The following is a 114,469-nucleotide window of genomic DNA, read 5'->3' as shown; positions in this document are numbered from 1 at the left end:
CCAAGCTCAACCGCTCGCACTGCGTCACCGGCACCAGGGCCCTGATCCTGCCCACGCTCGGCCGCACCGAGCGCGATGTGCGGGCGGCGGGCGAGCAGTTCGTCACGGTGGAGGACTCGATGGGGGTCGTGCACGCCTCGCGGGGGCGGCTGCGGCCGGCGAGCGAGCACCTGCTGTCCGAGCCCGCCATCGTCTGCCGCCTCGCGCGCCGGGTGCTGGGGGACGACGACGCCGTGCCGTGGGCCGCGTTCGAGAAGGACTACCGCGCGATCCGGGCGAGCATCGCCCGGGTGATCCCCGGCTTCACGGGCTTCGAGGCGCGGGTGGCGCGCCCCGGCGGCTTCACGCTCCCGCACGCGCCGCGCGACGTCCGGCGCTTCCCCACCGCGACCGGCAAGGCCAACTTCAGCGCCGACCCGGTCACGCACCCCACCGCGCCCGAGGGGCGGCTGCTGTTGCAGACGCTGCGCTCGCACGACCAGTACAACACCACGATCTACGGCCTGGACGACCGCTACCGGGGGATCACCGGCGGGCGCCGCGTCGTCCTGGTGCACCCCCGGGACGCGGGCGCCCTCGGGCTGGCCGACGGCGCGTACGCCGACATCACCAGCGAGTGGACCGACGGCACCGAGCGCACCGCGCCGGGCTTCCGCGTGGTGCACTATCCGACGGCGCGCGGCTGCGCCGCCGCGTACTACCCGGAGACGAACGTGCTGGTGCCGCTCGACGCGACCGCCGACATCAGCAACACCCCGGCGGGCAAGTCCCTGGTGATCCGGCTCACCCCCACCGCCGGCACCGGCGTCTGATCAAACCTGATAGAACGCTGCCCATGGGAGAGCCAACGACGACGCGGTTTCCGGCGGCCATCATCGACCAGTGGGCCGGACTCGGCATCGACCTGCCCGCGCTGTTCTCCGCCGGGGCGCTGGGGGAACGCATGGGGCTGCGGATTCTGGAGGCCGCCGCCGAGAAGGTGGTCGGGACGCTGCCGGTGGAGGGGAACACCCAGCCGTACGGCCTGCTGCACGGCGGCGCGTCCGCCGTGCTGGCCGAGACGCTGGCGTCGGTGGGCGCGATGCTGCACGCCGGGCCGAACAAGATGGTCGTCGGCGTGGACCTGAGCTGTACCCATCACCGGGGGGTGCGCACGGGCACGGTGACCGGCGTGGCGACCCCGGCGTACGCCGGACGGACCGCCGCGACGTACGAGATCGTGATCACCGACGAGCGCGGCAAGCGGGTGTGCACGGCACGGCTGACATGCGCGCTGCGGCCCGCCGCCCAGCAGGGGCAGGCCCCTGACCAGGCGACGGGATCCGCGTTCCCGAACGGCTCGGTCGCGTGAGCTACTCGGCGACCTCGCCCAGGTAGGCGGCCCGCACCCGGGGGTCGGACAGCAGGGCGGACGCCTCGTCGGACATCACGACGGCACCGGTCTCCAGCACGTAGCCCCGGTCGGCCAGTTGCAGGGCCTGGGAGGCGTTCTGCTCCACCAGGAGGAGCGTGGTGCCCTGGGCGTTGATCTCCTTGAGGATCTCGAAGATCTGCTGCACGATCAGCGGCGCGAGCCCCATGGACGGCTCGTCCAGCAGCAGCAGCTCCGGTTTCCCCATCAGCGCCCGGCCGATCGCCAGCATCTGCTGCTCGCCGCCCGAGAGGGTGCCGCTGATCTGCTTGCGGCGCTGCGCGAGCACCGGGAAGAGCGTGAACACCCGCTCCATGTCGGCCGGATCGGGGCGCCGCAGCCGGTACGCGCCCATCTTCAGGTTCTCCAGAACGGACATTCGCGCGAAGACCCGGCGGCCCTCGGGGACGTGCCCGATTCCGAAGCGGACCAGCTCGTGCGACTTGATCCCGTCCACCCGCTCGCCGCGCAGCAGCACTTCGCCGGAACGCGGGGCGAGCATGCCCGAAGCGGCTTTCAGGGTGGTCGACTTGCCGGCGCCGTTGGCGCCGAGGAGGGCGACGACCTCGCCCTCGGCGACCGTCAGGCTGATGCCCTTCAGCGCCTCGATGGCGCCGTAATAGACGCGCAGGTCGCGCAGTTCGAGCAGCGCGGGCACCGCGGACGCTGCCTCCGGCGCCGGTCCGGGCTCCTTCTCCAGTCCCACGCCGCTCACGACCGCTCCTCCTTGTTCCCGACGTCCCCCGCGGGCTCGACGTCCCCAGCGGGCCCGGTGTCCCCAGCGGGCCCGGTGTCCCCAGCGGGCCCGGTGTCCCCAGTGGGCCCGGTGTCCCCGGCGGGCTCGGCGTCCCCGGCAGCGGGCTCGGCGTCTCCTGCCACGTCCGCCACGTCAGCCGCGTCAGCCGCGTGTTCCGCCTGCTCGGCCACCATCTCCGCGACCGCCGCCCGCTCTTCCTCGGCGGACGCGCCGAGGTACGCCTCGATCACCGCCGCGTCCTGCTGGACCTCCAGCGGGGTGCCCTCGGCGATCTTCTTGCCGAAGTTCAGCACCACCACCCGGTCCGCGACCGACATCACCAGCTTCATGTCGTGCTCGATCAGCAGCACGCTCACGCCCAGCTCGGTGTTGATGTTCCGGATCAGGCCCTCAAGGTCCCGCTTCTCCGTCGGGTTGGTGCCCGCCGCCGGCTCGTCCAGCAGCAGCAGCTCCGGGTCGGTCGCCAGCGCCCGCGCGATCTCCAGACGCCGCTGCTCGCCGTAACTCAACGACGAGGCCAGCTCGTTGAGCCGCCCTTCGAGGCCGACGAACGACAGCACCCGGTGCGCCTTCTCGTCACTGGCCCGCTCGTCACGGCGGGCGTTCGGCAGGCCCAGCATGATGGAGATCGCATCGGTCTTCTGCCGCGTCTCGGCGGCGATCTTCACGTTCTCCAGCACGGTCAGCGCGCCGAACAACCGGATGTTCTGGAACGTTCTGGCCACCCCGAGGCGGCTCACCTTGTGCGGCTTGCGCCCGCGCAGCTCGTGCGAGCCGCCCGCGCGCGAGTGGAAGGTGATGGTGCCCTGCTGCGGCACGTACGCGCCGGTCAGCGAGTTGAACAGGGAGGTCTTGCCCGCGCCGTTCGGCCCGATGACCGCCAGGATCTCGCCGCGGCCCATGCGCAGGTCCACGTTGTCCAGGCTGGTCAGGCCGCCGAAGCGCAGCGTGACGCCCGTCGCGTCCAGCACGTCGCCCACCGCCTTCGCGGGCCCGGCCTCCGTCTTCGTCAGCTCCTCGGTCATCCCTGCGCACCTCCCGGCTGCGCGCCCAGCGCGTCGGCGCCTCCGACACCTTCCTCGGCCATCTTCAGCTCCCGCTGCCGCCGCCGCGAGGGCCACAGGCCCTGCGGGCGGTAGATCATCATGATCACCAGCAGCGCGCCCAGGTACATGTACCGGTCCTGCGGGTCCACCCGGTCCCTCAGGAATTGCGGCAGCCACACCAGGACCGCCGTGCCGGCCAGCACACCGGGAACCGAGCCCATGCCGCCGAACACCACGTACGACAGCGCGAGCACCGAGAAGAGCACCACGAACTGCTCGGGGTTGACGAACGCCTGCTTGCTCGCGTAGATCACCCCGGCGATGCCGGAGGTGGACGCGCCGATGGCGAACGCCAGCAGCTTGAACCGCACGGTGTCCACACCCGTCGCGGCGGCGGCGACCTCGTCCTCGCGGATCGCGGTCCAGGCCCGGCCGATGCGCGAATGCTCCAGCCGCAGGAACAGGCCGATGATCACGACCACGAAGCCGAGCTGGAGCCAGTAGTACGGCACCGGGTCCAGCTTCCACTGGTACGACCAGAATCCGAGGTCGATCGAGAATCGGTCCAGGCCGTTCGCGCCGCGCGTGCCGCCGGTGAACTCCGAGTAGTTCTTCGCCACCAGATAGACGATCTCGTGGAAGCCGAGCGTCACGATGGCCAGATAGTCGCCGCGCAGCCGCAGCGTCGGGGCGCCCAGCAGGACGCCGGCGATCAGACACGTGATCACGGCCAGCGGGATCACCAGGAAGTTGTTCAGCTCGACGGGCGGCTCGACGGGCAGGCCGCCGGTCCAGTACGCGGAGCTGTAGGCGCCGATCGCGAAGAACGCGATGAAGCCCAGGTCCAGCATGCCCGCCCAGCCGATGACGACGTTCAGGCCGATCGCCAGCATCACGTAGACGCCGATCTGGTCGACCAGCACCTGCTGCCAGAACGTGGTCACGGTCAGCGGCAGGACGATCAGCACCACGAGCAGCGCGGCGAGCGCGCCCCAGCGGTACGAGCGCCGGCCGGCCAGCCGGCCGGACACCTCACGGACCTTCTGCCCCGGCCCGGCGACCCTGTCGCGGACGCGGGCGGTGGAGCGGACGACCGCGTCGTTGAAGAACTCGCGGATCAGCCAGATCGCCACGGCGATGCCGACCCAGACCCCGACGGCGCCGCCCTTGAAGTTCTGCTCCAGGGCGTAGAAGAGGTCGTTGCGCACGCCCTGTTCGCCGGTGACCTGGGCCATCACGACGGCGAGCACGAGCAGCGCGCCGAGCCGGCGCCACCGGGGCTGTTCGTACCATGTGCCCTTGCGGAGCCTGGCCGCCGCGGACAGCGGCGTCTTGGCCACCGTCGTCGTGCCCGCGCTCATGCCGTCCTCCCCACACGCTCACCCAGCAGACCCGTCGGGCGGAACATCAGCACGAGCACCAGCACGGCGAACGCGCCCACGTACCGCCAGGCGTCGCCCCAGATCTCGACGGTGAACGACTCGACCACGCCGAGCGTGAGACCGCCGAGCATGGCACCGCGCACATTGCCGATTCCGCCGAGGACCGCCGCGGCGAACGCGGTGATGCCGGGCAGGAAGCCCATCGTGTACTCGACCTGGAGGTTGGTGCCGAAGAGGAAGCCGGCCACGCCGCCCATCAGGCCGCCGAGCACGAAGGTCCGGGACACCACCTTGTCGATGTCCACGCCCATCAGCGACGCCACTTCCGGATCCTGCGCCACCGCCCTGATGCCCGAGCCCATCTTGGTCCGGTTCACCACGATGTCGACGGTGACCAGCATCAGCACGCCGGCCAGCACGATGATGAACTGGGTGACGCTGACGGGGGCGCCGAGAACCTCGAACAGCTTCTTGTTCTCGTACATCGTGGGCATCTTGATCGGGTAGCGCCCGAACAGCTTGCCCGCGAGGTTGTAGAGGAAGAACGAGGCGCCGATCGCCGTTATGAGGAAGACGAGGCGCGGGGCGTTGCGTCTGCGGAGCGGTTGGTAGGCGGCCTTTTCGAGACCGAAGGCGACCGCGCCGCCGAGGACCGCTCCGGCGCATATGCCGAGCAGGACGTACCCGACCGACTGGAGGCCGGAGGGATCGGCGACCGGCTCCACGATGGTCAGGGCGATGACGCCGCCGAATCCACCGGACATGAAGACCTCGCTGTGCGCGAAGTTCAGGAGCTGGAGCACGCCGTAGACGAGCGTGTAGCCAATGGCGATGACGGCGTAGAGCGAGCCGAGCACCACACCCAGGACGAGAACGTCCCAGATATCGGAAAGGGACATGGACTGACTTCCTTGTGGGAACGAGCGGCGAGCCGGACGCCCCGGCCGGCGGGACGGAGCGGATCACGCCCCGCCTCCGCCGGAACCGGGCTGTCCGTCAGCCGATCAGCTCTTCGGTGGCACCCAGATAACCGATGACGCCGTCCTCGACCTGGTACATGAAGATCGCGTCATTGGTGAACTCACCGTTCTCGTCGAAGGAGAACGTCTTGGTGAGGCCCTGGTACTCGACGCCGGCGAGGGCGTTGTACAGGTCCTCGCGGCTCGGGTCACCGCCCAACTCGGCGATCTGCTCGATGATCATGTTGGCGATGTCGTAGGACTCCGCGGAGTACGTGCCCGGCGCCTGGTCGAACTCTTCCTGGTAGCGCTCGGCGAACTCCTGAGTCCCCTCCTCCTCGGCCGCGTTGGTGCACGGGCAGGTGAGGTACCAGCCCTCGGCGGCGTCGCCGGCGAGGTTGATCAGCTCGTCGTCGTTGGAGCCGTCGCCGGAGATCCCGATGCCGTCGAAGCCGGCCTCGTTGAGGCGGGTGGTGAACGGCGCCAGCGCCTCGTAGTAACCCGCGTAGACCAAGGCGTCCACCCCGGATTCCACGACGGTGCGGGCGGCGTTGCTGTAGTCGACGGTGTCCTGGGGGACGCTCTCGCGCCGGATGTCGACCCCGGCCTCGGTGAGGTCGGCCTCCGCGACATCGGCGAGGCCCTCGCCGTACGGGGTCACGTCGTCGATCACCATGACGCTGTCCACGCCGTCCTGGCCGGAGAGGAAGTCCGCCATCGCGGCGCCCTGGGCGTTGTCGTTGGGAACGGCACGCAGGAAGGTGCCGAAGTCCTGCTCGGTCAGGGTCGGGTTGGTCGCGGAGGGCGTGACCGCCGCGAGACCGGCCTGACCGTAGAGCGGGCCGGAGACGTTGGTCGGGCCGGAGAACGCGGGACCGATGACCGCGACGACGTCCGAGTCGTCGATCGCGCTCTGCGCGGCGGTGGTGGCCTCCGTCTCGGAGCCCTGGTCGTCGGCGGCGAAGTACTCCAGCTCGAAGTCGTAGTCGCCGGAGGCGTTGGCCTCGTTGATCGCGAGCTGGATGCCGCGTTCCATGTTCTCCCCGAGGCCGACGTTCTGGCCGGAGAGCGGACCCTGATAAGCGATCTTGATGGTCGAACCACCGTCGTCACTACTGCAACCGGTGAGCAACAGCGCGCCGGCCGCGACGGGTATCGCGAGCCTCACGATGGATTTGTTGAGCACTTCGAAAACCCCCTGGAGCGAGCCAGACGTGTTGTCACCGCACACTCCCCATGCGCAACGGCACACCGGTGCGGTGTGCAGCGGAATCTATTGCCCTACGAGCTGCACGAACACACTGTCGCGACAGATGTGATCGCCTCGTGACCTCTGGCACACGTCGGTAACAGAACACGGCCGACCGGTGAGCGGACGATCCGGACAAGAACCGCTCATCCCGGACCCCAGGTCTCCGCACAAGCAAAGCGCGCCCGGACACGTGTCCGGGCGCGCTCCGACGGGCGCGCGACTCCCGCACGCGCTTCCGCCGTTACTTCTGCTGCTGCTTCTGCCGCTTCTCCTCGGCGTCCTGGATCACGGCCTCCGCGACCTGGTGCATGGACAGGCGGCGGTCCATGGACGTCTTCTGGATCCAGCGGAAGGCGGCCGGCTCGGTGAGGCCGTACTGCGTTTGCAGGACGCTCTTGGCCCGGTCCACCAGCTTGCGGGTCTCCAGCCGCTGGGCGAGGTCCGCGACCTCCTGGGTGAGGGTCTTCAGCTCGTTGAAGCGGGAGACGGCGATCTCGATCGCGGGCACCACGTCGCTCTTGCTGAAGGGCTTCACCAGGTACGCCATGGCGCCCGCGTCCCTGGCGCGCTCGACCAGGTCGCGCTGCGAGAAGGCGGTCAGCATCAGGACGGGCGCGATGGACTCGCCGGCGATCTTCTCGGCGGCCGAAATGCCGTCCATGACGGGCATCTTCACATCGAGGATCACCAGGTCGGGGATCAGCTCGCGCGCGAGCTCGACGGCCCGCTGGCCGTCCCCGGCCTCCCCGACGACGGTGTACCCCTCCTCTTCGAGCATCTCCTTGAGGTCGAGCCGGATGAGGGCCTCGTCCTCGGCGATGACGACACGGGTGACGTTGGGCGGGACATGAGCGCTCTCCACCGCGCCGGAGGGTTCCGCCGGTGCGGTGGGCTCGTCGGGGACGTCGGGGGTGCTCACGATGCTCCTCTGTTTCTGCCAGGTAGGGGCATCCATGAGAGTACTAGTCACCGCCGCCGGGGAAGCCGCTAGACTGACCGGGCGCCGCCGGAGCCGGGTTGGTGGAACGGCATACACGGAGGTCTCAAACACCTCTGCCCGTGAGGGCTTGCGGGTTCGAATCCCGCACCCGGCACCCCTTTTCGCCCATCCGGGCGTTTTGCGCGGGCGGCGCCGCCCGCGGCACCGGATACGTGTGCATGACATGTGATGATGCCCACACGGACCTCAGCGGGGCGCGTCGTCCTCACCGACGTGGTGGACCCGGACCAGATTCGTCGTGCCGGGCGTGGAGGGCGGCGAGCCGGCCGTCATCACCACGATCTCGCCCCGCAGACAGCGGCCGAGGCCGAGCAGCTGCTCGTCCATCCGCGCCACCATCTCGTCCGTGGTCCGGACGGTCGGCGTCAGATGGCTCTCCACGCCCCAGGTCAGCGTGAGCTGGGCCTGCGTGGCCGGGTCGGGCGTGAAGGCCACCACCGGGATCGGCGACCGGTACCGCGAGAGGCGGCGGGCGGTGTCCCCGCTCTGTGTGAAGGCGACGAGCAGCCGGGCGCCGAGGAAGTCCCCGATCTCGGCGGCGGCGCGGGCGACCGCGCCGCCCTGGGTGCGGGGCTTGCCGCCCTCGGCCAGGGGCGAGAGGCCGCGCGCGAGGACCTCCTCCTCGGCCGCGACGACGATGCGGCTCATGGTCTGGACGGTCTGGATCGGATAGCGGCCGACGCTGGTCTCGCCCGAGAGCATCACGGCGTCCGTGCCGTCCAGGATGGCGTTGGCGACGTCGGACGCCTCGGCGCGGGTGGGCCGCGAGGAGTCGATCATCGAGTCCAGCATCTGGGTGGCGACGATGACCGGCTTCGCGTTGCGCTTGGCGAGCTGCACGGCGCGCTTCTGCACCATCGGCACGTCCTCCAGCGGGACTTCGACGCCGAGGTCGCCGCGGGCGACCATGATGCCGTCGAAGGCGTCCACGATGCTCTGGAGATTCGCCACGGCCTGGGGCTTCTCGACCTTGGCGATGACCGGCAGGAAGCGGCCCTCCTCGGCCATCACCCGGTGGACGTCCTTGATGTCGTCGCCGCTGCGCACGAAGGACAGCGCGATCACGTCCACCCCGGTGCGCAGCGCCCAGCGCAGGTCCTCGATGTCCTTGGTGGACAGGGCCGGGACGGAGACGGCGACGCCGGGGAGGTTGAGCCCCTTGTGGTCGGAGATCAGGCCGCCCTCGACCACGCGGGTGCGGATGTCGGAGCCCTCGACGGCCGTGACCTCCAGGGTCACCCGGCCGTCGTCGATGAGAACGCGCTCCCCCGGGGAGACGTCACCGGGCAGACCCGTGTAAGTGGTGCCGCAGCGGTTCTGGTCGCCGTCGATGTCGTCGGTGGTGATGACGAATTCGTCGCCGTTTTCGAGCAGGACCGGTCCTTCGCGGAACGTGCCGAGCCGGATCTTGGGCCCCTGCAGGTCCGCCAGAATTCCGATGCTCCGCCCCTTTTCCAGGGCGGCGCGGCGCACACGCCGGTACCGCGACTCGTGATCGGCGTGGCCGCCATGGCTCAGATTGAGCCGCGCCACATCCATACCCGCGTCCACCAGCGCGGCGATGCGCTCATATGAGTCGGTGGCGGGACCAAGTGTGCAAACGATTTTCGCTCGGCGCATACCGACAACTCTATGAGTTACCAGTCAGTAGAGAGATATCGGAAAGCAACCACCGGGAGGCCATCTTTTAACGAGACATCCACAACTCGAAAATGAGCGCGGCGCCGCTCTTTTGAGCTTTTTTGGTGGGTCCCTATAGGGGAGATAGGTGCCCCGCTCCCGACGTGGGAAACGCCACCGCCGCCGGCGGTTCGAACATGCCGCGGCCCAGCGCGGGCGGCCGGACCGGCCGGGACCGGACCGCCGAGCGGGGCGACGCCGCCGCCCGCGTCTCCTCCGCGGACTTCGCCATCGCCCCGCTCGACGAGGCCGACACGCCCCGCCGACCCGGGACGCATCTGGCCATCACCGGCTGAGCACGCTCAACGCCCGCCGCAAGTCGTCCAGTTGGTCTGCCAGGGCGCGGCGCAGGGCCGGGGTCGGGCCGTCCGGGCCCTCGGCGGCCAGGCACTCCTCACCGAGCCGGAGCGTCTCCGGCTCGGTGAAGCCCCTTGGGAACGCCCACCGGCCGCCGGCCACGGCCAGGGAGTGTCCCCGGCGGGCGGCCATGGCGGTGACGGCCGGGAAGTACCGCTCGACGTAGGGCGCGAGCACCTCGCGCTGCTCGGGGTGCCAGAAGCCTTCGGCGGTGGCGATGAACAGGTAGTTGGAGAGGCGGTCGGCCGGGTCGAACATGGCCTCCCAGGCCGCCTCCTTCGCCCCGGCGTCGGGGAGGGCGGCCCGGCACCGGGCGGCGCTCTCCTCGCCCGTGGCGGTGGGATCGCGCTCGGCCTCGGCCTGGATTTCCTCGGCGGTGGTGGCGCCGAGGACGGCGAGGCGGTGCAGGACGTGCCAGCGCAGCTCGGGGTCGAGGGCCGGACCGCCGGGCACCGTTCCGGCCTCCCACCAGGAGCGCGGCTCGTCGGGCGAGGTGGCGGAGCTGACGGCGGCGCGGGCGGCGATCAGGCGGCGGGCCGGGTCGGTGACGTCGGGGTCCAGCAGCCGGTGCGCGAGGCCGGCCAGGGTGGCGAGGGCGGCGGGGCGGCGTTCGGGGGCGAGGAAGAGGTCCGCGATCCGGCTCCGGGCGAAGGTCAGGACGCCCTGCGCGATGGCGGTGGACGGCTCGGCCGGGAGGTGGCGGGCGGCCGTGTCCAGAAAGGCGGCGGGGTCCAGCTCGCCGTCGCGCACCATGTCGCGGGCCGCGTTCCACACGACGGTGCGGGTGAGGGCGTCGGGGAGCGTGGACAGCGTGCGCTGGGCGGCGTCCCAGGAGGCGGGATCCAGGCGGACCTTGGCGTACGTGAGGTCCCCGTCGTTGAGGACGAGGAGGGCCGGGCGCGGTCCGGGGAAGTCGTGCTCGGTGACGGTCTCGGTGCCGGACAGCTCGATGTCGTGCCGTTCGCGGGGTATGGCCCGGTCGCCGCCGCCGTCGCCGCCGTCGCCGCCGCCGGCCGTCGTCTCGTAGGCGCCGCCGGCCGTCGTCTCGTAGGCGCCGAGCAGCAGCCGGTGCGGGCGGCCCCCGGTGTGGGCCAGGCGCAGCCGCCAGCCGTCGTCGGTGACGGAGACCTCGGGGATGAGGGTGTCCGGCCCGCTGGTGCGCAGCCAGGCGTCGGCCCACGCGGGGACCGGGCGGCCGGAGGCGCGGGCCATGGAGTCGATGAAGTCGGCCAGGGTGGCGTTGCCGAACCTGTGGCGCGAGAAGTGGTCGTTGATCCCGGCCAGGAAGTCGTCCTCGCCGAGCCAGGTGACGAGTTGGCGGAGCGCGGAGGCGCCCTTGGCGTAGGAGATGCCGTCGAAGTTGAGCCAGGCGGACGCGGTGTCGGGCACGGCGTCGGCGGCGGGCGCGACGGGGTGGGTGGAGGGGCGCTGGTCGGCCTCGTAGCCCCACGCCTTGCGGCTGAGGGCGAACTCGGTCCACGGCCGGTGACCGGTCGCCTCGGTGAGGACCTGGTAGCCCATGTACTCGGCGAAGGACTCGTTGAGCCAGATGTCGTCCCACCAGCGGAGGGTGACCAGGTCCCCGAACCACATGTGGGCCATCTCGTGCGCGATGACGACGCCGCGTGTCTCGCGCTCGGTGTCGGTGACGGCGGAGCGGTAGACGAAGTCGTCGCGGAAGGTGACCAGCCCGGGATTCTCCATGGCGCCCGCGTTGAACTCGGGGACGAACGCCTGGTCGTAGGAGTCGAACGGATAGGGCTCGTCGAAGATCTCGTGGTAACGGTCGAAGCAGCGGCGGGTGATGTCGAAGATCTCCTCGGCGTCCTTGTCGAGGTACTCGGCCAGCGAGCGCCGGACATGGATGCCGAACGGGAGGCCCGCGTGCTCGGTGGTCACCGAATGGTAGGGGCCGGCGGCGACGGCCATCAGGTACGTGCTGATCGGTGGGGTCGTCGCGCAGCGCCAGCGGCCCGGCTCGCCGGGGACGGGTGTCGCGACGCCGTTGGCGAGCACGGTCCACTCGGCGGGCGCGGTCACCGTGACGTCGAAGACCGCCTTGAGGTCGGGCTGATCGAAGGCGGCGAAGACCTGCGGCGCCTCGGACAGGCAGCACATGGAGTACAGATAGGTGAGCCCGTCGGCCGGGTCGGTGAAGCGGTGCACGCCCTCGCCGGTGCGGGAGTACGGCATGTCGGCGCTGACGCGCAGCTCGTGCTCGCCCGGGGCCAGCCCGGTCAGCGGGAGCCGACCGTCGGCGAGCGCCGACGGGTCGAGGTCGCGGCCGTCGAGCGTGACGCCGCGCAGCGTGACGGGCCGCGTCTCGACGAAGGTGTCGCCGCCCTGACGCGCGGTGAAGCGGATGACGGTGGTCGATGCGAACGTCTCGTCGCCGCGCGTGAAGTCGAGGTCGATCGCATAGCCCTGGACGTCGAGGAGACGGGCGCGGGCTTCCGCTTCGTGGCGTGTCAGAGGGGGCATGGGGGCCATGGTGCCGCAGTGCCCGGCGGTGCGCACGCGAGTTGTGCGCCGCGCCGCCGTCAGCCCTTCGCGCCCGTGCGGCCCGCCAGCGTCTCGTGGTGGCGGATCACCTCGGCGATGATGAAATTGAGCAGCTTCTCCGCGAAGGCGGGGTCGAGCCTCGCGCTCTCCGCGAGCTGCCGCAGCCGTGTGATCTGCCGGGCCTCGCGGGCGGGGTCGGCGGCCGGGAGGTCGTGCTCCGCCTTCAGACGGCCCACGCGCTGGGTGCACTTGAAGCGTTCGGCGAGCATGTGGACAACGGCGGCGTCGATGTTGTCGATGCTCTCCCTGAGCTGCGCCAGCTCCGCGCGCACGCCGTCGTCAAGGTCGTCGATGCGGGTCATAAGGGTCACCTTATGCTGCGGGAATGATCGCTACGCTCCAGTGCACGGTGGTGGACTGTCCGGATCCGGCCACACTCGGCCACTTCTACCGGGAGATCCTGGGAGGGGAGTTGGACGAGGGCGACCCGACGTGGGTGACCCTCACCTCGCCCCAGGGCTTCCGGCTCGCCTTCCAACGGGCCCCGGACCACAAGCCCCCGCGCTGGCCGGACCCGGAGCACCCGCAGCAGTTCCACCTCGACTTCGACGTGCCGGAGCGGGCCGACGTGGAACGGGCGCGGGAGCGGGTGATCGCGCTGGGCGCGACGTTCCTGCACGACAGCGGGGGCGAGGCCAGCGGCTTCCTGGTCTTCTCGGATCCGGCGGGGCATCCGTTCTGCCTGTGCTACGGGCAGATGTGAGGGGCCACACCCCGTCGTAGCCGTGGCGAGCCGCCGTCACCTGGTGGAGGGGGGCCGGGACCGCGCCACGAGCGAGGCGAAGACCGGGGACAGGCCGGGGCCCAGGTCGCTGATCCCGTACTCCGCGCGCGGCGGGACGCCGGAGTAGACGGTGCGCGCGACGAGTCCCGTCGCGCCGCCTCTTCCCATGCCGCCGAACGGCACCCACCGATGATCGTGGAACGACCGTCGCAGACGGGTGTGAACGTCGCACTTTCGGATCGCAAAGCATCTGTGCGGATCCGGGGCCGACGTGTCAGCGGATCGCGCCCGCCGCCAGGCCGCCCGCCAGGCGGCGCTGGACCAGGATGAAGAAGACCAGGACCGGCAGCGTGATCAGCGTCGAGCCGGCCATCACCGCGCCCCAGTCCGTGCTGTACTCGCCGAAGAAGCGGTGCAGGCCCACCGCCGCCGTGTACGTGCTGTCGTCCTGCATGAAGACGAAGGCGAAGACGAACTCGTTCCAGGCCACGATGAACGCGAAGATGCTGGTGGCGACCAGGCCGGGAGCCACCAGCGGCAGCAGGATCACGCGGAACATCCGCCACCAGCCGCAGCCGTCGAGATAGGCGGCCTCCTCGATCTCCCTGGGCACGGCCGCGACGAAGCCACGCAGCGTCCAGATCGCGAAGGGGAGCGAGAAGGCCAGGTAGACGATGGTCAGGCCGAGCAGGCTGTTGAGCAGCTCCAGGTTCCGCATCTGGAGGAAGAGCGGGATGACCAGCGCCTCCAGCGGCACCATCTGCACGACCAGGATCATCACCAGCATCTGCGTGCGCAGCCGGAACCGGAAACGGGCCACGGCCGTCGCCGCGAACAGCGCCAGCAGCCCCGACAGCAGGACCGTACCGACGCCGACCAGCGCCGAGTTGGCGAGATAGCGGCTGAACTCCCCGGTGTCCAGGACGTACCGGAAGTGGTCGAGCGTGAACCCGGAGGGCAGCACCTCCGAACCCCGGTGATCGGCCTCCGGATCGAAGGCGGAGGTCACCATCCAGTAGATGGGGAAGAGCGTGAACGCCAGCAGGGCCGCCACGGCGATCCCCAGCCCGATCCGCCCCGCCGTGGAAGTGCGGTTCACAGCTCCTCCCCCTCCCTCGACAGCACCTTGACGTAGACGACCGTGATGGCGAGCAGCAGGAGGGTGAGCAGGACGGCGATGGCCGAGCCCATGCCGTACTCGTTCCGGCTGAAGGACTGGACGTACGACCAGACGCCGAGGTTGAGGACGTCCGGGTTGGAGCCGGCGCCGCCGGGCATCAGGTAGACCTGCGCGAAGACCTTGAAGTCCCAGATGGTCGAGAGGATCGTGACCACCAGGAAGACCGGCCTGATCATCGGCGCCGTGATCCGCCAGAACCGCTGCCAGGCGTCGGCGCCGTCCATCAGGGCGGCCTCCGGCAGCTCCCTGGGGATGGTGAGCAGCGCCGCGTAGACGGTGATGGCGACGAACGGGAAGCCGTGGTGGACCACGTTCAGCGTCGCGATGGCGTAGAACGACCAGCGGTCGGTGAACCAGTTGGTCTCGCGCGGCTCGATCAGGCCCGCGCCGTCGAGGCCGCCGGAGACCACGCCGTCGAGCGGGTCGAAGATCCAGATCCACACGTAGGTGCCGGTCACGGCGGGCATGGCCCAGGCCATCATGATCACGCTGGAGCAGATGATCCGCCAGGTGCGGCCCAGGCGTTGCAGCAGCAGGGCGACCAACGTGCCCACGACGAGGGTGAGAACGACGCAGGCGCCGGCGAACAGGACGGTGTTGGGCAGGACCTTCGTCCACAGGAAGGAGTCGCCCAGAATCTCCCGGTAGTTGTCGAGACCTGTGTAATGGGTCTCGCCGGTGTTCATCTCCCGCAGCCCGTAGTCCTGGAAGGACAGCATCACCACCCGCGCCAGCGGCCAGAGCAGCAGCACCGCCAGCACGGCCAGGGCGGGGGCCAGCAGGAGCCAGGGGCGCAGGGCCCCGGCCCATGCCGCGCGGCGGGCGGCACGGGCCTTCGTCACCGCGGTGTCAGCCGCCAAAGGTCTCGTCCATGGCCGCCGCGGCCTCGTCGGCCGCCTCCCGCACGGACTGGTCGCCGGAGAGGATGGACTGGAGCATCCGCTGCACGATCTGCTCCCCCTGCACCTCGCCGTACAGCTCGGTCACCGGAAGGCTGGCGCCGGCCTCCAGCATCTGCTCCGCGAAGGGCGCGACCAGCGGGTCGTCCTCCGCCAGGACCTGTTCCAGCAGCGACTGCTGCCCGGGGAAGTACCCGGACTGGTCGGCCCACGCGGCGCCGAACTCGCCGGTGCTCATCATCGTGATGAGCTCCCAGGCGAGTTCGGGCTCGTCACTGTTGAACTCGCCGAGCAGGGAGCCGCCGACGAACGAGGGGCTGTAGCCGCTCTCCCGGCCGGGGATCGGCACGATGCCCACCCGGTCGGCCCAGGCCGGGTCGTCGGCGAGCAGGGTGTTCACCGTCCAGTTGCCGTTGATGACCATCGCGGCGTCACCGTTCTGAAAGCTTTCCAACTGGTCAGTTTCCAGCCATGTTTCGGCCGCGGCGACCGACAGGTCGTCCTCGGTGGCGAGCGAGGTGTAGAACTCGATGCCCTCGACGGCCTCCGGCGAATTGATCGTCGAGCGCCACTCGCCGTCCCCGGTCCGCTCGGCCAGCTCGCCGCCGGCGCCCCAGACGAACGGGTCCACGCCGTACTCACTGCCGCCGATGACCGGGAACGGGATCATGTCCGGCTCCAGCTCCCTCAGCCGCAGCCCCACCTCGCGTAACTCGTCCCAAATGGTGGGCGGTTGGAGGTTGTGCTCGGCGAAGACATCCGCGCGGTACATCAGGGAACGAACCCCGGCGTACCACGGCATGCCGTAGACCGCCCCGTCGACCGTGCCCGCCTCGTACAGGCCCGGCACCAGGTCGTCGCCGAGGCCGTCGGCCTCGATGTTCGCCGCGAGGTCGGTCAGCGCGCCCGCCGCGCCGAACTCCGGTGCCCAGGTGGTGCCGATCTCCGCGACGTCCGGCAGCTCGCCGCCGGCGATGGCGGTGGTGAACCGGTCGTGGGCGTCGGCCCACTGGATGAACTGCACGTCGAGACGGGCACCCGTCCGCTCGGTGAACGCCGCCTCCAACTCCTCGATGTACGGCCCGGCGTCGGGGTTGGTGCCCTCCATGATCCAGACTTCGAGGCTGGCGCTGTCGCCGCTGTCCCCGTCGTCGCCACAAGCCGTCAGCGCGCCGAGGGAGAGCACGGCCGCGCCAGCGATCAGCCGCCGCGTCCGCGCGTGGGGGAACCGTCTCCTGGAGGTGGGGGATTGCCGCATGACCAGTCCCGTCTGTGAGGTCCGCAGATGATCGAGCCGGCTGAGCGTCGATTGTGACAGCGCGGACTTCGCACGGACCAGATCGTCACATCACGGAACGGCACCGTTTGTGGGCTGGACCATTGGCGGCACAGAGCGGGTGCGAACGCGAACGCGACGCCTGCCCCCGGTCGGAGATGGGGACGGGCGCCGCGTTCACGGGTGTCCGCACGACGCTGTGCGGACGGTCTGGTGGAACCGGGCGGCGAGGGCCCGGATCAGACCGCGAGCGCGCGGTCGGTCGGCCGGACCGGGTACGGCAGGGTGCTCTGACCGGTCAGGTAACGGTCCACGCCGCGCGCCGCCGCGCGGCCCTCCGCGATGGCCCAGACGATGAGCGACTGGCCACGCCCCGCGTCGCCGGCCACGAAGACGCCGTCCACGTTGGTGGCGTACTCGGCGTCGCGCGCGATGTTGCCGCGCTCGTCCAGCGCCAGGCCGAACTGCTCGACCAGGCCGTTCTCGCGGTCGGTGCCGGTGAAGCCCATGGCCAGCGTGACCAGCTGGGCCGGGACGCGCCGCTCGGTGCCCGGCTTCTGGGTCAGCTTGCCGTCCACGAACTCGACCTCGACCAGGTGCAGCCACTGCACGTTGCCGTCCTCGTCGCCCTCGAAGTGGGTGGTGGAGACGGAGTAGACCCGCTCGCCGCCCTCCTCGTGGGCCGAGGTGACCTTGTACGTCATGGGGAACATCGGCCAGGGCTGGTGGCCCGGCCGGTCCTCGCCGGGCCGGGGCATGATCTCCAGCTGCGTGACCGAGGCCGCGCCCTGCCGGTGCGCGGTGCCCACGCAGTCGGCGCCGGTGTCGCCGCCGCCGATGACGACCACGTGCTTGCCCTCGGCGGAGACGGGCGAGGTGATGAAGTCGCCCTCCTGCACCTTGTTGGCCAGCGGCAGGAACTCCATCGCCTGGTAGACGCCGGTCAGTTCACGGCCGGGCACGGGCAGGTCGCGCGCGGTGGTGGCACCGGCGGCGATCACCACCGCGTCGTACCGCTTGCGCAGCTTCGCCGCGTCGGTGTCCCGGCCGACCTCCACGCCGGTGCGGAACTTGGTGCCCTCCGCGCGCATCTGCTCGATGCGGCGGTTGACGTGCCGCTTCTCCATCTTGAACTCAGGGATGCCGTACCGCAGCAGCCCGCCGATCCGGTCGGCCCGCTCGTACACCGCGACCGTGTGACCGGCCCGGGTGAGCTGCTGGGCGGCGGCCAGCCCGGCCGGACCCGAGCCGATGACGGCCACCGTCTTGCCGGACAGGCGCTCCGGCGGCTGCGGGGTGACCGAACCGGCCTCCCACGCCTTGTCGATGATCGTGACCTCGACGTTCTTGATGGTCACCGCGGGCTGGTTGATGCCCAGCACACAGGCCGACTCGCACGGCGCCGGGCACAACCGCCCGGTGAACTCCGGGAAGTTGTTCGTGGCGTGCAGCCGCTCGCTGGCCGCCTGCCAGTCGCCCCGGTAGGCGAAGTCGTTCCACTCGGGGATCAGGTTCCCCAGCGGACAGCCGTTGTGACAGAACGGGATGCCGCAGTCCATACAGCGCCCGGCCTGCTTGCTGATGATCGGCAGCAGCGAGCCGGGAACGTACACCTCGTTCCAGTCCCTGACCCGCTCGCCGACGGGGCGGCTCCTGGCGCCCTCGCGCTGAGTGGTGAGAAAGCCCTTCGGATCAGCCATGGGTCGCCGCCTCCATCATCTTCTCGTGGGTCTCGGACTCGGAGAGTCCCGCCCGCTCGGCGGCATCCTTGGCGGCGAGCACGGCCTTGTACGTGGCGGGCATGATCTTGCTGAAGCGGCCGAGGGCCGTGTCCCACTCCTTCAGCAGCTTCGCGGCGACGGTGGAGCCCGTCTCCTCGGCGTGCCGGCGGACCACCTCGTGCAGCCACTCGCGGTCGGCCGCGTCCAGCTCCTCTATCCGGACGAACTCGGTGTTGACGTTCGCCGGGTCGAGGTCGACGACGAACGCGACGCCGCCGGACATGCCGGCCGCGAAGTTGCGCCCGGTCGTGCCCAGGACGACGGCCCGGCCGCCGGTCATGTACTCACAGCCGTGGTCGCCGACGCCCTCGGAGATCACGGTCGCGCCGGAGTTCCGCACGCAGAACCGCTCGCCGACCCGGCCGCGCAGGAAGATCTCGCCACTGGTCGCGCCATAGGCGATGGTGTTGCCCGCGATGGTCGAGAACTCCGGCAGGTGGTCGGCGTCCCGGTCCGGCCGGACGATCAGCCGGCCGCCCGACAGGCCCTTGCCGACGTAGTCGTTGGCGTCGCCCTCCAGCCGCAGCGTGACGCCGCGCGGCACGAACGCGCCGAACGACTGCCCCGCCGAGCCGGTGAAGGTGATGTCGATCGTGTCGTCCGGCAGTCCGGCGCCGCCGAACTTCTTGGTCACCTCGTGGCCGAGCATGGTGCCGACCGTGCGGTTGATGTTGCGGACGGCGATCTGGGCGCGGACCGGCTGAGCGTCCTCCGCGCGGGCGGCGGACAGCGCGTCGGCCGACAGCCGGATCAGCTCGTTGTCCAGCGCCTTGGCCAGACCGTGGTCCTGCTCGGTGGTCCGGTGCCGGGGGGCGTCCTCGGACAGCTCAGGCACGTAGAACAGCGGCGCCAGGTCCAGGCCCCGCGCCTTCCAGTGGTCCACGGCCCGCGTGACATCCAGCAGCTCGGCGCGGCCGACGGCCTCCTCCAGCGTGCGGAAGCCCAGCTCGGCCAGCAGCTCGCGGACCTCCTCCGCGATGAACTGGAAGAAGTTCACCACGAACTCGGGCTTGCCGGTGAAACGTTCACGCAGCACCGGGTTCTGGGTGGCGATGCCGACCGGACAGGTGTCCAGGTGACACACCCGCATCAGGACGCAGCCCGACACGACCAGCGGCGCGGTCGCGAAGCCGAACTCCTCGGCGCCGAGCAGTGCCGCGATGACCACGTCGCGCCCGGTCTTGAGCTGGCCGTCGGTCTGCACGACGATCCGGTCGCGCAGCCCGTTGAGCAGCAGCGTCTGCTGCGTCTCGGCGAGGCCCAGCTCCCAGGGACCGCCCGCGTGCTTCAGCGAGGTCAGCGGCGAGGCGCCCGTTCCGCCGTCGTGCCCGGAGATCAGCACCACGTCGGCGTGCGCCTTGGAGACGCCGGCGGCGACGGTGCCCACGCCGACCTCGGAGACCAGCTTCACGTGGACGCGGGCCGACGGGTTGGCGTTCTTCAGATCGTGGATGAGCTGGGCCAGGTCCTCGATCGAGTAGATGTCGTGGTGCGGGGGCGGGGAGATGAGGCCGACGCCGGGCGTCGAGTGCCGGGTCTTCGCCACCCACGGGTACACCTTGTGCCCCGGGAGCTGGCCGCCCTCGCCGGGCTTGGCGCCCTGGGCCATCTTGATCTGGATGTCGTCGGCGTTCACCAGATACTCGCTGGTCACGCCGAAGCGGCCGGAGGCGACCTGCTTGATCGCGCTGCGCCGGCGCGGGTCGTTGAGGCGGTCGGAGTCCTCGCCGCCCTCACCCGTGTTCGACTTGGCCCCGATCCGGTTCATGGCGATGGCCAGCGTCTCGTGCGCCTCCTGCGAGATGGAGCCATAGCTCATCGCGCCGGTCGAGAACCGCTTGACGATCTCGCTGACCGGCTCGACCTCGTCCAGCGGCACGGGCGGGCGCTCGCCGTCCTTCAGCTGGAACAGGCCGCGCAGCGTCATCAGCCGCTCCGACTGCTCGTTCACCCGCCGCGTGTACTGGCGGAAGATGTCGTACCGGCGCTCGCGCGTCGAGTGCTGGAGCCGGAAGACGGTGTCCGGGTCGAACAGGTGCGGCTCGCCCTCGCGCCGCCACTGGTACTCGCCGCCGATCTCCAGGTCCCGATGGGCCGGGGTGACGCCGGTGACCGGGTACGCCTTGGCGTGCCGGGCCGCGACCTCCGTGGCGACGACGTCCAGGCCGACGCCACCGATCTTGGTCGTGGTGCCGTGGAAGTAGGTGTCGACGAACGACTCGTCCAGGCCGACGGCCTCGAAGACCTGCGCGCCCCGGTAGGAGGCGACGGTCGAGATGCCCATCTTGGACATCACCTTCAGCACGCCCTTGCCCAGCGCCTTGATCAGGTTGCGCATGGCCGTCTCGGCGTCGATGCCGGGCAGGAAGGTGCCGCGCGTGACCAGGTCCTCCACGGACTCTATGGCCAGGTACGGGTTGACGGCGGCGGCGCCGTAGCCGATCAGCAGCGCGACGTGGTGCACCTCGCGCACGTCACCGGCCTCGATCAGCAGCCCGACCTGGGTCCGCTGCTTGGTGCGGATCAGGTGGTGGTGGACCGCCGAGGTCAGCAGCAGGGACGGGATGGGCGCGTGCTCGGCGTCCGAGTGCCGGTCGGAGAGCACGATCAGGCGGGCGCCGTCCGCGATGGCGGCGTCGGCCTCCGCGCAGATCGCGGTGAGCCGGTCGGCCAGGGCCAGCGCGCCGCCCGTGACCCGGTAGAGACCGGAGAGGGTGACGGCGGCGAAGCCGGGCAGGTCGCCGTCGGCGTTGATGTGGATGAGCTTGGCCAGCTCGTCGTTGTCCAGGACCGGGAACGGCAGGGACACGCTGCGACAGGAGGCCGCGGTGGGCTCCAGCAGGTTCCCCTGGGGGCCGAGCGAGGACAGCAGGGAGGTGACCAGCTCTTCCCTGATGGCGTCCAGCGGCGGGTTCGTGACCTGCGCGAAGAGCTGCGTGAAGTAGTCGAAGATCAGCCGTGGCCGGTCGGAGAGCGCGGCGATGGGCGTGTCGGTGCCCATCGAGCCGATCGGCTCGGCGCCGTTCTGCGCCATCGGGGCGAGGAGGATGCGCAGCTCCTCCTCGGTGTAGCCGAAGGTCTGCTGGCGGCGGGTGACCGAGGCGTGGGTGTGCGTGACGTGCTCGCGCTCGGGCAGGTCGGCCAGCTCGATCAGGCCGGCTTCCAGCCACTCCGCGTACGGGTGCTCGGCGGCCAGCCGGTCCTTGATCTCGGCGTCCTCGATGATGCGGTGCTCGGCCGTGTCCACCAGGAACATCCGGCCCGGCTGGAGACGGCCCTTGCGCACGACGCGCGACGGCTCGATGTCCAGGACGCCGACCTCGGAGGAGAGCACGACGAGACCGTCGTCGGTGACCCAGTACCGGCCGGGGCGCAGACCGTTGCGGTCGAGCACCGCGCCGACCTGGACACCGTCGGTGAAGGTGACGCAGGCGGGACCGTCCCAGGGCTCCATGATCGTGGAGTGGAACTGGTAGAACGCGCGCCGGGCCGGGTCCATCGACTCGTGGTTCTCCCACGCCTCGGGGACCATCATCAGCACGGCGTGCGGCAGCGGACGGCCGCCGAGGTGCAGCAGCTCCAGCACCTCGTCGAAGGTGGCGGAGTCGGACGCCTCGGGCGTACAGATCGGGAACAGCCGCTCCATGGCCGCGGCGTCGCCGTCCTGCTGACCGACTGGGGCGAACAGGTCGCTGGCGAGCTGCGACTCGCGGGCGCGCATCCAGTTGCGGTTGCCCTGGACGGTGTTGATCTCGCCGTTGTGGGCGACGAAACGGTACGGGTGGGCCAGCGGCCAGCTCGGGAAGGTGTTCGTGGAGAACCGCGAGTGGACGAGGGCGATCGCCGTGGCCATGCGCCGGTCGGACAGATCCGGGAAGAACGGCTCCAGCTGCCCGGTGGTGAGCATGCCCTTGTAGACGACGGTGCGGGAAGAGAGGGACGGAAAGTAGATCCCGGCCTCGCGCTCGGCGCGCTTGCGCAGCACGAAGACGACGCGGTCCAGCTCGAGACCGGTCTTCTCGCCACGGGCGTCGGCGACGAAGAGCTGACGGAAGCACGGCATCGTCTCGCGGGCGGCGGCACCGAGCAGCTCGGGCGTGACCGGCACATCGCGCCAGCCCAGGACGGTCAGCCCCTCCGCCGCGGCGATGGCGTCGACCGCGGCGACGGCCGCGGCGGCCTCGTCGGCGGCGGTGGGCAGGAAGGCGAGGCCGACGGCGTAGGCGCCGGCGGCGGGGAGGTCGAAGGCGACGCTCGCGCGGAGGAAGGCGTCGGGCACCTGCATGAGGATGCCCGCGCCGTCCCCGGTGTCCGGGTCCGCGCCGGTGGCGCCCCGGTGTTCGAGGTTCCGGAGCACGGTGAGCGCCTGGTCGACCAGCTCGCGGCTGGCTTCTCCGGTGAGAGTCGCGACAAAACCGACACCACAAGCGTCGTGCTCATGGCGCGGGTCGTACATCCCCTGCTTTACCGGGTGGGACGCAGAACGCATCGGCTCTCCCGTCGTCGTCTTGGTGGTGTGCTGTCCGAGGGACGACGCTGGCCCTGGTGCGTTAAATTTTCGTGCAGGTTACACGATGACCCGGATCCCGGGAAGCGGATACCACTGTCCGCGATGCGGACTTTGGGGTGCCCTGGGCCCGCGAGACCGTGCCGGAGATGGCGGATATGCCCGCCCATACCTCTGGACCCGGCGCGGGCGCCGATGCTCGCGGGCCAGAGGGCACATCCCCCGGGTTCAATCAAATGAAACCCACAGGAAACAAAGCTCGTGTGGAAGTGATAGCGCCCGGGTTGCCCCTCGTATTCCCAGGCCGGGACAGCGCTATGCGGTGTCTCAGCCGAGCGCGGTACCGAAGACGGAACCGATGACGTAGGTCACACCCGCCGCCGCGGCCCCGAGCACGAGCTGCCGGAGGCCGCTGAACCACCACGGCCTGGCCGTGACGCGCGCCACCACCGCGCCGCAGCCGAAGAGCCCGAGCAGCGCCAGCACGGCGGCGGGCCACAGGTCGGAGGCCCCGAGGAGATAGGGCAGGAGGGGCAGGACGGCCCCGATGGCGAACGAACCGAAGGAGGAGACGGCGGCCACGGTGGGCGACGGCAGATCGCCGGGGTCGACACCCAGCTCCTCGCGGGTGTGAATCTCCAGTGCCTGCTCCGGGTCGGCGGAGAGCTGCCGCGCGACCTCGCGAGCGAGGGCCGGCTCGACGCCGCGCCCGACGTAGACGTCGGTGAGCTCGGCCAACTCGTCGTCGGGATGCCGCCGCAGCTCACGGCGCTCGATGTCGATCTCGGCGAGGACCAGCTCGCGCTGGGAGGCGACGGAGGTGTACTCACCGGCCGCCATGGAGAACGCCCCGGCGGCGAGCCCGGCCATCCCGGCGACCGCGATGGTATGCGAGGACGCGGAGCTGCCGGCGACACCGCTGATCAGGCCGAGGTTGGAGACGAGCCCATCCATCGCACCGAACACGGCGGGCCGCAGCCAGCCTCCGTTGACGTCCCGATGACTGTGATGCGCCTCTGCGGTCATGGCGGTGCGGGCCCTTCTCTCCGAGCGTCTATCGATCGTTGAACGCTCGCCAGAGTGGCACCCATTCCGCCCGGCTGCTAGCAAGGCAGGCCGTACTAACCCCGCTGACCTGCGGCTTTCGCCTTGCGCCGACCCCAGAAGCCCTTGGGCGCGGGGGCGGCGACCACGGCTCCCGCCGGATCCGCCTCGGCGGCCTGGGCCGTGTCGGCGTCAGCCGCCTCGGGATCGACGGCAACGCCCTCCGCCGTGTTCCCGGGCGCCACGTCGGTCTCCGCGGCGTCAGCGCCGGCCGAGGCGGCCTCCGCCGCACCCGCGTCAGCCACCACCGGGACAGCGGCATCACCACCGGTCACCACGGGATCGACCGCAACGCCCTCCGCCACATCCACGACCGCGTCCGCGTCCACCGTCCCAAGATCAGCGCCCACAGCCTCCGCCGTCTCCGCGACCCCGGAAACGTTCGCGGGCGCCACCTCACCCTCCGCGGCGTCAGCGCCGACCGAGGCGGCCTCCGCCGCACCCGCGTCAGCCACCACCGGGACAGCGGCATCACCACCGGCCACCACGGAATCGACCGCAACGCCCTCCGCCACATCCACGACCGCGTCCGCGTCCACCGTCCCAAGATCAGCGCCCACAGCCTCCGCCGTCTCCGCGACCCCGGAAACGTTCGCGGGCGCCACCTCACCCTCCGCGGCGTCAGCGCCGACCGAGGCGGCCTCCGCCGCACCCGCGTCAGCCACCACCGTCTCAAGATCGGCGCCCACAGCCTCCGCCGCATCCGGGTCAGCATGCGTGGCAGCCGCCTCGGCGTCGGCGGCATCGGCGGAGGCCGCACCCGCCTCCGTGTCGGTGTTCGCGTCAGTGGGGGTGGGCACGCCGTCGCCGTCGCCCGCCGCGGCTACGGCCGCCGCCGGGCCGGCGTCGGCCACCGCCGTTTCGGTGCTCGCCAGGGCCGCGTGGGAGCTCTTGGACTCCGCGTCGGTGGCGTTGTCGCCGTCACTCTTCTCCGCCGCCGCCGGGGCGGAGGAGCCATCGCCCTCGTCGGCCGGGGCCGGTTCCACCGACTCCTCGCGGCCGGGGCGGCGCTTCGCGGAGATCACCAGGTAGAGCACGGCGCCGACGAAGACGACCAGCGCCGTCCAGTCATTCAGCCGGAGCCCGAAGAACTCGTGCGCCTCGTCGATCCGCAGGTACTCGATCCACGCGCGGCCGACCGTGTAGGCCGCGACATACAGCGCGAACGCCCGGCCGTGTCCCAGCCGGAACCTCCGGTCGGCCCACAGCACCAGCAGACCGACGCCCAGGCACCACAGCGACTCGTACAGAAAGGTCGGGTGGAAGGTGCCGTTGTGGAGGCCGTTGTCGATCTCCACGGCCCAGGGCAGATCGGTGGACTTGCCGTAGAGCTCCTGGTTGAACCAGTTCCCCCAGCGCCCGATCGCCTGCGCGAACGCGATGCCCGGCGCGACCGCGTCCGCCATCGGCGGAAGCGCGATGCCCCGCCGTCGGCACGCGATCCACGCGCCCAGCGCGCCGCCCGCGACCGCGCCCCAGATGCCGATACCGCCGTCCCAGATCTTGAACGAGTCGACCCAGTCGCGGCCCTCGCCGAAATAGAGCTGGTAGTCGGTGACCACGTGGTAGACGCGCGCGCCGACCAGCCCGAACGGCACGGCCCACACGGCGATGTCGGCGACGGTCCCCGGCTGCCCGCCGCGCCGCACCCAGCGACGGCCGCCGAGCCAGATGGCGAGGAAGACACCGATGATGATGCACAGCGCGTAGCCGCGCAGCGGGAGCGGTCCGAGCTGGATCTCGCTCTCGCTGGGACTGGGGATTGAGGCAAGGATCTCCATGGTGTGCCCGACGCTACCGTGCCCGGCTCGTACGATCGAATCCAAGGCCCGGGTTCCTTCGCTGTGTCACGGCCACTGTCACGGCCACGGCCACGGCCACGGCGTCAGACGCGGGAGACGCAGCCGCACTCGCCGCTACCGAGGTCCTCGCCGCGGTCGTGACGAGAAGGACCGGACGGGGTGGTGGCGCGATCGAACTGTGCCTTGCCCCGCCTGTCCGGCCCTCGTGGGGCGCCTTCGGGGGACGGTGTCAGCCCTCCTCGCTCACGATCTCGTTGACCCGTTCCCGCAGGCGGTCGGGGGTGAGGGGGTCGGCGGTGTCGCCGTAGACATCGTCGCCGTTCAGGAGGACGGTCGGGGTCGCGTTGAAGTCCGAGTCCAGGAAGCCCGCGTTGGAGTTGTCCACCCACTCGTCGTGGTCGCCCTCCTGCACGCAGGCGCGGAACGACTCGGTGTCGAGACCCTCCACCTCGCCGGCCAGGTCGATCAGGCGGGACTTGTCGGCGAAGGCGTCGTCCCTCTCGGCGGGCTGGTTCTCGTAGAGGACGTCGTGGTAGTCGGGGAACTCGCCCTCGTCGTCGGCGCAGACGGCGGCGTTGGCGGCGTTCTGGGAGCCGTTACCGCCCATGTTGCCGTCGATGATCGTCACCAGGTGGTAGTCCACGCGGAGCTTTCCGGCGTCCGTCAGCTCGTGGATCGTGTCCCGGAACGTCGTCTCGAACTGACCGCAGGCCGGACAGCGGAAGTCCTCGTAGACGGCGAGCGTGGCCGGCGCATCCTTGTCCCCGACCGAGATGGGGTCGACCGCCGGTCCCTCCGTCGTCTCGCCGCCGTTCGCCGCGAAGACGCCCACCACGCCCGCGACCGCCAGGGCCGCGACGGCGGCGGCCGCGACCTTGGCGACGCGCTTCCTCCGCTCGGCCGCCTTCTCCCGATCCCGCTCCTCGCGCAGCCGTTCGCGGGCGCTGCGCTTCCCTTCACGATTCCGTTCGCTCACGTCCTGAGCCAACGAACCGGACCCGGTCAGGACACGCCCGGCCGGTGGATCTGACGAAGCGGTGACATCCGCCCGGCGACGGCCGGTTACCGCCGTCCCGGCGCCTAGCGTGGGCGGGGTGAACGTACGGAAGTCCGCGTTTGGTCCGGTGGCGTTTGATCTGGTGGCGGCGGCGGTGGCGGCGCTGCTCTTCGCCGCGGCGGCGGTCGTCGGGGTCGCCGTCTACGACGAGGAGACGCTGTTCCTCGCCTGGCCGCCGATGTTCGCCCGCTGGGAGCCGCACACCGGGCCGGGCACCCCGTGCGCGCTGATCGTCGCCGGGCTGACCGTGCTCTACGGGCCGCCGCTGGCACGGCGGTTGCCGTGGCGGTGGGTGCCGCTCGCGGCGGCCGGGGCCTCGTTGGCGTGGATCTGGTCGCTGGCGCTGATCGACGGCTGGCGGCCCGGCATCTACGGCACGCTCGCCTACGGGCACGAGTATCTGACCGTGATGGACCGGATCGGCGGGGTCCACGACTTCCTGCGCACCTTCACCGACCACATCCCGACGGACGCGCCGGAGCGCTGGCCCGCGCACGTGGCCGGGCATCCGCCGGGCGCGACGCTGACGTTCGTCGCCCTGGACCGGATCGGGCTGTCCGGCGGCGGCTGGGCGACGACGTTCTGCATCACGGTCGCGGCGAGCGCGGCGGCGGCCGTGCTGGTCACCGTGCGGGCGGTGGCCGGGGAGGAAATGGCCCGCCGGGCCGCGCCGTTCATGGTGCCGGCGCCGGCCGCCGTGTGGCTGGGGGTGTCGGCGGACGCCTGGTTCACGGCGGTGGCGGCGTGGGCGCTGGCGTTGCTGGCGCTGGCCGCCACGCGGTCGGTGCGGGCGCCGCGCGGGGCGGCGTTCGGCTCGGGGCTGCTCTTCGGTCTGCTCCTGTATCTGTCGTACGGACTGGTGCTGATGGGGATCGTCGGCCTCGCGGTGCTGTTCCTCGCCCGGTCGTGGCGGCCGTTGCCGTGGCTGTTGCTGGGGATCGCGCCGTGGGTGGTGGCGTTCACGGCGGGCGGGTTCTGGTGGTTCGACGGCTACTTCACACTGGTCGACCGCTACCACGCGGGGGCGGGCGGCTACCGTCCCTACGAGTACTTCGTGTGGGCGAACCTGGCCGTCCAGGTCGCGTCGGTCGGCCTGGCGACGGCGGCCGGACTGCGCCGCGCCGCGCTGCGACCGTGGAACGCGCCGCTGACGGTGCTGGTCGGCTCCGCGCTGTGCGCGATGCTGGTCGCGGACGTGTCCGGGATGAGCAAGGCCGAAACGGAGCGGATCTGGCTGCCGTTCGCGCTCTGGCTGCTGCCCGCCGCCGCGCTGCTGCCGGAGCGGCACGCCCGGTGGTGGCTGACCGCGCAGGCGGTGCTGGCGTTCTCGGTCAACTCGCTGTGGATGACGCGGTGGTGAGGCGGACGGTGATCCGTTTCCGGGGACGCCTCACGACCCGCGCACGGCGGACGCTCGGGTCGGAGGGCCGGGGCGAACCGCCTCTTCGACGCCGCGGTCCAGGGCCGGGCCGGCTACCGGCTCGCGCTCGATGCCGGCGTCACCGGCCCGTGCGGTCACCCGCGCGAGTACGTCGCGTCGCGCGATGGCCGAGCGCCGGGCGGAAGCGATGAACGGCGCGGGCCGGCCCGCGCCACCGTGCCCCACGGTGGCGCCGGGCCCCGGCGGGGCACCGCGTTCCGGCCCCGGTCCCGGCACCGGTCCCGCGGACCCTCAGGCCCGCAACGCCACGAACGCCCGGCCGTCGACCGCCCACTGGCCGGCCGTCGTCCATCCTTCGGACGCGGCCCGCGTCCGCAGCGCCGTCGGACCGAGACGGGCCCAGGGGAACGCGGGGCCCAGCGGGCCGTCGCCCGCGTCGAGGCTGACGTCGAACCGTTCGTCCACCTCCGCCGTCGCGGCCTCGGCGATCAACAGACCGCTGGGCGCCAGCAGTTGACGGACGCGACGGAACAACGCGGCCGGGTCGCCACCGATCCCTATGTTGCCGTCCATCAACAGCACACTCCCCCACCAGCCTTCGGCGGGCAGGTTCTGGAACACCGAACGCAGCAGCGCCGATCCGCCCTCGCTGCGCGTGCGGGCCACGGCGGCCGGGGCCGTGTCGATGCCGAGGGCGGGACGCGCCGCGCGGGCCAGCGCGGTGACCATCCGGCCGGGACCGCAACCGATGTCGAGCACGCTGCCCGCGCACCGCGCCAGCACCGTGCGGTCGGCGGGATCCGGCCCGGCGCACCAGCGTTCCACGTCGAGCGGCAGCCGGCCGCCGTCGGCGCGGCGCAGGAACAGCGGTCCCCGGCCGGCGCGCAGGGCCGCCGCGTACGCGTCTCCGGACCAGGTCACCGGGTGACGCCTTCCCGCGACCCGAGCCGCGCGTACGCCGCGGCGAACCGGCCGCCGGGGGCCGCCTCCTTGACGATCGCGGCGGCGTCGGCGGCCGTGTCCATGTCCCGCAGCGGTGCCAAGTCCCGTACGTTCAGGCCCGCTTCGACGAGCCGTCGGCGCTGGGCCGCACCGGTGCCGGGCGTTGACATCGGCACGCCGAGGATCAGCTCCGGGCGCGGCTCGGCCAGGCCGAGCGCCCAGAAGCCGCCGTCGGCGGCCGGGCCGAACCAGGCGCGGCGCGCGGGCCACGCCCCGGGGCCGGTGGCGGGGGCCAGCAGCGCCGGGGTGAGCTGCGGGGTGTCCATGCCGACCAGCAGCGCGGGGCCGGCGCAGTGGGCGAAGGCGGCGGCGATGCGTTCGTCCAGTCCGCCCCCGGCCTGCGGCACCACGTCGTAGCCCACGGGCAGCCACGACCCCGGGCGCCCCGCCAGCACCAGCAGGCGGCGCGTGGCGGGGACGGCCAGCAGCGTCCGCAGGGTGTCGGCCAGCGCGGCTTCGGCGAGCAGCGCGGCCTCCCCGGGGGTGAACGGCGGCGTCAGCCGCGTCTTCACCCGGCCGGGCACCGGCTCCTTGGCGATGACGACGAGGGTGGTCATCTCAGCACCGCCCGCATGTCGTTGACCGCGTGCCACGTGCCGCGCCAGGTGCCGGTCACCTTGGAACGGCCGGTGCGCGGCCGGTAGGCGACCTCGGTCTCCTCGATGCGCCAGCCCCCGTCGGCGGCCCTGACCACCATCTCCAGCGGATATCCGCTGCGCCGGTCGGTGAGGCCGAGGCCGAGCAGGGCGGGGCGCCGGGCCACCCGCATCGGTCCGAGGTCGGAAAGCCGTACGCCGGTGCGGCGGCGCAGCATCCGCGACAGGGCGCGGTTGCCGAGCCGGGCGTGCAACGGCCAGGCGCCGCGCGCGGTGGGGCGCCGGCCGGCCAGCACCAGGTCGGCGGTGCCACCGAGCACCGGCTCGGCCACGCGCGGGAGTTCGGCCGGGTCGAGGGTGGCGTCGCAGTCGCAGAAGGCGACGAGGTCGGCCGTGGCGGCCAGCAGCCCGGCGTGGCAGGCGGCGCCGAAGCCGCGGCGGGGCTCGTGGACGACGCGGGCGCCGAGCCGTTCGGCGAGGGCGGCCGAACCGTCCGTGGACCCGTTGTCCACGACCACGGCCCGCCAGCCGTCCGGGACGCGGTCCAGCACCCAGGGCAGGGCCTCGGCCTCATTCAGGCAGGGCAACACCAGGTCACCCGTTGCATGCGGGGAGTTGGTCACGCCCCTTACTCTACGGAGACAAGCCGGGCATTCCAGGACACTGCTCCTTACGAAACCCTGACGTCGTCACCGGCCTGCCCGGCGCGCGACCCGCCGCCGCGCGCCGGGTGTGACACTCGGTCCCATGCCACCGCAGCCGCCGCCCCCCTCCCCGCGCGTCCTGGTCGTGGACGACGACCCGACCGTCACCGAGGTCGTCGCCGGCTATCTCGACCGGGCCGGCTTCACCGTCGACCGCGCCGCCGACGGCCCCGGCGCGCTGGCGCGGGCCGCCGCGAACCCGCCCGACCTCGTCGTGCTGGACCTGATGCTGCCCGGCCTGGACGGGCTGACGGTCTGCCGCAGGCTGCGCGAGGCGGGGCCGGTGCCCGTCCCGGTGGTGATGCTGACCGCGCGCGGAGACGAGGAGGACCGCGTCCTCGGTCTGGAGGTCGGCGCCGACGACTATGTGACCAAGCCGTTCAGCCCGCGCGAGCTCGTGCTGCGCGTCGCCTCGGTGCTGCGCAGGACGAACGGTCCACCGCCGGGACCGGCCGCTCCGGAGGCGGCCGAGCTGCGCGGCGGCGGCATCACGCTCGACCCGGTCGCGCGCGTCGCGTCCGACGGGCGGGGGCCGTTGCGGCTGACGCTGCGCGAATTCGACCTGTTGGCACACTTCTTGCGTCACCCGGGGCGGGCGTTCAGCCGGGAGGAGCTGATGTCCTCCGTCTGGGGCTGGGACTTCGGGGACCTGTCCACCGTTACGGTTCATGTGCGGCGGCTGCGCCACAAGGTGGAGACGGATCCGGCGAGCCCCCGGCTGATCACCACGGTGTGGGGCGTCGGCTACCGCTTCGACGGGGAGTGACGAGGGCGATGGGCCTGAATCAACTGCTGCGCGATTTCCCGCTGATCGCACTCTACGCGGCGGCCGGCGCGGCCGTCGCCGGAGTGGTGGGCGCGCTGGTGCTGGTGGCCGTGCGGCGCCGTTCGGTGGCCGTCTCGCTGGCGGTGCTGATCGCGGCGACCGTAGGCTCGCTGCTCGCCGGGACGCTGTCGGTCGCCTGGGCGATGTTCCTGTCCGCGCACGACCTGGCCGTCGTGGTCACCGTCTGCGCCGTGGGCGCCCTGGGGGCCGCCGTGACCGCGCTGCTGCTGGGCCGTTGGGTGATCGGGGCGCACCGGGCGCTGGAGCGGTCGGCGCGGGTGCTGGGCGAGGGCGGCCCGTTCACCGCGCCCGCCATTCCGATGCCCGCCGAACTCGCGTCGCTGGCCCAGCGGTTGGCCGACACCAGCGACCGGCTCGCGGCATCCCGGGAGCGGGAGCGGGCGCTTGAGTCCTCGCGGCGCGAGCTGGTCGCGTGGATCTCGCACGACCTGCGCTCCCCGCTGGCGGGCCTGCGCGCGATGGCCGAGGCGCTGGAGGACGGCATCGCGGAGGACCCCGACCGGTATCACCGGCAGATCCGGGGCGAGGTGGAGCGGCTGAGCGACATGGTCGGCGACCTGTTCGAGCTCTCCCGGGTCCAGGCGGGCTCGCTCACACTGACCCCGGCGCGGCTGTCCGTGTACGACCTGATCAGCGACGCCATCGCCGGCGCGGATCCACTGGCGCGGGAGCGCGGTGTGCTGCTGGCCGACGACGGGGTGGAGCCGCTGCCGGTGGAGGTGGACGGCAAGGAGATGAGCCGGGTGCTGGCCAATCTGCTGGTCAACGCGATCCGGCACACCCCGGCGGACGGGACGGTCGCGGTGGCGGCCAGCCGCCGGGCCGGCTCGGTCGTGCTCTCCGTGACCGACGGCTGCGGCGGCATCCCGGCCGAGGACCTGCCGCGCGTGTTCGACACCGGCTGGCGCGGGACGGACGCCCGGACGCCGCCCGCCGGGGCGGGGCTCGGCCTGGCGATCGTGCGCGGGATCGTGGAGGCGCACGCCGGGCGCACGGGGGTACGGAACGTGCCGGGTGGCTGCCGGTTCGAGGTCATCCTCCCGGCGGCGGGGTGACACCCCGGCGCGCCGCCGCCACGGTCCCCCCGTGCCACTGGACCTATCGCTCGCCGCCATCGAGGAGGCCGCGCGCGTCATCGACCCGGTCTTCCGGAACAGCCCGAAGGTCACGCTGCCGCCCCGGGGCGGTGCTGAAGCTGGAGACGCTCACCCCGGTGCGCTCCTTACACAGGGCGCGGCGGGGACTGGTTGGGCCGGTGCTCGGCGCCGGGCGAGGTGCCGGTCGGCGCCTCGGCGGGGAACCTCGGCCAGGGCGTGGCATACGAGGGGCGTGGCGTACGGGGCACGGCCTACGGGGCACGGCGGCCTCGCCTGAGGCGACGGCGGGCATCTCGCCCCCTCCTCACCGCGCCGGCCCCGCTCCCCCGTTGAGCCCCGGCCCAGGACCCGGCCGCGCGGGTGAACCGCCTTATCGTAGGGGCGACTTGGCGAAGCGGGTCATGCCCTTCTCGAAGTCCACCCGGGGACGCCAGTCCAGCTCGGCGCGGAGGCGGGCCGAGGAGGCCGTGATGTGGCGGACGTCGCCCAGCCGGTACGCGCCGGTGACCTTCGGCTCCGGACCGCCGAACGCCAGGGCCAGGGCGCGCGCCATCTCGCCGACCGTGTGCGGCTCGCCGCTGCCCGTGTTGTAGGTCCGCAGCGCGCCGACCGGTGCGTCGGCGAGCGCGACCAGGGCCGCCGCGTTGGCCGCCGCCACGTCCTCCACGTGGACGAAGTCCCGCCGCTGCGCGCCGTCCTCGAACACCCGGGGCGGCAGGCCGCGTTCCAGGGCCGAGCGGAAGAACGAGGCCACCCCGGCGTACGGGGTGTCACGCGGCATCCGGTCGCCGTACACGTTGTGGTACCGCAGGCTGATCGCCCGGCCGCCCGTCGAACGGGCCCAGGCGGCGGCCAGGTGCTCCTGCGCCAGCTTCGTCGTGGCGTAGACGTTGCGCGGGTCGGCCGGGGCGTCCTCCCCCACCAGCCCGGGGATCAACGCCGCGCCGCACTCGGGACACAGCGGCTCGAACCGGCCCGCCGCCAGGTCCTCGGGAGCGCGCGGGCCCGGCCGGACCCGGCCGTGGCGCGGGCAGTCGTACCGGCCCTCGCCGTAGACCACCATCGACCCGGCCAGCACCAGAGCGCCCACCCCCGCGTCCGCCATCGCGGCCAGCAGCAGTGCCGTTCCGTGGTCGTTGACGCTCACATAGTCAGGCGCGTCCGCGAAGTCCTTGCCCAGACCGACCTTCGCGGCCTGGTGGCACACCGCGTCCACGCCCCGCAACGCCCGCGCGAGCGCCCCGGCGTCGCGGATGTCGGCGCGCGTCCACGCGATGTCCGGCCCCGGCGGCTCCGGTGGGCTGATGTCGAACACGGACGGCTGATGGCCCCGGACCAGCAGCTCCGCCACGACATGCGATCCGATGAACCCGGCTCCGCCGGTGACCAGTACGCGCATGACGCCACGCTAGCCAGCCCGCGCGCCGCAGCGGGGCAGGCGCGGCGCGGCCGTCAGTGTTCCGTAAGATCCGCCGGGGACTGCTCCCACGGCACGCTCAGCCACGGACTGTCCGGCTCGGTGCTCAGGATCTGATACACGGTCACCATGTCCGTGTACCAGTCGCCGAACTCCTCGCTGTCGAAGTGCAGACAGCGGCCCAGCACGAAGCCGACCGCGAACTCCGCCCACGACCGGTACACCTGGCGGCCGGCGTCGCCCACCCGCAGCAACGCCCGCTCGGTCTCGTCCCGTTCGCCGTACCGGGCGCCCAGCCCCCAGCGGGCCAGGCAGGAGGCACGACCGAAGTCCCAGGCCATGACGGAACGGACGCAGGTGTCGGCGTCGAGCAGGCCGTCGGCGCGGAAGCGAGCCTCGTACCGCAGCACGCGGCCGATCAGCTCCCGCACCAGCTCGATGTCCGCGTCCAGGTCGAACTCCGGCGGCTTGCCGGTCTGGTCCACGACCTCGGCGGTCCGGGACACCAACACCCGCTCCGCCGTGTCGCGCCAGTGCGCCGCCTCCGGCATCGCGCCATACTCCAGGATCAGCGCCTGCCGCACCCGCAGCACGAACTCCCAAGCCGGGGAGACGACTTCACCGTTGAGCAGCCGCTCGACGGTCTCCACCCACTCGGCCCGCCCAGTGACGCTCCACCACTTCCGCAGCAGCTCCTTCTCCTCGGTGTAGCCGCCCCACTGCCAGCCGAGGTGATTCCAGATCGAGCCGTTGTTCACCAGCAGCATCGCGCCGCACGCCATGCCGTGCGCGAGCGGGCCGTGCCGGTCGCCCGTCCACAGTGTCTTCAACTGCCGCTCGGCGGGCGGATTCTTGGCGTGCCGCTTCCAGCGCTTGGGATCGGCCGGGAGGAACGTCTCGACCGGAGTGCCCGGGTTGACCGCGAGCCAGCGCACGGACTTGGGCCAGACCTTGGCCAGCGACCGCAGATCGCTGCGCTCGAAGATGTGGTCCCCGACCGGCGGCGCCAGCATGCCGCGCGTGAAGACGGCCAGCGCCAACCCGTCGAACTTCGGGTCGCGGAACGGCCGGAACGGGATGCTGCCGGGCACGGCGTCCATCAGCTCACGGGACATCGGGAAGTAGAGGTCCGTGCCGGCCAGGATGTCGAAGAACGTGGGCCAGTTCTCGCTGTTCCCCGCGTCGTACAGGCCCTGTTCCACGCTTGTCGGCGCCTGCCACGGGGCGCTCCCCGTGGCCCCCTGAATCCCCATGGCCACGACTGTAGCGGGCGCGGCACCCCGGCCGGTACGCAGCGCGTACCGGCCGGAACGCCTCCCCACGCCGCGAGCGTCAGCGCCGGGTGCCGGCCGCCAGCTCGGCGGCCAGCGACCGCAGCGCCGCCAGCCCGGCCCCCTCGTCGTCCGGGTGGTCCAGCAGCCGCTGGACGAACGCCGATCCGACGATCACGCCGTCCGCGAACGCGGCGACCTCCGCCGCCTGCCGGGCGTTGGACACGCCGAGCCCCACGCACACCGGCAGCTCGGTGATCCCCCGCACGCGCCCGACCAGGTCCGCCGCCTCCCGGCCGACGGACTCCCTGGTGCCGGTGACACCCATCAGCGACGCGGCGTACACGAAGCCGCTGCCCGCCGCCGTGATGTCCGCGATCCGCGCGTCCTTGCTGCTCGGCGCGACGACGAACACCGTCGCCAGGCCGTGCCGTTCGGCCGCCTTCCGCCACGCCTCGGACTCCTCGACCGGCAGGTCCGGCAGGATGCAGCCCGCGCCGCCCGCCTCGGCCAGTTCGGCGGCGAACCGCTCGGGCCCGTACCGGTCCACCGGGTTCCAGTACGTCATGCACAGCACCGGGACGCCGGTCGCCGCGCGCACCTCGCGCACGGTGCGCAGCACGCCGGAGATCCTGATCCCGCCGCGCAGCGCGATGTCGTCGGCCGTCTGGATCACCGGGCCGTCCAGCACCGGGTCGCTGTGCGGCAGGCCGATCTCGATGATGTCGCAGCCGCCCTCCACCATCGCCGTCACGGCCCGGATGCCGCCCTCCAGAGTGGGGAACCCGGCCGGGAAGTACCCGATGAGGGCGGCCCGGTTCTCGTCCCGGGCCGCCGCCAGCACGGCGCCGAGCGCCCGCGCGTTGCCGCTCACTGGTTTCCTCCGTCGTCGTAGAGCCCGAAGTAGCGGGCGGCGGTGTCCATGTCCTTGTCACCCCGGCCGGAGAGGTTGACCACGATCAGGCCGTCCGGGCCCAGCTCGCGGCCCACGTCCAGGGCGCCGGCCAGCGCGTGGGCGCTCTCGATGGCCGGGATGATGCCCTCGGCGCGCGACAGCAGCCGCAGCGCCCGCATCGCCTCGTCGTCCGTGACCGGGCGGTACTCGCCGCGGCCGAGGTCCTTCAAATAGGCGTGCTCGGGGCCGATGCCGGGGTAGTCGAGACCGGCGGAGATGGAATACGGCTCGGTGATCTGGCCCTCGTCGTCCTGGAGGACGTAGGACCGCGAGCCGTGCAGGATGCCGGGCTCGCCCGCGGTGAGGGTCGCGGCGTGCTCGCCGGAGTCGACGCCGTGTCCGGCGGCCTCGCAACCGACGAGGCGGACGTGCTCGTCCGGGATGAACGCGTGGAACAGGCCGATCGCGTTCGACCCGCCGCCCACGCACGCCACGACCGCGTCGGGCAGCCGCCCGGCCCGCTCCAGGATCTGGCGGCGGGCCTCGACGCCGATGACGCGGTGGAAGTCGCGCACCAGGGTGGGGAACGGGTGCGGCCCGGCGACCGTGCCGAACAGGTAGTGCGTGCGGTCGACGTTGGCGACCCAGTCGCGGAACGCCTCGTTGATCGCGTCCTTCAGGGTGCGGCTGCCGGAGGTGACCGGGATGACCTCGGCGCCGAGCATGCGCATCCGGGCCACGTTCAGCGCCTGACGCTGGGTGTCGATCTCGCCCATGTAGATGGTGCAGTCGAGGCCGAACAGGGCGCAGGCGGTGGCGGTGGCGACGCCGTGCTGGCCGGCGCCGGTCTCCGCGATGACCCGGGTCTTGCCCATCCGGCGGGTGAGGAGGGCTTGCCCCAGCACGTTGTTGATCTTGTGGGAGCCGGTGTGGTTGAGGTCTTCCCGCTTGAGGAAGACGCGCGCGCCGCCCGCCTGCTCGGCGAAGCGCGGGACCTCGGTGAGCGGGCTGGGCCGACCGGTGTAGTGGACGAGCAGCTCGTCCAGCTCGGTGGCGAAGGCCGGGTCGGTCTTGGCCTTCTCGTACTCGGCGGCGACCTCCTCGACGGCGGCCCGCAGGGCCTCGGGGATGAACGTGCCGCCGAAATCGCCGAAGTATCCCCCGGCGTTGGGGACTTTGCCCTCAGGGTCGGGAAAGAAGTGCTGTGCGGACATCGGGTGCCTTTCGGGCGTGATGACAGGAGAGGAGCTGGGGGCGCGGGCGGACGCGGCTGCCCGTCCGGGGGCCGGCGCGGTCCGGCACCCGGGCCGGACCGTACGGCCGCCACCGGCCACGGTCACGCACCGGCACGGCGACACGGCGACTCGGCGACACGGTGAACGCGGACAGACGGCGGACACGCCCGACGGACCACCGGCCAGGGCGAACCGGGGACACCGTCCGGACCGACCCGGCATGACTCACCGGGACGTGAACGCGCCACCCGTGCGCCGACACGGCGGACAGACAGGGCTCGGCGCCACCGGCCGGGCCGGTGCACCGCCGACGGCCGACGCCCGCGCCGCGCGCCTACCGGCCGGGGCGGACCAGGGCGTGGGGCGTGGCGGCGTGGGCCGCGGGCCGGGCGCGCCATCGGCGACCGTTGATCTGGCCGGGCTCACAGCCGATGTGATAGCGCACGCGGCGGCCCAGCACACGCCGGGCGGGGGCACGGCAGCCGCGTGGCCGCGTGCCTCGGAACGGATTCCGCACCGCGCGCACGGGCTCAGCGCCCCTGGCGCAGGGCCGGGTGGGCGCCCGCGGCGACCAGGTCGGCCACGGCGGCGCGCGGGTCGCGGCCGGTCACCAGGGACTCACCGACCAGGACGGCGTCGGCGCCGTCGTTGGCGTAGGCGATCAGGTCGTGCGGCCCGCGCACGCCCGACTCCGCGATCTTGACGATGTGGTCGGGGATCTCCGGGGCGACCCGGGCGAAGGTGGAACGGTCCACCTGGAGCGTCCTCAGATCCCGCGCGTTGACCCCGATGACCTTGGCGCCGGCGTCGACCGCGCGCCGCGCCTCTTCCTCGTCGTGCGCCTCGACCAGCGGCGTGAGCCCGATGGACTCGGCCCGCTCCACGAGCGAGACGAGGGCCTCCTGCTCCAGCGCCGCGACGATCAGGAGCACCAGGTCCGCGCCGTACGCGCGGGCCTCCCAGAGCTGGTAGGAGGTGACGATGAAGTCCTTCCGCAGCAGCGGGACGTCCACCCGGGCCCGGACGGCGGCCAGGTCCTCCAGGGAGCCGCCGAAGCGCCGGCCTTCCGTCAGCACGGAGATCGCCGCCGCGCCGCCCGCCTCGTAGTCGGAGGCGAGCCCGGCGGGATCGGCGATGGCGGCCAGGGCGCCCTTGGACGGGCTGGACCGCTTGACCTCGCAGATCACGGTGACGCTGTCGCCCTTGAGCGCGGCCACCCCGTCCTTGCTCCGCGGGGCCTTCGCGGCGGACTCCTTGAGCTCGTCGAGGCTCACCCGCGCCTGCCGCTCGGCGAGGTCCGCGCGGACTCCCTCGATGATCTCGTCGAGCACACTCACGCGACCGGCCCCTTCCTGTCTGGTCCGGCGACCAGACCCCATGATGGTATCCGCCAAACGGCGGAGCGTTCGCATCCACCTGTCAAGCCGCTGGTCAGGGGACTAGGAAGGCGCCGAACGGGAGGTTTCTCACCACCGTGAACACCACGAGCGCCCCGCCGAGCGCCCATCCGTGCGCCGGCCGCGCGGCCGGGATGATCGCCGCGCCGCGCCACGCCGACACCAGCCACACCACCAGCCCCACGGCCAGGGCCGCGAGCCCGGCGACGGCGGGCGCGTTGGCGCTCAGCGCGCCCGCCAAGTCGCCGTGGGCCAGGGCGTGGGCGCTGCGCAGCCCGCCGCAGCCGGGGCAGTACAGACCGGTGAGCGCCAGGACCGGACAGGCCGGGTAGTGCCCCGGCTCGTGGGGGTCGACGGCCGCCACCCAGCCGAACGCCGCGCCCGCGGCGGCCAGAGCCGCCAGCGGCGCGACAGCCGGGGAGAGCGGACGCCCGGACAAGGGCCGCGTGTCAGCCGCTGACGGCCGACTGCTCCGACTCGGGCGAGGTGGCCGGCGCGGGCACGCCGTCCTTGCCAACGGTGGCGCCCGCGGCCTCGGCCTGCGCCGCGGCCTTCCGCGCCGGGGTGGCGTGCGGCTGAGCCGGCGGCTGGCCATACCCCATGGCCCGCAGCACCAGGCCGACGACTCCACCGAGGCCGACGACGACCCCACCGGCCGCGACGCCCAGCGGCTCGGCCAGCACCGTGTAGGCGCCGCCGATACCGAACCCGATGAAGGCGATGACGACACCGGTCCAGGCGGCCGGAGAGTTTCCGTGGTGGTAAGGGCCCGGCATGTGTGTGCTCCTCGTCGGTCAGGATTCGCGGACGCGCTGCCTCAGCGCACCCTCCGCCATTGTGGCAGGCCGCTCCGACAGTCCCGGCCGGGGTCCCACGTCTGCTTCACCACAGAACCCGTCCGGCCGGGCGCGGGGCTCAGGCGTGTTGTCCCGCGCGTTCCCGCCCGGGCGGGAACGGGCCCGCGTCGCCGAATCGCGGGAGCACGACCCCGAGCACGACCCCGAGCACGAATCGCGGGCACGACCCCGAGCACGACCCCGAGCACGAGCGCGCTCCGGCGCCTCGCCCCCCCGGGGGGCGAGGGGAGCCGCGCGCTGATCCGACGGGACTGGTCAGCCCCGGCCTAGGTCGGGTCCTCGCCCCGGTCCAGGGCGCGCCAGATGTCCTCCGGCCGGTCGTCCGGATCGCCGGCGGCGACGCCCCCGGCGCCCCCCTCACGCGCGCCCGCCGGGCGCCGGGCCGATCGCTCGTACCGGCCGGACATCGCCGGCCACTGCTGCCCGTAGCTCAGCGCCAGCAGCCCGGCGCACAGCAGCAGCAACCCGCCCAGCGCCGAGAACCACGGCCAGCCGGTGTGGCTGACGCCCGTGACGGCGGCCCGCGTGAGGCCCATCGCCTCGGCCGCGTTCGACTCCAGCGCCTCGGTGTCCCCGGAACCGAGCAACGCCGCGCCGATCGCCCCGGCACCACTGAGGGCCAGCACCGACGAGACGACCGCCCGGCCGGTGCGGCGCACCGCGAAGACCGCGACCAGGGACGCGAGGCCGACCAGGGCCAGCGCGCTGGGCAGGCCGGAGACGGCGCTGCCGCTCGCGGTCACCGGCAGCTCCGCGCCGGAGACGGCCGTCTCGCCCTCGCCCCAGGTCTGTCCCGCCGAGATCAGGACGACGGTGGCCCCCGCCGCGCCGCTGAGCAGCGCCACGGCGAGCGTGCGGCGGGTCGTTCCGGGGCTGATCCCCGTGCTGTCGGCGCGGTCAGGGCCGTCGGCGGGGTCGGCGGGGTCGGGAGTCACCCGTCCACGCTACCGCGCAGTTTGCCCGCCGTGGCCACCGCCCTCAGAACGGCCGCGGCCTTGTTCCGGCACTCGGTGTCCTCCGCGACCGGGTCGGAGTCGGCCACCACCCCGGCCCCGGCCTGCACATACGCCACGCCGTCGCGCAGCACGGCGGTGCGGATGGCGATGGCCGTGTCCGCGTCGCCCGCGAAGTCGAGATAGCCGACGCAGCCGCCGTAGACGCCGCGCCGGGTCGGCTCCAGCTCCTCGATGATCTGCAGGGCCCGGGGCTTGGGGGCGCCGGAGAGGGTGCCGGCCGGGAAGCAGGCGGTGAGCGTGTCGAAGGCGGTGCGGCCGGCGGCCAGCCGTCCGGTGACGGTGGACACGATGTGCATCACGTGGCTGTAGCGCTCGATCGACATGAAGTCGACCACCTCGACGCTGCCGGGGGCGCAGACGCGGCCGAGGTCGTTGCGCCCGAGGTCGACCAGCATCAGGTGCTCGGCGCGCTCCTTGGGGTCGGCCAGCAGCTCCTCGCCGAGCGCCGCGTCCTCCTGCGGGGTCGTGCCGCGCGGCCGGGTGCCGGCGATGGGGTGGAGCATGGCGTGGCCGTCCTCCACCTTGACCAGCGCCTCCGGACTGGAGCCGACGATGTCGCAGTGCTCGAAGCGCAGCAGGTACATGTACGGGCTGGGGTTGGTGGCGCGCAGCACGCGGTAGACGTCCAGGGCGCTCGCCGGGCAGGGCGTCTGGAAGCGCTGGGAGGGCACGACCTGGAAGGCGTCGCCGGCCCGGATGTACTCCTTCACCGTCTCGACGGCCCGCTGGTAGTCGGGGCCGCCCCAGCGCCCCTCGTAGGGCGGCAGCTCGGCGGGCGGCAGGGCGGTGACCGGGACGGCGGGGGCGGGCCGGGCGAGATCGGCGGTCATGGCGTCGAGCCGGGCGACGGCGTCGGCCCACGCCTCGTCCACGCCGGTCTCCAGATCGTTGTGGTTTATGGCGTTGGCGATCAGCAGCACCGTGCCGTCGCGGTGGTCGAGGACCGCGAGGTCGGAGGCGAGCATCAGGGTGAGCTCGGGCAGGCCGAGATCGTCCTCGGTGCTGTCGCCGATCGACTCCAGGCGGCGGACGATGTCGTACCCGAGATACCCGACCATGCCGCCGGTGAAGGGCGGGAGGCCGGGCGAGCGCGGGGTGTGCAGGGCCTGGAGCGTCTGGCGCAGCACGTCCAGCGGGTCGCCGGCGGTGGGCACGGAGACGGGCGGGCTGCCCAGCCAGTGCGCGAGGCCGTCCCGGACGGTGAGCGTGGCGACACTGCGCACGCCGACGAAGGAGTAACGGGACCAGGTGCGGCCGTTCTCGGCGGACTCCAGCAGGAACGTGCCGGTGCGCTCGCCCGCCAGCTTCCGGTACAGCCCGATCGGGGTGTCGCCGTCGGCGAGGAGGCGGCGGGTGACCGGGATGACCCGGCGGTCCTTGGCGAGGACCCGGAAGCGCTCAAGGTCTGGCGTCGTCATGGCGGCCGAGCCTACTTCTCGGGGGTGTCGAGCGGGAGACGCCCGGCGTCGAAGCAGGTGCGGTCGCCGGTGTGGCAGGCGGCGCCGACCTGGTCGACCCGCACCAGGACCGTGTCACCGTCGCAGTCCAGGGCCACGGATTTCACGTGCTGCACGTGTCCGGAGGTGTCGCCCTTCACCCAGTACTCGCGGCGGCTGCGGCTCCAGTAGGTGCAGCGGCCGGAGGTGAGGGTGCGGCGCAGGGCCTCGTCGTCCATCCAGCCGAGCATGAGCACCTCACCGGTGTCGTACTGCTGGGCGATGGCGGGCACCAGGCCGTCAGCCGTGCGCTTGAGGCGGGCGGCGATGGCCGGGTCGAGCACGGGCGTGCCGGATGTGCTGCTGGACATGGCTTCATTCTGCCGCCATTCCGGGGCGTTCACGCCGGGCGAGGGGTGCCGCCAAACCGTAGGGTGAACGCATGTCGACCCATGCGAAGCGTGAACGTCTGCTGTTGGCGGACCAGTTGGAGACCGTTGGGCCCGAGGCGCCCACCCTGTGCGAGGGGTGGACGGCCCGCGACCTGGCGGCGCACGTGGTGACGCGGGAGCGGAACGTGGAGCCGATGGCGTCGGCGGTGGTCAAGCCGCTGGCGGCGCGTGCCGAGCGGGTGCGGGCGGAGAGCGCCGCCCGGCCCTACGACGAGCTGATCCAGCTGATCAGGACCGGGCCGCCGCGCAGGTCACCGTTCGCGCTGAAGCAGCTCGACGAGGCGGCGAACACCGTGGAGTTCTTCATTCACACCGAGGACGTGCGGCGGGCGCAGCCGGAGTGGACGCCGCGCGAACTGGACCCGGTGTTCGCGGACGCGCTGTGGAAGCGGCTGGAGACGGCGGCACGGCTGATGGGCCGGCGCAGCCCAGTCGGTCTGGTCCTGCGGCGGCCCAACGGTCAGACGGCCGTCGCCCACAAGGGCCTGCCGGTGGTGACGGTCACCGGTGACCCGGGTGAGCTCCAGTTGTTCGCCTGGGGGCGGCAGGACGCGGCCCGGGTGGAGCTGACGGGCGAGGAGGACGCGATCGCGGAGGCCCGGTCGGCGCGGCTCGGGCTCACCTGACGGCCGCGCCGGTCCGCCCGGCGGGCGCTCCACCCCGGCCGTGCCCAGCAGGGCGGTGGCGTGGACGTCGCTGGTCGGGGTGGACCAGAACATGTGCAGCATCGCCTGGTAGGAGAGCATCGCCAGTCCCGGGTCCGCGCCGACGCAGTCGGCGCGGCTGACCACGGCCAGCGTGGAGCGGTGGGCCTCCAGGGCCGCCCGGGGGCCGCTGTAGAAGGTGTACGCGCCGGGCTGGGCGATGCCGGGCGGCGGCACCGTGATCCCGCCGGCGATCAGCTCGGCACCGCGTTCGGCCGCCCGGGGGCCGCTGTAGAAGGTGTACGCGCCGGGCTGGGCGATGCCGGGCGGCGGCACCATGGTCCCGCCAGTGATCAGCTCGGCACCGCGTTCGGCCGCCCAGCGGGCCGCCTCGCGGCGCCGTCGCCCGCCGGCCGGTCGGCACGGTGTTCCTGGCACCGTTCTTCCCCGTTATCAAGTGCCCCTGAAATCATGGCACTTCGTCACTTACAGCGGCGAACCTCGGTCCGGGGACACACGCTACGACACCGGCCCGCGGTTCCCCGCCACAGGCGGCGGTCAGCGCTTGCCGCGCCCCGAGAGCAGGTCGCGGGCGCGGTCCACGAGTCCGGTGCCCCTCGCGAGCAGCCTGTTGAACGGCGGCTTGTCGGGGGCGGCGGGATGCGGGCGGGTCGGCGCGGTCCTCTTGGCGTGCCGGACCTGGTCGCCGAGCCGCTCCAGCTCCTCCTCCGAACAGCAGATCCGCAACGCCGGGAAGAGGTTGTCCTCCTCGTCCTGCATGTGGCTGCGGATCTCACTCATCAACTTGTCCATCAGCCGGTCGAATTCGGGATCGCCCGCGTCGTGCCGCTCCAGCTCCTTCATGATCCGCTCGGCGGCCGTGTGGTCCTCGATCTCCCTGTCCGCGACGCGATCCCCGTCCGTGAGGTGCTCGCGCACGGCGGGATACAGGTGCGTCTCCTCCGCGATCGAGTGCCGGACCAGCTCGATGGTCACCTGGTCAGCCAGGAGCTTGCGGCGCTTCTCGCCGGTCGGAAGCCGCTCGATCTCCTGGAAGATGTCCTCCACCTCCTGGTGATCCGCGACCAGTTCCCGCACGATGTCTCCGGCGTGCCCCATGAGTCTCCGCCTTTCCGCGGCCCCTGAACGGTTGGTCGCCACCGCGCCGCCACGCCACCGGGTTACCGGCGCCGCGGCGGCGGAAACGTGGCCGGGCGATGCGCGCCCCCATCGCGACCCTGTGTGACCACCGGGCGCGCCGCACGCCGGACTCGTCCGAAAGGCTGACGGGAACGGGCCGGGAACAAGGCGACGGAACGTGACCCCCGTCATCCCGGATCCCCGAATGGAGGAGTACGCTTGCGACGCTTCGCACGCAGGATCGGGAGGGTGCTTCGTCCGTGTGCGCCGATCTTTCCCCCGTCATAGCCGCCACCACGCAGTGGCTTCTGCGCGCCTACCCGGCCGCCGACGGCGCCCTGAGCGAGGTGCTCGCCGAAGTGCAGGCCCGACAGGCCGTGACCGTCGCGGCCTGGCTGCGTTACCCCACCTCCGTGGACGCCGCGCTCGTCGCCATGGCGGGCCCCGGGGGCTCGGCCCGGCTGGACTGGGTCGTCGGCGCGGACACCGTGCTGCCCGAGGGCGACGAGTTCGCGTGGCGGTCGTGGGTGGACGAGGCCGTGGCGAGCTGGGCCGCGTGCCTGCTCGGCTCCCCGGCGCTGGCGGCGCGGGCGGTGGCCGCGGTGGCCGGCGGCGAGCACGCCGCCGAGACCCCGATCGAGTTCCGCCGCCTGACGTTCCCGGCCGAACGCGACCGCCGGGCCGCGACCCTGATGCGCCACCCCGACCTGCTCGCCCCGGTCGCCGACCTCCACCGCGCCCAGCTCCTGGCCCGCCTCGACCCCGACCCGGTGGGCAGCACCTGACACGGAACGCGCGCCCCCCGTACGCGCGGCGACCCACCCCAGGTACCCCCGCGAGCCCGCCGCCGAGGTGCGGGCCCGCTGACCGGCCACCCCGTCGATGTCAGGAGCTGACCGGCCCGCCGCGCCAGGCCGGGAACGGTCGCTCGCCGACCGCGACGTCGAAGGCCGCGCGGGCCAGCAGGCGGGTGGAGTCCAGGGTCGGCAGCGGCGAGACGTCGGGCGTCACCAGCAGCGGGATCTCGGTGCAGACAAGGGCGACCGCGTCACAGCCACGCGCCGCCAGGTCCTCGATGATCCTCACGTACTCCCGGCGCGAGTCCTCGCTGAGCACCCCGTTCAGCAGCTCACCGAAGATGATCTCGTTGACGAGCAGCCGGTCGTCCGGGGTCGGCAGCTCGGCGGCGATGCCCCGGGCCGCCAGCGCTCGCGGGTAGACCGGGCCGTCCATCGTGTAGCGGGTGCCGAGCACGCCGACGCGCGTGCGTCCCTCGCGCGCCGCCTGGCCGGCCACCACCTCCGCGATGTGCAGGCCCGGCAGCGGCAGCTCGGTGCCGGGCAGCTCCAGGGCCATGTGCGCGGTGTTGTCCGGGCAGACGAAGAAGTCCGCCCCGGCCCGCGCGAGCCGCTCCACGCTCACGGCCAGGATGTCCCGGACCGACCCGTGGTCGCCCGAGTCCCAGCCGGGCATGCTGCGTGCCAGCGCGATGACGTCCAGCGTCACGTCCGGGTGCTCGTCGGGGCCGAGGCGGCGGAAACCCTCCTGGCAGAACGCCCGGAAGCAGAGCGCCGCGCCTTCCGTGCTGTGGCCGAGAATGCCGAGATGCCGGTGGTGCATGCCGTTCTCCAGGAAAGAGTGAGCCGCCAGGGAAGGAGGGATAGGAGCGAAGCTCAGCGCGCGACACCCGGCCGCCGCCGGTGGGACAGCAGAATCCGTTGCAGCTCGCGCGCCGCGCGCGGTGGCGAGACGTCGCCCCGGTGCGCCACCGAGATCGTCCGGTGCAGGCCGGGCGGGGCGAACGGGGTCGCCCGCAGGCCGGAGCGGTCGGCGACCATGCTGGGCACCACGGCCACTCCCAGCCCCGCCCGCACGAAGCCGAGCACGGCGTCCATCTCGCCGCCCTCCACGCTGAACGACGGCTCGAAGCCCGCCCCGTGGCACGCCACGACGGTCAGCTCCCGCAGGTCGTAGCCGTGCCGGAACATCACCAGCGGCCGGTCCCGCAGATCCGCGACCCGGATGTGCCGGCCCGCCACGGGCGCGGGCGCGGCGGGCGACGAGATCACCACCAGGTCCTCGCGCAGCAGCTCCTCGGTGGACAGCGCCGGGGCCTGGCCGGGCAGCGGGGTGATGATCAGCGCGAGATCCAGCTCCCCGGCGGCCAGAATCCGCACCAGGTCCTGGGAGCCGTCCTCGTGCACGAACAGCTCGACGCCCGGATAGCTGTCGCGGAACGCGCGCAGCACGCCGGGGATCAGGCTGGCGCACAGGCTCGGCGTCGCCCCGAGCCGCACCCGCCCGCGCCGGAGCTGGGCGACCTCCTGCACCTCGCGGCGGGCGGTCTCGGTGTCGGCGAGGATGCGGCGGGCCAGCGGCAGCAGGGCCGCGCCCGCGTCGGTGAGCGAGATGTGACCGCGCGCCCGGTGGAACAGCTCGGCGCCCAGCTCGCGCTCCAGGGAGCGGATCTGCTGCGAGAGCGACGGCTGGGCGACGTGTTCGCGGCGCGCGGCCCGCGTGAAATGCAGGGTTTCCGCGACGGCGGTGAAGTAACGGAGCTGCTGAAGCTGCATGGGACCATCCCGAGGCCGATAGGCAGAGCCTATCGAAAGCAGGTCTCCTATGTCTTGGACTGATGTCCCGCGACGGTCCTACCGTCATGTCATGGCACTGGCGACGCGGCCCCGCACGACGCGCACCACGCGCACGGACCGCCGACCGACGACGGTCGGCCGGTTGTGGCAGTCGACGATCGGCAAGAAGACGGTGATGGCCGTCAGCGGCGCGATCATGCTCCTCTACCTGATCGCGCACATGATCGGGAATCTCAAGGTCTTCTTCGGCCCCGACGACATGAACGAGTACGCGCACTGGCTGCGCACCCTCGGCGATCCGGTGCTGCACCACGAGTGGTTCCTGTGGATCCTGCGCGCCGTCCTGCTCACGGCCGTGGTCGCCCACGGCTGGGCCGCCTGGCGGCTCAGCCGCCTGGACAACGCCGCCCGCCCGGTGAAGTACGTGCACCGGCGCGCCCGGAGCGGCTACGCCACCCGCACCATGCGCTGGGGCGGCGTGGTCCTGGCCCTGTTCATCGTCTGGCACATCCTCGACCTCACCACCGGCACCGTGAACCCGAACGGCGAGAGCGGGCGCCCGTACCAGAACATCGTCGCCACGTTCGACACCTGGTACGGCAACGCGATCTACGCCGTCGCGATGATCGCCGTCGGCCTGCACATCCAGCACGGCTTCTACAGCGCCGCCCAGACGCTCGGCGCGGGCAGCCGCACCCGCGACCGCGCGCTCAAGGCCACCGGCAACGGTCTCGCCCTGGTGCTGACCGTCGGCTTCCTCTCCGTCCCCTTCGGCGTGATGACCGGAATCGTCAAGTGAGCGATGTGATCAGCGTGAGCAGCTACCTCGACTACACCACGGGCGACGCGCTCGTGGACACCAAGGCCCCCGGCGGCCCGATCGCCGAGCGGTGGGACCGCCGCCGCTTCGAGGCCAAGCTGGTCAACCCGGCCAACCGGCGCAAGCACACCGTCATCGTGGTCGGAACCGGTCTGGCCGGCGGCGCCGCCGGTGCCACCCTCGCCGAACAGGGCTACCGCGTCATCCAGTTCTGCTACCAGGACTCCCCGCGCCGCGCCCACTCCATCGCGGCCCAGGGCGGCGTCAACGCCGCGAAGAACTACCGCAACGACGGCGACTCCGTCCAGCGCCTCTTCTACGACACCGTCAAGGGCGGCGACTTCCGCGCCCGCGAGTCCAACGTCTACCGCCTCGCCCAGGTGTCGGTCGAGATCATCGACCAATGCGTCGCCCAGGGCGTGCCGTTCGCCCGCGAGTACGGCGGCTTGCTGGACACCCGCTCGTTCGGCGGCGTCCAGGTCTCCCGTACCTTCTACGCCCGCGGCCAGACCGGCCAGCAGCTCCTGCTCGGCGCGTACCAGGCGCTCTCCCGCCAGATCGCCGCCGGGAACGTGGAGACGCACCCGCGCACCGAGATGCTCGACCTGATCGTGATCGACGGCCGGGCCCGGGGCATCGTGGCCCGCGACCTCGTCACCGGCCGCGTCGACACCTACATCGCGGACGCCGTCGTGCTGGCCACCGGCGGCTACGGCAACGTCTTCTACCTCTCCACCAACGCCAAGAACTCCAACGCCACCGCCATCTGGCGCGCCCACCGGCGCGGCGCGTTCTTCGCCAACCCCTGCTTCACCCAGATCCACCCCACCTGCATCCCGCGCTCCGGCGAGCACCAGTCCAAGCTGACGCTGATGAGCGAGTCGCTGCGCAACGACGGCCGCATCTGGGTCCCGGAGCGGGCCGGCGACACCCGCTCCCCCGCCGAGATCCCCGAGGACGAGCGCGACTACTACCTGGAGCGGATCTATCCCTCCTTCGGCAACCTCGTGCCCCGCGACATCGCCTCCCGCGCCGCGAAGAACGTCTGTGACGAGGGCCGGGGCGTCGGCCCCGGCGGGCAGGGCGTCTACCTGGACTTCGCGGACGCCATCGCCCGCATGGGCCGCGACGCGGTGGCCGCCAAGTACGGGAACCTGTTCGAGATGTACGAGCGGATCACCGCCGAGGACCCATACCGCGTCCCGATGCGCATCTATCCGGCGATCCACTACACGATGGGCGGTCTGTGGGTCGACTACGACCTCCAGACCACCGTGCCGGGTCTGTTCGCCATCGGCGAGGCCAACTTCTCCGACCACGGCGCCAACCGGCTGGGCGCCTCCGCGCTGATGCAGGGCCTGGCCGACGGGTACTTCATCCTCCCGGCCACCCTCGCCGACTACCTCGCCCGCACCCCGAACGACGAGGTGGCCGCCGACCATCCGGCGGTCGACGAGGCGGTGTTCGCCGTCACCGACCGCCTCTACCGGCTCCTGTCCAACAACGGCGACCGCACCCCGGACTCGTTCCACCGCGAGCTGGGCGAGCTGCTGTGGGACGAGTGCGGCATGGCCCGCGGCGAGGCCGGGCTCCGCAAGGCGCTGGACCGTATCCCGGCCCTGCGCGCCGAGTTCTGGGAGCGGATCAAGGTGCCGGGCAGCGGCACCGAGCTCAACCAGTCGCTGGAGAAGGCCAATCGCGTCGCCGACCACCTGGAGCTGGCCGAGCTGATGTGCCTGGACGCACTGCACCGCGCCGAGTCCTGCGGCGGCCACTTCCGCCAGGAGAGCCAGACCCCGGACGGCGAGGCCGCCCGCCGCGACGACGCCTTCTCCTACGCGGCGGCCTGGGAGTTCACGGAGCCGGGCGCGGCGCCCGTGCTGCACAGGGAAGACCTCGTCTTCGAGCACGTCCACCCCACCCAGCGGAGCTACGCGTGAACCTCACCCTGCGCATCTGGCGCCAGCAAGGCCCCGACGCCCAAGGGGCCATGTCCACCTACGAGGTCACCGGCATCTCCCCGGACATGTCGTTCCTCGAAATGCTGGACACCCTCAACGAGGAGCTCATCCTGCGCGGCGAGGAGCCCGTCGCGTTCGACCACGACTGCCGCGAGGGCATCTGCGGCGCCTGCGGCATGGTCATCAACGGGCAGGCCCACGGCCCGGAGCGGACCACCACCTGCCAGCTCCACCTGCGGCACTTCGCGGACGGCGACACGATCGACATCGAGCCGTGGCGGGCCGCCGCGTTCCCCGTGGTCAAGGACCTGGTCGTGGACCGGTCCGCGTTCGACCGCGTCATCGGCTCCGGCGGCTATGTCACCGTCCCGACCGGCAGTGCTCCCGAGGCGCACGCGACGCCGGTCCCCAAGGCCGTCGCCGACATCGCGTTCGAGCACGCCGAGTGCATCGGCTGCGGAGCCTGCGTGGCGGCCTGCCCCAACGGCTCCGCGATGCTGTTCACCTCCGCCAAGATCGTCCACCTCAACTCCCTGCCCCAGGGCGCCCCCGAGCGCGAGAGCCGGGTCCTGGAGATGGTCGGGACGATGGACGACGAGGGCTTCGGCGGCTGCACGGTCACCGGCGCGTGCACGTCGGTCTGCCCCAAGGGCATCCCGCTCACCTCGATCACCACCATGAACCGCGAGTACCTGCGCGCGCTCGGCAAGAGCGGCTAGGCCGGCGCGATCCCCCAGAACGCGGGGGCGGCCCTTCTCGAACGGCAGTGCGGCTCGGCTCCCCGCGCTGGAGGACCGCCCCCGCTCCCACCCTTCTAGCGGCCTCTAGCGGACCGCGTAACCGGCTTCCCGCAGCGTGCTCTTGACCTCGCCGATCCGCAGATCCCCGAAGTGGAAGACCGAGGCGGCCAGCACCGCGTCCGCGCCCGCCGCGATGGCCGGCGGGAAGTGATCGAGCCGGCCCGCGCCGCCCGAGGCGATCACCGGCACCGTCACCCGCGCGCGCACCGCCGCGATCATCACCGCGTCGTACCCGTCCTTGGTGCCGTCCGCGTCCATGGAGTTCAGCAGGATCTCGCCCGCGCCCAGCTCGGCCGCCCGGTGCGCCCACTCCACCGCGTCCATCCCCGTGCCGCGCCGGCCGCCGTGCGTGGTCACCTCGTAGCCCGAGGGCGTCACCGTGCCCTCGGGACAGCGTCGCGCGTCGACCGACAGCACCAGCACCTGGTTGCCGAACCGCTCCGCGATCTCCCGGATCAGCTCCGGACGCGCGATCGCCGCCGTGTTCACGCCCACCTTGTCGGCGCCCGCGCGCAGCAGCCGGTCCACGTCGTCGGCCGTACGGACCCCGCCGCCCACCGTCAGCGGTATGAAGACCTGCTCGGCCGTCCGGCGCACCACGTCGTAGGTGGTCTCACGGTTCCCCGAGGAGGCCGTGATGTCGAGGAACGTCAGCTCGTCGGCACCCTCGGCGTCGTAGACCTTCGCCATCTCGACCGGATCGCCCGCGTCCCGCAGGTTCTCGAAGTTGACGCCCTTGACCACCCGGCCGGCGTCCACGTCCAGGCAGGGGATGACTCGTACGGCGAGGCTCACGTCGCGGCTCCTCGATAGGCTTCCAGCTCGACTTCCACCAGCGTCCGCGAGTCGGCGAAGCCGGCGACCAGGACGAGCGTGGTGACCGGCCGGACCTCGCCGAACAGCTCCATGTGGGCGCGGCCCACGTCCTCCGCGTCGCGGGCGTGGCTGATGTAGATCCGGGTGCGGACCACGGACGCGACGCCGAGCCCGAACGGCTCCAGCGCCGCGACAGCCTCGGTCAGCGCCGACCTGGCCTGCTCGTAGGGGTCACCGCCCGAGGACCCGGCGGCCGGCGGCATGGTCCCGCCGACCAGCACCAGGTCACCGGCCGCGACCGCGCGCGCCGACCCGGCGGCCCGCTCCCAGGGACTGGCGTCCCCCGCACGCTCGACGCTCATCCGGCCACGGCTTCCAGCGCCTCTTCCAGGGTGAACGCCCCGGCGTACAACGCTTTCCCGACGATCGCGCCCTCGACGCCCACGCCCACCAGACCCGCCAGCGCCCGCAGGTCGTCCAACGAGGACACCCCGCCGGAGGCCACGACGGGCCGATCGGTGGCGGCGCACACGGTCCGCAGTAGCTCCAGGTTCGGGCCCTGGAGCGTGCCGTCCTTGTTGATGTCGGTGACGACGTAGCGCGCGCAGCCCTCGGCGTTCAGCCGCTCCAGCGTCTCGTACAGATCGCCGCCGTCCCGGGTCCAGCCCCGGCCGCGCAGCGTCGTGCCGCGCACGTCGAGGCCGACGGCCACCCGGTCACCGTGCTCCGCGATGGCCTTGGCGACCCACTGCGGGGACTCCAGCGCGGCGGTGCCCAGGTTGACGCGGGTGCAGCCGGTGGCGAGCGCGGCGGCGAGCGTGTCGTCGTCGCGGATGCCGCCGGACAGCTCGACGCGGATGTCCATCGCGCGCACGACCTCCGCGATCTGCTCCCGGTTGTTCCCGGTCCCGAAGGCGGCGTCCAGGTCGACCAGGTGCAGCCACTCGGCGCCCGCGCGCTGCCAGGTCAGGGCGGCCTGGAGCGGGTCGCCGTAGGAGGTCTCGGTGCCGGACTCGCCGTGCACCAGGCGCACGGCCTGGCCGCCGCGGACATCGACGGCGGGCAGCAGTTCCAGCGTGGGCGTCAGCGTGGACATCTCAGAGCGTCTCGATCCAGTTGGTGAAGAGGCGGGCACCGGCGTCGCCGGACTTCTCGGGGTGGAACTGGGTGGCCCACAGCGGACCGTTCTCCACGGCGGCGACGAACGGCTTGCCATGCGTCGCCCAGGTGACGCGGGGCACGGCCGACGAGCTCGTCGTGCCGCCGCTGTCGGCCGGCAGCTCCCAGTCGTGCACCGCGTAGGAGTGCACGAAATAGAACCGCGCGTCGGCGGGCAGCCCGGCGAACAGCGCCGAGCCCTCCGGGGCGTCGACCGTGTTCCAGCCCATGTGCGGCACGATGTCGGCCTCCAGCGGCGCGACGGTGCCGGGCCACTGGTCGAGGCCCTCGGTCTCGACGCCGTGCTCGATGCCGCGCGCGAAGAGGATCTGCATGCCGACGCAGATCCCGAGCACGGGCCGGCCACCGGCCAGCCGCCGCCCGACGACCCAGTCGCCGCGCGCCTCGCGGATGCCCCTCATACAGGCCGAGAACGCGCCGACACCGGGCACCAGCAGCCCGTCGGCGTTCAGGGCGGCGTCGAGATCACGGGTGATCTCGACCTCGGCACCCGCCCGCGCGACGGCCCGCTCGGCGGAGCGCACGTTGCCGAAGCCGTAGTCGAAGACGACGACCTTCTTGGACCCCATCCCTACACCTCCAGCCGGAGCGCCCCGGCGACCAGACACAGCCCACTGGCCAGCCCGAGCAGCACGACGACACCCTTGGGCAACCCCTGCTTGGCGAACGAGTACACCCCACCGACGAGAAAGAGCCCCACACCGAGGAACAGCGCCGCCGCCCCCGTCACAGCGCTCTCCCGAGAACCTGGCCACGACAGCCCCCGGCCACCGTCGCCCTCCGCGACCCGGCAGCCGCGCGCGCGTCGTTCGGCATCTTCCCGTGAACCCCACCGCGGCAGCGGCCCATGTCACAGCCGCCCACGCGACAGCCCGCGGCCATCGTCGCCCTCCGCGACCCGGCAGCCGCGTGCGCGTCGTTCACAGGGCGCCCTTGGTCGACGGAATCCCCGTCTGCCTCGGGTCCAGCTCGCTGGCGGACCGCAGGGCGCGGGCCAGGGCCTTGAACTGGCATTCCACGATGTGGTGCGCGTTGCGCCCGTACGGCACGTGGACGTGCAGCGCGATCTGGGCCTGGGCGACGAACGACTCCAGGATGTGCCGGGTCATCGTCGTGTCGTACGCGCCGATCATCGGCGCCATGCCCTCGGGCTCGCGGTGCACCAGGTACGGCCGCCCGGAGAGGTCCACCGTCACCTGCGCCAGCGACTCGTCCAGCGGCACCGAGGCGTCCGCGAACCGCACGATCCCGCGCTTGTCGCCCAGCGCCTGCTTGAACGCGGCGCCCAGCGCGAGCGCGGTGTCCTCGATCGTGTGGTGGCTGTCGATGTGCAGGTCGCCCTCGGTCTTCACGCTGAGGTCGAACAGCCCGTGCCGGCCGAGCTGGTCCAGCATGTGGTCGAAGAAACCGACGCCGGTGGACACGTCGACCTTCCCGGTGCCGTCGAGGCTGATCTCGACGGCGACCGAGGTCTCCTTGGTGCTGCGGGTCACGCGGCCCACGCGAGTCATTGGCCGATCTCCTTCTTCACTGCGCGTACCGCGTCGAGGAACGCGTCGTTCTCCTCACGGGTCCCGGTGGTGACCCGAAGGCGGCCCGGCACGCCGTTGTCCCGGACGAGGACCCCGTGCTCCAGCAGCCGCCGCCAGACGTCCCGCGCGTCCGCGAAGCGGCCGAACTGCACGAAGTTGGCGTCCGACTCGGTGACCTCGCAGCCCAGCGCGGTCAGCTCGGTGACGAGCCGGTCCCGTTCGTCCTTCAGCTCCGCGACGTACCCGAGCAGCGTATCCGCGAACTCCAGGGCCGCGTGCGCGGTGGCCTGAGTGATCGCGGACAGGTGGTACGGCAGGCGCACGAGCTGCACCGCGTCGACCACGCCGGGGTCGGCGGCGAGGTAGCCCAGCCGCAGCCCGGCCGCGCCGAACGCCTTCGACATGGTACGGGTGAGCACCAGCGTCGGCCGGCCCTCGATCAGCGGCAGCAGCGACGGCCGGTGGCTGAACTCGGCGTATGCCTCGTCCACCACCACCAGCGTGCCGTGCCCGCCGGTCGCGGCGGCCTGCGCGGCCTCGTACAGCGCGAGAACGGTCTCGGCCGCGACGGCGGTGCCGGTCGGATTGTTGGGCGAGCAGATGAACACGACGTCGGGGTGGTGCTCGTGGATCGCGGCGACGGCGGCGTCCACGTCGATGTCGAACGCCTCGGTGCGGGGCCCGGAGATCCAGCCGGTGCCGGTGCCGCGCGCGATGAGGGAGTGCATCGAGTAGGACGGGTCGAAGCCAAGGGCGGTGCGGCCGGGGCCGCCGAACGTCTGGAGGAGCTGCTGGAGCACCTCGTTGGAGCCGTTGGCCGCCCAGACCTGGGTCGGGCCGACCTGATACCCGCCGGTCCGGGAGAGGTAGGCGGCGAGCTGCGTGCGCAGCACCACCGCGTCCCGGTCGGGGTAGCGGTTGAGGGTGCGGGCGGCGTCCGAGACGCGCTCCGCGATGCGCCGGACCAGGGCGGCCGGCACCGGGTACGGGTTCTCGTTGGTGTTCAGCCGGACCGGGACGTCGAGCTGCGGCGCGCCGTACGGGGTCTTGCCGCGCAGCTCGTCCCGGATGGGGAGATCGTCGATGCGGGTCACTTGCTGTGCGGAACCTCTCCGTTCTCGAACCGGGCCTTGACCGCGGCGCCGTGGGCGGGAAGATCCTCCGCCTCGGCGAGGGCGACCACGTGGTGCGCCACCTCGGCCAGCGCGTCGCGGCTGTAGTCCACGACGTGGATGCCGCGCAGGAAGGACTGCACGGACAGTCCTGAGGAATGGCAGGCGCAGCCGCCGGTCGGCAGGACGTGGTTGGAGCCCGCGCAGTAGTCGCCGAGGGAGACCGGGGACCAGGGGCCGATGAAGACGGCGCCCGCGTTGCGGACCCGGGCGGCGACCCCGGCGGCGTTCTCGGTGTGGATCTCCAGGTGCTCGGCGGCGTAGGCGTCGGTGACGGCCAGCCCGTGGTCCACGTCGTCGACCAGGACGATCCCCGACTGCCGGCCGGCCAGCGCCTCCGCGATGCGCGCGTGGTGCTTGGCGGCCGGAACCCGCGCCCCCAGCTCCGCGTCCACGGCGTCGGCCAACGCGGTGGACGGGGTGACGAGGACCGCGGCGGCCAGCACGTCGTGCTCGGCCTGGCTGATGAGGTCGGCGGCGATCAGCCCGGGGTCGGCGCTGTCGTCGGCGAGCACGGCGATCTCGGTCGGACCGGCCTCGGCGTCGATGCCGATGACGCCCTTGAGCAGGCGCTTGGCGGCGGCGACGTACACGTTGCCCGGGCCGGTGACCAGCCGGGTCGGCGGGCACTCCTCGGTGCCGTACGCGAACATGGCCACGGCCTGGGCGCCGCCGGCCGCGTGCACCTCCTCGACACCCAGCAGCGCGCAGGCGGCCAGGATGGTGGGGTGCGGCAGGCCCGTGCCCCAGTCGTTGCCCGGGGCCCTCTGCGGCGGGGAGGAGACGGCGAGGGAGCCGACGCCGGCCTCCTGGGCCGGGACGACGTTCATGACGACGGACGACGGATAGACGGCCTGCCCGCCCGGCACGTAGAGGCCGACGCGCTCCACCGGCACCCACCGTTCGGTGACGGTGCCGCCGGGCACGACACGCACGGTCGAGTCCGTGCGCCGCTGCTCGCGGTGGACGATGCGGGCGCGGCGGATCGACTCCTCCAGCGCGGCCCGGACGGCCGGGTCGAGCTCGGCCAGCGCGCGGGTCAGCGCCTCGGCCGGCACCCGGGTGCGCTCGATGGTGACCCGCTCGAACCGCTCGGCGTACTCGATCAGCGCCGCGGTGCCGCGATGGCGCACGTCGTCGCAGATGGGCCGCACCTTCTCCAGGGCGGCCTCGACGTCGAGCTCGGCGCGGGGCAGCAGGTCGCGGTCGATCCCGCCCGGGACGGGCGAGGAACCGCGCAGATCGATTCGGTTCAGCACGGAACCAGTCTCGCAGAAGGCCGGACGGGGCCGCCGTCGCGTTTCACGATGCGGGCCCGGCCCCCCGGAGGCAGCCGATAGGCTGGCCGGTCGTGACGACCACGCGCCTGCCGCTCTTTCCGCTGAACACCGTGCTGTTCCCCGGGCTCGTGCTGCCGCTGAACGTTTTCGAGGCCAGGTACCGGGCGCTGATGCGCGATCTTCTGGACCTGCCGGAGGACGGCCCGCGCCCGTTCGGCGTGATCGCCATCAGGGACGGGCACGAGGTGGCGCCGTTCGGCACCGGGCTGCCGGATCCGACCGAGGTGACCGAGGCCGGGCCGGTCGCCGGATTCGCGGCCGACGACCCCACGCGCTCCTTCCACGCCGTGGGCTGTGTCGCCGACGCCTCGACGATCAGGGCGCGTTCGGGACCGGGCGAGGGCGGGGAGCCGGCCGAGAGCTACGAGGTGCTGGCGACCGGGACGACCCGGTTCCGGCTGCGGTCCGTGGACGCGAGCGGCCCGTATCTGACGGCCGAGGTCGAGCCGCTGCCCGAGGTCGCCGGGGAAGGCGCGGGCGCGCTGGCGTCCGGGGTGCTGCGGGCGTTCCGCTCGTATCAGAAGGTGCTGGCGGGGGCGAACGAACGGACCCTGGCGCCCGGCCAGGACCTGCCCGAGGACCCGTCGGTGGTCTCGTACCTGGTGGCGGCGGCGACGATGCTCTACACGGGCGACAAGCAGCGGCTGCTGCAGGCCAAGGACACCGCGACCCGGCTGGCCGAGGAGCTGAGAATCCTGCGGCAGGAGACGGCGCTGATCAGTAAGCTCCCGTCCGTGCCGGGGGCGGAGTACACGATCCGCCCGACGAGTCTCAACTGACCGGAGCCGTCCGCGGGGGGAAGAACGTGGGGAAGAGCGACGGGGGGAAGCGACGGCACCGGAACGCGGCCGGCGGCACCCCCGCGACGGTGGCCGCGAGCCGGGCCGGGGTGGCGTTCACCCTCCACGCCTACGAGCACGATCCGGCCGCCCCGTCCTACGGCGAGGAGGCGGCCCGTGCGCTGGGCACCGCCCCGGGGCGGGTCTTCAAGACGCTGGTGACCGAGGTGGACGGCGCGCTGACGGTGGCCGTGGTGCCCGTCTCGGCGTCCCTCGGTCTGAAGGCGCTGGCGGCGGCGGTCGGCGGCAAGCGGGCGGCGATGGCCGATCCGGCGGCGGCCGAGCGGGCCACGGGCTATGTGCTCGGCGGCATCTCGCCCCTCGGCCAGCGCAAGCGGCTGCGCACGGTGGTCGACGCCTCGGCCACCGGGCACGGCACGGTCTTCGTCTCGGCCGGCCGGCGCGGCCTGGAGATCGAGCTGGCCCCGGCCGCGCTGATCACCCTGACCGGCGCGATCACCGCCCCGATCGCCCGGGACTGACCGCGCGGTCCGCTCAGGCCCCGGGGGGCGGCTCCCGCCAGTGGGGCAGCTCGGCGGGCAGGGGCCGCGGGTCGCGGGGGCCCCAGACCGACAGACAGAACATGTGGGTGGCCACCGCCGCGAACGGCAGCCCGAGCAGCACTCCGCGCGCCCCGATCTCCAGCGGGCCGTCGAAGACGACGTCCTTCCCCGCCGACCGGGCGTGCCCGGCTAGGTCGTCGGTCGGGCCGAGCCAGACGCCGAGCCGCCAGGCGAGCACCGAGCCGAGGAGGGCGCCGAGGACGAGCCCGAGCACCACGGCCACCCCGCCGCCGCGGCGCAGCGCGAAGACGACGATCCCGGTCACGGCGCCGATGGCCAGGCCCAGCAGCAGGAACGTGCCGTCGGCGCCGATGGCCTGCTGCCCCTCGGCGTTGGCCAGCAGCACGGCCTCGCCGTCCGAGACGAGCGGCACGCGCGGCGCCCGCCACAGCCACAGCAGCCCGAGCGGGAGTCCGGTGAGGACGGCGACCGGCAGGGCGACCAGGACAGCCTCACGTATCTCCCGCCCCCAGGCCACGCGGGGCGCCGGGGCGCCGGGGTCCGCTCCTCCGCCCGTGGTCCCGGCGCCGGAGACGGAGTCGGTGCGGTGGTCGGTGCGGTGGTCCGGGGTGGGCTGCGGAACGGTCACCTCATCATCCTGCCAGGTACGGGCGTCTGTTCGGCCCACGGGACGGCCGTTCGGGCGGTGGGGCACCTCCCGGTCCGAGTCCGGGGCCGTGGTCCCCGCGGCTCACCGCAGGGCGGCCCTGCGGTACGCCCAGGTGGCCAGCGCCAGCGCCGTCACGCCCACGCCCGCGCAGACCGCGAGGTCGGCGGCGGCCGAGCCCCAGTCAGGGCTGGGCTCCAGGGCGGTCGCCAGCGCGTCCACACCGTAGGTGGAGGGCAGCAGCTCGCGCAGCCAGCGCACCGGCTCGGGCAGCCGCGCCGCCGGCAGCACACCGAGCAGCAGCGCGGCCGACATGCCGAGCTGTCCGCAGAGGGTGGCCAGCTCGGGGCGCGGGGCGAGCAGTCCCAGCGCGGCCCCGAGCCCGGCCAGCGCGGCCCCGGCCAGCGGCACGACGGCCAGCAGCACCCACAGGCCGCTCAGCGGCAGCTGGTACAGCACGCCGCCGGAGACGGCCGTGACGACGACGCCCGGCACGGTGAACGAGGCGTAGGCCGCCGCCGTGCCCAGCGCCACCGAGGCGGCCGGCACCGGCAGCGTGGCGTAGTGGTCCAGGCCGCCGGCGGCCCTGAGCTGGCCGAAGTACTGGGCGAGGAGGTTGAGCCCGACGAACGCCACGACGAGCACGGCTGACCCGGCCACGACGGCCCGCGCCTCGTCCCCGTCGCCGCCGTCCACGACGCCGCGCATCAGGACCATGATCCCGATCGACTGGAAGGTGGCGACGAACAGCAGCGGAATCCGCGCCACCCGCGCCCGCGACAGCTGCGCCCGGTACACGGCCACCAGCGAGGGCCACACCCGGGCCCGCGCCGCCAGCGGCACGGCGCTCATGACGCCTTCCCGCTCCGCCGGAACCCCGGGCCGCCCGCGCGGCCGGTCGCTCCGGCAAAGATCCGGGCGTCCGGGCCGTGCCTCATGAGCGGACCAGCCCGTCTCATGAGCGGACCAGCCCTTCGCCCCGGCCGCCCAGCGCGAGGTAGACATCCTCCAGGGTCGGTGTGGCCAGCGTGAAGTCGTCCAGGGCGGCGAACGCCGGGCCCTGAGTGACGGCGGCGACCACGGCGCGGGCCCGCTCGGGGGGCAGGCGCAGCGTCCAGCGGCGCCCGGCGACCAAGGCCGTGTGGCTCAGCGCGGCGATCTCCGGGACCCCGGGCGGCGGCTCGCCGCGCCAGACCAGATCGAGCCGTACCTCCGAGCCGACCAGCGCCTTCAGGCCATCAGGGCTGTCGCAGGCGATGACCTGCCCGGCGTCCAGCACCGCGACCCGGTCGAGCACGGTCTCCGCCTCGATGACGTTGTGCGTGACCAGCACCACCGTCGTGCCGTCCAGGGCGCGGCGCCGGTCGATGGCCGCCCAGACCGCGCGGCGGGCGACCGGGTCCATGCCCGCGGTCGGCTCGTCCAGCACCAGCACCGGGCGACCGCCGGTAAGGGCCGCCGCCACGCACGCCAGCCGCCGTTCCCCGCCGGAGAGCTTCCTCAGCGGCCGGTCCGCGATCGGGCCGAGGCCCAGCTCGCCGATGACGGCGTCCCGCTCCCTGCGCGCCGCCCCGGCGTTCAGGCCGCGCAGCCGCGCGGTGGTCTCGGCGGCCAGGGCGACGGTCAGCTCGTCCAGCGCCGTCGACTCCTGTCCCAGGTAGGCCAGCAGCCGCGCCGCGCGGCGCGGGTGGCGCACCAGGTCGTGGCCGAGCAGGGTGATGCTTCCGGCGTCCGGGCGCAGCAGCCCGGTGAGCTGCTTGACGAGCGTGGTCTTGCCCGCGCCGTTCGGGCCGAGCAGGCCGAAGATCTCGCCGCGCGCCACGTCCAGCGTGATCCGGTCGCTGGCCGGCGCCACCCGCTCCGCCCCGGTCCGGGAGCGCCGGGCCCGGTAGGTCTTGGTCAGGCCGCGCACGGTGAACGCCGCCGGGGCGGACACGGTGCCGTCCGGGGTGTGTTCGGGCGCGGTGATCCGGGGCCAGGGCCGTGCGATAGATGAGGCCACGGTGCACGAGCCTACGCGGGTCACACGGGTGCCCGGATCCGGGGGTACGTTCCGGACATGTCGCGGCGCCCCGGCCGGCCGGACGATCGGACCGGTCAACGGCCCGGCCACGGGCGGCTCAGGAGGCGCGCTCGGTGCCCGTCCTGGCGTCGACCTCGCGCCAGAATCCGGCCCTGATCGCGTACCGGTCCTGCTCGTCGATCTGGTCGTCCTTGTGCGCGAGCAGCCCGAAGCGGGCCGCGTACCGCAGCAGTTCACCGTCGATGCGATGCGGGATGCGGGGGTATTCGCTGGAGAGACGCTGCAAATGCGCCGCGTTGGCGAGCCGTTCGGCCCAGCGGCGGGCGAAGACCTGACCGACCTCGAAGGAGTCGCCGCTGACGGCCGTGATGTCCTCCTCCCGGTCGGCCCACCGCTGCTCGGCGGTGGTGAGCTGGGAGAGCATCGGCAGCGTCGCGATCTCGGCGGGCTCCTCGGGAACGCCCCGGTCCACCCAGCCGCGGTCCGATGACCAGCGCAGCGTGGCCGTCGCGGCGGGCTGGACGGAACGGCCGAGCGTGGCCAGGTCCTTCGGCGTCGGCACGCCCTTGGCGGCGGGCGCCGCCCCGGTATCGGGCTCCGAGACCGGGAACGGGTGCTCGCCGTTCTCCGGGTGGACGCCGTTCTTCGACCCGGCGGGCCGCTCGCGCTGCGCGGGCGGGCTGGACGGGGAGGCGGTCTCGGGAAAGGGGGCGGCCAGGATGGCGGCGATCTCCGGCCTGGTCACGGCGTGCGAGGAGTCGGTGACGAGCCCCTCGTTGACGCGGACCGCCCGGGTGATCCAGGCCCGGTCCAGCACCCGGCGCTCGTCGGCCTCGGCGACCAGGTCCTCCGACTGGTTGTAGTCGCCGCCCGCGGCCTGGACGGCCCACAGGTGGACGGCGACGCCGTGCTCCTTGGCGGACATCAGACCCGGCAGCAGATCGCCGTCGCCGGTGACCAGCACGATGTCGGCGCAGGCCCGGTTGCGCGCCAGCTCGGTGAGCTCGGCGTGCATCGCGGCGTCCACGCCCTTTTGCGCCCAGCGGCCGTCGGTGCGGGTCAGCGCGCCGAGCCGGACGGTGACACGGGGCATGACGCGCAGCCGCCGGTGCTCCGGCTGGGGAACGCGGTCGGGGGCGCCGTCGAACCAGTAGATACGGAGCAGCTCGCGGCCGGTGTCGGCCTCGGCCCGCTCGCGCAGGCCCTGGATGAGCGCGGCGTGGTCCACGGAGATCCGGGGGCGGGCGGCTTCACCGGCGAGAAGGCTCGCGGCGGCACCGAGCAGATACCCGGCATCCACCAGGACGACGCAGCGGTCCACGTTGCACACCTTCTTTCACGGGAAGCGGTTTCCCTGAGTCTGCCCGACACGGCCGTCGTTATCTGTGCCAACTCGATCTTCGGCGTGGCGAATCCACCCCCGGTTTCCCCCGGAATGCGAACTGCGGCCCGCCGTGGGAACCTGAACGCGGCCCAGCGTTCCGCGCCACGGCGCGATGCGATCAGGAGGCGATCATGGCCAAGAACAAGAACCGCGACCGGCCCCCCACCCCCCAACCCCCGCCGGGGCAGGCGCGAACGGCCGAGGCACAGACGGAAACGTCGAAGTCCCGCAAACGGGAGAAACGCTTCGGCCACAACTGAGGGCAGCCACCACCAAAGGCAGAGGGGCGCACCGCGCGGGGTGCGCCCCTCGGTGACCGCCGATCGGTCCGCCCGCCGCTGTCAGACGCGCGTCCCTCTCCGGCCGAGCATGTCCCAGGCTTCATGGACACAGCGCAGCCGGTCCTCGAAGGCCGATCCCGGGAAATACTCCTGGAGAGCGTGCACGGCGTCCTGGCGGGAGGCATGCACCTCACGGATCAGAAACATGGCCTTTTGGATCATATGAACATCCATGGCGTTTCTACCCCTCACACGGCGAATTCCGCTCCGTTCTCGACGGTAGTCCGGGGCACGCCGCGTTCGGGTAAAGCAGCTTCCATCAGTCCGCCAACAGGCGGGCATCATCCCGCCAAGCAGGGCATCAACCGGCCAAACAAGCTGGTCCGAGCAGTGCCTTGAGGTCGCCGAAGAGCGCCGGATCGGCCCGCACCCGGTGCCGGTCGAGCCGCAGCAGGGTGGTGGTCCGGGCGCCCTGGAGCTTGACCCGCACCTCGGTCGGCCCCCGGTGCTGACTGAGCACCTCCCCCAACTGCGCCACCAGCGGGGGCGTGATCTTGACCCCGGGAATGCTGATCGTCACGGGCGCGTCGGCCGACGCCTCCGAGAGGTCGGGCACCATCAGCTCCATGGCGACGAGCCGGGGCACGTCCTCCCGCTTGTCCAGCCGCCCCTTGACGAACACGACGGCGTCCTCGACGAGCTGGGTGGAGACGAGCTGATAGCTGGCGGGGAAGAACATGCAGTCGATCGAGCCGGCCAGGTCCTCGACGGTGGCGATGGCCCAGGGGTTGCCCTGCTTGGTCATCTTCCGCTGGAGGGTCGAGATGATGCCGCCGATGGTGACGATCGCGCCGTCCGAGTGGTCCCCGCCGGTCAGCGCCGAGATCGCGGCGTCCGCCTTGTCGTTGAGGATGTGCTCGATGCCGAAGAGCGGGTGGTCGGAGACATAGAGGCCGAGCATCTCCCGCTCCTGGGCGAGCAGATACGTCTTCTCCCATTCCTCCTCGGAGAAGACGACGTCCATGCCGAAGCCGGGACCGTCGCTGCCGCCCTCGTCCATCCCGCCGAAGAGGTCGAACTGCCCTTCGGCCTCCTTGCGCTTGACCTGCACCACGTTGTCGATCATCGGCTCGAAGTGCGCGGTGAGGCCCTTGCGGGTGTGGTTCAGGGTGTCGAACGCGCCCGCCTTGATCAGCGATTCGACGGTGCGCTTGTTGCAGACGACCGCCTCGACCTTGTCCAGGAAGTCCGGGAAGGAGCTGTACTTCCCCTTCCCCTTCCGGGTCGCGACGATCGAATCCACCACGTTCTGCCCGACGTTGCGGACGGCGGTGAGCCCGAAGACGATCATGTCGTCGCCGCGCGGGGTGAAGTGCGCCTCGGACTCGTTGACATCCGGCGGCAGCACCCGGATACCCATCCGGCGGCACTCGTTGAGGTAGACGGCGGACTTGTCCTTGTCGTCACGAACCGACGTCAGCAGCGCCGCCATGTACTCGGCCGGGTAGTTGGCCTTGAGGAACGCGGTCCAGTAGGTGACCAGGCCGTACGCGGAGGAGTGCGCCTTGTTGAACGCGTAGCCGGAGAACGGCACCAGCACGTCCCACACGGCCTGGATCGCCTCGTCGGAGTAGCCGTTGTCCCGCATGCCCTTCTGGAACGGGAGGAACTCCTTGTCGAGGATCTCCTTCTTCTTCTTGCCCATGGCCCGCCGGAGCAGGTCGGCTTGTCCGAGCGAGTACCCGGCGAGGACCTGGGCGGCCTTCTGCACCTGCTCCTGGTAGACGACCAGACCGTAGGTGATGTCGAGGACCTCGCGCAGCGGCTCCGCCAACTGCGGGTGGATCGGGGTGATCTCCTGCTGGCCGTTCTTCCGCAGCGCGTAGTTGATGTGGGAGTTCATGCCCATCGGACCCGGGCGGTACAGGGCGCCGACGGCGGAGATGTCCTCGAAGTGGGTGGGCTTCATCATGCGCAGCAGGGAGCGCATGGGCCCGCCGTCGAACTGGAAGACGCCCAGGGTGTCGCCGCGGCCGAGCAGTTCGAAGGTCTTCGGGTCGTCCAGCGTGAGGTCGAGCAGCTTGATGTCGACGCCCTTGTTCTTCTTGATGAGCTTGACGGCGTCGTCCATGATCGTGAGGTTGCGCAGGCCCAGGAAGTCCATCTTCAGCAGGCCGAGCGCCTCACAGGTGGGGTAGTCCCACTGCGTGACGACGACGCCGTCGTTCTTGGGCGCGAACAGCGGCACATGGTCCACCAGCCGCTCGCTGGACATGATCACGCCGGCCGCGTGCATGCCCATCTGCCGGACCAGGCCCTCCAGGCCGCGCGCGGTGTCGATCACCTTCCGGACGTCCGGCTCGTTCTCGTACATCCCCCGGACCTCGGCCGCCTCGCTGTAGCGCGGGTGGTCCTTGTCGGTGATGCCGGAGAGCGGGATGCCCTTGCCGAGCACGTCGGCGGGCATCGCCTTGGTGATCCGGTCGCCCATCGCGTACGGGTAACCCAGCACGCGGGAGGCGTCCTTGATGGCGGCCTTCGCCTTGATGGTGCCGTAGGTGCCGATCATCGACACCTTGTCGGCGCCGTACTTCTCCGTGACATAACGGATGACCTCGCCGCGCCTGCGCTCGTCGAAGTCGATGTCGACGTCCGGCATGGAGACGCGCTCGGGGTTCAGGAACCGCTCGAAGATCAGGCCGTGGTCGATCGGATCGAGGTCGGTGATGCCCATCGCGTACGCCACGATGGAGCCCGCCGCCGAGCCGCGCCCGGGGCCGACCGCGATGCCCTGCTCCTTGGCCCACATGATGAAGTCGGCGACCACGAGGAAGTACCCGGGGAACCCCATCTGGATGATGACGTCCATCTCGTACTCGGCCTGCCGCTGCCGATCCTCCGGCACCCCGCCCGGGTAGCGGCGGGCCATGCCGCGCCCCACCTCCTCCCTGAACCAGGTCACCTCGGTGTACCCGCCGGGCACGTCGAAGCGCGGCATCAGGTCGCGCGACTCGAACCAGCCGTCGACGTCGACCTGTTCGGCCACCAGCAGGGTGTTGGCGCAGCCCTCCTGCCAGGCGTCGGAGGAGTCGATCGCGTACATCTCCTGCGGCGACTTCAGGTAGTAGCCCGTGCCGTCGAACCGGAAGCGGTCCGGGTCCGAGAGGTTCTTGCCGGTCTGCACGCACAGCAGCGCGTCGTGCGCGTCGGCCTCCTGGGCGTGCGTGTAGTGCGAGTCGTTGGTGACCAGCGGCTTGATGCCGAGCTTGCGGCCGATCTCCAGCAGCCCGTCCCTGACCCGGGTCTCGATCTCCAGGCCGTGGTCCATGATCTCCAGGAAGTACCGGTCCCTGCCGAAGATCTCCTGGTACTCGGCCGCCGCCTTCAGCGCCTCCTCGGGCTGGCCGAGCCGCAGCCGGGTCTGTACCTCGCCCGACGGGCAGCCGGTCGAGGCGATCAGACCCTCGGAGTGCCGCGCGATGGTCTCCTTGTCCATCCGGGGCCACTTGACGAAGAAGCCCTCGGTATAGGCGTCGGAGGAGAGCCGGAAGAGGTTGTGCAGGCCGGTCCGGTTGTAGGCCCAGATCGTCTTGTGCGTGTAACCGCCGGAGCCGGAGACGTCGTCCTTCTTCTGGTGCGGCTGGCCCCACTGCACACGCCGCTTGTGCCGACGCGACTCCGGCGCGACGTACGCCTCGATCCCGATGATCGGCGTGACGCCCGCGCCGCGCGCCTGCTGGAAGAAGTCGTAGGCCCCATGGAGGTTCCCGTGGTCCGTGATCGCGATATGTGACATGCCCATCTCCTGGCACGCCTTGAACATGTCCTTCAGCCGCGCCGCCCCGTCGAGCAGCGAGTACTGGGTGTGCACATGCAGGTGTGTGAAGGGCTTGGTCACTCCACGGGCCTTCCGCAGCAGGGGCAGGGATCACCCCGAACCCTACATGCGCGCCGGGCCGGAGAGCCCACCCCTCACGGACTCGTAACATGGGCGTTTCCGCAGGTCAGACCGGGTGCGCGAGACAACGTCCAAGGTCAACGCGGTCCCCTTATCCCGTCCGTACACGGCCCCGTGGCACACTCGCTCCCGATGGACATATCGGCTTCCTGGATCCGGGTGACGCGCGCGGTGGTGTTCGCCGCGCTCTGCGTCACGCTGTCCGCCGGGGCCCATGTCCTGCTGTCCGGCAAGCCGTTGCCCGCCGCGCCCGTCGTCGCCGTCGCGGCCGCGGTCCTGGCGGCGGCCCTGGTGTTCGCGGGCGACCGCGAGCGCGGGTTCTGGCCGATCGCCGCGCTGCTGATCCCGCTCCAGCTCGGCGCGGACACCGTCTTCACCACCGGGCAGGCCGCCTGTTACGGCCCCGGCGGCGGCCCGGTCACCGGCCCGCTGCGGCTGCTCGGCGTCCATCTGGTCTGCGCCGGCGGCGACTTCGGCGCCCCGCTCACCCCGCTCACCGGGATCATGGGCACCGCCCACCCGGCCGTGCCCTGGCTGCTGCTCGCCGCGCACCTGGCCGCCGGTCTGCTCGCCGCCGCCTGGCTGCGCTGCGGCGAACGGGCCCTGGTCCGGCTGCTGCGCGCCGCCGTCGCGGCCGGCTTCCGGCCGCTGCTGCTGGCGGTCGCCGCCCGCTCCCCCGTCGCCACCCCGGACGCCACGCCCGCCGCCCGCGCCCCGCGCCGCGAGCGGGCCACGCCCGCGCCGCCGCCGCTCGCCCCCTCCGTTCTCCGCCGCGGCCCGCCGCGCCGCCGCCGCGCGACCGCGACCGCGCCAGCCCTCGCGGGCTGAGCGCGCCTCCCGCGCGTCCTGGGCACCGCCCATCCCAGCACGGACTGACGGATTCACGGATTTCACGGATTTCACGGAGACGATCCACGATGAGCAAGCGCAATTCCGCCGAGGCCAAGCGCGCCGCCCGCGAACGGCTGCGCGCCGAACGCGAGCGCCAGCACAAGCGGGCCAGGCTCCGCCGCCACGTCACCGTCGCCGGCTCGGTGGTGGCCACCCTCGCCGTCGCCGCCGGCGTCGGCGTGGCCGTCGCGGGCCGGGACGACGGCGGGGACAGCACCGACTGGGGCGCCGTCCGCGCCCAGATCGAGGACGGCGAGAACGGCGAGCCCGCGTCGGGCGACTACCCGATCGAGGCCCCCGCGGGCGCCACCGGCGACGACGGCCTGACCATCCGGATCGGCCAGGAGGACGCCACCAACACCCTCACCCTGTACGAGGACGCCCGCTGCCCCGCCTGCGCCGCCTTCGAACAGGGAGTGGGCGCCGAGGTCAGGCAGGGCCTGGAGAACGGCGACTACGCCGTCGAGTACGTCTTCGGCAGCTTCCTCGACGACGGTCAGGCGCTGGGCGGCTCCGGCTCCAAGAACGCGCTCAACGCCCTCGGCGCGGCCCTGGACGTCAGCACCGAGGCGTTCCTCGACTTCCACGATGCCCTCTACTCCGAGGAGTTCCACCCCGAGGAGGCCGACGACGCCTACGCCGACGACGACCGGCTGATCGAGATAGCCCGGACCGTGCCCGAGCTGAAGGACAACGCGGACTTCGAGCGGGCCGTGACCGGTGACACCTTCGCCGTCTGGGCGCTGCGGATGTCCGACACGTTCGACGCCGACGAGGACGTCACCGGCACCCCGACCCTGAAGTTCAACGGCGAGGTCGTCGAGACCCCGCGGACCGCCGAGGACTTCACGGCGATGGTCGAGGAGCACAGCGACGAGGCGGAGTGACGCGACGCCCCGGCCGCGCGCCCGCGCGGCCGGGGCTCAGTCCAGCCCGCCGAGAAACTCCAGCGCCGTCCGCCAGGTGGCCTCGGCCGCCTCCGCGTCGTGGTCGGGTAGCTCCGGATCGGTGTACAGGTGCCCGGCCCCCCGGTACCGGAAGACCTCCACGTCCGCGCCCGCCCGCCGCATCCGCAGGTACCAGGCGTTCAGCCAGTCGTGCGGCTCGAACGGGTCCGGGTCCGCGACGTGGAGCTGCACCGGCAGCCCGTCGGCCACCGCGTCCTCCGCGATATCCCCCGTGCCGTGCAACAGCAGCAGCCCGCGCGCCTTCACGTCCCCGAGCGCCACGGTCTGCGCCAACGCGCCGCCCAGCGAGAACCCGGCGTAGACCAGGCCCTGGTCCGCGTGCTCGGCGGTGGCGGCGACCGCCCGCCGCAGCAGCTCGTCCCGACCGATCTCATCCTTGACCGCCATGCCCTCCGCCACGGTCTCCGTGGTGCGGCCCTCGTACAGATCGGGCACGACGACCCGGTGCCCGGCACTTCGCAGCAACTCGGCCGCGGTGTGCACGGCCGGCCGCGGACCGTAGGCGGAGTGGAAAAGCATGATGTTGCTCACGGTCTGATATGCCTTCCCGGTGGTATGCGTGCTTCCTCGGTCACCCATCCTGCCAGTTAGCCTGGCAGCCGGAGACAAATCGACTCGGAGCCCAAGGAGCTGACAACAACCATGGATGATGTGTTGCGGCCGCTGCTCGTCCTCGGCGGCACCATCACCCTGAGCCTGGTCACCGGCTGGCTGGTCGACCGGGCCCTGGCGGCGGCCGACGCGCGCGACCCCCACACCCGGCTGTGGCATCTACTGCGGCGCTGCCAGGTTCCGCTGGAATTCCTGATCGGTTCCGCGGTCGGACAGATGGCGTACGACACGTTCAACGTCGATCTGCGGCGGGACGCCATCATCGAGTCCGGGCTGGCGGCCGTCGCGATCTTCTCGGCCGCGTGGCTGACGGTCAGGGCGGCCGGCGCGGTCGCGGAGAACTCGCTGGCCCGCTACGAGGCGCGGACCACCGACCTGGCCCGGGTCCGGCAGTTCCGCACCCAGCTCGCGATGCTGCGCCGGGTCGTCACCGGCGTGCTCACGGTGGTCGCCGTCGCCGTGACCATCCTGCTGCTCTTCCCCAGTCTGCGGACCCTGGGCGCCTCGATGCTGGCCTCGGCCGGCGTCATCGGCGTCATCGCCGGTGTCGCCGCCCAGTCCATGCTGAGCAACCTCTTCGCCGGGCTCCAGATAGCGTTCGGCGACTCGGTGAAGATCGGCGACACGGTCGTGGTGGACGGCGAGTGGGGCACGGTCGAGGAGATGTCGCTGGCGTTCCTCACCATCCGGGTCTGGGACGACCGGCGGCTGACGATGCCGGTGTCCTACTTCAACAGCAAGCCCTACGAGAACTGGTCGCGCGGTGGCAACCAGATCACCGGCACCGTCTTCCTCCACCTCGACCACACCACCCCGGTCCCCGAGCTGCGCAAGCGCCTCGGCGACTTCCTGAGCGGTCGCGAGGACTGGGACGGCCGCCACTGGGATCTCGTGGTGACCGACACCACCCCGACCACGATCCAGCTGCGGGCCGCGATGTCCACCCGGAACGCCGACGACGCCTGGTCGCTGCGGTGCGCGGTCCGCGAGGAGCTGATCGCGTGGCTGCGCGACAACCATCCCTACGCGCTTCCCCGCCTCAACACCTCCCCCGCCGAGGTCCGCCCCCGGGACGCGATACCGCACGAGACCCCCGCCGACCGCCCCATCCCCGGCCAGTCCCCCGGCCCCGACGCCTGAGCCGTGCGCCCTGGGCCCTGCGCCCTGAGCCCTGTTGCTTCCGGGCGGTTCACCGCGGCACCGGGCGGCCGGGCCGAGGCCGCGATCCGGCGCCCCGACGGCCGGGTACTGCCTCAGCGGCCGTGCGGCAGGCTGCGTTCGTCCAGATCGCGCAGCACCCGATCCACGACCTCCGGATCGGCGCCCGGCTCGCTGCGCGCGTCCAGCACCTCGTGCCGGGCGGCCGACAGCAGCTCGCCGTAGAGCCGGTGCACCCGGCGCATCCGCTCGGCGCGCGCCGCGACGTTCTCGCGCCACTCGTCCCGCGCGATCCGCGGCGAGATCCGGGCGCCGATGTCGTACGCGCGCCGGGCCAGGGCCTCGGAGATCTCGTCGGGGACGTCCTGGCTCTCCTCGATCTCCCGCAGCCGGCGCTTGGCGGCCTTCGCCGCGCGCACCGCGAGCTCGTGCTCGAACGCCTCCTCGGCGTCGCTGTCGGCCCGCACCCCGAGCCGCCCGGCCAGCCACGGCAGGGTGAGCCCCTGGATGAGCAGGGTGCCGATGACCACCACGAACCCGATGAAGACGATGGCGCCGCGCTCGGGGAACGCCCCTCCGCCGTCCACGGTCAACGGAAGGGCCAGCGCCAGCGCGACGGACGCCACGCCCCTTATCCCGGACCACCACATCACGACCGTCTCCCGCCAGGTCAGCGGGATCTCCTCGGCGTAGTCGGTGCGCCGGTGCAGCCGCCTGGCCAGCCAGGTCGCGGGCAGCAGCCACAGCAGCCGCACGCCGACCACGACGGCGAGCACCAGCGCGGCGGCGGGCAGCAGCTCGTCCCACCGGCCGCTGACCGTGCCGAGCACCACGTGCAGCTCCAGGCCGATCAGCCCGAACGCCACGCCCGTCACCAGCGTGTCGACCACCGCCCAGAAGCTCCGCCCGGTCAGCCGCCCGGTGACGTCGTCGGCGTCGGCGCCGCGCTCACCCAGGTAGAGGGCGGTCACCAGGACCGCCAGCACGCCCGAGCCGAGCAGCTCCTCGGCGAGCACGTAGGCGGCGAACGGCGCCAGCAGCGTCAGCCCGGTGCGCAGGGTCACGTCCCCGAGCAGGCCGAACAGGGAGGTCGTCGCCCAGCCGAGCGCGGCCCCCACGGCGATGGCCACGGCGGCGGAGAGCACCAGCTCGCCCCCGGCCCGGGGGGCGGAGAAGGTCCCGGTCACCGCGGCGGTGACGGCCACGTGGTACAGCGTGATGGCGGTCACGTCGTTGAACAGCCCCTCGCCCTCCAGGATGGAGACCATCCGCCGGGGCAGTCCCAGCCGCCCGGCCACGGCGGTGGCGGCGACGGGGTCGGGCGGGGCGACCAGCGCGCCCAGCGCGATCGCGGGCGCCAGCGGCAGCCCGGGCACGGCGGCCTGGGCCACGGCGGCGACGGCGGCCGTCGTCACGAAGACCAGCGCGACGGCGAGCAGCAGGATCGGGCGGATGTTGGCGGTGAACTGCCGCCAGGAGGTGCGTCGCACCGCCGCGTACAGCACGGGCGGCAGCACCAGCGGCAGGATGTACTCGGGCGGCAGGTCGACCTCGGGGACGAACGGCAGGAACGCCACCAGGATCCCCGCCACGGTCATCAGCACCGGTGGTGGCAGCGACAGCCGCTCACCGAGCGGCACCGTCACCACGGCGCCGAACAGCAGGACGAACAGCAGGGAAAGCTGATCCATGGGCCGGACCCGGCTAGGAGCTCTCGGCCCGCAGCATCTCCAGCGCGGACCGCAGATCCTCGGGGTAGTCGGTGGTGAACTCCACCCAGCGCCCGTCGTCGGGGTGGGTGAAGCCCAGGCGCACGGCGTGCAGCCACTGCCTCGCCAGCCGCAACCGCTTGGCCAGGGTGGGGTCGGCGCCGTAGGTGAGATCGCCGACGCAGGGGTGGCGGTGGGCCGCCATGTGCACGCGGATCTGGTGGGTGCGGCCGGTCTCCAGCTTGATGTCGAGCAGGCTGGCGGCGCGGAACGCCTCGACCAGGTCGTAGTGGGTGACGGCCGGCTTGCCGTCGGCGGTGACCGCCCACTTGTAGTCGTGCTGCGGGTGCCGCCCGACCGGGGCGTCGATGGTGCCGCTGAGCGGATCGGGATGCCCCTGCACCAGCGCGTGGTAGCGCTTGTCGACGGTCCGGTCGCGAAACTGCTGCTTCAGCCGGGTGTAGGCGCGCTCCGACTTGGCCACCACCATGAGCCCCGAGGTGCCGACATCGAGGCGGTGCACGACACCCTGCCGCTCGGCCGCGCCCGAGGTGGCGACGCGGTATCCGGCGGCGGCCAGACCGCCGATGACGGTGGTCCCGCTCCATCCCGGGCTGGGGTGCGCGGCCACGCCGACGGGCTTGTTGACGACGACGAGGTCGTCGTCGTCGTGCACGATGGCCATGCCCTCGACCGGCTCCGCGACGATCCGCACCGGGACGGCCGGCGCGGGCATCTCGACCTCCAGCCACGAACCGCCGGTCACCCGCTCCGACTTGCCGACCTCGGCACCGTCCAGCCGGACCTTGCCGGTCGCGGCCAGCTCGGCCGCCTTGGTGCGGGAGAAGCCGAGCATGCGGGCCAGGGCGGCGTCGACGCGCTCACCTTCCAGCCCTTCCGGTACGGGCAGGGCGCGGGTCTCGGGAAGGGTGCTCACCTGATCGAGTATGCCGGACGGAAGGTCAGTCGCCGTGCACGGTGCCGTCGGGGTCGAGTCCGCGGAAGGACAGCAGCACGATCAGGATGCCGCCGCAGACGATCGCGCTGTCCGCGAGATTGAAGACGGCGAAGTACTTGGGGGCGATGAAGTCCACGACGTGGCCCTCCAGTACGCCGGGAGAGCGGAGGAGCCGGTCGGTGAGGTTGCCCAGGGCGCCGCCGAGCAGCAGGCCCAGCGCGATGGCCCACGGCGTGCTGTACAGCCGCTTGGCGAGCCGGATGATCACCGCGATCACGGCGGCGGCGATGAGCGTGAAGACGACGGTCAGCGCCTCCCCGATGCCGAACGCGGCGCCGCCGTTGCGCACCGCCTCCAGCCGGAGCCACTGGCCGAAGATCTCGATCGGCTCCTCGTGCTCCAGCCACTCCACGACCATGAGCTTGCTGATCAGGTCGAGCACGTAGGCGAGGGCCGCGACACCGGCCAGTACGGCGACGCGCCGGTCGCCGAGGCGCCGCCCGTCCTCCGGACCGTCGTCGGCCCCGGCGGGCGCGCCCGGCACGGTGTCCGCTTCACCCGTCCCGTCATCCGGTGTCTCGATGGTCCGCTCCGCCTCGCTCACGGGACGAGGGTACGCCACGCCGGTGCGATCGCCGGAAGGATGAACGGGAAACCCTCAGAAACGGCGTTCCTGCTTCTGCTTGCAGTCCACGCACTGGGTGGCCCGGGGGAAGACCTGCATCCGGGCCTTGCCGATGGGGTTCGCGCAGTTCTCGCACAGGCCGTAGGTGCCGGCCTCCAGCCGTCCGAGGGCGCGCTCGGTCTGGTAGAGCATCTCGCGGGCGTTCGTCGCCAGGGCCATCTCGTGCTCGCGGGTCACGTTCTTGCTGCCGGTGTCGGCCTCGTCGTCGCCGGCGCCGTCCCCCGAATCGCGCATCAGCCCGGACAGCGCCTCCTCGGTGGCGCTGATCTCGGCGCGCAGCCGATCGGCCTCGGCCGTCAGCCCGGCCCGCGCCCCGGCCACCTCATCGGCGGTCCACGGGTCCTCGCCGGACCGGATGGCCAGCCCGCCGGGATCGGCGGGCACCACGACGGGGGCCGCCGCCACCGCGGCGGACGAGTCTTCGGTCGTGCTCTTCTTCCCAGCCACCATCTCAGCTCCCGTCTGCCCGCCCTGCGGTGCCCTCCGGCCGTCCCCCTCACCACCGTGCCGGACGGCATATTCACATGGTGTGATCTTGCTCGCGCATCGTGACCGGAACGATAAATCGACTCGGACCGTGCGGCAACAGGGCGCGCCGGTCTGTCTGCCTTGTGCCCAGCCCGGCCCCCGGATAACCGGTCGGCGACCCCCTCCGCGGCCCGTACACTGGGGGCAGCGAAAGGCGAAGAAGGGGACGAGTAGCGTCGTCCGCGGCCACGAGCGACCCGGGGACGGTGTGAGCCCGGGGGCGAGCGCGACGCGAAGATCACCCCGGAGCCGCCGGAAGAAAGCTCCGACCGAGCGAGTAGACCCGGCAGTCGCGGACCCAATGAGGGGGTCGCGGGCGGCAGTGCCGTCCCGGCCAAGGAGGGTGGTACCGCGGGAGCGCACGCTCTCGTCCCTTCGACGGAGAACGCCAGCCGCTGTCCGCCGGAGGACGGTCCGATGACCCAGTACCGCCAAGTCCCAGCCCAGGTCGACCTGCCCGAGCTCGAGCACGAGGTGCTCGCCCTCTGGCAGGACAACAAGACCTTCACCCGCAGCCTGGAGCAGTCCGAGGGCCGCCCTGAATGGATGTTCTACGAGGGCCCGCCCACCGCCAACGGCATGCCCGGCGCCCACCACATCGAGGCGCGGGTCTTCAAGGACGTCTTCCCCCGCTACAAGACGATGCGCGGCTTCCACGTCACCCGGAAGGCGGGATGGGACTGCCACGGCCTGCCCGTCGAGCTGGCCGTGGAGAAGGAGCTCGGCTTCTCCGGCAAGCAGGACATCGAGGCGTACGGCATCGCCGAGTTCAACGCCAGGTGCCGTGACTCGGTCACCCGCCACACCGACGCCTTCTCCGAGCTGACGACCCGGATGGGGTACTGGGTCGACCTGGACGACGCCTATCGCACGATGAACCCCGAGTACATCGAGTCGGTCTGGTGGTCGCTGAAGGAGATCTTCACCAAGGGCCTGCTCGGCCAGGACCACCGGGTGGCGCCCTGGTGCCCCCGCTGCGAGACCGGCCTGTCCGACCACGAGCTCGCCCAGGGGTACGAGACGGTGGTCGACCCCTCCGTCTACGTCCGCCTTCCCCTCCTGTCCGGCCCGCTGGCCGGCGAGGCCGATCTGCTGGTGTGGACGACCACCCCGTGGACCCTGGTCTCCAACACCGCCGTCGCCGCCCACCCCGAGGTCACCTACACCGTGGCCACCGACGGCCACGACCGGCTGGTGGTCGCCGAGGCGCTGGTCGGCAAGGCGCTGGGCGAGGGCTGGACGGCCACCGGACAGACGTTCACCGGCGCGGAGATGGAGCGCTGGACCTACCGACGCCCGTTCGAGCTGGTCGACTTCGGCGGCGCGGAGGCGCACTTCGTGGTGACCGCCGACTATGTGACGACCGAGGACGGCACCGGACTGGTCCACCAGGCCCCGGCCTTCGGCCAGGACGACCTGCTGACCTGCCGCCGCTACGGCCTACCGGTGGTCAACCCGGTCCGCCCCAACGGCACCTTCGAGGAGGGCCTGCCGCTGGTCGGCGGCCAGTTCTTCAAGAAGGCGGACGAGGCCCTCGTCGGCGACCTCCGCGAGCGCGCCCTGCTCTTCCGGCATCTGCCCTACGAGCACAGCTATCCGCACTGCTGGCGCTGCCACACCCCGCTGCTGTACTACGCACAGCCGTCCTGGTACATCCGCACCACCCGGGTGAAGGAAGCCCTGCTGCGGGAGAACGAGAGCACCACGTGGTACCCGGAGTCGGTCAAGCACGGCCGGTACGGGGAGTGGCTGAACAACAACGTGGACTGGGCCCTGTCCCGCAACCGGTACTGGGGCACCCCGCTGCCCATCTGGCGCTGCGCGGACGGCCACCTCACCTGCGTCGGCTCGCTGGCCGAGCTGAGCGAGCTGACCGGCACCGACCAGGCGGGCCTCGACCCGCACCGCCCGTTCATCGACGAGGTCGTCTTCCCCTGCGCCACCGAGGGCTGCGCGCACACCGCGCGCCGCGTTCCCGAGGTCATCGACGCCTGGTACGACTCGGGCGCCATGCCGTTCGCCCAGTGGGGATACCCGCACCGCAACCGCGAGGAGTTCCAGAAGCGGTACCCGGCGCAGTACATCTGTGAGGCCATCGACCAGACCCGCGGCTGGTTCTACACGCTGATGGCCGTCGGCACCCTCGTCTTCGACAAGTCGTCGTACGAGACGGTCGTCTGCCTGGGCCACATCCTGGCCGAGGACGGCCGCAAGATGTCCAAGCACCTGGGGAACATCCTGGAGCCGATCCCGCTCATGGAGCGGCACGGCGCGGACGCGGTGCGCTGGTTCATGGCGGCCGGCGGCTCGCCCTGGTCCGCCCGCCGGGTCGGGCACGGCACCATCCAGGAGGTCGTCCGCAAGACCCTCCTGACCTACTGGAACACCGTCGCCTTCCAGGCCCTGTACGCCCGCACCAGCGGCTGGGCCCCCGGCGAGGCCGACCCGGCGCCCGCCGACCGGCCGCTGCTGGACCGCTGGCTGCTCAGCGAGCTCAACGCGCTGGTGGACATGGTCACCACCGCGATGGAGAACTTCGACACCCAGCGCACCGGCAAGCTGATCTCCACCTTCGTGGACGACCTGTCGAACTGGTATGTCCGCCGCTCGCGCCGCCGCTTCTGGCAGGGCGACCCGGCCGCGCTGCGCACGCTGCACGAGGTCCTGGAGACGGTCACCCGGCTGATGGCCCCGCTGGTCCCGTTCATCACCGAGCGGGTCTGGCAGGACCTGGTGGTGCCGGTCACCCCGGGCACGCCCGACTCGGTGCACCTGGCCTCCTGGCCGGAGGCGGACCCGAAGCTGATCGACGCGGACCTGTCGCAGGACATGCTGCTGGTGCGGCGCCTGGTCGAGCTGGGCCGGGCCACCCGCGCCGAGTCCGGCGTCAAGACCCGGCAGCCGCTGTCCCGCGCGCTGGTCGCGGCCCTGGGCTTCGAGCTGCTCGGCGACGATCTGCGCGAGCAGATCGCGGAGGAGCTGAACGTCGCCTCTCTGGCCGGCCTCTCGGAGATGGGCGGCTCGCTGGTGGACACCTCGGCGAAGGCCAACTTCCGCGCGTTGGGCCGCCGCTTCGGCAAGGGCACCCAGGCGGTGGCCGCCGCGATCGCCGCGGCGGACGCGGCGGAGCTGTCCGCCGCGCTGCGCACCGGCACGGCCGCCGTCGAGGTCGACGGGGAGCGGGTGCCGCTGTCGCCGGAGGAGGTCATCATCACCGAGACGCCCCGTGAGGGCTGGTCGGTGGCCTCCGACACGGGCGCGACGGTGGCCCTCGACCTGGAGATCACTCCGGAGCTGCGCCGGGCCGGGCTGGCCCGCGACCTCATTAGGCTGATCCAGGACGCCCGGAAGAACAGCGGCCTGGACGTGGCCGACCGGATCGCGGTGCGCTGGGAGGCGTCCGACCCGGAGGCGGCCCGCGCGCTGGTCGACCACCAGGCCCTGATCAGCTCCGAGGTGCTGGCCGCCGACTTCGCCGAGGGCGCCGCGAGCGCGAGCGAGGGCGACGGCTTCGGCGGCACGTTCGGCGACAAGGCCCTCGGCGTCACGTTCCGCCTGCGCCGGGTCTGACCCACCCCGCCGGTTCCGGCGGGACAAGACGACAGGCACGACAAAGGGGCGGGGCCCGGACTCATGGTCCGGGCCCCGCCCCTTGTCTGTCCGTCGTGACGGTCAGCACGCCGAAGGCGTCAGTTGTCGTCCTCGTCGATCAGGAAGCCACGCATCGGGGACGGCGCCTGCTGCATCGGCTGCGGACTCTGGGGCCGCACCGGAGCCATCGGCTGTGTCATCGCCGGGGACATCTGCTGCTGTCCACCGTACGAAGGCGCGCCGCTCGGGCCGCCGTGACCGCCGTGCCCGCTGTTCATCTGCTGGGGCGCGCCGAGCGACTGGTGCCCGCCCATGGGGCCGCCACCGGGACCGGCCGGAGCACCCGCCGACGCCAGCGAGGGCGAGGGCGAGGGGGGCAGTGACGGGGCCGCCGGGGAACGCGGCGGGGCGAGGGAGTCGTCGGACTGGCTTTCGAGCTGACGGAGCTGGCTCTCCAGGTATGACTTCAGACGGGTGCGGTACTCGCGCTCGAAGCCGCGCAGGTCCTCGACCTTGCGCTCCAGCGTGGCGCGGGCGGACTCCAGCGAGCCCATCGCCACGCGGTGCTTCTCCTGTGCGTCCCGCTCCAGGGCGTCGGCCTTGGCCCGGGCGTCGCGCTCCAGACCCTCGGCGCGGCTGCGGGCCTCACCGACGATCTTGTTGGCCTCGGAACGGGCCTCCGCGATGGCCTGGTCGGCCGTCTGCTGCGCGAGCGAGAGAACGCGCGCGGCGCTCTCGTTGCCACCGACGGGCTGCGGCGCCATCTGCTGCTGGGGCATCTGCTGCGGTGCCATCTGCTGCTGCGGCATCTGCTGCTGAGGCATCTGCGGGCCGGGGCCCATGCCGGGGCCTCCCATGCCGGGCAGACCCTGGCCGCCGTGCGTGCCCATCGGCACCGGCGCGCCCGGGTGACCCTGCGGGCCGGGGCCCATCGGGCCGCCGTGACCCATCGGGCCGGGGCCGCCGGGGTGTCCCTGGGGACCGGCGGGCAGCTGGGGCGGACCGCCCATCTGCTGCTGCTGGGGACCACCCATCTGCTGCTGGGGGCCGGGGCCGGGTATGGCCGACATGGGACCGCCCGGCCGGTCCTGCGGCTCGGGCTTTCGCATGTTCTGTTGGTTCTGGGCGGCTGCCCGGGTGGCCGCGGCCAGCTTGGCGCGCAGGTCCTCGTTCTCCCTGAGCAGCCGGGTCAGCTCTGCCTCGACCTCGTCGAGGAAGGCGTCGACCTCGTCCTCGTCATAGCCTTCTCGCAGACGGACGGTCGTGAACTGCTTGTTCCGCACGTCCTCGGGGGTCAGCGGCATCTCTTCACCTCAACGTAATTCGTCGGCATATCGGCAGACCGTACTCGTTCACAGCCTGGCCACGACGTTGATCAGGATGTAGACGATGATCATCAGTACGAAGAAGGACAGATCAAGCGCCACACCCCCGAAGCGCAGGGGAGGGATCGCCTTCCGCAGCGCCTTCAGTGGCGGATCGGTGACAGTGTAGGTGGCTTCAAGCGCGACCACCATCGCCTTGCCGGGGTTCCAGGACCGGGCGAACATGAAGACGTAGTCCATCACCAGCCGGAAGAGCAGCAGGCCGAGCAGACAGTACAAGGCAATCAGGATCACATCGAAAGCGGTGCCCATCCTGCCTGTCCCTCTCCCCTTGCCTCGGAGTCCGGCCGGTTCGCCGGAGCTCTGCCTGTTTTCCCACCGGTCAGCGCTGCCTGTCGTCAGCTCTGGTTGAAGAACCCGCCCTCGGCGATCCGAGCCTTGTCCTCCGCCGTTACATCGACGTTAGCAGGCGACAGCAGGAACACCTTCTGCGTCACGCGCTCGATGCTGCCATGAAGACCGAAGACCAGACCAGCCGCGAAGTCGACAAGTCGCTTCGCGTCCGTGTCGTCCATCTCGGTCAGATTCATGATCACCGGCGTGCCCTCGCGGAAGTGTTCCCCGATGGTACGGGCCTCGTTGTAGGTCCGGGGATGGAGGGTCGTGATGCGGTACGGCTCCCTCTCGGACACGACCTTGGGCATGATCACCGGTGCGCTCTTCTCCACGTTCTGGCGGTCGGATGTGATGGAAGACACGGGAGCGATCCTCCCGGGCCGTCTGCTCTCCGTGAGGAGCGGAGCGGGGGTGGGCTCCGTCTCCCGCTGGGCCGGGGGGTGCATGACCCGGACCGGCTCCTCGGGCCGCTCCCGCGACGGTGGCTCATGCGCCGGCTGCCGCCGCGGGCGCTCGGGCTCCGGCTCCGGCTCGAACTCATCGTCGGGGCCGTACCCCGGTCGGTCATAGCCGTCGTCCTCCACGAGGCCGAGGTAGACCGCCATCTTGCGCATAGCGCCAGCCATCGACTGCGTCCTCCGCTCTGTGGTGGATCGGCTCCGCCCTCCCGGCGGGGTGGATCCACGTAATCTGCCCGAAATTTCCGGGATTCACCATATTTTCGACTGTGGCCCCTCGCTTGGCGACGTTACCCGAGGGCGGCACGGACTCCGAGCACCGCGCTGCCGACGCGCACGTGTGTCGCCCCGGCCACGATCGCCTCCTCCAAGTCCCCGCTCATTCCTGCCGAGACCATGTTCGCAGCCGGATCGATCGAGCGCAGGTTCCTCGCGATTTCCTTCAAACGCTCGAACGCCGCCCCGGGGTTCCCGGCGTGGACACCCACCAGGGGCGCGACCGTCATCACCCCGGCCAGCCGCAGCCCCGGGGCCGCGGCCACCGCCGCCGCCAACTCCGCCACGTGACCGGGTGCCACCCCGCCCCGGCCGCCCTCGTGCCCGGACTCCTTCTCCAACGCGACCTGCACGAGGCAGTTCAGAGGCGCGCGGCCGGAATGCACCACCGCCGCGGAGAGCGCGGTGACGAGCCGCGCCCGGTCCACGGAGTGCACGTAGTCCGCGTATCCGGCCACCGAGCGGGCCTTGTTCGTCTGCAACTGCCCGACGAAGTGCCAGCTCAGACCGAGATCGGCGCACGCGGCGGCCTTGGCCGCCGCCTCCTGGTCCCGGTTCTCGGCGAACTCCCGCACACCGAGCTCCGCCAGCAGCCGGACGTCCTCGACGGGATAGGTCTTGGTGACGACGACCAGGGTCACGTCCGCGCGTTCGCGCCCCGCCGCGTCACAAGCGCGGGTGATGCGCTCCTCCACCCGAGCGAGGTTGGCGGCCAGTTCGACCTCGCGCCGCTCGACGCTCACCGCGCCTCCTTGCGAGCTTCTCCGACCGCCGGGCGAACGCGCGGCAGACAAACAACCCACAACCGGGCGGCCCGCCGCTCGACGCTCACGCCGCCTCCTTGCGAGCTTCTCCGACCGCCGGGCGAACGCGCGGCAGACAAACAACCCACAACCGGGCGGCCCGCCGCTCGACGCTCACGCCGCCTCCTTGCGAGCTTCTCCGACCGCCGGGCGAACGCGCGGCAGACAAACAACCCACAACCGGGCGGCCCGCCGCTCGACGCTCACGCCGCCTCCTTGCGAGCTTCTCCGACCGCCGGGCGAACGCGCGGCAGACAAACAACCCACAACCGGGCGGCCCGCCGCTCGACGCTCACGGTGCGACCCACACATAACTCGCCAGCCGGCCGGTGGTCCGGTCGCGGCGGTAGGAGAAGTGGTCGGCCGATTCGAGAGTGCAGACCTGCGAGAGCGTGATGTCCGTGATCCCGCACCCGGCCAACTGCTCCCGCACACCTGCCGGGATGTCGATGGCCGGGGTGCCCCACCGGGTAGTGGCCGCGCAGCCCGGCACCGTCCGCCCGGCCTCCCGGCGCATCGCGTCGGGCACCTCGTAGCAACGGCCGCACACCGCGGGCCCGGTGCGGGCGACGATCCGGCCCGGCTCGGCGCCAAGGTCCCGCATCGCGGCCACGGTCGCGGGCACGACGCCCGTCAGCAGACCGGGCCGTCCGGCGTGCGCGGCCCCCGCGACTCCGGCGACCGGGTCGGCCAGCAGCACCGGAGTGCAGTCGGCGGTGAGAACGGCGAGCGCGAGCCCCCTGCGCGCGGTGACCACCCCGTCCGCCTCGGGCGGCTCCTCCCCCGGCACGAGATCGTCGGCTATCACGACCTCCCGGCCGTGCACCTGGCGCATCCAGCGCACCCCGGCCGGGTCGAGGCCGAGCGTCTTGGCAGCCAGCTCCCGGTTGTGGCGGACGGTCGCGGCGTCGTCACCGACCGCACCGCCGAGGTTGAGCGTGTCATACGGAGCGGCGCTCGCCCCGCCCCACCGGTCGGTGAAGGCGAAGCGGGCGCCGCTCGTCGCGCTGTGGCGTTCTATCACTGAGGCCCGGCCTCGATCATGTAAGACAGCTTTGCTTATTTAAGGAAGTCTGGCACGTCGAGCTCCTCGACCTGACCACCGTCGTAGGGACGGGCCGAGGGAACCTGCGGAGTGCCGCCCTTCAGCGACTCCCGGACCGGGTCGCCGGCGGAGTCGGAGGCGCCGTCGCGGTCGGCCAGCACGCCGGCCTCGCGCGAGGGCAGCGCGCCCAGGCCGCCGAACGAGGGCCGCTCCGGCTCGGTGTCGGCCGGCACGCGGTCCTGGCTCGGGGGAGCCGGCTCGTCCTTGGCGCCATAGCCCCCGAGCGCCTTGTCCCGGGTGCGGGTCGGCGGCTGGCCGCCGTCGAAGCCGGCGGCGATCACCGTGACCCGGACCTCGTCGCCCAGCGCGTCGTCGATGACGGCGCCGAAGATGATGTTCGCCTCGGGGTGGGCCGCCTCACTGACGAGCTGTGCCGCCTCGTTGATCTCGAACAGGCCCAGGTCGGAGCCGCCCGAGATGGACAGCAGCACGCCGCGGGCGCCGTCGATCGACGCCTCCAGCAGGGGGGAGGAGATGGCCATTTCGGCGGCGGCCACCGCGCGGTCGTCACCGCGGGCCGAGCCGATGCCCATGAGGGCCGAACCGGCCTCGGACATCACCGACTTCACATCGGCGAAGTCCAGGTTGATCAGGCCGGGCGTGGTGATGAGATCGGTGATGCCCTGCACGCCGGACAGCAGGACCTGGTCGGCGGACTTGAAGGCGTCCAGCACGCTGACCTGGCGGTCCGAGATGGACAGCAGCCGGTCGTTGGGGATGACGATGAGGGTGTCCACCTCGTCGCGGAGGCTGGCGATGCCGTCCTCCGCCTGGTTGGCGCGACGACGGCCCTCGAAGGTGAACGGACGGGTGACCACGCCGATGGTCAGCGCGCCCAGGGAGCGTGCGATGTTCGCCACGACCGGTGCGCCCCCGGTGCCGGTGCCGCCGCCCTCGCCCGCGGTGACGAAGACCATGTCGGCCCCCTTCAGGACCTCCTCGATCTCCTCACGGTGGTCTTCGGCAGCCTTGCGCCCGACATCCGGATTGGCGCCCGCGCCCAGCCCGCGGGTGAGCTCACGGCCGACGTCGAGCTTGACGTCGGCGTCGCTCATCAGCAGTGCCTGCGCATCGGTGTTGATCGCGATGAACTCGACGCCCTTGAGACCGACCTCGATCATCCGGTTGATGGCGTTGACGCCACCGCCGCCGATTCCGACGACCTTGATGACTGCGAGGTAGTTCTGCGGTGCTGCCACGTCGAAGGCCTCTCGCCTCGATTTACGTGTCGCCGCTCCGCGAGTGCCGCAGTGCGCCGACTGATGCCGATGGGGCGGACGGATAAGCCGCCCCGAACCCTAACGCTCAAGTTTAGGGTTACCTGTGCTTGCCGTTCCTTGGAATCCTCGGAACGGACACTAAGTCGACAAGTGGTACGCGTTCAACGAACACGCCGAACCTCCTGTTTTTCTTTTCACCCTATGTGATCACGCGCCGGGCACGTCAACCACCCGCCACCGCAGGGGCAGTGGGCACACTGACGTTGAAGTGGCGGGCGTCGTCGGCCGCATGCATGACTACGCCGAGTGCCTCGGCCTTGGCTGCCGAGTCCTCCGCACTTCCCCACCGCACGGTGCGGTCGCCCGACAACTCCAGGGTGATGGAGTCATAGGAGGTGACCCGGATGACACGGGTGTCGCGGCGGACGGATTCCGGCAGGGCCGCGGCCACCGTCACAGCCGCCCGGCGGACGCGGTCTTCGCCGAAACGGCGCGTGCTGGCACTGTCCTCCAGGTCGAGTTCGACCAGCGGCACACCTGCCACCGCCTCCGCCACCTCGCCGAACCGGACGCCGTCGGCGTCCACCTCGGCGTAACCGTCACCGTCCGGGATCAGCACCTCCGCCTCGCGCTCCCGCACCTTCAGCGAGACCCCGTGCGGCCAGCCCCGGACCACCTGCACCGACGCCAGACGCGGCAGCGCCGCCAGGGTCCGGTCGCGCACGGCATCCTGGTCCAGGGAGGCCATCGGGGAGCCCAGGGAGACGCCCGCGGCGGCCAGGATCCGCTCCTCCGTCAGCTTCCGCGGGCCCTCGGTCCAGCGCACCGAGACCCGTTCCACGCGCAGCCAGTCCGAGCCGTACAGCACCCAGGTCCCAAACCCGCCCACCACCAGGGTGAGCACCAGCACCAGCAGCAGCAGGCGCGGGCGCCTCGGGAGCGGGCGCGGCCCGCGCCCGGGCCGCCGGACGGACGGCCGCGGGCCGGAGTCCGGCTGGCGGCGCTCACCGCCGCGCTGGGCGGTCGTCGCTCCGGCCACGCTCCCTCATCTCCCCGGGGTCCGCGGCTACGCCCTGCGCGCCGCGATCGCTTCGTACACCATGCCGAGCAGCAGATCGTCCGAGTCCCTGCGGCCGAACTCGGCGGCGGCGCGGGACATCGACAGGAGCTGTCCTGAGTCGGTGAGCACCGGCAGGACAGCGCTCCTGACCCATTCCGGCGTCAGCTCCGCGTCGTCGATCAGCAGTCCGCCGCCGGCCTTGACCACCGGCTGGGCGTTCAGCCGCTGTTCGCCGTTGCCGATCGGCAGCGGGACGTAGGCGGCGGGCAGCCCGACGGCGGAAAGTTCGGCGACGGTCATCGCGCCCGCGCGGCAGAGCATCATGTCGGCCGCGGCGTACGCGAGGTCCATACGGTCCACATACGATAGCGGGACGTAGGGCGGCATTCCGGGCATGGTGTCGACCTGCGGCAGTTCGTTCCTCGGGCCGACCGCGTGCAGCACCTGGACGCCGGAGCGCTGGAGCTGGGGGACGACCGTCGCGATGACCTCGTTCAGCCGCCGGGCGCCCTGCGAGCCGCCGGACACCAGCAGCGTCGGCAGGTTGGCGTCCAGGCCGAAGAAGGCGCGGGCCTCGTGCCGGAGCGCCGAGCGGTCCAGCGTCGCGATCGAGCGGCGCAGCGGGATGCCGACGTAACGGGCATGCCGCAGCTTGCTGTCCGGCGTGGAGACGGCGACGTACTTCGTGTACCGCGCGCCGATCCGGTTGGCGAGCCCGGGGCGGGCGTTGGCCTCGTGCACCACGATCGGCACCCGCAGGCGCTTGGCGGCCAGGTAACCGGGCAGCGCCACGTAGCCGCCGAAGCCGATCACGCAGTCCGCCTTGGTACGTTCGAGGATCTCCTCGGCCGCCTTGACCGTGCCGCGCAGCCGGCCGGGCACCGTGATCAGCTCCGGGGTCGGCTTGCGCGGCAGGGGCACGGCGGGGATCAGGCCGAGTTCGTAACCGCGCTCGGGCACCAGCCGGGTCTCCAGGCCGCGTTCCGTGCCGAGGGCCGTGACCCCCGCGGTCGGATCGCGCCTGCGCAGGGCGTCCGCGAGGGCGAGCGCGGGCTCGATGTGCCCGGCGGTCCCCCCGCCGGCGAGAACTACATGCACCGAAATTCACCGCTCTCCGGACAGCGCCCTTCTCACGCGCCGTCCCATCGTCTTCCATCTGAGCCCGGGTCCCCGCATGGCCAGGGCGGCCCTGGCCGCCGGCTCGCCGCGCGCGAACGCGATCAGCAGTCCGACGGCGAACATGGTGGGCAGCAAGGCCGAACCCCCGTAGGAGAACAGCGGCAGGGGCACTCCGGCGATGGGCAGCAGACCCAGCACCGCGCCGATGTTGATCACGGTCTGGACCATGAGCCAGGCCGTCACCCCTCCCGCGGCATACCTCACGAAGGGGTCCTCCGTGCGTCCGGCCACGCGGATACCCGCATAGCCTAGAGCCGCGAAGAGTGCGAGCACCGACAGCGTACCCGCCAGGCCGAGCTCCTCTCCGGTGATGGCGAAGATGAAGTCCGTGTGCGGCTCCGGGAGTTCGCCCCATTTTTCCACACTGGCACCGAGCCCGGAACCGAACCACCCGCCCGAGGCCAGGGCGTAGATCCCGTGGACCGCCTGCCAGCAGCGGTCACCCTCGCCGGGATCGGTGGCGCCCATGCACGCCAGCCGGTCCATCCGGTGCGGGCTGGTGGCGATGAAGAGCGCGCCGAGCACGGCCGCGGCGGCCAGCACCCCGGCGAACAGCCGGGTGGGCGCGCCCGCCAGCCACAGCAGGCCGAAGAGGATGGCCGTCAGGATCATCACGGTGCCCATGTCGCCGCCGACCATGACCAGTCCGCAGACCAGCAGCGCGCCCGGGACGAGCGGGACCAGCAGGTGCCGCCACTGGGTCAGCAGCCGCTTGTCCCCCTTCCGGGCGAGCAGGTCGGCGCCCCAGAGCACGAGCGCCAGCTTGGCGAACTCGCTGGGCTGGAGCTGGAACGAGCCGCCGATCGCGATCCAGTTGGTGGACCCGTTGACCTCGACGCCGATGCCGGGCACCTGGACCAGGAGCAACAGGACGACGGAGAAGGCGAGGAACGGGTAGGTGAGAGCGCGCAGCAGCCGGACGGGCACCCGCGAGGCGAGGAACAGCAGGCCGGTGCCGAGGACGGCGGCCAGCAGCTGTTTGCGGAAGTAGAACGTGGCGGGCAGGTCGTAGCGGAGCGCCTGGATCTGGGAGGCGGAGAAGACCATCACCAGGCCGAGCAGGGTGATGAGCAGACCGGTGCCCATGATGACGTAGTAGGCCGTCAGCGGCCGGTCCCAGGCCCGCCGTGCGCGCGTGACGAAGCGGGGCGCGCGCGGGCGCGGGGGCGCGAACGTCCGGCGCGAAGCGGGCGCCACCCGCCACCGGGGTCCCGGGGCCCGGGCGACGCCCCTCTTCGCCGCGGCGGGCGGTGTCGCCCGGTGGTCAGCCGTCATCGTCGGCCCCTCCTTCGTCCCGCGCCGGCGAGTCCGCGGGCTACTGCTCTTCTCCTGCCAGGTCGCGGACGGCGGTGGCGAAGGCGTCGCCGCGCTCGTTGTAGTTCGTGAACATGTCCATCGAGGCACAGGCCGGAGCCATCAGGACGGTGTCCCCCCTGCGGGCGAGCCGGGCCGCCTCGCGCACTGCCGCCGCCATCGCCCCAGTGTCCGTCCGGGCGAGGTCCACGACCGGGACATCCGGGGCGTGTCGCGCCAGGGCCTCCGCGATGAGGTGCCGGTCGGCGCCGATGAGCACCGCGCCGCGCAGCCGCCCGGCGGCGCCCGCCACCAGGTCGTCGAACGCGGCGCCCTTGGCCAGCCCGCCGGCGATCCACACGACCGGCTCGTAGGCGCTCAGGGACGCCCGCGCGGCATGCGTGTTGGTCGCCTTGGAGTCGTCCACATAGGCCACGCCCGCCACGTCCGCGACGTGCGCGATGCGGTGGGCGTCGGGGCGGAAGGCGCGCAGGCCGTCCCGGACCGCGCGGGGCTCCACGCCGTAGGCGCGGGCCAGGGCGGCGGCGGCCAGGGCGTTGGCGATGTTGTGCGGGGCGGGCGGGTCGACATCGGAGACCTCGGCCAGCTCCTGGGCCCGGTGGCGCCGGTCGGGGACGAAGGCCCGGTCGACCAGGATGCCGTCCACGACGCCGAGTTCGGACAGGCCGGGGGCTCCCAGAGTGAAGGCGATGGCCCGGCAGCCCTCCGCCACGTCGGCCTCGCGGACCAGCGCCTCGGTGGCCGGGTCCGCGCCGTTGTAGACGCAGGCGACCCGGTTGCCCTCGTAGATCCGGCCCTTGTCGGCCGCGTACGCCGCCATCGAGCCGTGCCAGTCGAGGTGGTCGGGCGCGAGGTTCAGCACGGCCGCCGAGTGCGGGCGGACCGAGGGCGCCCAGTGCAGCTGGTAGCTGGACAGCTCCACGGCCAGCACGTCGTAGGGCGGGTCGGCCAGGACGGTGTCGATGATCGGGGTGCCGATGTTGCCGACGGCAGCGGTGCGCAGGCCCGCCGCGTCGAGGATGGCGGCGAGCATCCGCACCGTCGTGGTCTTGCCGTTGGTGCCGGTGACGGCGAGCCAGGGCGGCCCGTTCTCGCCGCGCAGCCGCCAGGCGATCTCGACGTCCCCGACGACCTCCACGCCGGCCGCCGCGGCGGCGGCGAACAGCGGGCTGTCCGGGCGCCAGCCGGGCGAGGTGACCACCAGCTCGGTGCCCTTGGGCAACGTCGCGCCGTCCCCGGGCCTGACCTCGACGCCGTCGGCGGCGAGGTCGGCGGCCAGGGCGCGCTGCCGCTCGCCGTCGCCCGCGTCCACGACCGTGACGTGGGCACCGAGCCGGGCCAGGGCGCGGGCGGCGCTGACGCCGCTCACGCCCAGCCCGGCGACGGTGACGCGCCGGCCGGTGAAGGACGGATGCGTGGTCACCAGTCCGCCACCCAGGTCCCGTAGAAGATGCCGATGCCGACGATGACGCACATGCCCTGGATGATCCAGAACCTGACCACGACCAGGACTTCGCTCCAGCCCTTGAGCTCGAAGTGGTGCTGGAGCGGCGCCATCTTGAACACGCGGCGGCCGGTGAGCCGGAAGGAGCCGACCTGGATCACCACCGACATGGTGATCAGGACGAACAGCCCGCCGAGGACGGCCATCAGCAGCTCGGTGCGGGAGACGATGGCCAGGCCGGCCAGCGCGCCGCCCAGGGCGAGGGAGCCGGTGTCGCCCATGAAGATCTTGGCGGGCGAGGTGTTCCACCACAGGAAGCCGAAGAGGGCGCCCATCAGGGCGGCGGCGACGATCGCGCCGTCGAGCGGATCGCGCACCTCGTAGCAGGAGGCCCCGGCGGTGGTGATGTCGGCGCAGGTCTGGCCGTACTGCCAGACACCGATGAAGACATACGCGCCGAACACCATCACGGACGCGCCGGTGGCCAGGCCGTCCAGGCCGTCGGTGAGGTTCACGCCGTTGGACATCGCCAGGATCATGAACAGCGCCCACAGCACGAAGAGCACCGGCCCGATGCTCCAGGCGAAGTCCTGGGTGAACGACAGGTGGGTGGAGGCCGGGGTGAGCTCGCGGGCGTCCTCGAAGTTCAGCGAGAGGATCGCGAAGGTGACGCCCACGATGAACTGGCCGAGCATCTTCGCGCCCGCCCGCAGGCCCAGGCTGCGCCGCCGGACGATCTTGATGTAGTCGTCCAGGAAGCCGACCAGGCCCATGCCGGCCATCAGGAACAGCACCAACAGCCCGGAGATCGTGGGCTGTTCGCTGGTCATGATCTTGGTGGCCGCGTAGGCGATCAGGGTGGCCAGGATGAACGCGATACCGCCCATGGTGGGCGTGCCGCGCTTGCTGTGATGGTCGCGAGGACCGTCGTCCCGGATGTACTGGCCGTAGCCCTTGCGGGCCAGCAGCTTGATGAGCAGCGGGGTCCCGATCAGGGTCAGGAAGAGTCCGATGGCACCGGAGAAGAGGATCTGCCTCATCGGGCGGCGACCTCGCCATCGACGGCGCCCGCCGCGTCGTCCGCGAGCTGGAGGGCCACACGCTCCAGGCCGACCGCCCTGGACGCCTTCACCAGCACCACATCTCCCGGCCGGAGCTCACCACGCAGCAACTCGACCGCTGCCTGAGCGTCGGACACGTGCACCGACTCCTCACCCCACGAACCCTCGTTCTTGGCGCCCATGTCCAGCCAGGCGGCCTCCCGGCCGCCCACCGACACGAGCCTGCTGACGTTGAGCCGGACGGCGAGCCGTCCCACCGCGTCGTGCTCGGCGAGAGCGTCGTCGCCGAGCTCGGCCATCCGGCCGAGCACCGCCCACGTGCGGCCCCCTCGGGCCCGGGCGGCTTCGCCCATGGCGGCGAGGGCGCGCAGCGCGGCCCGCATGGATTCGGGGTTGGCGTTGTAGGCGTCGTTGACGATGGTCACGCCGTCCGCTCGCTCGGTGACCTCCATCCGCCACTTCGAGAGCGGGCCCGCGGCGGACAGTGTTTCGGCGATCGCCGTCGCGGACATGCCTACCTCATGCGCCACAGCGGCAGCGGCAAGCGCGTTCGACACGTGATGCTCACCGTACAGGCGCATGGTCACATCGGCGCACCCGGTCGGGGTGCGCAGGCGGAACGACGGGCGGCCGTCGGCTGTCAGGCCCACATTGTCGGCCCGGATCGCGGCGTCCTCGGCCTCGCCGAAGAACAGCGTGCGGGCGGCCGTGCGGGCGGCCATGGCGCGCACCAGCGGGTCGTCGGCGTTGAGGACGGCCACGCCGCCGTCCTCGGCGGACGGCAGCGCCTCGACCAGCTCGCCCTTGGCGGTGGCGATGGCCTCCCGGCCGCCGAACTCCCCGATGTGCGCGGTGCCGACGTTCAGCACGAGGCCGATGCGCGGCGGCGTCAGCGAGGTGAGATAGCGGATGTGGCCGATGCCCCGGGCGCCCATCTCCAGCACGAGGAACCGGGTGGACTCCACGGCGCGCAGCGCGGTGAGCGGCAGGCCGATCTCGTTGTTGAACGAGCCCGGCGTCCAGACGGTCTCCCCGGTCCGCTCCAGGAGCTGGGCGATCAGGTCCTTGGTGCTGGTCTTCCCGGCCGAGCCGGTGAGCGCGACGACGGTGGTGCCCAGGCCGCCGACGGTGTGGCGGGCGAGCGCGCCGAGAGCGTCCGTGACGTCGTCCACCACGACGGCGGGCACGCCGACGGGACGGGTGGCCAGCACTGCCGCGGCGCCCGCGGCGACGGCGGAGACGGCGAAGTCGTGGCCGTCGACGTGCTCGCCGGGCAGCGCGGCGAAGAGTGAGCCGGGCTCGGTCAGCCTGGAGTCGATGACCACGGGCCCGGTGACGCGGGGTGGCGGCTCCGGTATGTCGTGCGGCTCTCCCCGCACGACCGTGATGAGCTCAGCAACGGAAAGGGGGATCACTGCAGCGGGCCTCGCCTGGCGTCGGTTCTCGGGGACGGGTGGGCATGCGAGCCGCGCTCGATGGCCGCGCGCAGCTCCTCACGGTCGTCGAAGGGCCGGATGACTCCGGCGATGTTCTGCCCCTGCTCGTGTCCCTTGCCGGCCACCAGGACGGTGTCGTCCGGCTCGGCGCGGGCCACGGCGGCGGCGATGGCGGCGGCGCGGTCCTCCTCGACCAGCACGGTGCCGCGTTCGTGGGCGGGGACCTCGGCGGCGCCGGCGAGCATCGCGGCGAGGATGGCGAGCGGGTCCTCGGAGCGGGGATTGTCCGAGGTGAGCACGGCGGTGTCGGCCAGCCGGGCGAGCGCGGCGCCCATCCGGGGCCGCTTGTGCGGGTCGCGGTCGCCACCGCAGCCGAGGACCGCGTGCACCCGGCCGCGGGTGACCTTGCGCAGGGCGTGCAGGACGGATTCGACGGCGTCCGGCTTGTGCGCGTAGTCCACGACGGCGAGGTACGGCTGACCGGCGTCGACCCGCTCCAGACGGCCGGGGACGCCGGGGACGTCGCCGATGCCGTCGGCGGCGGCCTGGGGGTCCAGGCCCGCGACGGCGAGGGCGGCGAGCGCGGCCAGGGAGTTGGCGACGTTGAACGCGCCCGGCAGCGGGGCGGCGCCCCGGACGCGGACGCCGCCGGGGCCGAGGGCGGTGAAGCGGGAGCCGAGCGGGCCGGTCTCGACGTCGACGACCCGCCAGTCGGCGTCCGGGTGGCCCTCGGCGGAGAAGGTGGTGATCGGGACGCCGGCCTCGCGGGCCAGCCGCCGGCCGTGCTCGTCGTCCAGGTTGACGACGCCCGCGCGGGCCCGCTCCGGGGTGAAAAGCCGCGCCTTCGTCCGGAAGTAGTCCTCCAGGTCCGGGTGGAAGTCGAGGTGTTCGGGGCTGAGGTTGGTGAAGACGGCCACGTCGAAGACGCAGCCGTCGACGCGGCCGAGGGCGAGCGCGTGGCTGGAGACCTCCATGGCGACGGCACGGACACCGCGTTCCCGCATGACCGCGAACAGGGCCTGGAGATCGGTGGCTTCGGGGGTGGTGCGCTCGGACTTGACGCGCTCGTCGCCGATCCGGGTCTCGACCGTGCCGATCAGCCCGGTGCCGCCGTCCTCCTTGGCGGCCCCCGCCTCCCCCGCGTCGTCCGGCTGCTCGGAGGCCCGGCGCAGCCCGCCCTCGATGAGGTAGGTGGTCGTGGTCTTGCCCGAGGTGCCGGTGACGCCGATCTGCAGGAGACCCCTGCCCGGGTCGCCGTAGACGGCGACGGCGAGCGCGCCCATCACGCCGCGCGGCTCGGCGACGGCCAGCACCGGCAGCCCGGTGGCGGCGGCGCGCTCGGCGCCCGCGGCGTCGGTGAGCACGGCGACGGCGCCGAGTCCGGCGGCCTGATCGGCGAAGTCCGCGCCGTGGAACCGGGCTCCGGGGAGCGCCGCGTAGAGGTCGCCGGGGCGGACCGCGCGCGAGTCGTGGGTGATGCCGGTGACGGACTCCTCGCCGCCGCTCTCGGGGACGGCCGTGCCCAGCAGCCGGGCCAGCTCCACCAGCGGCACGGGCCTGACGTGCTCGGGGCGGGGCGCCTGATGGGAGTGATCGGCGTGGGGCACGGCGGTGAGCGTACCGGGCGTGCCGGGGCTGGGGCGAAACGAGGTTGACCCGTCGGTGATGGTTCTCACGTGCACGTGCTCCGCTCGTCAGGCGTCGGGATCGAAGGTGACCGGCAGGCCGGAGAATTCCTCGCCGGTGGGGGGGACCTGGAGGGCGGCCAGGGAGAATCGCATGACCTCGTTGAAGATCGGGCCGCAGACGCCGCTGCCGGTGTAGCCGCCGGCGGTCGGGTTCTGCACGACGCAGTACACGGTGACGCGGGGGTCGTCGGCGGGGGCGAAGCCGGCGAAGGACGGGGTGTAGCCCTCGTAGCGACCGCTCTCCGGATCAACCCGGTTGGCGGTACCGGTCTTGCCCGCCACTCGGTAGCCGGGGATCTGGGCGGCGCTGCCGGTGCCGTCGGGGCTGGCGACGACGGTCTCCAGCATCTCGGTGAGCTGGTGCGCGGTGTCTTCGCTGACGACGCGGGTGCGCTCCGGCTCGGGCGCCGGCTCGTACTGACCGTCCGGGCCGGAGGTGCCGCGCACCAGGGTGGGGGTGACGCGCTCGCCGCCGTTGGCGATGGTCGAGTAGACGGAGGCGGCCTGGACGGCGTTGACGGACAGCCCCTGGCCGAACGGGATCGTGTACTGCTGCGAGGCGTCCCAGTCCTCGGGCGCGGCGAGGATGCCCGGCGTCTCGCCGGGGAAGCCGAGGCCGGTGGGCTGTCCGAAGCCGAAGGCGCGCAGGTAGGAGTGCAGGACCTCGTTGGCCTCGGGCTGGGTGTCGCCCAGCTCCTCGGCGGCGAGGATGGTGCCGATGTTGCTCGACTGGGCCAGGACGCCGGCGAGGGTGAGGTGGAGCGTCGGGTGGTCCGCGTGGTCGGCGAAGTTGCGGTCGGCGCGCGGCAGCCGGTTGGGCACGGTGACGTGGGTGTCGGGGGTGGCGGCCTCTTCCTCCAGCACGGCGGCCATGGTGATGACCTTGCTGGTGGAGCCCAGCTCGAAGGCGTCCTCCAGGGCGGGGTTGCCCAGGCCCTCGGCGTCGGTGGCCGCCATGTCGTTGGGGTCGTAGCCGGGCGCGCTGGCCAGGGCGAGGATCTCGCCGGTGGTGGTGTCCTGCACGACGACGTAGCCGCCGTCGGCCTCGGACTCCTCGACCTGCTCGGTGATGGCGTCCTGGGCGGCCCACTGGATGTCGCGGTCGAGGGTCAGCTCCATGTCGGTGCCGGGCACGGCGGGCTGTTCGTCCTCACCCGCGGTGGGAACGCGACGGCCGCCGGACTGGGCGTAGGTGATGGTGCCGTCCTCGCCGGAGAGCCGCTCGTCGTACTGGGCTTCGAGGCCGCCGCCGCCCTGGCCCTCGCTGTTGACGAACCCCAGGACGGCGGCGGCGAGCTCCTCGTTGGGGTAGACCCGCTTGCTGTTCTCCTCGGCGAAGACGCCGCCGAGCACCTGGGTGCCGGTGCCTTTGGCCGCCTGCTCGCTGAGGTTGCTCCGCAGGTCCTGGATCTGGCGCCAGGTCTGCGGGGTCTGCTGGCGGGCGAGGACGGCGTAGCGCGAGTCGGCGTCGTCCAGCAGGTCGGCCAGCTCGTCCTGGTCGCGGCCGAGGATGGGCGCGAGGAGGGCGGCGGCCTGTTCGGGGGCGTCGTCGACACCGGTCTCCTGCTCGGTGAAGAGGAGCGGATCGGCGGTGATGTCGTAGGAGTCGACCGTGGTGGCCAGGGCGGTGCCGTTGCGGTCGGTGATGTCGCCGCGCTGGGCGGCGAGCGGCACGGTGACGTAACGGTTGAGGGCCGCCTGCTCGGCGTAGGTGGCGGCGCCGACCGCCTGGACCTGGATCAGGCGGACGCCGAAGGCGAGCATGACCAGGGTCAGCCCGAGACCGATCAGGCGCAGGCGGGGGCGGGGACTGCCCAGGCGCAGCATGGCCGGGGTGGCCGGCTTGGGCGCGCCCGGCCTGGCGACGCGGACGGCGCGGACGGCGCCCGGCCTCGGCCGGCGGGGGCGCGGCGGCCCGGGGGTGGTCACGGTGTCTCCCCTTCCCCTGGTTCCCCTGGTTCCCCTGGTTCCCCTGGTTCCCCTGATCGGCCTTGCTCTTCGTTCCCGGTCCGGCCCTCGCCGGGAGGCGGGACGGCCGGGGGCACGGCGGTCTCCGTTCCGGCCGGGGCCGGCTCCGGCTCGTCCGTGGCGTCCGGCGTCCGCGCGGGACTCGCCGCGGCCGGCGCGGTCGTTCCGGCGGCCTCCCCCGGCTTCCCGGCGTCGGTCTGCTCCGCCGCCCGGGACTCGACGGCGTCCCCGCTCTCCCCGCTCTCCTCCGGCTCCGGCGGCGGCGGGGGCGGCGCGGGGGTGGGGTCCGTGTTGCCGAGGACGGTGCCGTCCGGACCGAGAAACGCGGGCGGGCCGCCGGGCACCATGCCCAGCTCCCGGGCGCGCTCGGCCAGCGCGTCCGGCGCCGAGTACCCGTCCACCTCGGCCTGCAGCCGCTGCTGCTCGTCGGTCAGCTCACGAGTCTCCCGGCGCAGCTCGCTGAGCTTGAAGGAGCCTTCGTTGAGCGAGGCGTTGAGCAGCAGCAGGGAGAGCATCCCGACCGCGAGCAGCAGCACGATCAGCAGGACGAACGGGGTGCGGGCGGCCGAGGAGGCCCGGGTCGGGACAAGGCCGGCCAGCCGGGCCAGGCGCGGGTGCGCGGACGGCCCCGGGGGGCGCGCGGGGCTCACCGGACGGCCTCCCTGACGCGCTCGGCGGCGCGCAGCCGGGCGGGGGCGGCGCGGCGGTTGTCCGCGATCTCCTCGGGGGTGGGCAGCTCGGCGCCCCGGGTGAGCAGACGGAACCTCGGCTGGTACTGCTCGGGGATGACGGGCAGACCCGCCGGGGCGGTGCTCTCCGCACCCTCGGCCAGCGCCCGTTTGACGAGCCGGTCCTCCAGCGACTGGTACGACAGCACGACGATCCGGCCGCCGATCGCGAGGGAGTCGAGCGCGGCGGGGACGGCGCGTTCCAGGGAGGCGAGCTCGCCGTTGACCTCGATGCGCAGAGCCTGGAAGGTGCGCTTGGCGGGGTTGCCGCCGGTCCGCATGGCGGCCTGGGGCAGGGCCTCGCGGATGAGCGCGACGAGCCGGGCGCTGCTGGTGATGGGCTCCCGGGCGCGCTGGCGGACGATCGCGTCGACGATGCGGCGGGCGAAGCGCTCCTCACCGTAGTGGCGCAGCACGCGGACCAGGTCACCGGGCGGGTAGGTGTTGAGGACGTCGGCCGCGCTGGGCCCGGTGGACTGGTCCATCCGCATGTCGAGCGGGGCGTCCTGCGCGTAGGCGAAGCCCCGATCGGCCTCGTCGAGCTGCATCGAGGAGACGCCGAGGTCGAACAGGACACCGGCCACCCGGGGCACCCCGAGCCGGGCGAGGACGACGGGAAGCTCGTCGTAGACCGCGTGGACCAGCGTCGCCCGGTCGCCGTAGGGGGCGAGGCGTTCGCCGGCCAGCCTCAGGGCCGCCGGGTCGCGGTCGAGGGCGATCAGCCGGAGGGAGGGAAAGGTGGCCAGCAGCGCCTCGCTGTGGCCGCCGAGACCGAGAGTGCAGTCGACGGCGACGGCGCCCGAGCCGTGCAGCGCGGGACCCAGCAGGTCCAGGCAGCGCTGGAGCAAGACGGGGCGGTGCCGGGCTTCCGGCGGCCGGTCGTTGCTGGTCGTCATGCGCCTTCCGAGAGGGGAGGTGAGGCAGGTGGCGGGCGAAGACGGCGGCCTGGTGCACGCCTCCCAGTCCGCGTCACATTAGCCCACCAGTTTTCCCGGTCAATCACTGAGGTTGATCGCGTGCGGCGTTTCGCGTCGCGGCCGCGCGCCCCCGGCGCGCCGGTACGATTGTGAGCCGCATCACTCAGTTCAGGGGGGCGGGCTCGGCAGGCCCGTATTACCTTCACAGGCATGTCTCATACGGTTACAGACGAGCTTGTCGCAGCCAACAGACAGTACGCCGAGGCGTTCACCGACCCGGGCATGGACGCGCACCCGGTGCGCAATGTGGCCGTCGTCGCCTGCATGGACGCACGGCTCGACCTCCACGCCGCCCTCGGTCTCTCGCTGGGTGACTGTCACACCATACGCAACGCGGGTGGCGTCGTGACGGACGACGTCATCCGATCCCTGACGATCAGTCAGCGCGAGCTCGGCACGAAGGCCGTCGTACTCATCCACCACACCGGCTGCGGCCTGCTCGGGCTCTCCGAGGAGTGGCGGCACGAACTGGAGCTGGAGGTCGGCCAGAAGCCCTCGTGGGCCGTCGAGTCGTTCCGGGACCTCGACCAGGACGTCCGGCAGTCCATGGCCCGCGTGCGCACCTCCCCTTTTCTCCCGCACACTGATGACGTACGCGGTTTCGTGTTCGATGTGACAACCGGTCTGCTCCGCGAAATTGACCCGGAGAGCACCCCCGCCTCGTGATGTGCGCTCCCCGTAGTGTGAAGAATGCTGCGGGGAGGCAACCATCCGGGGCCGTTCGGGTGTCGCGGTCATCGACGTGTTGTTCAGTGGGACCGCGGCGACGTGTCGGGCCGGGGCATGGGACGAGGGGCCGAGGAGGGCCGGGTGACGACCTATGAGGAGCACACCAAGCTCACCGATCTGAGCGCCACGGCGGATGCGGTACGCCGCGCCGTGGAGAGCGTGATCGAGGGCAAGCCGGAGGTCGTGCGGCTCTCGATGACCGTTCTGCTCGCGGGAGGGCACCTGCTGCTCGAGGACGTGCCCGGCGTGGGCAAGACGATGCTGGCGAAGGCGCTGGCGAAGTCCATCGACTGTTCGGTGCAGCGCATCCAGTTCACGCCGGACCTGCTGCCGTCGGACATCACCGGTGTCAGCGTCTACGACCAGCAACGCAAGGAATTCGAGTTCAAGCCGGGCGCGGTGTTCGCTCAGATCGTCATCGGGGACGAGATCAACCGCGCCTCGCCCAAGACCCAGTCCGCGCTGCTGGAGGCGATGGAGGAGCGGCAGGTCACGGCGGACGGCAGCACGTACGGGCTGCCGTCGCCGTTCATGGTCATCGCGACCCAGAACCCGGTCGAGATGGAGGGCACCTACCCGCTTCCCGAGGCTCAGCGCGACCGGTTCATGGCCCGGGTGTCGATGGGATATCCGAGCCCCGAGGCCGAGCTGCGGATGCTGGAGTCGCACGGCGGGATCTCGCCGCTGGACGCGCTGCGGCCCGCCGCGCACGCCGACGACATCGTGAAGCTGATCGAGACCGCGCGCGAGGTCCACGTGTCGGACGCCGTGCGGCGGTACGCGGTGGATCTGACCACGGCCACCCGCAACCACCCCGAGCTGCGGCTCGGGGCCTCGCCACGGGCCACGCTCCACCTGCTGCGCGCCGCGAAGGCGGCGGCGGCGCTGGCCGGGCGCGGCTTCGTGCTGCCCGACGACGTCCAGCACCTGGCGGTGCCGGTGCTGGCCCACCGGCTGCTGCCGTCCGCGCAGGCGCAGCTCAACCGGCACACCACGGAGCAGTTCGTCACCGACATCCTGCGCCGCATCTCGGTGCCCGATCCGTACGCCGCCCAGCGGCTGCGGGGCTTCTAGATGGCGGGGTCCGGCTCGCCCGCCGCCGGCTCGCCCGCCGCCGGCCCGGGCGGTGGCGGCCCGGGCGGTGGCGGCCCGGGCGGTGCCGAGGACGACCGGGGGCCGCTGCGGGCGGCGTTCGGCGGACTGACCACGCGCGGCCGGTCGTTCCTGGCGGCGGGCGGCGCCGCCGCCGTCTGCGCCTACACCCTCGGGCAGCCCGACCTGTTGCGCGTGGGCATGCTGCTGGCCGCGCTGCCGGTGCTGTGCGTGCTGGTGCTGCACCGCACCCGCAGCCGGGTGGCCGCCGCGCGCCGGCTCACGCCGGCCCGGGTGCCGGCGGGCAGCGAGTCGCGGGTGCACCTGCGGGTGGAGAACGTGGCCCGGGTCCCCAGCGGACTGCTGCTGCTCCAGGACCGGGTGCCGTATGTGCTGGGGCCCCGACCCCGGTTCGTGCTGGACCGTATCGAGCCCGGCGGGCGCCGCGAGGTGACCTACCGGGTCCGCTCCGACCTGCGCGGCCGTTACCCGCTGGGGCCGCTGCAGCTCCGGCTGGCCGATCCGTTCGGGATGGTGGAGCTGAGCCGGTCGTTCAACGCCTTCGACGTGATGACCGTGCTGCCGCGCATCGAGGAGCTGCCCCCGGTGCGGCTGGGCGGCGACAGCAGCGGCCACGGCGACGGTCGGCGGCGCGCGATCTCGGTGGCCGGCGACGACGACATCATCCCCCGCGACTACCGGCACGGCGACGACCTGCGCCGCGTGCACTGGCGGTCGACGGCACACCGCGGCGCGCTGATGGTGCGGCGCGAGGAGCAGCCGCTCAAGGCCCGCTGCACGGTGCTCCTCGACACCAGGCGCCGCGGGTACGTCGGCTCGGGGCCGGAGTCGCCCTTCGAGCGGGCCGTGTCGGGGGCCGCGTCGGCCGTCGCGCACGTGGCGGCCCAGGGGTACTCGGTGCGGCTGCTGACCGACACCGGGACGCTGCTGCCCGGCCCGAACACCGAGGCGTCCGATCCCTCGGAGGTGACCGGGCTGATCCTGGACAGCCTCGCGGTCATGGCCCACTCGGCGTGCGACGGGCTGGACGGCGCCCAGGCGGCGCTGCGCGGCGGGGACGGCGGGCTGCTGATCGCGTTCGTCGGCGCGCTGGATGTCGAGCAGGTCGCGGTGCTCGGCCGGCTGCGGCAGCGCGCCGGGAGCGCGGTGGCGTTCGTGGCGGCGGGCCAGCTCGACGCGGCCCACGAGGCGGACCGGCTGGGCGCGCTGCGCGAGGCGGGCTGGACGGCGCTGTCGCACCACCCCGGCGTTCCGCTGGCCCGGCTGTGGCAGCGGGCCGCGAGGGAGCTGTCGGGCTCCGGCCGGGGGCCGTACTGAGCGGCCGGACGGGCCGGGTGGGGACCGCGGGAGCCGGTGTGGTCGTGGGAGCCGGACGGGCCGGCCGGAGCGGATGGGCCGGATGAGCCGGATGAGATGGACGGGGAGATGAACGGCCTGATGGACGGCAGGGTACGCATCGCCTGCGCCGCGTGGCTGGCCACGCTGGCCGCGGCCGGGGCGCTGCTGCCGCTGATCGACGGCGCGGACTGGCTGCTCCGGGCCGGACTCCTACTCACCGCGCAGACGGCCGCCGGGATGCTCACGCGCTGGCGCGGGGTGCCCGCGGCCGTGGCCGTCGGGGCGCAGGCGCTGGTGTCGCTGCTGCTGCTCACCCTCGTGTGCGCCCGGGAGTACACGGTGGCCGGCCTGCTGCCGGGGCCGTCGGCTTTCGACCACTTCGGCCGGCTGATGACGGCCGGCGCGGAGGACATCGGCGACTACCCGGCGCCCGCTCCGGCGACCGACGGCATCATGCTGCTGGTCTTCGGCGGCGTGCTGCTCATCGGGCTGCTGGTCGATCTGCTCGCGGTGACCCTGCGCAGCGCGGCCTCGGCCGGGCTGCCGCTGCTCGCGCTGTACTCGGTGGCCGCCGGAGTCGCCCAGGAGGACGCGGGCTGGCCGTACTTCGTGGCCGCGGCGGCCGGCTATCTGGTGCTGCTGCTGACCGAGGGGCGGGACCGGCTGGGCCGGTGGGGCCGCTTCTTCACCGGGCCTGGACACGGACGCCGGATGGCGCCGAACGACCACGGGCCGACCGCCGGGCCCCGGGGGCGGGCGGGCCGCCGGATCGGCGCGGTGACACTCGGCGTCGCGGTGTTCGCGCCGTCACTGCTGCCGTCGCTGGGCGGAGGGCTGTTCGACCTGGACGGCGAGGACGGCCCGGGCTCGGGCGGCTCGGCGGCGGTCACCTCGGTGAACCCGGTGATCGCGCTCCAGGACCAGCTCAACCGGCCGCAGAACCAGCGCCTCCTCACCTACCGCACCGACAGCCCGCAGCCGTCGGAGACGTATCTGCGGCTGGTGGCGCTCGACGAGTTCGACGGCACGGAGTGGCGCTCCTCGCAGCGGCACGAGGCCACGCCGCCCGCGCCGCCGTGGCCGGTGTTCGGGCTGACGGCCACCGTGCCGACGACCGAGGTGTCCACCGTGATCGAGGCGGAGGACACCTACCGGCAGACGTCGCTGCCCGTTCCGTATCCCGCCCAGTGGATCGAGACGGACGGCGACTGGCTCTTCGACCGGGGCTCGCAGACGCTGGTGGCGGGCGGTGGCGGGTTGTCCACGCAGGGCCGCACCTACGAGGTGCGGCATCTGCTGGTGGCGCCCACCGCCGCGCAGCTCTCCGACGCGCCGGAGCCGGCGCCGGAGATCACCGAGTACTACACGCGGGTCCCGGAGGACCTGCCCGCGGTGGTCCACCGGACGGCACAGGAGGTCACCACGGAGGCCGCCGACGACTACGAGCGCGCCGTCGCGCTCCAGACCTGGTTCACCCGCGGGGGCGGCTTCCGCTACGACACCGACGTGGAGTCGGGCACCGGCACCGAGGCGATCGCCAGGTTCCTGGAGGACCGGGAGGGGTTCTGCGTCCACTTCGCCTTCACCATGGCCGCCATGGCCCGCACGCTGGGCATCCCGGCCCAGGTGGCGGTCGGCTTCACGCCGGGCGTCCGGCAGCCCGACGGCAGCTACGAGGTGGGCATACACAACGCGCACGCCTGGCCCGAGCTGTACTTCGAGGGCGTGGGCTGGGTCCGCTTCGAGCCCACGCCCGGCCAGGGCAGCCTCCCCCCGTACAGCCGGCCCGAGGGCCGGGAGCCGGGCCGGAACGGCCCGGACGAGCCCGGGGACGCCGAGCCGAGCCCCTCGCAGCCCGCGCCCAGCCCCTCGGCCGACGCGCCGGACCGGTGCGACCCAGCTGACGGCGACTGCGAGGACCGGCCCCGGACCCCGGAGGACGACACGGACGAGGCGGGGCTGCCGGTCTGGCCGGTGATCTGGACCGGCGGCGGGCTGCTGGCCAGCTGCCTGGCGGTCGGCCCGCTGCTGTGGCGCTCCCGGGTCAGGGCACAGCGACTCCTGCCCGACGCGGGACCGCTGCCGGCCTGGCGCGAGCTGATGGACAGTGCCTGGGACCACGGCATCACGCCCCTGGCGTCGGAGACGCCGAGACAGGCCGCGCAGCGCATCGTGCGGGTGGCCGGACTGACCGGCGAACCGGCCGAGGCGGTGGCGCGGGTGGCGGTGGCCGTGGAGGAGGAGCTGTACGCCCCGCACGGGGCCCGCCCGGAGCGACGGCTCGTCCACGACGTACGCACGGCGCGGAACGGACTGCGCGACGGCGCGGGACGGCTCACCCGGCTACGAGCACTGCTGCTGCCCCGCTCCGTCCAGCGGGTGACGCGAGCGGCGACGGACCGCCGAATCACCGCCACCACCCGGCTGAAGGCCCGCCTGACCCGCCTGACAACCCACCTCCCCCGGCGCCGAGCCTGACACCCCCCGTGGCACGGCAGGGAGCCGCGGGACGGACCCGCCGTCGTGCAGCGCCCCGCACGCACCGGCTCATCCACACCCTGCGCATGCGGCGACTCATCCGCGACACGCGCGTCGCACGGGACGGCTGCCGGCGGCGACCCGAGCGCCGGGACGGCACCGCCGTCCGGCCGGGGACACCGCTGACGCACCTCGCGGCCCGCCCCCCGGCGGTGAGTCCCACGCCCGCCCGGAGCGACGGCTCGCGGGCGGCGGGCGAGTGCATGAGCGAGGGGCCGCCCGGAGATCCGGGCGGCCCCTCGCTCATGTCTGATGTGTCAGTCGTCCCGCTCTTCGCGGCGTCGCTGCCAGCGCTCCTCGATCCGGGTCATCATCGAACGGCGCTGCCGCTGACGCGGCTGCCGACGGCCCGAGCCGGCCGTGCGGGGCGGGGTGGCACCGGCCGGCGGCGTCCTGCGCCAGCCGGTCACGGCGACGACGGCGCAGCCGAGCATGACCAGGAATCCCACCACGCTGAGGGCGATGAACTGGGCGACCATGCCCCCCATGAGGAGGCTGATGCCCACCAGGAAGCCGACGATCGCCTGATAGACCCGCTTGCGGGTATAGGTGCGCAGCTCGGTGCCCTCAAGAGCTGTCGCGAATTTGGGATCTTCGGCGTACAGCGCGCGCTCCATCTGTTCGAGCATGCGCTGCTCGTGGTCCGAGAGCGGCACGGAGTCCTCCTACTCGTCGGTCGCGGTGGCGACCCGATCCGACTCTTCAAGGATAGGCAGGGATGCCTCCCTGTGAAACCCACCCCTGTACGCCAATTTCGCCCACCACACCCGGCTTCCAGGCCCCGCGGGGGATGAAAAAGACTTTCCCTCGCGGGCCCAGGATCATGCCGCAGGGCTCTTCCCTGATGATACGAGGAAGCGCGCTACTGGTCGCCCGGAAGCTCGGCCAACACATGAAGCTGACCTGCGATGGCCTGAAAGGCGGGCCGCGCGGCGGCCTCCGTCTCCAGCCGGGTCAGCGCCTGGAGCGCGTCGGGCTCGGTGTCGACCAGCGACCCCGGCACCAGATCGGCGAAGATGCGGACGCCGTGCACCTCGCCGGGGACCAGCCCCGCCCCGGCCACCAGCGATGTGAGCTCCGCCACGGTGAACCGCTGCGGCACCGGGTCCGCCGCGCCCCAACGTCCGGCCGGGTCCGCCAGCGCGTGCCTGGCTTCCGTGAAGCGCCCGGCCAGCGCCCGCGCGAGCACCGCGCCGCCCACCCCGGCCGCGAGCAGGCTCAGCGTGCCGCCCGTGCGGCGCAACACGCCGGTCACGGCCCGCAGCGCCACGGCCGGGTCGTCCACCCGCTCCAGCACGCCGTGGCAGAGCACCATGTCGTATCCTGCGCGGCCGACGACGTCGAGCAGGTCCTGCGTGTCCCCCTGCACACCGCCCACACGGTCGGCCACGCCTTCCTCGGCGGCCCGCCGCTCCAGGGCGAAGAGCGCGTCCGGGCTGGGGTCCACCACGGTGACGCGATGCCCGAGCCCGGCCACGGGGACGGCGAAACGCCCGCTGCCCCCGCCCAGGTCCAGCACGTCGAGCGTCGGCCTCGCCGCGGCTTCGGCGCGATGCCGCAGCGCCTCGCGCAGCACCTCCCACACCACGCCCGCGCGCAGCACGGCGTGCGGACCCGACAACGGTCCCCCCGCGGCACGGACCCTCGGCTGTGACGGCATGGCGGGTGGCTCCTCGGTGCGCGGTGTGCGATGGCCGCTACGTGCGTGCGGCGTGCCCGGTGGAGCGGGCTTCACCACCCTACTTCGCGGCGGACCCGCCCCCGGACTCCGACGGCGTGGGACCGCCCAGGCGGTCCGGCCGCGGCACCGGCCGACGCAGCAGCATCTCCTCGACCAGGCGCAGGAAGAAGCCGCCCGCCCGGCGCAGGTCGTCCGCGTCACCACGGGTGGCCACCCCGCGGATGCCCGCCTCTATCCGGGCCCGCCGCTCGGCGCTCGCGGCGAACAGCACGCTCCACTCGGCCAGCTCGGGCGCTATCTCCGGCAGCACCTCCCACACGCTGCGGATCCGGCGCCGGCCACGGGCCGTCGGCTCGGGCCGGCCACGCACGGCGAGCACGGCCGCGGCGGCGCGCAAGGCGGCCAGGTGGGCCGCCACGTACGCCTCGCCGGGGTCGGACAGCGAGGCCGCCTCGCCCAGACCGCGCTCGGCCTGCGCGAGGAGGTCGAGGGCGGCGGGCGTCGGGGGCACCCGGCGCGGCACGGGGTGCACATCGGTCGGGAGTCCGGTCATGACGAACCTCCGTAAAGGTGCGACGATTCTGCGCGGTATGCGCGTCTGTGCACATGGTGAGCCATGGCACTGACAATTCCTCCGGAGTGCGCCGCGGCGGTGGCCCCGGTGGAGAATCCCCCCATGACACCCACGAGCACCCGGCGCGGTGCGACCCGGCAGCGCCTCTACGACGCGGCCGTCACCCTCATCGCCGAACAGGGCTTCTCCTCCACCACCGTCGACCAGATCGCCGAACGGGCGGGCGTGGCCAAGGGCACGGTCTACTACAACTTCGCGAGCAAGACCGAGCTGTTCGAAGACCTCCTCCGCGACGGCGTCGCGCCCCTGACCGAGACGCTGCGCACGGCCGCCCGGTCGGCGTTCGCCGAGGGCGGCGGCGCGGCCGACGCCCTGGAGGCGATGGCGGCGGCCGGCCTCGACTTCGTCATATCCCAGCCGGACTTCACGCGACTGCTCGTGGCCGAGCAGTGGCGCACGAACCGCTCCTGGCAGCCCACTCTCCTCGATGTGCACCGGCAGTTGTCCGGGGTGATCGAGGAAGTGCTCCAGGAGGGCGTGAAGTCCGGCGAGTTCAGCGGCGCGCTCGACATCCAGATCACGGCGGGCGCGCTGGTCGGGATGGTGGTCGTCGGCGCGCTCGACTGGCAGTCCTTCCACCCCGGCCGTTCCTTAGAGGACGTGCGCACCGCCCTCTCCCCCCTGCTCCGAGGCGGCCTCACCAGGGGCTCCGGGTAAGGTTTCGGCCCATGGCACGCATCGTGGTGGTCGGCGCCGGCATGGGCGCCATGGCTGCCGCCGCCCGGCTGGCCACGGCGGGCCACCGGGTGACGGTGGTCGAGCGCGGCGACACCCACGGCGGCGCGCTGGGCCGCCGGGAGCGCGACGGGTTCGCGTTCGACACCGGTCCCGGGCTGCTCCACTTCCCCGCCGTCTGGCGGGATCTCTTCATCAAGACCGGCCGGGAAGAGCTGGCCGAGTGCGTCTGCCTCACCCGGGTGGATCCGGCGGTGGAACACCGCTTCGCCGACGGCACCGCCGTTCTGCTGCCCGCCGCCCTCGGCGGTGTGCGCCAGGCGCTGGACGCGGCCCTCGGCGCCGGTTCCGGCGGGCGCTGGGCCGACCTCCTCGGCCGCGCCCGGCAGACGTGGGAGGCGACCCGCCGCCCGCTGCTGGAGGAGCCGCTGACGGACCCCCACCGGCTGGCCCCGTTCGCCGACGACCCCTTCCCCGCCCTCCCCCGCGGCCCCCTCCGCCGCCGCGCGCAGGCCCCGGCCCTGGCCGGACTGGCCCGCCGCGAGCTGCGCGACCCGCGGCTGGCCGCGATGCTGACCGGCGTCGTCCAGGACTACGGCTGCGACCCCGCGACGTCCCCGGCCGGCGCGGCGATCCTCGCCTACGCGGAGCAGACGTTCGGCACCTGGTACCCGGCCGGCGGGATGCGGGCGCTGGCCGACGCCGTGTACAGGCGCTGCCTGGACCGGGGCGTGGAGTTCGTGTTCGGGGCGCCGGCCGCCCGGATGCTGGCGGTCGACGGCCGCGCGGCGGGCGTCGAACTGGACGACGGCACGCGGCTGTCGGCCGACTCGGTGGTGTGGGCGGCGGCGGGCGTCGGGCAACCGCCGTCCGGCGCCAGCCGGTTCACGCTCCTGCTGGCGCTGCGCGGCGCGCGCCCGGCCGGCACGCCGCACCGCACGCTGCTGCACGCCGAGGGCCTGACGGTCTCCGTGCTCCGCCCCGACGACCCGTCGCTGCGCCCCGGCCCGGACCACGAGACGGCGGTGCTGTCCGCGCTGGTCCCGGCGGTGGGCACGGGCCCGGTGGACTGGACGGCCCCCGGCACGGCCGAGGACTTCACCGAACGGCTGCTGACCGCCGCCGACACGGCCGGTCTCGGCCTGCGGCCGAGAATCCTGTGGCACGAGGCCCGCACGCCGGTCGACGTCGAGCGCCAGACGGGCGTGCCGGGCGGCACGATCGCGCCCCCCGCCCTCGCGGGCCGGTCCGGCGCGTTCCTGTCGGCCCCCAACACCGGCCGCCTGCCCGGCGCTTACCGGGCCGGCGGCCTGGCCCACCCCGGCGGCGGCCTGGCGCACACGGGCATGTCCGGCGCGCTGGCCGCCGGCCTGATCGTCGAGGGCCCGGACTGGCGCGGCTCGTACTAGGGCCCGCTCTCCAGGTCCCCGTGGACAGGCCGGGGCTCCTCCGGACACCCGGCCGGCGAGGCGGCGGATCGCGGCTCGTACGTGGCCGCACACGCGCGTGGCGGCTGACGACCGCCTCGGCCCCTGGTGTTCCGCTCCCGCTCCGGGCGCGCTCGCCGGGTGCCCGGCCGCGCGGAGCCGGCGCGGGGAGCGGATCGCCCCCGTCAGATCCGCGGGGAAGGCCCTCGGTGCCCGTCTTCGACGAGGCCGGACGCCGCCTTGGAAGGCGGCTCCTCAAGCGCGTCGCGGAAGCCGGCAGAGGCACCATTCCGGCCATGATCGAAGGTGACGCCCAGCCCCTTATGTGCCGATGTGGCGTGGCTGTCGACCTGCTCTCGAAGGCGTCCCGGAAGGGGATCGACGGCCATCCGGCGGTCCCGCACACGCTTCAGTACCGCTGGTCGTCCGTGTAGTAGTAGCCCGACGGGTCGTAGCCGCCCTGCTGCGGGTGCTCCTCCGGCGGCGGGTAGCCGTATCCGTCCGTCTCCTGCGGAGCCGTCTCGCGCTGGTGCGGCATCCAGACACCGCCGGGCGGGGTCTCCTGGTAGTACGGGTAGTCCGTCGCGTACGTCGTCGTGTGCTGCGGTGCCGCCGCGTACTCGTCCCAGGGCTGGGCGTCGGCCACCACGGTGTACGGGTCCGCGTAGGAGGCGGCCGGGTCGTAAGTCTCCTGCTGGTACGGATCGGCCGCCGCGTAATCGCCCGCCGCGACCGGCTCCGGCCCGTGGGGCCGCTGCTCGGCGTATATCTCGTCGGCCGCGTACGCCTCGAAGCCTCCGGCCGGGGTGTCGTCGCCCGGCTCCGGGCCGAGCCCCAGCGTCATCTCCTGCGTCATGTCCGGTGCGGCGTCCGGGAGCGGCGGCACCGGCGGCGCGGGGCTCATCGGGGCGGCGGCCGAGCGGCCCGGGCGGCGGCGCCTGCTGGTGCCGGGCTTGCCGCCCAGCGCCCAGCCGGTGGAGAAGCCGCGCCGGAAGGACAGCGTCACGAACGTCTGGCCGGTCGCGAAGGCGATCGTGCCCAGCGCGATCACGAACACCGAGGACATCAGCACACCGAGCACCACACCGAGGAAGCCGGAGAACGCCAGCAGACGCCAGCGCAGCCGCGCCTTGTACTGGAGCAGGACTTCACCGAGCAGCCACAGGGCCACAATCCCGAACGCGATGTAGAGGACCGTCCAGCCCATGTACGCCCCTCTCCGCAACGGTCTAAGTGCGTTGGTGCAAGCCCAGGTTCCGATAGACGTCGAGCGTCGCCGTCGAGTGTGCCGACGTGTTCAGCGTGATGAAGTGCAGCCCTGGGATGTCTTCGTCCATCAACTCCGCGCACAACTCCGTGGCGAACTCGATCCCGACCGAGCGTACAGCCAACGGGTCGTCTTTGACCGCGAGGATGCGCCTTTCCAACTCAGGGGGAAACGTCGCGTTGCTGAGCTGTGTGAAGCGCTCGATCTGCCGCACGCTCGTGATCGGCATGACCTCGGGGATGATCGGCGTGTCACAACCCGCCGCCGCCACCCGGTCGCGCAACCGCAGGTAGTCCTCGGGGTAGAAGAACATCTGGGTGAGCGCGTAGTCCGCGCCCGCGCGGCACTTGGCGACGAAGTGCCGGATGTCGGTCTCCCAGTCCGTCGACCTGGGGTGCATCTCGGGGAAGGCCGCCACGCCGACGCAGAAGTCCCCCGACTCCTTGATGAGGCTGACCAGCTCGGCCGCGTACGTGACGCCCTCGGGGTGCCGCGCCCACTCGCCCATCGGGTCGCCCGGCGGGTCGCCGCGCAGCGCCAGCATGTTCCTGATGCCGGCGCCCGCGTACTGGCCGATGATGTTGCGCAGCTCGGCCACCGAATGGTTCACGGCGGTCAGGTGCGCGACGGGGGTGAGCGTCGTCTCGGTGGCGATCCGCTCGGTGGCGCGCACGGTCCGCTCCCGCGACGAGCCCCCGGCACCGTAGGTGACGGAGACGAACGTCGGCCCGGCGGCCTCGACCCTGCGGATCGCGTTCCACAGCGTGCGCTCGCCCTGCTCGGTCCTGGGTGGGGTGAACTCGAAGGAGAAGGAGCGCTCGCCGGCCGCGAGCAGCTCGCGCACCGTCTGTGCCCTTCCTATCATCGTGCTGGGAATCCCGAGAGCCATAACCGCAGGTTACCCATCCGGCACGATCAGGTCTCCTACCGTCCGGTCTGCGGACGCTCGCGCAGCCGCCGGGCCAGCCCTGCCGCCGCCGCGCCCGGGTCGTCGGCCTCCGTCAGCGCCCGCACGACCACCACCCGCCGGGCCCCGGCGTCGAGCACCTGGTCGAGGCTGCCCGCGTCGATGCCGCCGATGGCGAACCACGGACGCTCACCCGCCACCGAGGCGGCGTACCGCACCAGGGACAGCCCCGGCGCGGGCCGCCCCGGCTTGGTGGGGGTGGGCCAGCAGGGCCCGGTGCAGAAATAGTCCACGGCCGGGTCGGCGACAGCGGCGTCCACCTCGGCCTCGGCATGGGTGGAACGACCGATGAGCACCCCGCCGCCCAGGATGGCCCGGGCGGCGGGCACGGGCAGGTCGCCCTGGCCCAGGTGCAGCACGTCGGAGCGGGCGGCGTGGGCGATGTCGGCCCGGTCGTTGACCGCGAGGAGCCGGCCGTGCCGCCGACAGGCGTCGGCGAACACCTCCAGCCACTCCAGCTCCTCGGCGGCCTCCATCCCCTTGTCCCGCAGCTGCACGATGTCCACGCCGCCCGCCAGCACGGCGTCCAGGAACGCCGCCAGGTCGCCCTGCTTCTTCCTGGCGTCGGTGCACAGATAGAGCCGGGCGTCGGCGAGCATGCGTCTCCCCCATGTCGGTGCTGGTCAACGGTGGTGCGGGCCCGTCGGGTCCGCACCACCGCGCGGTCGGGTCACACGGCGAGCGCCTGGGCGCGACGCTTCACCTCGGTCCCGCGATTCTCCCGCAGAGCTTGGGCGGGTGTGCCGGGGAGGCTGTCATCGGGGGTGAACAGCCACTCCAGCATCTCCTGGTCGGTGAAGCCGTCGTCCCGCAGCAGGGTCAGGCAGCCGGTCAGGCCCTTGACGATCTTCTCGCCGTCGAGGAAGTCGGCGGGCACCTGGAGGACCCGGTTCTCCCCCCGGCGCACGGCGATGAGCTGGCCCTCCTTGACCAACTGCCGCACGCGGGTCACCTCGACGCCGAGCTGCTCGGCGATGTCGGGAAGGGTGAGCCAGTCGGGGACGAGAGCGTCGATCCTTGCATCAATCTCGGTCACGACTCCAGCGTGCCATCTCTCACCGACAGCCGTCAGCGGGCGGCGGCCTTCAGGGGGACGGACGGGTCGGCGGCCCGCTCCGGATCGAGCGCCGCGCCGCGTTCGATCAGGCGGCGGCCCTGCGTGAGGTCCCTGGGCCGGTCCACCGCCAGCACGGCGGTCGGCACCGCGGCCGACGCGCCCTCCGGCCCGTCGCCACCGCGCAGCCAGCACACCGTCCAGCCGTCCTCGCCGCCCGGCTCGCCGCGCCACAGCGGCCGGTCGCCGGGGCCGTGGTGCCCGGCGTACTGGACGTGGTGGCCGAACTGTTCGGACCAGAAGTACGGCACCGGGTCGTGGGCGGCGTCGGTCCGGCCGAGGATGCCGGCGGCGACGGTGCGCGGCCCGGTCAGGGCGTTGTCCCAGTGGTGGACGAGCAGCCGCCGCCCGTAGCGCGCCGAGGGGAACGAGGCGCAGTCGCCCACCGCGTACACGCCGGGGGCGTCGGTGCGCAGCCGTTCGTCCGCCCGGAGGGAGCCGTCGGGGGCGAGGCCGATGCCGGAGCCCGCCAGCCAGCCGGTCGCCGGGCGGGAGCCGATGCCGACGAGGACGGCGTCGGCGCCGAGCACGGTGCCGTCCGCCAGCTCGACCTCGCCGTCGCGGACGGCGGTGACGGCCTGCCCGGTGCGCAGCTCGGCGCCCGCGTCGGCGTACCAGCGCCGCATGGGCTCGGTGACCTCGCCGGGCAGCACGCCGGGCAGCGGGTGGTGGCCGGCCTCCACGACGGTGACCCGGCAGCCGGCCGCGCGCGCGGCGGTGGCGGCCTCGGCGCCGATCCAGCCGGCGCCGACCGCGACCACGCTGCCGCGCGCGTCAAGGACGGGCTTCAGGCGGCGCGCGTCGTCCAGGGTGCGCAGCAGGTGCACGCCGGGCACGGACGCGGTGCCGGGCAGCGTGACCGGCTCGGCGCCGGTGGCCAGCACGAGGTGGTCGTAGGGCAGCGGCCCGGCAGCGGTGTCCAGCAGCCGGTCGGCGGTGCGCACGCCGGTCGCGGCGCGGCCGAGCAGCAGCTCGACGCCGAGCGCGGCGAAGTCCACGTCGAGCGGGGCCTCTTCGGCCTTGCCGAGCAGCAGCTCCTTGGACAGCGGCGGCCGGTCGTAGGGCCGGTGCGGCTCGGCGCCGACGAGGGTGATCGCGCCCGCCCAGCCCTGTTCCCTGAGCTCGGCTGCGGTCCGCACCCCGGCCAGTCCGGCTCCGGCGACGACCACGCGCCCCGACTGCCCGCCCCGCTGTTCCGTCACGTCCGTCACGTCCGTCACGCCGTCCAGCCTACGGGGCGGGCAGCCAGGGACTTTCCGGCGCGGCGGGGGCCCGTACTAGGCTGAGCCGGCGGTAAGGCACCCACGGGAGCCCGGACGCACCGGGCTGAGAGGGAGGCTGGCCGGCCTCCGACCGTACGAACCTGATCCGGGTCATTCCGGCGAAGGGAGGAGTCGCGTGACCTCATGCGAGGTGGCGGTTTGTGATGTGGCGGTCGTCGGCGGCGGCGTCATCGGGCTGGTAACGGCCTGGCGGGCGGCGCGGCGCGGGCTGCGGGTCGCCGTCGTCGATCCGCGTCCGGGCGGCGGGGCGGCGCGGGTGGCCGCCGGGATGCTGGCGGCCGTGACCGAACTGCACCATGGCGAGGAGGCGTTGCTCGACCTCAATCTGGCGTCCGCCGCGCGTTATCCGGACTTCGCGGCCGAGCTCGCGGAGGCGGCCGGCGCCGGGATCGGATACCGGGCGTGCGGCACGCTGGCCGTCGCGCTCGACGCCGACGACCGGGCGCTGCTGCGGGATCTGCACCAGCTCCAGCGGCGCTGCGGGCTGGACACGCAGTGGCTGACGGGCCGGGAGTGCCGGAAGCTGGAGCCGATGCTCGCGCCCGGCATCCGGGGCGGGCTGCGCGTGGACGGCGACCACCAGACCGATCCCCGACTGCTCACGGCCGCGCTGCTGACCGCCTGCGAGCGCGCGGGAGTCGTCTTCCACCGGTGCGAGGCACGGGAGTTGACGCTGTCCGCGACGGGGGAACGGGCCACCGGGGTGACGCTGGACGACGGAACGGCGCTGGCCGCCGGGCAGACGGTGCTGGCCGGTGGCTCCCGCAGCGCCGACCTGGCCGGGCTGCCGCCGGAAGTCGCGGTGCCGGTACGGCCGGTGAAGGGCCAGATCCTGCGGCTGCGCGTCCTCCCCGGGCCGACGCCGTTCCTCTCCCGCACGGTGCGGGCCGTGGTGCGCGGCGGGCACGTCTACCTGGTGCCGCGCCTCAGCGGCGAGCTGGTCGTCGGGGCGACCTCGGAGGAGCGGGGCTGGGACACGACGGTGACGGCCGGCGGCGTGTACGAACTGCTGCGGGACGCCCATGAGTTGGTCCCCGGCATCACGGAGCTGCCGCTCGTGGAGACGCGCGCCGGACTGCGCCCCACCACCCCGGACAACGCGCCGCTGCTCGGCCCGACCGAGCTGCCCGGCCTGCACCTGGCCACCGGGCACCACCGCAACGGCGTGCTGCTCGCCCCGATCACCGGTGAGGCGCTGGCCGAGTGCCTGGTCTCGGGCGAACTGCCGGACTACGCCCGCCCGTTCCACGCGCGACGCTTCTCCCGCGCCGTCCGGGAGGTGCCCGCGTGACCACCGTATCGGTCAACGGCGAGCCCCGCGAGATCCCGGTGGGCACCACGCTGGACCGGCTGGTCGCGGGCCTCACCCCGGCCCCGGGCGGGATCGCCGCCGCCGTCAACGAGACCGTGGTCCCGCGCGGCCGGTGGCCGGTCACCGCGCTGACCGACGGTGACCGCGTCGAGGTGCTGACCGCCGTACAGGGAGGCTGAGATGGACGACGAACCACTGACGCTGGGCGGCCTGCGGCTGACCTCGCGCCTGATCATGGGCACCGGCGGCGCGCCCAGCCTGGAGGTGCTGCGCGGCGCGCTGGCGGCCTCGGGCACGGAGCTGACGACGGTGGCGATGCGCCGCCTCGACCCCGGGGTGCGCGGCTCGGTGCTGTCCGTGCTGACGGAGCTGGGCATCCGCCCGCTGCCCAACACGGCGGGCTGCTACACGGCGGGCGAGGCGGTGCTGACGGCGCGGCTGGCGCGGGAGGCACTGGGCACGGACCTGATCAAGCTGGAGGTCATCGCCGACGAGCGCACCCTGCTGCCCGATCCGGTGGCCACGCTGGACGCCGCCGAGACGCTGGTGGACGACGGCTTCACGGTCCTGCCGTACACGAACGACGACCCCGTGCTGGCGCGGCGACTGGAGGACGCGGGCTGCGCGGCGATCATGCCGCTGGGCTCCCCCATCGGCTCCGGCCTCGGCATCCGCAACCCGCACAACTTCCAGCTCATCGTGGAACGCGCGTCGGTCCCCGTGATCCTGGACGCGGGCGCGGGCACCGCGTCGGACGCGGCGGTGGCGATGGAGCTGGGTTGCGCGGGCGTGATGCTGGCCTCGGCGGTGACGCGCGCCCAGCGCCCGGTGCTGATGGCCGAGGCGATGCGTCACGCCGTGACGGCGGGCCGCCTGGCCCACTTGGCGGGCAGGATCCCCCGCCGCCACTTCGCGGAGGCGTCCTCGCCGACGACGGGCCTGGCGGCGCTCGATCCGGAACGTCCGGCCTTCTCGCACTGATATACGATCCACGCTTGTCGTCGGGGGGACTAGACCTATGGGGGGAACCGTGAGCACACCGCAGGATCCACCCCCGGATCCGGCCCCGGAACCGCCCACCCCGCCGACGGACCAGGAGCACGCCCCGGAGCGGAGCTGGGCACCACCCGGCACCACCTCCCCCGAAACGACACCGCCCGCCCCGGGCGCCGGGCCCTCGCCCGCGCCGGATCCGTGGGCCGGTCCCGGGCCTCGGGCCCACGACACCGCCGCCCCGGCGGCACCGGACGCCTCCGCGCGAGGCTGGGCCGCACGCGGACCCGCGACCACCGGCCACGGTCACCCCACACCCCCACCCGACCCATGGACCACGCCCGCGGCACCGGACGCCTCCGCGCGAGGCTGGGCCGCACGCGGACCCGCGACCACCGGCCACGGTCACCCCACACCCCCACCCGACCCATGGACCACGCCCGGGCCTCAGACCCAGGGCTGGGGCGCCCAGCAGGTGCCGTCGGCCGCGCCGTCGTACGGCTATCCGCTGGGCTGGGCGGTGCCGCCGCGGGTCGAGTTCAGCGGGATGGCGATCACCGCGTTCGTCCTGTCGCTGTTCGTCTTCCCCGCCGGTCTCGCCCTCGGCATCCTCGCCCTGGCCCGGCTCGGCGTCCGGCACCAGCGCGGGAAGGGGCTCGCCATCGCGGCCGTGGTCATCGCCTCGGCGCAGATCGTGGCGCTGTCCGTCATCGTCCCGGTCGTCGTCCACACCGCCGAGGACGACAGCGGCGACAGCGGCGACGGCGAGCACAGCGACGACGCGCTGCCCGACGACCGTCCCCAGGACCCCGGTCCCGAGGCCGTCGAGATCGACGTCTTCGACATCAGGGTCGGCGACTGCTTCGACTCCGGCGTCGGCCTGGAGGGCTTCGGCGGCGGCGCCCAGGAGATGACGGTCACCCGGCTGCCCTGCGACAGCCCGCACGAGGCCGAGGCGTACGGTCTCGCGCACGTGGAGGGCTACGACGCCTTCCCCGGCGAGGAGGAGCTGCGCGAGATCTCCATCCGCGAGTGCGACGAGCTGCTCCAGGACTACATCCTGGACACCTGGACGCTGCCCTACGAGGTCTTCCCCTATTACTACTACCCGGTGGCCGAGAGCTGGCAGTTCGGCGACCGGGAGATCCTGTGCTTCCTCGGCCACGACGAGGGCCCGGAGCTGACGGAGACCCTGCGCGGCGACGCGGGCGCCCTGGGGCCCGAGCAGTCGCGGTACCTGGAGATCACCACGCCGCTGGAGCTGTCCATCTGGGACGAGCCGGGGACCGGCGAGCGGCTCTCCGAGCGCCGCGAGTGGGCCGCGGACATGGTCGGGGACATCGAGCGGGAGATCACGGAGCTGTCGGCGGGGAGCTGGTCCGGCGAGGTCGCGGAGCTCGTCCCGAGCCTGGTCGAGGCGCGCGAGCTCAGCCTGCGCCACTGGCGGGCGGCGAGGGACGCCGCGGACGTGGCCGCGTTCGAGGAGGCGGTCGACTCCGGCTACACCCTGCTCGGTGTCGACTGGGAGATCGCCATCCGTGAGTCGCTCGGCCTGACCACCGGCGGGTGAGGGCCGACCGGGCACGGGTGCCGGATTCCGTCACCGTTCGGCTGCAGTCCCGCCCCCGGCCGATCCGGGGCGGCCGGGGGCCGTCGCGTTCCTCGTACACTCGTGTGCCGTGGACGCCACCCTTCACGACCCGCTGATCGGGCACGTTGTCGACGGCCGCTACCGGGTCGAGGAGCGGATCGCCGTGGGCGGCATGGCGACGGTCTACCGGGCACTGGACACCCGTCTCGACCGGGTGCTCGCGCTGAAGGTGATGCATCCCGCGCTGGCGGCGGACGCCGCGTTCGTCGAACGGTTC

Annotated in this window: 107 protein-coding genes, 1 tRNA gene, 2 pseudogenes and 1 riboswitch (2 of these 111 cut by a window edge); of the genes and pseudogenes, 31 read left to right on the top strand and 79 right to left on the bottom strand. The window is 72.7% G+C overall.

Annotated features, from left to right (window positions below):
• Both OIE51_RS22545 and OIE51_RS22540 read left to right on the top strand, forming a co-directional pair.
• On the top strand, window positions 1-812 hold the 3' portion of the coding sequence (locus tag OIE51_RS22545) for an FdhF/YdeP family oxidoreductase (protein ID WP_326599586.1). Its footprint begins 1,477 nt before the window's first position; 812 of the gene's 2,289 nt are visible here — the last part of the coding sequence; the start codon falls outside the window, past its left edge; its stop codon occupies window positions 810-812.
• 23 nt (window positions 813-835) lie between these two features.
• Complete coding sequence (locus tag OIE51_RS22540; protein WP_326599585.1) at window positions 836-1,351, top strand: PaaI family thioesterase; 516 nt, start codon at window positions 836-838, stop codon at window positions 1,349-1,351.
• 1 nt (window position 1,352) lies between these two features.
• On the opposite strand, the gene OIE51_RS22535 is transcribed toward OIE51_RS22540, so the two are convergent.
• From OIE51_RS22535 to OIE51_RS22510, 6 genes are all read right to left on the bottom strand, one after another.
• Window positions 1,353-2,117 carry an ABC transporter ATP-binding protein gene (locus tag OIE51_RS22535; protein ID WP_326600747.1) on the bottom strand — a complete coding sequence of 255 codons (765 nt, stop codon included), beginning with the start codon at window positions 2,115-2,117 and terminating at the stop codon, window positions 1,353-1,355.
• Between the two features lie 5 nt (window positions 2,118-2,122).
• On the bottom strand, window positions 2,123-3,193 hold the full coding sequence (locus tag OIE51_RS22530; RefSeq protein ID WP_326599584.1) for an ABC transporter ATP-binding protein: 1,071 nt from the start codon (window positions 3,191-3,193) through the stop codon (window positions 2,123-2,125).
• The gene (locus OIE51_RS22525; protein ID WP_326599583.1) at window positions 3,190-4,575 is read right to left on the bottom strand and encodes a branched-chain amino acid ABC transporter permease; all 1,386 of its coding nucleotides are present in this window, start codon (window positions 4,573-4,575) and stop codon (window positions 3,190-3,192) included. Before OIE51_RS22525 ends, OIE51_RS22530 begins: the two co-directional genes overlap by 4 nt.
• The gene (locus OIE51_RS22520; RefSeq protein ID WP_326599582.1) at window positions 4,572-5,495 is read right to left on the bottom strand and encodes a branched-chain amino acid ABC transporter permease; all 924 of its coding nucleotides are present in this window, start codon (window positions 5,493-5,495) and stop codon (window positions 4,572-4,574) included. Before OIE51_RS22520 ends, OIE51_RS22525 begins: the two co-directional genes overlap by 4 nt.
• Before the next feature lie 97 nt (window positions 5,496-5,592).
• A complete protein-coding gene (locus OIE51_RS22515) occupies window positions 5,593-6,723 on the bottom strand; it encodes a branched-chain amino acid ABC transporter substrate-binding protein (RefSeq protein ID WP_326599581.1) in 1,131 nt (376 codons plus the stop codon).
• A gap of 325 nt (window positions 6,724-7,048) precedes the next feature.
• Complete coding sequence (locus tag OIE51_RS22510) at window positions 7,049-7,669, bottom strand: ANTAR domain-containing response regulator (protein ID WP_326600746.1); 621 nt, start codon at window positions 7,667-7,669, stop codon at window positions 7,049-7,051.
• A 149-nt stretch (window positions 7,670-7,818) separates the two neighbouring features.
• Here OIE51_RS22510 and OIE51_RS22505 point away from each other — a divergent pair.
• Window positions 7,819-7,901, top strand: a tRNA-Leu gene (locus OIE51_RS22505).
• Between the two features lie 92 nt (window positions 7,902-7,993).
• Here the strand turns inward: OIE51_RS22505 and pyk are convergent.
• Complete coding sequence (gene pyk / locus OIE51_RS22500) at window positions 7,994-9,427, bottom strand: pyruvate kinase (RefSeq protein ID WP_326599580.1); 1,434 nt, start codon at window positions 9,425-9,427, stop codon at window positions 7,994-7,996.
• Window positions 9,428-9,591: 164 nt separating this feature from the next.
• On the opposite strand from pyk, the gene OIE51_RS22495 reads away from it, so the two are divergent.
• The gene (locus OIE51_RS22495) at window positions 9,592-9,783 is read left to right on the top strand and encodes a hypothetical protein (RefSeq protein WP_326599579.1); all 192 of its coding nucleotides are present in this window, start codon (window positions 9,592-9,594) and stop codon (window positions 9,781-9,783) included.
• Here OIE51_RS22495 and pepN read toward each other — a convergent pair.
• Window positions 9,773-12,325, bottom strand: a complete 2,553-nt coding sequence (gene pepN / locus OIE51_RS22490) for an aminopeptidase N (protein WP_326599578.1) — start codon at window positions 12,323-12,325, stop codon at window positions 9,773-9,775. The genes OIE51_RS22495 and pepN overlap by 11 nt on opposite strands.
• Before the next feature lie 59 nt (window positions 12,326-12,384).
• Complete coding sequence (locus OIE51_RS22485; RefSeq protein WP_326599577.1) at window positions 12,385-12,708, bottom strand: chorismate mutase; 324 nt, start codon at window positions 12,706-12,708, stop codon at window positions 12,385-12,387.
• A 23-nt stretch (window positions 12,709-12,731) separates the two neighbouring features.
• Here OIE51_RS22485 and OIE51_RS22480 point away from each other — a divergent pair, with 23 nt between their 5' ends.
• Entirely contained in the window at window positions 12,732-13,109 is a 378-nt protein-coding gene (locus OIE51_RS22480) for a VOC family protein (RefSeq protein ID WP_326599576.1), read from the top strand.
• Between the two features lie 36 nt (window positions 13,110-13,145).
• Here OIE51_RS22480 and OIE51_RS22475 read toward each other — a convergent pair whose 3' ends face one another.
• From OIE51_RS22475 to OIE51_RS22435, 9 genes and pseudogenes are all read right to left on the bottom strand, one after another.
• Complete coding sequence (locus OIE51_RS22475; protein ID WP_326599575.1) at window positions 13,146-13,313, bottom strand: winged helix-turn-helix transcriptional regulator; 168 nt, start codon at window positions 13,311-13,313, stop codon at window positions 13,146-13,148.
• Between the two features lie 91 nt (window positions 13,314-13,404).
• Entirely contained in the window at window positions 13,405-14,229 is an 825-nt protein-coding gene (locus OIE51_RS22470) for a carbohydrate ABC transporter permease (RefSeq protein WP_326599574.1), read from the bottom strand.
• Complete coding sequence (locus OIE51_RS22465) at window positions 14,226-15,170, bottom strand: carbohydrate ABC transporter permease (RefSeq protein WP_326599572.1); 945 nt, start codon at window positions 15,168-15,170, stop codon at window positions 14,226-14,228. The genes OIE51_RS22470 and OIE51_RS22465 overlap by 4 nt, the downstream gene beginning before the upstream one ends.
• Window positions 15,160-16,467: a sugar ABC transporter substrate-binding protein gene (locus OIE51_RS22460; protein WP_326599571.1), complete on the bottom strand. Its 1,308-nt coding sequence runs from the start codon at window positions 16,465-16,467 to the stop codon at window positions 15,160-15,162. Before OIE51_RS22460 ends, OIE51_RS22465 begins: the two co-directional genes overlap by 11 nt.
• A 257-nt stretch (window positions 16,468-16,724) precedes the next feature.
• The gene (locus OIE51_RS22455; protein WP_326599570.1) at window positions 16,725-18,185 is read right to left on the bottom strand and encodes a glutamate synthase subunit beta; all 1,461 of its coding nucleotides are present in this window, start codon (window positions 18,183-18,185) and stop codon (window positions 16,725-16,727) included.
• Entirely contained in the window at window positions 18,178-22,755 is a 4,578-nt protein-coding gene (gene gltB / locus OIE51_RS22450) for a glutamate synthase large subunit (protein ID WP_326599568.1), read from the bottom strand. The genes OIE51_RS22455 and gltB overlap by 8 nt, the downstream gene beginning before the upstream one ends.
• A gap of 345 nt (window positions 22,756-23,100) precedes the next feature.
• Window positions 23,101-23,799 (bottom strand): VIT1/CCC1 transporter family protein, encoded by a 699-nt coding sequence (locus tag OIE51_RS22445; protein ID WP_326599567.1) that lies wholly within the window; start codon window positions 23,797-23,799, stop codon window positions 23,101-23,103.
• Window positions 23,800-24,838: 1,039 nt separating this feature from the next.
• Window positions 24,839-25,658: pseudogene (lgt, locus tag OIE51_RS22440) on the bottom strand (prolipoprotein diacylglyceryl transferase); the annotation flags it as partial.
• Between the two features lie 250 nt (window positions 25,659-25,908).
• Window positions 25,909-26,655: a DsbA family protein gene (locus OIE51_RS22435; RefSeq protein WP_326599565.1), complete on the bottom strand. Its 747-nt coding sequence runs from the start codon at window positions 26,653-26,655 to the stop codon at window positions 25,909-25,911.
• Between the two features lie 109 nt (window positions 26,656-26,764).
• Between OIE51_RS22435 and OIE51_RS22430 the strand changes: the two genes are divergently transcribed.
• A complete protein-coding gene (locus tag OIE51_RS22430; protein WP_442811994.1) occupies window positions 26,765-28,096 on the top strand; it encodes a hypothetical protein in 1,332 nt (443 codons plus the stop codon).
• A gap of 312 nt (window positions 28,097-28,408) precedes the next feature.
• On the opposite strand, the gene OIE51_RS22425 is transcribed toward OIE51_RS22430, so the two are convergent.
• From OIE51_RS22425 to OIE51_RS22415, 3 genes are read right to left on the bottom strand one after another with little or no spacing between them, the layout of a single operon-like run.
• A complete protein-coding gene (locus OIE51_RS22425; RefSeq protein ID WP_326599563.1) occupies window positions 28,409-29,038 on the bottom strand; it encodes a methyltransferase domain-containing protein in 630 nt (209 codons plus the stop codon).
• Entirely contained in the window at window positions 29,035-29,676 is a 642-nt protein-coding gene (locus OIE51_RS22420; protein WP_326599562.1) for a TIGR04282 family arsenosugar biosynthesis glycosyltransferase, read from the bottom strand. The genes OIE51_RS22425 and OIE51_RS22420 overlap by 4 nt, the downstream gene beginning before the upstream one ends.
• Window positions 29,673-30,338, bottom strand: coding sequence for a glycosyltransferase family 2 protein (locus OIE51_RS22415; RefSeq protein ID WP_326599561.1), 666 nt, complete (start codon window positions 30,336-30,338; stop codon window positions 29,673-29,675). The genes OIE51_RS22420 and OIE51_RS22415 overlap by 4 nt, the downstream gene beginning before the upstream one ends.
• Window positions 30,339-30,462: 124 nt before the next feature.
• Between OIE51_RS22415 and OIE51_RS22410 the strand changes: the two genes are divergently transcribed.
• Entirely contained in the window at window positions 30,463-31,185 is a 723-nt protein-coding gene (locus tag OIE51_RS22410; protein WP_326599559.1) for a response regulator transcription factor, read from the top strand.
• 26 nt (window positions 31,186-31,211) lie between these two features.
• The gene (locus tag OIE51_RS22405) at window positions 31,212-32,321 is read left to right on the top strand and encodes a sensor histidine kinase (RefSeq protein WP_326600745.1); all 1,110 of its coding nucleotides are present in this window, start codon (window positions 31,212-31,214) and stop codon (window positions 32,319-32,321) included.
• 412 nt (window positions 32,322-32,733) lie between these two features.
• On the opposite strand, the gene OIE51_RS22400 is transcribed toward OIE51_RS22405, so the two are convergent.
• From OIE51_RS22400 to hisI, 11 genes are all read right to left on the bottom strand, one after another.
• Complete coding sequence (locus tag OIE51_RS22400; protein ID WP_326599558.1) at window positions 32,734-33,762, bottom strand: NAD-dependent epimerase/dehydratase family protein; 1,029 nt, start codon at window positions 33,760-33,762, stop codon at window positions 32,734-32,736.
• Between the two features lie 53 nt (window positions 33,763-33,815).
• Window positions 33,816-35,033, bottom strand: a complete 1,218-nt coding sequence (locus OIE51_RS22395) for a DUF1266 domain-containing protein (RefSeq protein ID WP_326599557.1) — start codon at window positions 35,031-35,033, stop codon at window positions 33,816-33,818.
• 79 nt (window positions 35,034-35,112) lie between these two features.
• Entirely contained in the window at window positions 35,113-35,925 is an 813-nt protein-coding gene (gene trpA, locus OIE51_RS22390) for a tryptophan synthase subunit alpha (protein ID WP_326599555.1), read from the bottom strand.
• Window positions 35,922-37,160, bottom strand: a complete 1,239-nt coding sequence (gene trpB, locus OIE51_RS22385; RefSeq protein WP_326599554.1) for a tryptophan synthase subunit beta — start codon at window positions 37,158-37,160, stop codon at window positions 35,922-35,924. Before trpB ends, trpA begins: the two co-directional genes overlap by 4 nt.
• A gap of 355 nt (window positions 37,161-37,515) precedes the next feature.
• Window positions 37,516-37,698: a tryptophan biosynthesis modulator TrpM gene (gene trpM, locus OIE51_RS22380; protein WP_442811993.1), complete on the bottom strand. Its 183-nt coding sequence runs from the start codon at window positions 37,696-37,698 to the stop codon at window positions 37,516-37,518.
• Between the two features lie 13 nt (window positions 37,699-37,711).
• A complete protein-coding gene (gene trpC, locus OIE51_RS22375; protein ID WP_326599550.1) occupies window positions 37,712-38,518 on the bottom strand; it encodes an indole-3-glycerol phosphate synthase TrpC in 807 nt (268 codons plus the stop codon).
• A 94-nt stretch (window positions 38,519-38,612) separates the two neighbouring features.
• Window positions 38,613-39,017 (bottom strand): DUF2752 domain-containing protein, encoded by a 405-nt coding sequence (locus tag OIE51_RS22370; protein ID WP_326599549.1) that lies wholly within the window; start codon window positions 39,015-39,017, stop codon window positions 38,613-38,615.
• A 10-nt stretch (window positions 39,018-39,027) separates the two neighbouring features.
• On the bottom strand, window positions 39,028-39,354 hold the full coding sequence (locus OIE51_RS22365; protein ID WP_326599548.1) for an HGxxPAAW family protein: 327 nt from the start codon (window positions 39,352-39,354) through the stop codon (window positions 39,028-39,030).
• 347 nt (window positions 39,355-39,701) lie between these two features.
• Window positions 39,702-40,313 carry a TIGR02234 family membrane protein gene (locus tag OIE51_RS22360; protein ID WP_326600744.1) on the bottom strand — a complete coding sequence of 204 codons (612 nt, stop codon included), beginning with the start codon at window positions 40,311-40,313 and terminating at the stop codon, window positions 39,702-39,704.
• 53 nt (window positions 40,314-40,366) lie between these two features.
• On the bottom strand, window positions 40,367-41,869 hold the full coding sequence (locus OIE51_RS22355) for an anthranilate synthase component I (RefSeq protein ID WP_326599547.1): 1,503 nt from the start codon (window positions 41,867-41,869) through the stop codon (window positions 40,367-40,369).
• A gap of 11 nt (window positions 41,870-41,880) precedes the next feature.
• Window positions 41,881-42,258, bottom strand: coding sequence for a phosphoribosyl-AMP cyclohydrolase (gene hisI, locus OIE51_RS22350; protein ID WP_326599546.1), 378 nt, complete (start codon window positions 42,256-42,258; stop codon window positions 41,881-41,883).
• A gap of 71 nt (window positions 42,259-42,329) precedes the next feature.
• Here hisI and OIE51_RS22345 point away from each other — a divergent pair, with 71 nt between their 5' ends.
• Window positions 42,330-42,965, top strand: a complete 636-nt coding sequence (locus OIE51_RS22345; RefSeq protein ID WP_326599545.1) for a TIGR03085 family metal-binding protein — start codon at window positions 42,330-42,332, stop codon at window positions 42,963-42,965.
• Window positions 42,966-43,004: 39 nt separating this feature from the next.
• Here the strand turns inward: OIE51_RS22345 and OIE51_RS27040 are convergent.
• Window positions 43,005-43,322 (bottom strand): annotated as a pseudogene (locus tag OIE51_RS27040) (hypothetical protein); the annotation flags it as partial.
• A gap of 219 nt (window positions 43,323-43,541) precedes the next feature.
• Window positions 43,542-44,102 (bottom strand): hemerythrin domain-containing protein, encoded by a 561-nt coding sequence (locus tag OIE51_RS22340; protein WP_326599543.1) that lies wholly within the window; start codon window positions 44,100-44,102, stop codon window positions 43,542-43,544.
• Window positions 44,103-44,383: 281 nt separating this feature from the next.
• On the opposite strand from OIE51_RS22340, the gene OIE51_RS22335 reads away from it, so the two are divergent.
• On the top strand, window positions 44,384-44,908 hold the full coding sequence (locus OIE51_RS22335) for a hypothetical protein (RefSeq protein ID WP_326599541.1): 525 nt from the start codon (window positions 44,384-44,386) through the stop codon (window positions 44,906-44,908).
• A gap of 100 nt (window positions 44,909-45,008) precedes the next feature.
• On the opposite strand, the gene OIE51_RS22330 is transcribed toward OIE51_RS22335, so the two are convergent.
• Window positions 45,009-45,743, bottom strand: coding sequence for an aspartate/glutamate racemase family protein (locus OIE51_RS22330; RefSeq protein WP_326599540.1), 735 nt, complete (start codon window positions 45,741-45,743; stop codon window positions 45,009-45,011).
• Window positions 45,744-45,796: 53 nt separating this feature from the next.
• On the bottom strand, window positions 45,797-46,696 hold the full coding sequence (locus tag OIE51_RS22325; protein WP_326599539.1) for a LysR family transcriptional regulator: 900 nt from the start codon (window positions 46,694-46,696) through the stop codon (window positions 45,797-45,799).
• A gap of 91 nt (window positions 46,697-46,787) precedes the next feature.
• On the opposite strand from OIE51_RS22325, the gene OIE51_RS22320 reads away from it, so the two are divergent.
• The 3 genes from OIE51_RS22320 to OIE51_RS22310 are packed head-to-tail and all read left to right on the top strand — an operon-like array spanning window position 46,788 to window position 50,217.
• A complete protein-coding gene (locus OIE51_RS22320) occupies window positions 46,788-47,516 on the top strand; it encodes a succinate dehydrogenase cytochrome b subunit (protein ID WP_326599538.1) in 729 nt (242 codons plus the stop codon).
• A 14-nt stretch (window positions 47,517-47,530) separates the two neighbouring features.
• A complete protein-coding gene (locus OIE51_RS22315; protein ID WP_326600743.1) occupies window positions 47,531-49,477 on the top strand; it encodes a fumarate reductase/succinate dehydrogenase flavoprotein subunit in 1,947 nt (648 codons plus the stop codon).
• Window positions 49,474-50,217 carry a succinate dehydrogenase/fumarate reductase iron-sulfur subunit gene (locus OIE51_RS22310; protein ID WP_326599537.1) on the top strand — a complete coding sequence of 248 codons (744 nt, stop codon included), beginning with the start codon at window positions 49,474-49,476 and terminating at the stop codon, window positions 50,215-50,217. The genes OIE51_RS22315 and OIE51_RS22310 overlap by 4 nt, the downstream gene beginning before the upstream one ends.
• Before the next feature lie 105 nt (window positions 50,218-50,322).
• On the opposite strand, the gene hisF is transcribed toward OIE51_RS22310, so the two are convergent.
• The 8 genes from hisF to hisD all read right to left on the bottom strand — a co-directional run bounded on the left by hisF (window position 50,323) and on the right by hisD (window position 56,256).
• Window positions 50,323-51,093, bottom strand: coding sequence for an imidazole glycerol phosphate synthase subunit HisF (gene hisF, locus OIE51_RS22305; protein WP_326599535.1), 771 nt, complete (start codon window positions 51,091-51,093; stop codon window positions 50,323-50,325).
• Window positions 51,090-51,476, bottom strand: a complete 387-nt coding sequence (locus OIE51_RS22300) for a Rid family hydrolase (RefSeq protein ID WP_326599533.1) — start codon at window positions 51,474-51,476, stop codon at window positions 51,090-51,092. The genes hisF and OIE51_RS22300 overlap by 4 nt, the downstream gene beginning before the upstream one ends.
• Entirely contained in the window at window positions 51,473-52,210 is a 738-nt protein-coding gene (gene priA / locus OIE51_RS22295) for a bifunctional 1-(5-phosphoribosyl)-5-((5-phosphoribosylamino)methylideneamino)imidazole-4-carboxamide isomerase/phosphoribosylanthranilate isomerase PriA (protein WP_326599532.1), read from the bottom strand. The genes OIE51_RS22300 and priA overlap by 4 nt, the downstream gene beginning before the upstream one ends.
• Window position 52,211: 1 nt before the next feature.
• Window positions 52,212-52,862 (bottom strand): imidazole glycerol phosphate synthase subunit HisH, encoded by a 651-nt coding sequence (hisH, locus tag OIE51_RS22290; RefSeq protein ID WP_326599531.1) that lies wholly within the window; start codon window positions 52,860-52,862, stop codon window positions 52,212-52,214.
• A gap of 2 nt (window positions 52,863-52,864) precedes the next feature.
• Window positions 52,865-53,023, bottom strand: coding sequence for a hypothetical protein (locus OIE51_RS22285; protein WP_326599530.1), 159 nt, complete (start codon window positions 53,021-53,023; stop codon window positions 52,865-52,867).
• 190 nt (window positions 53,024-53,213) lie between these two features.
• Window positions 53,214-53,804 (bottom strand): imidazoleglycerol-phosphate dehydratase HisB, encoded by a 591-nt coding sequence (gene hisB / locus OIE51_RS22280; RefSeq protein ID WP_326599529.1) that lies wholly within the window; start codon window positions 53,802-53,804, stop codon window positions 53,214-53,216.
• Window positions 53,801-54,919 carry a histidinol-phosphate transaminase gene (locus OIE51_RS22275; protein ID WP_326599528.1) on the bottom strand — a complete coding sequence of 373 codons (1,119 nt, stop codon included), beginning with the start codon at window positions 54,917-54,919 and terminating at the stop codon, window positions 53,801-53,803. The genes hisB and OIE51_RS22275 overlap by 4 nt, the downstream gene beginning before the upstream one ends.
• The gene (gene hisD, locus OIE51_RS22270; RefSeq protein WP_326599527.1) at window positions 54,916-56,256 is read right to left on the bottom strand and encodes a histidinol dehydrogenase; all 1,341 of its coding nucleotides are present in this window, start codon (window positions 56,254-56,256) and stop codon (window positions 54,916-54,918) included. Before hisD ends, OIE51_RS22275 begins: the two co-directional genes overlap by 4 nt.
• Window positions 56,257-56,348: 92 nt before the next feature.
• Here hisD and OIE51_RS22265 point away from each other — a divergent pair, with 92 nt between their 5' ends.
• Both OIE51_RS22265 and ybaK read left to right on the top strand, forming a co-directional pair.
• Window positions 56,349-57,116, top strand: a complete 768-nt coding sequence (locus tag OIE51_RS22265) for an LON peptidase substrate-binding domain-containing protein (RefSeq protein WP_326599526.1) — start codon at window positions 56,349-56,351, stop codon at window positions 57,114-57,116.
• A 26-nt stretch (window positions 57,117-57,142) separates the two neighbouring features.
• The gene (gene ybaK, locus OIE51_RS22260; RefSeq protein ID WP_326599525.1) at window positions 57,143-57,658 is read left to right on the top strand and encodes a Cys-tRNA(Pro) deacylase; all 516 of its coding nucleotides are present in this window, start codon (window positions 57,143-57,145) and stop codon (window positions 57,656-57,658) included.
• A 13-nt stretch (window positions 57,659-57,671) separates the two neighbouring features.
• On the opposite strand, the gene OIE51_RS22255 is transcribed toward ybaK, so the two are convergent.
• The 4 genes from OIE51_RS22255 to OIE51_RS22240 form a co-directional block, all read right to left on the bottom strand.
• The gene (locus OIE51_RS22255) at window positions 57,672-58,328 is read right to left on the bottom strand and encodes an ABC transporter permease (RefSeq protein WP_326599524.1); all 657 of its coding nucleotides are present in this window, start codon (window positions 58,326-58,328) and stop codon (window positions 57,672-57,674) included.
• Window positions 58,329-58,430: 102 nt separating this feature from the next.
• Window positions 58,431-59,198: an ABC transporter permease gene (locus OIE51_RS22250; RefSeq protein WP_326599523.1), complete on the bottom strand. Its 768-nt coding sequence runs from the start codon at window positions 59,196-59,198 to the stop codon at window positions 58,431-58,433.
• A 103-nt stretch (window positions 59,199-59,301) separates the two neighbouring features.
• Window positions 59,302-60,282: an ABC transporter ATP-binding protein gene (locus OIE51_RS22245; RefSeq protein WP_442812074.1), complete on the bottom strand. Its 981-nt coding sequence runs from the start codon at window positions 60,280-60,282 to the stop codon at window positions 59,302-59,304.
• Between the two features lie 184 nt (window positions 60,283-60,466).
• The gene (locus OIE51_RS22240) at window positions 60,467-61,690 is read right to left on the bottom strand and encodes an NYN domain-containing protein (RefSeq protein ID WP_326599522.1); all 1,224 of its coding nucleotides are present in this window, start codon (window positions 61,688-61,690) and stop codon (window positions 60,467-60,469) included.
• Window positions 61,691-61,884: 194 nt separating this feature from the next.
• Between OIE51_RS22240 and OIE51_RS22235 the strand changes: the two genes are divergently transcribed.
• Window positions 61,885-62,013 carry a hypothetical protein gene (locus OIE51_RS22235; protein ID WP_326599521.1) on the top strand — a complete coding sequence of 43 codons (129 nt, stop codon included), beginning with the start codon at window positions 61,885-61,887 and terminating at the stop codon, window positions 62,011-62,013.
• An 81-nt stretch (window positions 62,014-62,094) separates the two neighbouring features.
• Here the strand turns inward: OIE51_RS22235 and OIE51_RS22230 are convergent, their stop codons facing one another.
• Window positions 62,095-62,241, bottom strand: coding sequence for a hypothetical protein (locus OIE51_RS22230; RefSeq protein WP_326599520.1), 147 nt, complete (start codon window positions 62,239-62,241; stop codon window positions 62,095-62,097).
• A gap of 154 nt (window positions 62,242-62,395) precedes the next feature.
• The gene (gene dnaE / locus OIE51_RS22225) at window positions 62,396-65,932 is read right to left on the bottom strand and encodes a DNA polymerase III subunit alpha (RefSeq protein ID WP_326599519.1); all 3,537 of its coding nucleotides are present in this window, start codon (window positions 65,930-65,932) and stop codon (window positions 62,396-62,398) included.
• A gap of 192 nt (window positions 65,933-66,124) precedes the next feature.
• Between dnaE and OIE51_RS22220 the strand changes: the two genes are divergently transcribed.
• Complete coding sequence (locus OIE51_RS22220) at window positions 66,125-66,820, top strand: hypothetical protein (protein WP_326599518.1); 696 nt, start codon at window positions 66,125-66,127, stop codon at window positions 66,818-66,820.
• Window positions 66,821-66,909: 89 nt separating this feature from the next.
• Window positions 66,910-67,770 (top strand): thioredoxin domain-containing protein, encoded by an 861-nt coding sequence (locus OIE51_RS22215; RefSeq protein ID WP_326599517.1) that lies wholly within the window; start codon window positions 66,910-66,912, stop codon window positions 67,768-67,770.
• Between the two features lie 36 nt (window positions 67,771-67,806).
• Here the strand turns inward: OIE51_RS22215 and OIE51_RS22210 are convergent, their stop codons facing one another.
• A complete protein-coding gene (locus OIE51_RS22210; RefSeq protein ID WP_326599516.1) occupies window positions 67,807-68,430 on the bottom strand; it encodes a dienelactone hydrolase family protein in 624 nt (207 codons plus the stop codon).
• A gap of 63 nt (window positions 68,431-68,493) precedes the next feature.
• Here OIE51_RS22210 and OIE51_RS22205 point away from each other — a divergent pair, with 63 nt between their 5' ends.
• Window positions 68,494-69,603 (top strand): mechanosensitive ion channel family protein, encoded by a 1,110-nt coding sequence (locus OIE51_RS22205; RefSeq protein ID WP_326599515.1) that lies wholly within the window; start codon window positions 68,494-68,496, stop codon window positions 69,601-69,603.
• A gap of 113 nt (window positions 69,604-69,716) precedes the next feature.
• On the opposite strand, the gene OIE51_RS22200 is transcribed toward OIE51_RS22205, so the two are convergent.
• Genes OIE51_RS22200 through OIE51_RS27035 form a run of 4 tightly spaced genes read right to left on the bottom strand, consistent with a single transcriptional unit; the run spans window position 69,717 to window position 73,606 of the window.
• Window positions 69,717-71,312: a Na+/H+ antiporter gene (locus OIE51_RS22200; protein WP_326599514.1), complete on the bottom strand. Its 1,596-nt coding sequence runs from the start codon at window positions 71,310-71,312 to the stop codon at window positions 69,717-69,719.
• Between the two features lie 13 nt (window positions 71,313-71,325).
• Complete coding sequence (locus OIE51_RS22195) at window positions 71,326-72,267, bottom strand: RluA family pseudouridine synthase (RefSeq protein WP_326599513.1); 942 nt, start codon at window positions 72,265-72,267, stop codon at window positions 71,326-71,328.
• Window positions 72,268-72,292: 25 nt separating this feature from the next.
• Window positions 72,293-72,892 carry a signal peptidase II gene (lspA, locus tag OIE51_RS22190; RefSeq protein ID WP_442811992.1) on the bottom strand — a complete coding sequence of 200 codons (600 nt, stop codon included), beginning with the start codon at window positions 72,890-72,892 and terminating at the stop codon, window positions 72,293-72,295.
• A gap of 54 nt (window positions 72,893-72,946) precedes the next feature.
• Window positions 72,947-73,606 carry a TraR/DksA family transcriptional regulator gene (locus tag OIE51_RS27035; RefSeq protein WP_442812073.1) on the bottom strand — a complete coding sequence of 220 codons (660 nt, stop codon included), beginning with the start codon at window positions 73,604-73,606 and terminating at the stop codon, window positions 72,947-72,949.
• Window positions 73,607-73,918: 312 nt separating this feature from the next.
• Between OIE51_RS27035 and ileS the strand changes: the two genes are divergently transcribed.
• A complete protein-coding gene (ileS, locus tag OIE51_RS22180) occupies window positions 73,919-77,071 on the top strand; it encodes an isoleucine--tRNA ligase (RefSeq protein ID WP_326599512.1) in 3,153 nt (1,050 codons plus the stop codon).
• A gap of 119 nt (window positions 77,072-77,190) precedes the next feature.
• Here the strand turns inward: ileS and OIE51_RS22175 are convergent, their stop codons facing one another.
• From OIE51_RS22175 to rsmH, 16 genes are all read right to left on the bottom strand, one after another.
• On the bottom strand, window positions 77,191-78,396 hold the full coding sequence (locus OIE51_RS22175) for a DivIVA domain-containing protein (RefSeq protein ID WP_326599511.1): 1,206 nt from the start codon (window positions 78,394-78,396) through the stop codon (window positions 77,191-77,193).
• A 48-nt stretch (window positions 78,397-78,444) separates the two neighbouring features.
• On the bottom strand, window positions 78,445-78,729 hold the full coding sequence (locus OIE51_RS22170; protein WP_326599510.1) for a YggT family protein: 285 nt from the start codon (window positions 78,727-78,729) through the stop codon (window positions 78,445-78,447).
• Window positions 78,730-78,815: 86 nt separating this feature from the next.
• Window positions 78,816-79,439, bottom strand: a complete 624-nt coding sequence (locus OIE51_RS22165; RefSeq protein WP_326599509.1) for a cell division protein SepF — start codon at window positions 79,437-79,439, stop codon at window positions 78,816-78,818.
• 122 nt (window positions 79,440-79,561) lie between these two features.
• Entirely contained in the window at window positions 79,562-80,290 is a 729-nt protein-coding gene (locus OIE51_RS22160) for a YggS family pyridoxal phosphate-dependent enzyme (RefSeq protein WP_326599508.1), read from the bottom strand.
• 352 nt (window positions 80,291-80,642) lie between these two features.
• Entirely contained in the window at window positions 80,643-81,374 is a 732-nt protein-coding gene (gene pgeF / locus OIE51_RS22155; RefSeq protein WP_326599507.1) for a peptidoglycan editing factor PgeF, read from the bottom strand.
• 35 nt (window positions 81,375-81,409) lie between these two features.
• Entirely contained in the window at window positions 81,410-82,654 is a 1,245-nt protein-coding gene (gene ftsZ, locus OIE51_RS22150) for a cell division protein FtsZ (protein ID WP_326599506.1), read from the bottom strand.
• Window positions 82,655-82,898: 244 nt separating this feature from the next.
• Entirely contained in the window at window positions 82,899-83,714 is an 816-nt protein-coding gene (locus OIE51_RS22145; RefSeq protein ID WP_326599505.1) for a cell division protein FtsQ/DivIB, read from the bottom strand.
• Window positions 83,715-83,741: 27 nt separating this feature from the next.
• Window positions 83,742-84,833: an undecaprenyldiphospho-muramoylpentapeptide beta-N-acetylglucosaminyltransferase gene (murG, locus tag OIE51_RS22140; RefSeq protein WP_326599504.1), complete on the bottom strand. Its 1,092-nt coding sequence runs from the start codon at window positions 84,831-84,833 to the stop codon at window positions 83,742-83,744.
• A 6-nt stretch (window positions 84,834-84,839) separates the two neighbouring features.
• Entirely contained in the window at window positions 84,840-86,189 is a 1,350-nt protein-coding gene (gene ftsW / locus OIE51_RS22135) for a putative lipid II flippase FtsW (protein WP_326599503.1), read from the bottom strand.
• A gap of 40 nt (window positions 86,190-86,229) precedes the next feature.
• On the bottom strand, window positions 86,230-87,651 hold the full coding sequence (murD, locus tag OIE51_RS22130) for a UDP-N-acetylmuramoyl-L-alanine--D-glutamate ligase (RefSeq protein ID WP_326599502.1): 1,422 nt from the start codon (window positions 87,649-87,651) through the stop codon (window positions 86,230-86,232).
• Window positions 87,648-88,712: a phospho-N-acetylmuramoyl-pentapeptide-transferase gene (gene mraY, locus OIE51_RS22125; protein ID WP_326599501.1), complete on the bottom strand. Its 1,065-nt coding sequence runs from the start codon at window positions 88,710-88,712 to the stop codon at window positions 87,648-87,650. Before mraY ends, murD begins: the two co-directional genes overlap by 4 nt.
• A complete protein-coding gene (locus OIE51_RS22120) occupies window positions 88,709-90,148 on the bottom strand; it encodes a UDP-N-acetylmuramoyl-tripeptide--D-alanyl-D-alanine ligase (protein ID WP_326599500.1) in 1,440 nt (479 codons plus the stop codon). The genes mraY and OIE51_RS22120 overlap by 4 nt, the downstream gene beginning before the upstream one ends.
• Entirely contained in the window at window positions 90,145-91,845 is a 1,701-nt protein-coding gene (locus OIE51_RS22115; protein WP_442811991.1) for a UDP-N-acetylmuramoyl-L-alanyl-D-glutamate--2,6-diaminopimelate ligase, read from the bottom strand. The genes OIE51_RS22120 and OIE51_RS22115 overlap by 4 nt, the downstream gene beginning before the upstream one ends.
• Window positions 91,846-91,863: 18 nt before the next feature.
• A complete protein-coding gene (locus OIE51_RS22110; RefSeq protein ID WP_326599498.1) occupies window positions 91,864-93,786 on the bottom strand; it encodes a peptidoglycan D,D-transpeptidase FtsI family protein in 1,923 nt (640 codons plus the stop codon).
• Window positions 93,783-94,475 carry an FtsB family cell division protein gene (locus OIE51_RS22105; protein ID WP_326599497.1) on the bottom strand — a complete coding sequence of 231 codons (693 nt, stop codon included), beginning with the start codon at window positions 94,473-94,475 and terminating at the stop codon, window positions 93,783-93,785. The genes OIE51_RS22110 and OIE51_RS22105 overlap by 4 nt, the downstream gene beginning before the upstream one ends.
• Window positions 94,472-95,449 carry a 16S rRNA (cytosine(1402)-N(4))-methyltransferase RsmH gene (gene rsmH, locus OIE51_RS22100; protein ID WP_326599496.1) on the bottom strand — a complete coding sequence of 326 codons (978 nt, stop codon included), beginning with the start codon at window positions 95,447-95,449 and terminating at the stop codon, window positions 94,472-94,474. Before rsmH ends, OIE51_RS22105 begins: the two co-directional genes overlap by 4 nt.
• Before the next feature lie 231 nt (window positions 95,450-95,680).
• Here rsmH and OIE51_RS22095 point away from each other — a divergent pair, with 231 nt between their 5' ends.
• From OIE51_RS22095 to OIE51_RS22080, 4 genes are all read left to right on the top strand, one after another.
• Window positions 95,681-96,196: a beta-class carbonic anhydrase gene (locus tag OIE51_RS22095; RefSeq protein ID WP_326599495.1), complete on the top strand. Its 516-nt coding sequence runs from the start codon at window positions 95,681-95,683 to the stop codon at window positions 96,194-96,196.
• A gap of 117 nt (window positions 96,197-96,313) precedes the next feature.
• Window positions 96,314-97,333: an AAA family ATPase gene (locus tag OIE51_RS22090; protein WP_442811990.1), complete on the top strand. Its 1,020-nt coding sequence runs from the start codon at window positions 96,314-96,316 to the stop codon at window positions 97,331-97,333.
• Complete coding sequence (locus tag OIE51_RS22085) at window positions 97,334-98,689, top strand: DUF58 domain-containing protein (protein WP_326599493.1); 1,356 nt, start codon at window positions 97,334-97,336, stop codon at window positions 98,687-98,689.
• Window positions 98,690-98,785: 96 nt separating this feature from the next.
• Window positions 98,786-101,188, top strand: coding sequence for a transglutaminase family protein (locus OIE51_RS22080; RefSeq protein WP_326599492.1), 2,403 nt, complete (start codon window positions 98,786-98,788; stop codon window positions 101,186-101,188).
• Window positions 101,189-101,505: 317 nt separating this feature from the next.
• On the opposite strand, the gene OIE51_RS22075 is transcribed toward OIE51_RS22080, so the two are convergent.
• The 3 genes from OIE51_RS22075 to OIE51_RS22065 all read right to left on the bottom strand — a co-directional run bounded on the left by OIE51_RS22075 (window position 101,506) and on the right by OIE51_RS22065 (window position 103,482).
• On the bottom strand, window positions 101,506-101,904 hold the full coding sequence (locus OIE51_RS22075) for a DUF3040 domain-containing protein (RefSeq protein WP_326599491.1): 399 nt from the start codon (window positions 101,902-101,904) through the stop codon (window positions 101,506-101,508).
• Window positions 101,905-102,110: 206 nt separating this feature from the next.
• On the bottom strand, window positions 102,111-102,908 hold the full coding sequence (locus OIE51_RS22070) for a class I SAM-dependent methyltransferase (protein WP_326599490.1): 798 nt from the start codon (window positions 102,906-102,908) through the stop codon (window positions 102,111-102,113).
• 79 nt (window positions 102,909-102,987) lie between these two features.
• Entirely contained in the window at window positions 102,988-103,482 is a 495-nt protein-coding gene (locus OIE51_RS22065; protein ID WP_326599489.1) for an SAV_6107 family HEPN domain-containing protein, read from the bottom strand.
• A gap of 123 nt (window positions 103,483-103,605) precedes the next feature.
• Here OIE51_RS22065 and OIE51_RS22060 point away from each other — a divergent pair, with 123 nt between their 5' ends.
• Together OIE51_RS22060 and OIE51_RS22055 are read left to right on the top strand one after the other, a co-directional pair.
• On the top strand, window positions 103,606-104,220 hold the full coding sequence (locus OIE51_RS22060) for a TetR/AcrR family transcriptional regulator (RefSeq protein WP_326599488.1): 615 nt from the start codon (window positions 103,606-103,608) through the stop codon (window positions 104,218-104,220).
• Between the two features lie 11 nt (window positions 104,221-104,231).
• Window positions 104,232-105,647, top strand: coding sequence for a phytoene desaturase family protein (locus OIE51_RS22055; protein ID WP_326599487.1), 1,416 nt, complete (start codon window positions 104,232-104,234; stop codon window positions 105,645-105,647).
• A 427-nt stretch (window positions 105,648-106,074) separates the two neighbouring features.
• Here OIE51_RS22055 and OIE51_RS22050 read toward each other — a convergent pair whose 3' ends face one another.
• The 5 genes from OIE51_RS22050 to OIE51_RS22030 all read right to left on the bottom strand — a co-directional run bounded on the left by OIE51_RS22050 (window position 106,075) and on the right by OIE51_RS22030 (window position 110,224).
• Window positions 106,075-106,872, bottom strand: a complete 798-nt coding sequence (locus OIE51_RS22050; RefSeq protein ID WP_326599486.1) for a hypothetical protein — start codon at window positions 106,870-106,872, stop codon at window positions 106,075-106,077.
• A gap of 22 nt (window positions 106,873-106,894) precedes the next feature.
• Entirely contained in the window at window positions 106,895-107,821 is a 927-nt protein-coding gene (gene metF, locus OIE51_RS22045) for a methylenetetrahydrofolate reductase [NAD(P)H] (protein ID WP_326599485.1), read from the bottom strand.
• Between the two features lie 35 nt (window positions 107,822-107,856).
• Window positions 107,857-108,498 (bottom strand): thiamine phosphate synthase, encoded by a 642-nt coding sequence (gene thiE, locus OIE51_RS22040; protein ID WP_326599484.1) that lies wholly within the window; start codon window positions 108,496-108,498, stop codon window positions 107,857-107,859.
• A 71-nt stretch (window positions 108,499-108,569) separates the two neighbouring features.
• Window positions 108,570-108,935 carry an Rv2175c family DNA-binding protein gene (locus OIE51_RS22035; RefSeq protein WP_326599483.1) on the bottom strand — a complete coding sequence of 122 codons (366 nt, stop codon included), beginning with the start codon at window positions 108,933-108,935 and terminating at the stop codon, window positions 108,570-108,572.
• A gap of 32 nt (window positions 108,936-108,967) precedes the next feature.
• A complete protein-coding gene (locus OIE51_RS22030) occupies window positions 108,968-110,224 on the bottom strand; it encodes an NAD(P)/FAD-dependent oxidoreductase (RefSeq protein ID WP_326600739.1) in 1,257 nt (418 codons plus the stop codon).
• Window positions 110,225-110,307: 83 nt separating this feature from the next.
• Window positions 110,308-110,421, top strand: a riboswitch (TPP riboswitch).
• Between OIE51_RS22030 and thiO the strand changes: the two genes are divergently transcribed.
• The 5 genes from thiO to pknB all read left to right on the top strand — a co-directional run.
• Window positions 110,412-111,587: a glycine oxidase ThiO gene (gene thiO / locus OIE51_RS22025; protein WP_326599481.1), complete on the top strand. Its 1,176-nt coding sequence runs from the start codon at window positions 110,412-110,414 to the stop codon at window positions 111,585-111,587. It overlaps the preceding riboswitch by 10 nt.
• A complete protein-coding gene (gene thiS / locus OIE51_RS22020) occupies window positions 111,584-111,787 on the top strand; it encodes a sulfur carrier protein ThiS (protein WP_326599480.1) in 204 nt (67 codons plus the stop codon). Before thiO ends, thiS begins: the two co-directional genes overlap by 4 nt.
• Before the next feature lies 1 nt (window position 111,788).
• Window positions 111,789-112,589, top strand: a complete 801-nt coding sequence (locus OIE51_RS22015; protein ID WP_326599479.1) for a thiazole synthase — start codon at window positions 111,789-111,791, stop codon at window positions 112,587-112,589.
• Window positions 112,590-113,076: 487 nt separating this feature from the next.
• Entirely contained in the window at window positions 113,077-114,171 is a 1,095-nt protein-coding gene (locus tag OIE51_RS22010; protein WP_326599478.1) for a DUF4190 domain-containing protein, read from the top strand.
• A 109-nt stretch (window positions 114,172-114,280) separates the two neighbouring features.
• Window positions 114,281-114,469, top strand: partial view of a Stk1 family PASTA domain-containing Ser/Thr kinase gene (gene pknB / locus OIE51_RS22005; RefSeq protein ID WP_326599477.1) — the beginning only. The gene runs 1,740 nt beyond the window's last position; the window shows 189 of its 1,929 coding nt (coding positions 1-189); the start codon lies at window positions 114,281-114,283; its stop codon lies beyond the right edge, outside the window.

The sequence above is a fragment of the Streptomyces sp. NBC_01803 genome, assembly GCF_035917415.1.
GTDB lineage: Bacteria > Actinomycetota > Actinomycetes > Streptomycetales > Streptomycetaceae > Streptomyces.
Note: the sequence above shows the minus strand (reverse complement) of the source record. Positions and strands in the feature narration are given on the sequence as shown.

Bases quoted from the DNA above. Each gene is read 5' to 3' on its own strand.
- OIE51_RS22540 (WP_326599585.1), top strand. From the start codon at position 836: ATGGGAGAGCCAACGACGACGCGGTTTCCGGCGGCCATCATCGACCAG.
- OIE51_RS22530 (WP_326599584.1), bottom strand. From the start codon at position 3,193: ATGACCGAGGAGCTGACGAAGACGGAGGCCGGGCCCGCGAAGGCGGTG.
- OIE51_RS22525 (WP_326599583.1), bottom strand. From the start codon at position 4,575: ATGAGCGCGGGCACGACGACGGTGGCCAAGACGCCGCTGTCCGCGGCG.
- OIE51_RS22520 (WP_326599582.1), bottom strand. From the start codon at position 5,495: ATGTCCCTTTCCGATATCTGGGACGTTCTCGTCCTGGGTGTGGTGCTC.
- pyk (WP_326599580.1), bottom strand. From the start codon at position 9,427: ATGCGCCGAGCGAAAATCGTTTGCACACTTGGTCCCGCCACCGACTCA.
- pepN (WP_326599578.1), bottom strand. From the start codon at position 12,325: ATGCCCCCTCTGACACGCCACGAAGCGGAAGCCCGCGCCCGTCTCCTC.
- OIE51_RS22485 (WP_326599577.1), bottom strand. From the start codon at position 12,708: ATGACCCGCATCGACGACCTTGACGACGGCGTGCGCGCGGAGCTGGCG.
- OIE51_RS22480 (WP_326599576.1), top strand. From the start codon at position 12,732: ATGATCGCTACGCTCCAGTGCACGGTGGTGGACTGTCCGGATCCGGCC.
- OIE51_RS22460 (WP_326599571.1), bottom strand. From the start codon at position 16,467: ATGCGGCAATCCCCCACCTCCAGGAGACGGTTCCCCCACGCGCGGACG.
- OIE51_RS22455 (WP_326599570.1), bottom strand. From the start codon at position 18,185: ATGGCTGATCCGAAGGGCTTTCTCACCACTCAGCGCGAGGGCGCCAGG.
- gltB (WP_326599568.1), bottom strand. From the start codon at position 22,755: ATGCGTTCTGCGTCCCACCCGGTAAAGCAGGGGATGTACGACCCGCGC.
- OIE51_RS22445 (WP_326599567.1), bottom strand. From the start codon at position 23,799: ATGACCGCAGAGGCGCATCACAGTCATCGGGACGTCAACGGAGGCTGG.
- OIE51_RS22420 (WP_326599562.1), bottom strand. From the start codon at position 29,676: ATGACCACCCTCGTCGTCATCGCCAAGGAGCCGGTGCCCGGCCGGGTG.
- OIE51_RS22410 (WP_326599559.1), top strand. From the start codon at position 30,463: ATGCCACCGCAGCCGCCGCCCCCCTCCCCGCGCGTCCTGGTCGTGGAC.
- OIE51_RS22400 (WP_326599558.1), bottom strand. From the start codon at position 33,762: ATGCGCGTACTGGTCACCGGCGGAGCCGGGTTCATCGGATCGCATGTC.
- OIE51_RS22395 (WP_326599557.1), bottom strand. From the start codon at position 35,033: ATGGGGATTCAGGGGGCCACGGGGAGCGCCCCGTGGCAGGCGCCGACA.
- trpB (WP_326599554.1), bottom strand. From the start codon at position 37,160: ATGTCCGCACAGCACTTCTTTCCCGACCCTGAGGGCAAAGTCCCCAAC.
- OIE51_RS22365 (WP_326599548.1), bottom strand. From the start codon at position 39,354: ATGCCGGGCCCTTACCACCACGGAAACTCTCCGGCCGCCTGGACCGGT.
- OIE51_RS22355 (WP_326599547.1), bottom strand. From the start codon at position 41,869: ATGACGACGCCAGACCTTGAGCGCTTCCGGGTCCTCGCCAAGGACCGC.
- hisI (WP_326599546.1), bottom strand. From the start codon at position 42,258: ATGTCCAGCAGCACATCCGGCACGCCCGTGCTCGACCCGGCCATCGCC.
- OIE51_RS22345 (WP_326599545.1), top strand. From the start codon at position 42,330: ATGTCGACCCATGCGAAGCGTGAACGTCTGCTGTTGGCGGACCAGTTG.
- OIE51_RS22340 (WP_326599543.1), bottom strand. From the start codon at position 44,102: ATGGGGCACGCCGGAGACATCGTGCGGGAACTGGTCGCGGATCACCAG.
- OIE51_RS22330 (WP_326599540.1), bottom strand. From the start codon at position 45,743: ATGCACCACCGGCATCTCGGCATTCTCGGCCACAGCACGGAAGGCGCG.
- OIE51_RS22325 (WP_326599539.1), bottom strand. From the start codon at position 46,696: ATGCAGCTTCAGCAGCTCCGTTACTTCACCGCCGTCGCGGAAACCCTG.
- OIE51_RS22320 (WP_326599538.1), top strand. From the start codon at position 46,788: ATGGCACTGGCGACGCGGCCCCGCACGACGCGCACCACGCGCACGGAC.
- OIE51_RS22300 (WP_326599533.1), bottom strand. From the start codon at position 51,476: ATGAGCGTCGAGCGTGCGGGGGACGCCAGTCCCTGGGAGCGGGCCGCC.
- priA (WP_326599532.1), bottom strand. From the start codon at position 52,210: ATGTCCACGCTGACGCCCACGCTGGAACTGCTGCCCGCCGTCGATGTC.
- hisH (WP_326599531.1), bottom strand. From the start codon at position 52,862: ATGGGGTCCAAGAAGGTCGTCGTCTTCGACTACGGCTTCGGCAACGTG.
- hisB (WP_326599529.1), bottom strand. From the start codon at position 53,804: ATGACTCGCGTGGGCCGCGTGACCCGCAGCACCAAGGAGACCTCGGTC.
- OIE51_RS22250 (WP_326599523.1), bottom strand. From the start codon at position 59,198: ATGAGCGCCGTGCCGCTGGCGGCGCGGGCCCGGGTGTGGCCCTCGCTG.
- OIE51_RS22235 (WP_326599521.1), top strand. From the start codon at position 61,885: ATGGCCAAGAACAAGAACCGCGACCGGCCCCCCACCCCCCAACCCCCG.
- OIE51_RS22230 (WP_326599520.1), bottom strand. From the start codon at position 62,241: ATGTTTCTGATCCGTGAGGTGCATGCCTCCCGCCAGGACGCCGTGCAC.
- OIE51_RS22220 (WP_326599518.1), top strand. From the start codon at position 66,125: ATGGACATATCGGCTTCCTGGATCCGGGTGACGCGCGCGGTGGTGTTC.
- OIE51_RS22215 (WP_326599517.1), top strand. From the start codon at position 66,910: ATGAGCAAGCGCAATTCCGCCGAGGCCAAGCGCGCCGCCCGCGAACGG.
- OIE51_RS22210 (WP_326599516.1), bottom strand. From the start codon at position 68,430: ATGGGTGACCGAGGAAGCACGCATACCACCGGGAAGGCATATCAGACC.
- OIE51_RS22205 (WP_326599515.1), top strand. From the start codon at position 68,494: ATGGATGATGTGTTGCGGCCGCTGCTCGTCCTCGGCGGCACCATCACC.
- OIE51_RS22200 (WP_326599514.1), bottom strand. From the start codon at position 71,312: ATGGATCAGCTTTCCCTGCTGTTCGTCCTGCTGTTCGGCGCCGTGGTG.
- ileS (WP_326599512.1), top strand. From the start codon at position 73,919: ATGACCCAGTACCGCCAAGTCCCAGCCCAGGTCGACCTGCCCGAGCTC.
- OIE51_RS22175 (WP_326599511.1), bottom strand. From the start codon at position 78,396: ATGCCGCTGACCCCCGAGGACGTGCGGAACAAGCAGTTCACGACCGTC.
- OIE51_RS22170 (WP_326599510.1), bottom strand. From the start codon at position 78,729: ATGGGCACCGCTTTCGATGTGATCCTGATTGCCTTGTACTGTCTGCTC.
- OIE51_RS22165 (WP_326599509.1), bottom strand. From the start codon at position 79,439: ATGGCTGGCGCTATGCGCAAGATGGCGGTCTACCTCGGCCTCGTGGAG.
- ftsW (WP_326599503.1), bottom strand. From the start codon at position 86,189: ATGACGGCTGACCACCGGGCGACACCGCCCGCCGCGGCGAAGAGGGGC.
- mraY (WP_326599501.1), bottom strand. From the start codon at position 88,712: ATGAGGCAGATCCTCTTCTCCGGTGCCATCGGACTCTTCCTGACCCTG.
- rsmH (WP_326599496.1), bottom strand. From the start codon at position 95,449: ATGACGACCAGCAACGACCGGCCGCCGGAAGCCCGGCACCGCCCCGTC.
- OIE51_RS22095 (WP_326599495.1), top strand. From the start codon at position 95,681: ATGTCTCATACGGTTACAGACGAGCTTGTCGCAGCCAACAGACAGTAC.
- OIE51_RS22090 (WP_442811990.1), top strand. From the start codon at position 96,314: ATGGGACGAGGGGCCGAGGAGGGCCGGGTGACGACCTATGAGGAGCAC.
- OIE51_RS22085 (WP_326599493.1), top strand. From the start codon at position 97,334: ATGGCGGGGTCCGGCTCGCCCGCCGCCGGCTCGCCCGCCGCCGGCCCG.
- OIE51_RS22080 (WP_326599492.1), top strand. From the start codon at position 98,786: ATGGACGGGGAGATGAACGGCCTGATGGACGGCAGGGTACGCATCGCC.
- OIE51_RS22070 (WP_326599490.1), bottom strand. From the start codon at position 102,908: ATGCCGTCACAGCCGAGGGTCCGTGCCGCGGGGGGACCGTTGTCGGGT.
- OIE51_RS22065 (WP_326599489.1), bottom strand. From the start codon at position 103,482: ATGACCGGACTCCCGACCGATGTGCACCCCGTGCCGCGCCGGGTGCCC.
- OIE51_RS22060 (WP_326599488.1), top strand. From the start codon at position 103,606: ATGACACCCACGAGCACCCGGCGCGGTGCGACCCGGCAGCGCCTCTAC.
- OIE51_RS22055 (WP_326599487.1), top strand. From the start codon at position 104,232: ATGGCACGCATCGTGGTGGTCGGCGCCGGCATGGGCGCCATGGCTGCC.
- OIE51_RS22050 (WP_326599486.1), bottom strand. From the start codon at position 106,872: ATGGGCTGGACGGTCCTCTACATCGCGTTCGGGATTGTGGCCCTGTGG.
- metF (WP_326599485.1), bottom strand. From the start codon at position 107,821: ATGGCTCTCGGGATTCCCAGCACGATGATAGGAAGGGCACAGACGGTG.
- thiE (WP_326599484.1), bottom strand. From the start codon at position 108,498: ATGCTCGCCGACGCCCGGCTCTATCTGTGCACCGACGCCAGGAAGAAG.
- OIE51_RS22015 (WP_326599479.1), top strand. From the start codon at position 111,789: ATGGACGACGAACCACTGACGCTGGGCGGCCTGCGGCTGACCTCGCGC.